Below are 115,343 nucleotides of genomic sequence, written 5' to 3'. Positions count from 1 at the left end.
AATCTATCGTGATAATTTGTCTTAATCAAAACCCCTTAATATTCTTAAATAGACACTTTCAATTAAGTAAAAACCTTCATTAGAAATTTTCACAGTAACTTATTATATTTGTAATCGCCACTTAAAAATCAGGGATTGTAATGAAAAAAATATTTGGCATGGCATTGGTACTGTTAAGTACTAATACAAGTGCACTAACTAACGATTATAGTGCATTAGTTTTTGGCGATTTTTCGTCTCCCCATTCTTCAAGCATGGGCCCGCTGGCAGTAAACAACAATGCTGATCTCAATGGATACAGTATTATGCTTGAAGATGTCGAGTTTCATGCACATGAAAACTCTTTGATAGTTGGAGGTGATCTTAGCTACAAAGGTGGACGTGTATATCAAGGTAGCATCGTTGTAAACGGTGATATATCTAACGTTTCAGAAACAATCGAATTAGGTCTAGCTGTTGGTGCGACTATCCGCGGAAATACAGAACTACCTATCGATTTCGCTGATCTGAAACACACCTATACGAATTACTCATATCTATTACAAAAACTAGAAAGCACGGGTACTGTCACAAACAAATGGGGAGGGGTTTATTTAGAAGGCGACTGCAGCAGCGATTTACAAGTTTTCAATGTAGATGGGTATAAATTGGAAAAGTCTCATACTTTAGCGCTAAGTTGCGTCCCAGAGACCGCTACAGTAATTGTTAATATCAGTGGAAGTAAATCTGACTTTAGTCCCTTGAGCAATATTAGTTTGTCCGACTTCACGCTTAATCGACAGAAGACGATATTCAATCTTCATGACGCAACTTCATTATCAATATCTGGTGTCGCTCTCGAGGGAATGGTATTAGCACCTAATGCAGATATTCATGCTGCTTCAGGTTCTTCTTATGTAGGCGTTGTAGCTAACAGTTGGCGCGGATCAATGCATTTAGGTTTTGAACCATTTACCGGTAAACTTCCCTTTCAAAATGAACCAGATCCGATATCTGCAGAATTAAAATGGCATTGGAAGTCTAGTGATTTCATGCCTGATTTTAATCAAGTTATAATGACACCAGTCGTTGGTCAACTCAATGACGATAACCTTGATGGAAAAATCAATAATAATGACATAGCCGATGTTGTTTTTGTTAGTTTTAAAGATCATCAATATAAAAAAGGAGTATTGAGAGCAATCAGCGGTAAAGATGGCTCTGAGTTATGGAATTATCGTGATGGGGCCATATTGGCTGACGCACGATTTTCGCCTGCAATAGCTGACATGGATAATGACGGCGTTGTCGATATCATTGTCGGGGACGAATCCAAACGGACAGTTTATGTTGTCAGTAATAAAGGAAAACTAAAGGATACGATCAAGTACGCCGGTGTAAGAAATATGGTTATTGCAGATATTGATGCAGACTCAAACCCAGAGATACTTCTAACTAATGGTGTCTATTCTTATCAAAACGGTTTCATGTACAGATTCAGTTCTTGGGGACCCGATCCAATAGCATTGGATTATGACCTAGATGGTGAAATGGAAGTGTTTGCAAACGCGACACTATATAATAAATTTGGAGATGTGCTGTGGTCGGACGAAAAGCATGACTACTTTTGGTTCTCAGCAGTAGCAAACCTAGACGACGATGTTGAACCAGAGTTTGTTACTTCTATTCCTGGACGAAATTCTGACTCTCATCAACTTTTAGCAGTCTATGAGCATGATGGTACGCTTAAGTGGCAGGTTGAAGACATAACCAAGCAGGGCGGTGGTGTCCAAGCAATATCAATTTTCCTTGAGGACTCTCAGTTGGGTATCGTTTCTTCATCTGTTGATAATGTTCGGATGTACGATGTATCAGGTAATGTTGTATGGAATTATTCTATTGAGGATATCAGCTATAAAGTCGGAGTATCCGCATACGACTTTGATAATGATGGTCTTGATGAAGTTATTGTCCAGGACCAGTATAACGTTACCATTCTAGAAGGTAATACCGGTAAGGCGCGCTTAGTTATACCCAATTCAAGTGGAACTCTTTATGAATACCCTATTGTTGTAGACCTTGAAGGTGATAACAATGCTGAGTTAATAGTCGTTGCCAATAACTTCGACTCTAAATTCGGTAATGATTCAGGCGTTAGAGCTTTCAAGTCCAAAGATAGTCAGTGGCTTCACGCAACTCGCATTTGGAATCAGCACTCCTACCATCAGACTAATATCTCGCAAGAAGGAAAAGTACCACAATCAGAACTACCGAGTTGGCTTTTGAATAATTCTTATCGCTCAAGCACATTACGTTAGTATACATACATTTTATATGATACGAGGTTGAGGTCAGATTCTCTTCTAGCTATCTGACCTCAATAATTACTAACTTCTCGATTGCTTGACTAAATAATAACCAGTCTAACTACTAGTTAACTCATTTAGGGAAATTATGAAAATTGCAGTTGTAGGAACAGGCTATGTAGGTCTTTCCAACTCCGTCTTATTGGCACAAAACCATACCGTTATTGCATTAGATGTAGTCGTGAATAAAGTCGAAATGCTTAATGATAAAATATCACCCATAGCAGACAATGAAATTGAATATTTTCTTAAGGAAAAAGATCTCGATTTACGAGCAACGTTGGACAAGGTAGAGGCATATAGTAACGCAGACTTTATCATTATCGCAACACCAACTGATTATGATGCTGATACTAATAACTTCGATACAAAGACTGTTGAAGCTGTAATTCGCGATGTAATAGCAATAAACCCAAAAGCAACAATGATAATTAAATCTACTGTCCCTGTTGGGTATACAAATCGAGTAAGAAAAGAGTTCGGATGTGATAATATTATTTTTTCTCCCGAATTTCTACGCGAAGGTAGAGCTCTTTACGACAATCTTTACCCCTCAAGGATTATAATTGGCGAGCGGAGTACACGTGCTGAAACTTTTGCCAATCTTTTAGTTGAAGGCGCAGAGAAGAAGGATATAAATATTCTTTTTACTGATTCAACAGAAGCTGAAGCCGTAAAGTTGTTCTCAAACACCTATTTAGCAATGCGTGTAGCCTATTTCAACGAACTGGACACTTATTCAGAGAAACATTGCTTAGATACACGACAAATCATAGAGGGTGTAGGGTTAGACCCACGCATAGGAAACCACTATAACAATCCTTCTTTTGGTTATGGTGGCTACTGCCTACCAAAAGATACAAAACAACTTTTGGCCAATTATCGAGATGTGCCAAACAATATGATTAGGGCTATTGTTGATGCAAACACCACCCGTAAAGATTTTATCGCGGAATCAATTCTTTCAAAAAATCCAAAGGTAGTTGGTATCTATAGGCTAATCATGAAGTCCGGATCCGACAATTTCAGGGCCTCATCGATACAGGGAGTTATGAAACGCATCAAAGCTAAAGGCGTCGAGGTAATCGTTTATGAGCCAGTTTTGACAGAGAAAGAGTTCTTCCATTCAGAAGTGCTAACCGATTTTAACGTGTTCAAATCAAAGGCAGACGTTATAGTTTCTAACCGTATGACAGAAGAGTTAGCCGATGTCATTGAGAAGGTGTACACACGTGATTTGTTTGGTAGTGATTAGGTAAGCCACCTTTAAAAGTCTCTTTTCTGACAAACCACTTTTAGAAACCCAAATGAATAGAAAATTACTACTTGTCTTTCATTGTTTCATTATCTGTAGCGTTTTATCTTTTGCCTCACTACAGTTCTATAAATCAATGTATAGAAACGCTGGAACAGAAGCCCTTTCGAATCTACAGGATTACACAACAGCGAACTACAACACTACTTCGATGTCTCTGTTAGCTCATACCCTAGCTTCAGTATCTCCAGCTTCAGCATACGATTACTCGCTAAGTGCAAAATTGTACCAATGGAGTGCATATCTAAGTGGCAGCAAAGATACCGACCAGCTGACTACGCTCCTGCAAAAGAGTCTAAGGTTAAGGCCTACTTGGTCTCCTAGCTACGTCGAGCTTTCATCAATTTACAAGGAAAGGGGGGAGCTTAAGCTTCAGTCCCAAATGCTGAGTTTTGCTCGTCATTTTGGACCTCTTACCCACTCAACAATTCTTGCAGATATCGATTATGCTTATTCGAATTGGGAGCTGATTGATGAAAGCGCTAAACTGCATGCGATACATAACCTTCTGGAGATCGGGAAAGTTTGGCGATATCGGCCTGCACTTAACACCACAGTGGCCTATTCAAGCGGTAAACAACGAATTTGTAATCTTTTAGCATTTAACAAAGTTAGGATTCAAGCTTGTGGCTAACGTATCTAAATATCCTTTGTTAATGCTTGTTGTTTTTGTAATTCTATTTGGTAGCGCCTCAGTTCTAAAATCATTCGGTATTTTCGCAAATCAGGTTCGAGCAACGGAAGTTATGATCGGCGGCGATATATATCTCCATTTTTTTGCCTCGTTTTTCCTAGGCCTGCTTTGTTGGCTTACAACTCAAAGAACGCCCCACTTTAGGTTGTCAGTCCCGACCCTAACTGTCTTAGTCTTGGTAGTGCTAGATGAATTGCTACAGTATTTAATTCCATCAAGACAGTTTTCCTGGCTGGATATGACCGTCAATGTTTTTGGCGTACTGCTTGGTACATATTTTTGCAGTGTAATTGCGACACTTCGTTCAAAAACAAAAGCCATTCACTGATCGAGCTTTTCGAATTGCTCCGAAGTTATCTTTCATCATCTTAACTTTGATATAGTCTTTTTAATCAGAATCTTGAAACCACTTTCAAGGAAAAAACATGAAGATCACCGCCACCATTTTTGGTGTAACTAGCTTGGCTTTGTCATCAATGGCCTTTGCTTTCGAAAGTGACGAACAACGTCAATCCATCATTTCACAACTCGGTGATGTTCCAAGCGAAGAAACATACCAGAACGTTTTGTTGGAAAACGCCGAGTTCGCAGTTGAAATCCTCTCTTTATTGTTGGAGATGGAAGGCGTCGACCCTCAATTCGCGATTCAAGCAGCAATGACCGCCGCGCCGGGCAAAGCGATTGAAATCGCGCAGTTCGCACGAGATGCAGGTATTGCCAACGAAAACATTACAACTGCGGCACTGTTGGCTGGGCTTGACCCAACAGAAATCGCAGAAGCGACCGCGGCTGGTATTCAGACCGCTGCAGCTGGCCCTGCTCCTCCATCATCGCCGGCAGTAGGCGGCCAAGGTGGGGGTGGTGAAGACGTCATCTCTCCAAACTAATCATTTTTAGAAAAGATTCACCCCACCAAAGCCCAGCGTTCGTTGGGCTTTTTGTTGTACTCACAAATTGAGTGATTCACATGGCGTCTATTGAAAAATCCTCGTTCTATTCCCTACTCGCGCTTATCATTTGGTTACCTATCCCCCTTGGGAGTAATCGAGATTGGGCATGGTCAATTGCTGAATTCTGGATAGCATTTCAATCAATACTACTGATCATCGCCTATCGGGGGAATTTACCTTTCGAGCCGTTAAAGCAGTACAAATGGCTTCTTTCTGGTTTGGCACTGTTCCAGCTATGGGTATTGTTTCAAACTCTTCCTCTTCCTTGGGAAGTGCTAGCCTTCTTTTCTGGAAAAAGTGCCGAGATTTACCAACTCGTCGGAGCGCCCGACGGTTTTATTTCCCTTGATTCTCGAATGACATTGGCGTCTCTTTTCAAAGGGATTGCCTATACCATGCTGGTTTTCAACGCCATATATCTCGTGAACTCCAGTAAGCGGCTTAAGCAAGTTGTATTGGTAATTGTGGTTAGCGGCACCTTACAGGCCTTCTATGCAGCAATAGTCGTTTTGCTTGATATCAAAGAGAGCCTGGTGTTTGGTTATAGTGAAAAAGGGATTGCCACTGGCTCTTTTGTCTACAAGAACCACCTAGCGAACTACTTGATGATGACGCTCTGTATGGGCATTGGCCTTATCGTCTCTCAGCTTCACACTACCCCTTCCGAATCGCGCCATATGTTTGTTAAAAGACTGATGGAAGGCATTCTCAGCCGGAAAATGTACATACGCCTCTGCCTTGTGATCATGGTGATTGCGTTGGTAATGACACGTTCTAGAATGGGAAATACTGCTTTTTTTGCGGCGACAGCTATCGGTGGCTTACTTGCATTGGTGTTTTATAAAAATAAGCCACGCGCGTTAACCGTCTTGGTGGGCAGTGTTATCGCTGTCGATACAATCGTTGTGGGTGCCTTGTTCGGGCTGGAAAAGGTTAAACAGCGCTTGGTTGAAACCTCCCTTGGCGCGGAGTCCCGCGATCAGGTGGTGGTATGGTCACTGGATATTATCAGGGACTTCCCTTTCACCGGCACTGGTATGGCGAGCTTTTACACGATCTTTCCCATGTATTCCAAGGCCGATATTGGGTTCTATGACCATGCCCATAATGACTATATCCAGTTTATGGTCGAAGCAGGAATTCCAGCGACATTGCTTTTAGGCATCGTGGTACTTTTGGCCTTTGCGCGCGCCTTCCATACGATTCGGAAAAGACATAGCCGAACAATGAAAGGAATAGCGCTGGGTTGTATCATGTCCATCATTGGTATGCTCATTCATATCAGTGTGGATTTTAACCTTCAGCCAATGGCGAATGCGCTGACATTTATTCTGATACTCTTCATTGCCAATGCCTGCGCGGCTTTACCTGCTATGGGGCAATTGGTCACTATACCTCCAAATACAAATCACGCTGAACGCTTAAAGGAAGCAGAACATGTTTAAACGCATTCTCGTGGTGTGTACTGGGAATATCTGCCGATCGCCAATCGCAGAGGCTCTGCTAAAAAAGCTCTTGCCAGAATTAGTCATTGAATCAGCTGGTACTGCAGTTACCAAGAGCAATCTTCTTGACGCAATGGCTCATCCATATAGCCAGCAAGTATGTCACAAAAATGGCCTTGATATTTCTAACCACAATGCGCGTCAGCTTTCGCCAGAGCTTTGCGATAGGTTTGATTTAATTTTGGTGATGTCCCATGAGCATATTGAGGAAGTCGCGCTGCTCTCTCCAGGTTCGAGAGGTAAAACCATGCTAATTGGCCAATGGATTGGCCTTGGCGATATCGAAGATCCCATCCTTGAGCCCAAAGCGTCTTTTGATACCCTTTATCGCATACTCGTCCGCGCGACGAACACGTGGGCTAAGAAGCTGTCTTAAGCCCAACGACTTCGGTTCATTCGAGTCGTTCTCCCTACCAAATAAAAAATCCGCCCTCGTGGCGGATTTTTCTTTACGAAATAGGCAATCACAATTTAATTGGTACTTAGACAAGGCGACAAATTGATTTCTGCTCAGGAGCTTAGTCCACTAAGTGACATAGAGAAATCATGAAATCAACGCCGCATAAGTGCCAAATAAGGCAGTGATTTAGCGTTCCCAGTACGCTTCTTCTAAAGAATCCTCTTTCTCTGGCAGGCCACGAGACAAACGTGGTGAATGCTGCGCCAGCACTTCATAGCTTACGCGGTTCGCGTATTTACATACCTGAGAGAACGAGCTGTAGGTCAGAAACGAATGGGCGTGCTTGCTGGAGTTTGGCACGTTATCACGGTGATAGCGGTTTGCTGACATATCGTGTAGTACCGCTGACAGCGCGCCGTCACCTGCACCGTTGGTATTCTTTATACGTTCTGGGCCACCCATGTAAGGCGCAATGTGTGAGTAAACCTTGAATGGGTTTTCACAGTCCGACTTTTTCATTGGGCGGCTGAATTCGTAACGGTTGAATTCGGCAATTGAGCCAGGCAACAACGGTAAGCTAGTTTCACGTTTGGCTTCTTCTTCGGTATAGCCAGCCATGTAAAGTCCCACAGGACCTGCTGTACACAACACCATGTCTACCCACTCAAGGGTTTTATCTGCCGCCAACAAAGGATCAGACTCGCCAGTCAGCGCTTCTGCTTCTTCTTCGTTCATTGCAACGACAGAAACATGCTCTGACAAGAAGTCACGCCACCATTGTGGATTGTTCTGAATCACGTACTTGGTGCCCATGGTCATCACCACTGGCACATCGTGTATCTTCGCATATTCTATCGCTTTCATGGTCGCTTCCGGCATCGGGTCGCCTTCTTTACAGCGAACCAGATAAGCGGTCAGTACCAAAGCAGAAGCATTTTTGAAGATATGCTCTGGGATAGAGTCTGCATGAAGCTGGTTCATCAAACCTTCGCTGATAGCGAAAGTACGCTCACCTTCTTCACTGATCAGCGTGTAACAACGACCAATTGGGCCCTGAACTGCCTGTAAGTAGTTAAGGTCCATGCGGCTTGAAGTGTTACAAAGATAGCGATATGCATAGCTGCCGATGGTGATGTCTTGGCTCATGACACCAAGCAGAATAGATTTGTCGTCGGCAAGCGTTGAGTAGTTGTGCAACGTATTACCAATAGTACCGCCTGCAAACTCGTGACTAACCATGTTGTTATCTTTTAGCTCTTGATACAGCGCTTCTGCGCGCTTGTCATCAATCACCAAAGAATGCCCTTTACTCAACTCGTATTTCGCAACGAAGTCGTCGGCTACTTTCGCTTCAATATCCACCAGCGTCTGGTCGATACCGATAACATGTGGACGTTTCAGCTTGCGCTGCTCGCTTGCTTGCACCAATAGTGGATCGCGTGCATGGACAGGAAAGTAATGCTTTGACTTGCGTTGGCCCGGGAATTTCATGATTCAATGCGTCGTTGTTGTGGCGAAAGTGCGAATTCTATCACACAAATTTCAACGAGGAATCTCTCGGACAAAAATATGCCCGGGTGAAAAATCAGCCCGGGCATAAACGAAAATGAAAAGAAGGCGTTACCAACCTTTGGTATTTCGTTCTACCAACAGCTTCATCATGTCGATATGAGCAGGAGAATCATTGAGGCAAGGGATGTATCTGAATGACTCGCCGCCAGCTTCCATAAAGCTCTCATGGCACTGCTCGGAAATCTCTTCCAATGTCTCCAAACAATCCGCAGAGAATGCTGGCGTAATAACATCCAGACGTTTTATTCCCTCACCAGGCAACGTCTCAAGGGTCTTGTCTGTATATGGCTGCAGCCACTCTTCACGTCCAAAACGCGACTGGAATGTCGTTTTCAGTGGTACATCGCTGGACAATCTTGCCACCAGTTTTTCTGTTGTCCCTAAACAGTGTGTTTGGTATGGGTCACCGTTATCTGCGTAGCGTTTAGGAATACCGTGATAAGAGCAAAGCAGCATGTCAGGTTTACCGTGCTCGGCCCAATGCGCTTCGACTGATTGCGCCAGCGCTTCGATATAGCTGTCTTCACTGTAGTAGTGATTCACAAAACGGAACTCCGGCAATTCAGGCATTTGCTTCAGTGATTTCGCAATTTTATCGAAAACAGCCGCCGTCGTAGTGCGGGAGTACTGTGGATAAAGCGGCAGCACGAGAATTTTATTACAGCCCCTCGCTTTCAATGCTTCAATTCCCGTCAGAATGCTTGGGCTGCCATAGGTCATACCCAGCTCCACAGGCAGTCCGGTTTCACGCTCCAACGCGGCTTTTTGGCGTTTGGAGTAAACCATCAGTGGTGAACCTTCATCCATCCAGACGGTTTGATAGAGCTTTGCCACCTTGGGAGAACGCACAGGCAAGATAATCCCGTGCAATAGCGGGCACCATAGCCAACGTGTCATATCGACGACACGCTGATCATGAAGGAATTCACTGAGAAAGGCTTTTACTGCTTGTGCGGTCGGTGCTTCCGGTGTGCCGAGGTTAGCCAGCAACACTCCTACTTTGTTGTTTTTGTTTTCCATTTCGTCCTGCAACACAGATTGTTTTACCCCGAGGATACCACTACTTTTCTTTGGGAGAAAAAGATCAAAAAAGGGCAATCATAGTGATTGCCCTTTTCTTAAACACTGGGGCTATTAATCCAGCGCTTTAGCGATTTCTTCGCTGACTTCAGCAACTTGCTGAGTACCATCAAATTTCAGGTACTTGGTGTTGCCTGCTTCTGCTTCTTTCGAGTAGTAAGCGATCAGTGGCGCTGTTTGGTCGTGGTATACACCCAGACGCGCACGTACGGTTTCTTCTTTGTCGTCGTCACGAACAACCAGATCTTCGCCAGTCACGTCGTCTTTACCTTCCACTTTAGGCGGGTTGTAAACAACGTGGTAAGTACGGCCAGAAGCCAAGTGCGCGCGGCGACCACTCATACGCTCAACGATAACGCTGTCTGGCACGTCGAATTCCAGTACATAGTCAACCACTACGCCGATGTCTTTCAGGCCATCTGCCTGTGGAATAGTGCGTGGGAAGCCGTCCAGAAGGAAGCCTTTCGCACAGTCTTCTTGTGCAATGCGCTCTTTAACCAGACCAAGGATGATATCGTCAGATACCAGTTGGCCCGCGTCGATAACTGCTTTCGCCTGTTTGCCCAGCTCGGTGCCGGCTTTGATTGCTGCACGCAGCATGTCACCAGTGGAAATTTGTGGAATACCATATTTTTCCATGATGAACTGCGCTTGAGTCCCTTTACCTGCACCTGGTGCGCCCAGAAGAATGATGCGCATAGTTATCCCCTTTATTTACTTTGGAGTTTCGCAAAAACACGAAACATACACGTATATTGATACCTAAACAACCTCGTGCCCGACGTTTTCAACACAATTGGCGCTGACATCGGCTCAGGTCTCTTAGTTTCTTCATTCGACATTGGGTCGGCAAAAGAAGAGGCTATGGATCACAAAATCGTTTAGGTATTGAAGTTAATAAGCCCAGCATTCCCGCTGGGCTCGGTCATATTAATAACGAAAATGAATCGTTATGCAATTAGCCTTTAGTCAGAAGTTGGTTCACCGCACTCAGGAATTGAGATGGGTCATCCATCGAGCCGCGCTCTGCAAGCATCGCCTGACCCAACAGCATCTCAACCCAGCGTCCGAACACTTCTTCGTCCGCTTCGTCAGCCATTTGCTTCACCAGAGTGTGCTCTGGGTTCATCTCAAAGATGTATTTCACTTCTGGCGCTTCTTGCCCAGCCGCAGCCAGTAGCTTCGCCATCTGTGTACCCATTTCAAACTGATCGGTGACCACCACAGCAGGTGTGCCAGACAGTTTGAAGGTAGGACGAACATCTTTCACACGGTCACCGAGATATGCTTTGGTTCGATCAACCACAGACGCAAACTCTTTTTCGGTTTCTTCGCGTTTCTCTTTCTCAGCGTCATCTTCAAACTTGCTGAGGTCCAAGTCAGCTTTAGTGATCGCCTGGAATTGCTTGCCATCAAACTCAGGCAGATAGCTCATCAGCCATTCATCGATACGGTCATACATCAGAATGACTTCAATACCTTTGGCTTTGAATTGCTCTAAGTGAGGACTGTTTTTTGCTGCCTGATAAGAATCTGCAGTCAGGTAGTAAATCTTGTCCTGCTCTTCCTTCATGCGAGATACATAGTCAGCAAGAGAAACGGTTTGTTCACTGCTGTCTGTTTCAGTCGAAGCAAAGCGCAGTAAGCCAGCGACTTTCTCACGATTTGAGAAATCTTCCGCTGGACCTTCTTTCAGTACCAAACCAAATTCTTTCCAGAAACTCTGGTATTTGTCCGCGTCATTGTTTGCCAAACGCTCAAGCATGGTCAGAACACGCTTGGTGCAGGCATTACGCAAAGACTGAGTCACTTTATTGTCTTGCAGTATTTCGCGGGAGACGTTCAATGGCAGATCGTTCGAGTCAATCAAACCACGGACAAAGCGCAGGTAGCTTGGCATAAACTGCGACGCATCATCCATGATGAACACGCGCTGCACGTAAAGCTTGAGGCCGTGTTTATGATCGCGGTTGAACATATCCCACGGAGCTTTAGATGGAATGTAAAGAAGGCTGGTGTAGTCGTTTTTACCTTCTACGCGGTTGTGGCTCCACTGCAGTGGGTCAGCAAAATCGTGGGAGAGATGCTTATAGAACTCATTGTATTCTTCATCAGAAATGTCTGATTTGGAACGAGTCCACAGCGCCTGAGCTTTATTGACCTTTTCCCATTTACCTTCGCCAGTTTCTGTACCTTCTTCGTCGCGCTCTTGTTCCCACATTTCTACAGGAATGCCGATGTGATCGGAGTATTTACCAATCACGTCGCGCAAACGCCACTCGTCGAGAAACTCCTTATCCTCTTCACGAAGGTGAAGAGTAATCGAAGTACCGCGAGTGGTTTTTTCAATGCCTTCGATGGTGTATTCACCTTCACCAGCAGATTCCCACTGCACACCCTCTGAAGCATCAGTGCCTGCCGCGCGGGTCGCTACAGTGACTTTGTCGGCCACAATGAAAGCAGAATAAAAGCCCACACCGAACTGACCAATCAGTTGGCTATCTTTCGATTGGTCTTCTGAAAGTTGTTTAAAGAAATCTGCAGTGCCGGATTTTGCAATCGTACCAAGGTTTTCAATCACCTCGTCGCGGCTCATACCAATGCCGTTGTCTTCAACAGTCAAAGTGCCCGCTTCTTTGTTGACGCTCAGACGGACACGAAGATCACCATCATTCTCATACAGTGCAGAATCAGACAGTGCCTTGAAGCGCAGCTTGTCAGATGCATCCGATGCATTAGAGATCAGTTCACGTAGGAAGATCTCTTTGTTGGAATAGAGTGAGTGGATCATCAAGTGCAGCAGTTGCTTCACTTCAGATTGGAAACCACGAGTTTCCTTACTTTGTAGAGTCGCTTGATCGCTCATTTTAACCCCAAACTAAATGTATTTTGATTGAATCACTTCCTGTAAATATGGTCGCAATTTTCCAATTCAAGGGCAGGCAAGGAATTTTTGATTTCTTGAGCTATTTTTCGCATTTCAGGTATAATCGTCTTTATTTTTAGCCAATTTAGGCGCTATTCACCTCCAATTTAGAGGTTAACCCGCCAAACTTTTCAAGATTCGCGCAGGTAAGTAAATCGAATGTTAAATAAATCGAACCGTTACCTTCTGGGAGAGCGTTTTGTTTTTTCTCCCAGCGACAGTTCTTTGATTGATCTTTATGAAAATAACGAATTGATCCGACTGGGCAGTAACGAGTGCCGAGTATTGATGGTTCTGATAGAAGAGCCTCACGCTATTGTCACCCGAAACCGAATCCACGACTTTGTATGGCGTAAGCAAGGTTTCGAAGTCGACGATTCCAGCCTGACACAATCTATTTCTACCTTAAGAAAAGGCCTGAAAGACTCCACGAAAAGCCCGATGTTTGTCAAAACCGTGCCAAAACGCGGATATCAGGTAGTGTGTTCAGTAGAGGTCTATAACGATCAAGAGGTTGACCTGCCAAAGTCTGCTGTCACTGAGATGGAAGACGACGTTTTGGATGCAGAGATCGTAGCCGCTGAGGCTGAAAGCGAGCTCCAAGAGTCACCAACAGACGTTGCTGTACCGACACCTCAGCCAGAACAAGCGGACATTCCCAGAGCTCCGATTGCGGTGAAAATCCCGCTTGGCTCATGGGTGGCATTCGTGCTCGCATTGCTGGTACCTCTGGCGTTTTACGTTGCCTCCACTCCTAAATCTGAAGCATTTCGGAAAATCTTAACGGTCGAAGATGTACCGGTTTACATTCCCGTGACCAATGCGCGTATCAACCAATGGCAACCCATGGTTCAGCGCTGTGTTGAAAAGTACATTGGTTTCTATCGTGAAGAGCGCGAATTGGAAGAAGTGATTGTGACGGGCGGTCAAGATAACCAAATTTCCCTGAACTATATCCACAGTGCCAAAGACGCAGATGACAACATTACTTATGTTCTTCTTACCAGCCAGCAAGGGAGCGACGGACTATGCCGATGAGTCTTCATGCACCTCGACGCCGTGATCAAATGAAGCGCTTCGGGCCATTTTTCTTGTTGTTGATATCATTTATTGCCAGCGCTTGGGTGTTTCTCGGCGAGGATATGCGCACGTCTAACCTTCTGCTTTCAAAAGAGTGGAAGTCGCGAACAATTAATCACATTGAGGAAGCAAGATTTCGTGATGTAGCTGGGCTTACAGAAACCGAGCAACAAAGCAATATGGTTTTTTTGCCCGATAATACTTATTCCCGTGACACTCAAATTGTGTTGAAAAATGAAGAGCAGAATACTCAAGTGGTGATGTCGATTTCCGAGTCTGGTGAATGGGAAATCAGTGGCGGCTATCTGAAACTCAAGCTCGGTAGCATCAAAGATGTGACGACCGGAGATACCGCGGAGTTTTCAGAGGAGGACCTGACTCTGGTGCGCACTTTCTACCGCCTAGGCGCTGAAAAGGTTCGCCGCATTGATGTATTGAATGACGGTTCACTGCTGCTTACCAGTTTGAACCATGGTTCGCTGGTGCTTTACAGCAAGTCGTGATCGACAAAAACTAAAAAGGCCGCTAAGCGGCCTTTTTTATCCCAGACGGTGACGTCCAATAATCGAATGAGAGAGCGTGGTACCATCCACCAACTCCAACTCTCCGCCCATTGGCACACCGTGTGCGATGCGGCTAGCAATGACGCTATGTTCCAGACAAAGCTCACTGATGTAATGCGCTGTCGCTTCACCTTCTACCGTTGGGTTAGTTGCTAGGATAAGCTCAGAAATTGACTCTGACGATAAACGCTTTTCCAACAAATCCAAACCGATATCAGAAGGGCCAATTCCATCAAGTGGTGATAAATGCCCCATAAGAACAAAGTAACGGCCAGAGTATTGGCCAGTAGCTTCAATCGCAGCAATATCAGCAGGGCTTTCTACCACACAGATCTGACCGTTTTCCTGACGACGGGGATTAGCACAAATCGCACACTCCTCTTCCTCAGTAAAGGTCCTGCATTTACCGCAATGTCCGATATCTGTCATCGCAGAAAGTAACGCTTCAGAAAGCTTCACACCACCTTGGCGATTACGTTGCAGAAGATGAAAAGCCATGCGCTGTGCTGACTTGGGACCGACCCCAGGCAAACAACGCAAGGCTTCCATCAACTGCTCAAGCAGTTGGCTTGTACGCATACTTAGAATGGCATTTTAAAGCCTGGTGGCATCTGCATGCCACCAGTGACTGAAGCCATTTTCTCTTTCTGAGCTTCTTCAATGCGACGCGCTGCATCGTTAAAGGCAGCAGCAATCAGGTCTTCCAGCATGTCTTTGTCGTCTTCCATCAGGCTGTCGTCCAGTTCAACGCGACGAACACTGTGGCTGCCGGTGATGGTCACTTTTACCAGGCCCGCACCCGCTTCGCCGGTGACTTCCATATTCGCAATTTCTTCCTGCATCTTCTGCATGCGCTCTTGCATTTGCTGCGCCTGCTTCATCAGGTTGCCCATTCCGCCTTTACCAAACATACTCTTCTCTCTATGTAGCTTTGCGCTGAGATATCTAAATCACAGCCCTTTTAGGTTTATATAGGTCTAACGCTCTCTTCATCCAGCTGCGCGGCAAAACGCTGGCAGATAAAGCGAACATTGGGATCATCACTCAGGCTTTGTGAAGCCTGAGTCAGTTTTTCTGTATAAAGCCTGTCACGCCATTCCAGTGGTGTTGTTCCCGCTTCTCCCTGCGCGACAGACAAAGTAATTGAAGTACCCAGCTGATTGCTCAAAGCTTCAAGCAAGGCAGCCTGTGCTTTTTCAGTGTTCAAGTGCGCTTGCTCACTACGCAAACAAAGATTGATTTGATCGCCGTGTCGTTCCATGGATGCGTTCAATGCCATCTGCTTGACCAATCGAGGTGCTTCCAATGCACTGGCAATGCGACTCCACTCGTCCAATTCAATCGACTCTTTTTCCAGCTTATCGCGCATTTCCGGGGTGCGCTCGTGTTGAAGCGCTTTTTTAATCTTATCCGGCGTAACAGTAACGGGCTTTTCTTCGGCCGTTTCTAACTTAGTCGGTTTCCAACGATAGGCTTCATCTTGGGTGGCGGCACTTTCATTCGGCATCGATGCTTGTTGGAAAACAGCAGGATCAGCAGGCTTATGTTTTGCTGCGATCCGGTCGATAACCGACAGTGCATCACCGCCGGCTGTTGCCGCACTACCCTTTTTTGGCGATTGGCCCTCTTGCTGACGAACCCGACTTCTCAACATGTTGCGGGCCGCCACCAGACTCCCTGCGGAAGAAGGAGCTTGCTGCTGAGGCTGCTGAGGCTGCTGAGGCTGCTGAGGCTGCTGAGGCTGCTGAGGCTGCTGAGGCTGCTGAGGCTGCTGAGGCTGCTGAGGCTGCTGAGGCTGCTGAGGCTGCTGAGGTGATGTTACTACCGTTGGTTGAGACGGCAAATCGTAGTCAGCATGGGACTCAGTTTCCCGCTGCGCTTCCATCTCCATCGCTGCCATATGCGCAGACATCTGAGGATCGTCCTGAACCACATTCGGCTGAGCAGCTTGAATAGGTTGAGACTGCGTTGGATTAAGCGCTGGCTGCGCAGGAGCAGGAGCAGGAGCAGGAGCAGGAGCAGGAGCAGGAGCAGGAGCAGCCTTACTCACTGTACGACTAGCTTCAACCTGTGCTTTTAACGTTTCAAGCCTGGAGTTGGACTGAGGTGCAGACACCGCTGGTGCTTTCCCTACTTCATTCGTAGGGACGCTAACCACAGAAGGCTGATATTGCTGAGACGTGACTGGCCTAAATGCCAGCATTCGCAGCAACACCATCTCAAGACCTGCACGCCCATCCGGTGCATAAGGCAAATCCTGACGTCCCTGCAACGCAATCTGGTAGTAAAGTTGTACATCTTGCGGAGAGATGGATTGACCCAGCATCAAAATACGTTCTGCATCCGGAGATGAAGCATCAACAGACTCAGGTAAGGCTTGCGCCATGGCCACGCGATGCAATTGCCCCGCTATTTCTTTTAATAGTCCATCCCACTCAACACCCACTTCGGCTAAGTGCGTCAAGCACTGCATCACATGGTTTGCATGGCCTTCTGCCAACGCTTCCAGCAGTAAGATCGCCTGATCGGTGCTCAAAGTGCCCAGCATTTCTGATACTTGGCCTTCGAGAACACTGCCATTACCTAAAGCAATCGCTTGATCAGTCAGCGATAGCGCATCACGCATACTGCCTTCAGCCGCACGTGCGATAAAGGACAGTGCTCTAGGCTCTGCTGAAACCGTTTCTTGCTCGAGAACGTGTGACAATTGATCTTTTATCTGCGTGGCGTCCAAATGCTTCAAATGGAATTGCAGACAACGCGACAGAATGGTGACTGGCAGCTTTTGTGGATCAGTGGTCGCTAGCAGAAATTTTACGTACTCAGGCGGCTCTTCGAGTGTTTTGAGTAACGCGTTAAAGCTGTGGCGCGAGAGCATGTGCACTTCATCTATCAGATAGACTTTGTAGCGACCACGAGCGGGTTTGTACTGAACGTTGTCTAGAAGGTCACGCGTGTCTTCTACTTTGGTGCGAGATGCCGCATCAATCTCCAACAGGTCAACAAACCTGCCCTGATCGATTTCCTGACAGGTTGAGCACACACCACAAGGCGTTGAAGTCACACCTTGCTCACAATTCAAGCCTTTGGCAAAGATGCGGGCAATAGTGGTCTTACCCACACCGCGTGTGCCGCTGAACAGATAGGCGTGATGCAAACGATTGTGATCGAGCGCATTCGCTAAAGCGGTCAATACATGGGATTGGCCAACCACATCTTGGAACTGGTGTGGTCGCCATTTTCTGGCTAGTACCTGATAACTCATGCGTTATAAATTCTTCCAATAGTCTGCTGCCATGCTAGCACAGACGTAAAAAGAGCGCGATCTTGACGATCACGCTCTTCTCGCTCCAACGGTTTGAACGCTCGATTAATGACCGTCAAATTGGCAGATGCTGTAAACGTCAATGCCATTCTCTTGAAGACGTTTTTCTCCGCCAATTTCTGGCAGATTGATGATAAATGCAGCATGGGCGACATTACCACCCAAACGGCGGATTAGTTTAGTGGTTGCTTCAATCGTACCGCCAGTCGCAAGCAGGTCATCAACCATCAGTACTTTGTCGCCTTCAACGATAGCATCCGTGTGAATTTCGAGCTTGTCTGTGCCGTATTCCAGTTCATAGCTTTCGCTGATCACTTCACGTGGCAGCTTTCCTGGTTTACGAACAGGAACAAAACCGACGCCTAATTCCAGTGCCAATGGCGCTCCAAACAGAAAGCCACGAGACTCAGTACCCACAATTTTTGTGAAGCCCTGATCTTTGTATTTTTCCACAAGCAAACCAATGGTCGCTCTATAGGCTTCTGCGTTTTCCATCAGACTAGTGATGTCGCGGAACATAATGCCTGGTTTTGGATAGTCAGGAATGGTTTTAATGCTGTCTTTGATAAATGCGATTTTGTCTTGGCTCATAATGACTCACCACGGTATGTGGCTTCCGGTAATGCTGGAAGTAAATGACCCCATTTACGCCCGCTTTCAATAGCCAGCCGATGGGGAGACGAAGCGCTCATGTTATGTATTTTCTGAGGCTCCGGCAACAGGTTCGATTTCACGCAAACGGTTAAACCAAAATAAAAGTGCGACACACATGGTCACTAGCATGACCTTGTGCCAAAGCTCGGGAACAATCGCGATAGAGAGTGAGAAGCTGAGCACGATAAAGACAGTTGCCCGTCGCTTAATTTTCTTATCAATAGCCCGGTGCTCATTCCAGTTATTGATGGCCGGACCAAAGGTTGGATGGTTATGGAGCCAGTGAGCGATACGGGGAGAGCCACGCATGAAACATGCGCTCGCAAGAAGCATAAAGGGGGTTGTTGGTAATAATGGAAGGAAGATGCCAATCACACCTAACAGTACACAGACCCATCCGATACTCAGAAGCAGTATGCGTTTAATCGATTCTTGCACTCTTCCTCCCAAACAAGGTTTTATCTGCTTAGCATGCCAATCCAGGTCAAGGTGGCTGGCAGCGTAGGAATGAGCAGTACAGCAATCATTCCCAAGAAATAAGCAAAGTTAAACGGGTCTTTAAAGTTAGTGTCCATCTCGTACATCCTTTTTGTTCTGACTTTTGTTGAGCAGGTTGCAAATATAACCGTTTAGCGTACGGCTAAATACCGACAAACTGCAGGGTCAATATACGCATTGCTCAAACCTAACTCGTTTTGTCTTGATATATATCAGAACAAATAAGGCTGGTATCACTACACTGATCCGGTTACAACGCGCACCGAGAGATCACAATGATTGATACAGAAACTGTAGCACAGCTACAACAAAAGCTCGCGAATGAGAAGGAAGCGGTACGCAGCAGATTGGAAGATGCACTGATCACATTGACGGGGTTAGACGTGTCCAATGTCCCAACAGCGCATCTGATTAAGTTATGTAGAAGGGAAAAAAGCACAAAATTACATGACGATGGCTTACGACTAGAGAAAATCGATGCCGCACTTTGTGCTATTCATACTGGCCTATTTGGGCTGTGTGCAGATTGTGAAGAAGAGGTTGAAGTCGAGGATATTCTTTCTGACCCTGCTGAATCACGCTGTCGAGCTTGCAGAGAACACAGTCGATATCATCACACATAAAAAACGCCTTTCGGCGTTTTTTTACTCTTGGTCAATCACCCACTTACGGAAGGCTTTACGCTCTTCTTTTGACGCTTTTGTGTACCAGAGCTTGAGCTGTGCTAGCGCGTCGCCTGTCAGTTCTACTTTGCCAGTTTCAGAAACAGCGACGACAACCTCTTCATTAAGATCTTTAATTTCCTGACCTTCAAAGTAGATACCGTTTTTCTTGTTATACGCTGTTACTGCTTTAGGAAGATCCGCATAAGGGAGAAAGCCTGGGTTGCCGGGAAGCTCATCGAACTGGAAAGAGACCTTTTTATCCGCACTATCTTTAATGAACCACTCTACAGTTCCTTTCTTAAATGCTTTCTCAGCCTGGATATGTTTCCGGAAACGCTCAATAGATATAGAGAGATCTTGTCCCATATTGGTAAATTGAAACACATAAGGTTTAGATTCAAAGAACTTAGTGTTTGAACCATCGTTTAGAATGGATTTGTAACGGACAACCAATTGATTGCTTCCATCAACTAAATTGAGCCTATCACCACTACTAGCATCCACTTCCTTTCCGTTTAAAACATACGCTTGTAGATCTGTACCAATTTCAATTTCAGTCGCCGCAACGACAGAAGTACAAACTAATAAGGCACTATATACGGCTAACAGTCTCATTAACTTCCCTTATCCTGATAAAAAAAGAGCTGCCACATAAGGGCAGCTCCGGCAATATTTTCAAAGTTAGAAGTTATATTAGAATTTAACTTCCATACCTACTAAGAAACCAGTCGCATCGCCGAAATCCTTAGTATTGGTGTTTCCGCTTGCGTCCTTTTTCTCAGCCCAGCCCAGTTCTACATAGGTTTTAACATTGCTGTGCATCTTATAAGTAGCATTTGCGTAGACGTTGCTACCTTCAGAGTTATCGTCGTTCTCGCCGAAATTATAACCCAAGTAGTATTGGAAATCGCCAACGCCATAACCAGCAAGCAGCTCTACATAATGACCAGAATGCGCTTTGTTCTGAGCGCCGCCAATTTTCTCTTCAAAGTCAGTGTAAGAAGCGCCTACAGTGAACGCATCAAAATTGTATACTGCGCTAACTTGGAATGCGTCTGACTTGACTTTGCTACCTTTAGTACCGTTATTAGTATCAGTCTTCTCAGCAGCCAAGAAATATGCTGACAGATCAACACCAGCGAAAGACGCACCTACGCCTGCATCAGTGTGTGATGCTTCAGTGACTTTTACGTCACGCACCAGAGTGCCGCTTACGTCTTTGAAAGTTTCTTCTTCAGCACCGCTTTGCTTGAGGTTGTGTGAAACACCAAACCAAAACGCATCGCCATCATAGCGATACTTGATTACGTCGTTACCGCTAGCTGGAAGGCTACCGTTTACACCCTCGAGACCAAGCTCGATATCTTCGTTGATATTTGTATCATCCCAAAAAGTGTACATACGACCAGCAGTCAACTGACCGAAATCGCCTTTAAAGCCAGCCCACAGTTCGGTGTTCTTTACAGAACCGCCTTCGTTTTCGAAGTCAAAGTAGCCAAGTGCTGTGAGGCTTTCGCTAACTGCTACATCGATGCCAAAGTTCAGCTCGCCATCGTCAAGACGTACATCCAAATCGACGTCTTGCTGATTAAACTCATATTCTTGAATGATCTGTACTTCAGCAGCACCGCCGATAGTTACAGTTACACCGTCTTGATCGTAAACGGTTGCTGCATTTACTGCACCAGCAGCCAGCAGAGCTGGTACTGCCATCGCTAGGATAGTCTTTTTCATGTTAATCCACTGCCTTTTCTTTATTAGATTGGAATTCCTGTTCCAGGATCCCTTTTATGTTTGTACATGTCACAACGTCACTAAAACACCACAACAAGTACGCTTAAACTTCGAAACTTAGAGTGCAGAGAAATCTAAAATCTGTCAAATCAACCAAAATCAATATCAAAAAACAAAAATACTCTTTAAATACATAAGGATAGAAGCACCCCTTCGATAGGGGTCACGGAAACGAAACCACATTGTCAAAATTCTGTAAAGTTGTTTGCAAAGCTTTATCAGAGTATTAGTCTGATAAAAACAATAATGCATCCGTAAATCAGGATTATATTCTACATGTAAGCAATTTGTGCAGTGAATGGCATTCCCTTTGGATTTCATAGTGATAGCTAATATTAGTTCAATTGATATTCGTGATCTAAATCGCATAAATTGGAATAAATGATCGAATACTTGAACTCTTTCACATTCTCCGAGCGTGATATACTGCGGCCCTACCACTCAGATTGTGACAAACATGCTTAGCCCATCAACCAAAAAAGACATCCGCTCCAGCTACGAGAATTTGAGAGCCCAACTACAGAATTTTATTCCAAGGAAAGCCCAAAACTACCTCGTTGCTGAAATTGCAAAAACACTCGCGGGGGAATACAACCCTAAAAGACGAATTTTGGTAGCGGAAGCGGGAACGGGTATCGGTAAGTCAATGGCTTACCTGATGGGCTCCATTTGTTTCGCCCTCAACAACAATAAAAAGGTGGTGGTTTCCACTGCCACAGTCGCTCTGCAAGAACAGTTAATAGAAAAAGACCTGCCTCTGTTTCGCCGAGTGGTTTCCCGGGAGTTCAGCTTTGTGCTGGCAAAAGGTCGTCAGCGCTATTGTTGTGGGGAGAAGCTCGCAGCCGCTGCCAGCGCTGAAGGACATGGGCAGCAAGCCTTGTTTACAGAGAAACCTAAAAAGGCAGATATCGACATGGTTAACACCATGTATAGCGCTTACTCCCGCGGAAAATGGAATGGTGACAGGGATGCTTGGCCTAAGAGTATTCCTGATCACCTGTGGCAAACCATTGTTTCAGATAAGCACACATGCCATTCAGGATTAGCCGCTCACCGCAACTGCCCTTTTGCAAAAGCCCGCGAACATCTGGATAAAGCGGATGTCGTTGTTGCTAATCACAGTTTATTGATGGCGGATTTAGAACTTGGCGGGGGGGTTATCCTGCCTGAGCCAGAGCATGCCCTTTATATGGTCGACGAAGCGCACCACTTGCCCACGGTAGCGCGAGATTTCTCCGCTGCATCTGCAAGCTTAGTTGGCGCTGCTTCCTGGCTGGAAAAACTCAATCAAAGCGCATCCAAGATTGCCAATGGCGGCGACATCAAACGCAGTGGGCGTTTTTTAGATGCGTTGCAGTCAGGAATCCAAGTGCTTATTCCCGGGCTTCGAGGCATCCGCGACATGCTGATTGATTTCCCTCTTAATAATGATGGCGTCTATCGTTTTACTGATGGTGAGTTGCCAGAAACCTTGCATTTAGAATCTAAAGAAATGCAAAAAGCAGCAAAAAAAGCTAATCAGTCGCTCGCAAAACTCCACGACCTTATCTCAGAGCGCGTAAAAGACGGTGAACTGGCCTCAAGGCTTGCCGACCCACTTCTTGCTGAATCCGCCTTTTTCTTACAGCGCTTAGAGAATCTCGAAAAAGTGTGGACGCTGATGGCGCAACCTAATTCAGATAAAGGTGCGCCACTGGCTAGGTGGATTCAAAAATGTCCCGAGCGCGAATCTGACTTTATTGTTCATGTATCACCGTTAGAAATCGGTTGGCGGCTGGACCAACTACTTTGGTCTCGCGCAGCAGGAGTGTGCCTTCTTTCAGCCACATTACGTGCCCTAAACTCATTCACATACTTTTGTCGCCAGGTGGGATTGGACGAAAACGATGGCACACGTTTTCTTGCTTTGCCGTCACCGTTTGATTATCAGGAAAACGCGCGTCTGGTCGTCCCAGCTATGCCTTGCGAACCGCAAGACGAAAAGTTCACCAGCCACCTTCCCGATATCTTGATGGAATACCTCGAAGGTGAAACTGCCAGCTTGGTACTTTTTTCCTCTTACTGGCAGATGAATCAGGTCGCTGAAAAGATGCGCGCCGATATCAAAAAACTTGGCTGGCACCTTCATGTGCAGGGAGAAGCATCACGCACCTCTATATTGGATGCGCACCGCAAGTGTTGTGAAAAAGGCCAGATCAGCATCCTTTTCGGAACGGGCAGCTTTTCTGAAGGTCTCGATTTGCCCGGAGAACAGCTGACCAACCTTATCATCACCAAAATTCCGTTTGCGGTACCCACCTCTCCGGTGGAAGAAGCTCATGCTGAGTATCTAGAGCGAAAAGGCGGTAATGCATTCCTCCAGATCTCCGTGCCGGAAGCCAGTAAAAAGCTTGTTCAATCAGCAGGTAGACTGCTGCGCAAAGAACAGGACTCTGGTAGAGTCGTTTTGCTAGACAGACGAGTTGTTACAAGGCGTTATGGAAAAGCCTTGTTGGATTCATTGCCTCCCTTTAAGCGTGTTATCGAACACTAAGAAAAATAAAAATGCTCGAACTTCTGGATCCAAATACCCTCATTATTTTGGGAATGGTCGCACTTGCGGCAGGTTTTATCGATGCTGTTGCTGGTGGTGGTGGCATGTTAATGGTTCCTGCGTTGCTTTCCATTGGCTTACCGCCGCATATCGCATTAGGTACCAATAAGCTGTCAGCAACGTTTGCCTCCTCGACGGCTGCGTTTACCTATTACCGGAAAAAGCTGTTTTCGCCCTCATTTTGGATGCATGCCTTTGTCGCCACTTTCATTGGCGCAATTTTGGGTACCTTGGTCGTGGACTATATTTCCACCGAGTGGCTCGAAAAAGCCCTGCCGCTTGTGGTGCTGGCAACCGCCGCCTACACCATCTGGCATCGCCAACCAAAAGCAGAGAATCACAATCTGCCGAAGGATGAGCCTCGCCTAAAAGAAAAGCAGTGGGCTCAAGGGCTCACCTTGGGATTCTATGACGGGGTTGCAGGGCCGGGAACCGGCGCATTCTGGACCGTGTCTTCGATGTCGATGTATAAAATGAATATTCTGCTTTCGTCAGGTTTAGCAAAAGCGATGAATTTCGTCAGCAACATCACATCACTCGTTACCTTCATCATTTTGGGTCATGTGAACTGGGCGCTTGGGCTTACTATGGGTGTCTGCCTGATGGTAGGTGCTTACATCGGCGCACATTCTGCTATTAAGTTTGGCGCTAAGTTTATTCGCCCTGTGTTTGTTACTGTGGTTGTGGTTCTATCCGTTAAACTGGCCATCGACGCTTGGCTTTAAGCCCAATAGGTATTAAGAGCTATGGATTTATCATCCCTCAGAACCGAGCTTCAAACGCTGGCAAACCGAGCCGCGGAGATAGACCGCAAGCGCGGTGAGAGTGCAAAGCCGCTGTTCGATGAACGCCTATTCTCCTGTCTCGCTAAGCTGCTTACGCCTTGTGTGTCGGAAGCAAAAAGTGTCGTTGATACCATTGAACGGGAGCAGGCAAGCGGACGCCTTTCTGCAATGCGCGCAGAGCACCTATGCGAAAAGCTGGTGAACCAAATCGGTGCGCTTCAGCGAGAAATGGCAACATTGGCTATACGACAGCAAGAAAAAGCCATGGCTCCGAAAACCGGCGCTTCTATCAGCCAGCTCTACCAGGATCTCGCACAGCACCAAGGGTGGGAAAGAAGGCTGGAGGATATGGTTCGCGATGCGGAGGCCAAGATGGGGCAATACGCCAGCTTTGCGGAACAGCAGCAAGCCCAGAAGCAGCTACTGGCGCTGGAAAAGCGTTTATCACGCTGTCGTGAAGCCAGACAAAAAATCGAATCCCGTATCTCTTTCCGTGAGCGCAAAGGCTAAAGCTCTGATGTTGCCGATTATTTATCATCCGATCTATTCTGACTTTCCATTGCCTGAAGGTCACAGGTATCCGCTACAAAAGTACCGGCTGCTCAAAGAACACATTGATGAAATGGGTTGGCCCGTAACAACATTTCAGCCAACACGTCTTGATCATCAACATCTAAAACGTTTCCATGACGATGACTATGTCGATGCTTTGGTGAGCGGCTCCTTACCTCTGGTAAAAATGCGACGTATTGGCTTCCCCTGGAGTGAGGCACTGATACAACGTAGTCTCACATCACTGGGAGGAACCACTCTCACTGTCGATAAAGCGATTGAACATGGTGTCGCTGTTCACCTTACCGGTGGATACCATCACTCGCATAAAGACTTTGGCAGTGGCTTTTGCCTTTTTAATGATTTAATTCTGGCATCTGACCACGCGCTTTCCTACCCAAACATAAACAAGGTACTTATCGTCGATTGCGATGTTCATCATGGCGATGGCACGGCGACACTCGCTCAAGAGAGGGAAGACATCATTACCCTTTCGGTGCACTGTGACAAAAACTTCCCATCACGAAAGCCAGACTCTGACATTGATATCCCCATGCCTATTGGCGTTGAATCCGATGCCTACCTTTCTGAGTTCGTGCCTGTGCTAACCCTTGCTATCGCCCAACACCAGCCTGACATGGTGATATATGATGCGGGCGTTGATATTCATGTAGATGATGAACTTGGCTATATGAATGTTTGCCAACACGGCATCGCTGAGAGAGATAAAGCCGTTATGGAAGCTTGTCATCAATACGGCGTTCCTATCGCCGCTGTTATCGGCGGCGGATATCGTACAGAACAGAGCGCTTTGGTTCCGCTTCATGCCGAGTTGATAAAAGCAGCATTCAATATCTATTTCCCAAATTGGAGTAAAAAATCATGAGTCAATCTGGACTGGATAATGCCCCTGATGAAATCAAACTTGCTGTTGATTTAATCTATCTCTTGGAAAGCAATGAGGTCGACCCTGAAACCGCGTTAAAAGCACTGGAGATCGTCAGATCTGACCTTGAACGAAAAGTGTCGAAAGCAAACGATTAACTCTCAGGAACGTCTTCTAACTCCCTCGATTGAGCGACCAGATCCCCCCCTTTAAAAATGTTAACTTTGATAGTAAATAATGTTGTAAAAACATCCTTTTATTAAACTATTTGCCTAACATTTAATCTTTCAGTGAAATTTACAGATGCCAGAAGATCAAATTTAGAGTATTATCCCGCCGCTTTATTTGCTTATCTTGACGTCAAGTGAGCAAAAAACGGCCACAGATCATGCTCAAATGGATTTGTAAGTAGCGCAATCGACGCGCAAATCTGCTGGCTGGAATCTCTGCACGGAAGCGTCGCCAGGACAAGTTATTTGTCCGGGGCAGAGAGCTGAAAAGGAAGTTTCAGATCCCTTGTCTCCTCCTTCTCACTCAACTGCCACTTTAAATTTGACGACAGTAGAGTTTGTATATGACGGAACTAAAAGAACTATTCGTTTCCTTTGTCGACGCCGGGAATGGCTTGTTGTGGGGAAGCGTGCTTATTTACCTTTTGATCGGCGCTGGTCTTTACTTCACTTTCCGCACCGGTTTCCTCCAATTCCGCTCTTTCGGGCACATGTTTGAGCTCATCAAAGGTAGCCGTGAAGGCGCCGACGGTGGTATCTCATCATTCCAGGCATTCAGCACCAGTCTCGCCGCTCGCGTAGGTACAGGTAACATGGCAGGTGTTGCTGTGGCGATTTACCTTGGTGGTCCTGGCGCAGTGTTCTGGATGTGGATTACTGCACTGGTCGGTATGTCTACCAGCTTTGTAGAATCTACGCTGGCACAGGCATACAAAATCAATCACAAAGACAACACCTTCCGCGGTGGTCCGGCTTACTACATTGAAAAGGGTTTGGGTCAACGCTGGTTAGGTATCGCCTTTGCTATCTGTTTGATCATCGCGTTTGGTCTGGCATTCAACGGCGTTCAGTCAAACTCCATCGCTGCGGCGATGAACACCGCTTTCGGCACTGATAACACTTGGGTAGGTGTAATTCTGGCGCTGGCAACGGCACCTATCATCTTTGGTGGTATGCGTTCTGTCGCCAAAGTGGCCGAGCTGATTGTTCCGTTTATGGCGATTGGTTACCTCGTTGTGGCCTTCTACGTTATCGGTATCAACATCACGCTGCTTCCAGACGTTTTCGGCACCATCATCGGCAGTGCGCTTGGCTTTGAGCAAGCAGCAGGCGGTGCGATTGGTGCAGCCATGATGCAAGGTATCAAACGTGGTCTGTTCTCAAACGAAGCAGGTATGGGTTCTGCGCCTAACGCAGCAGCAACAGCAACCACCCGCCCTAACCACCCAGTGGCACAAGGCTATGTACAAATGCTGGGTGTGTTTATCGACACCATCGTTATCTGTACCGCAACCGCATCTATCATCCTGCTATCAGGCATGCTGGACACTGACAGCGGTGTCACCGGCATTGCGCTGACTCAAGCGGCTCTGGTCGAAGAAGTGGGCGCATGGGGTGCAGGCTTTATTGCTATCGCCATTCTGCTGTTTGCATTCACCTCATTGATTGCCAACTACTCATACGGTGAATCAAACATCGAGTACATCTTCAAAAGCAAAAAGGCCATCAATGTCTACCGTGTTGCTGTTCTGGCAATGGTAGTGATCGGCGCTGTTGTTGACTTACCGACGGTTTGGGCATTTGCAGACCTTTCTATGGGTATGATGGCCCTCATCAACCTTGTGGCAATTCTTGCGCTGTCTGGCATCGTGTTTGCGCTGCTTAAAGACTATGAAACCCAGCGTAAAGAAGGCAAAAAGCCGACGTTCGATCGCACCAAGTTCCCGAAGCTGGACAAGCAGATCGACAAAGACGTTTGGTAAAAAACACCTAAAACACACAACATCAAAAAGGGAGCCGATGGGCTCCCTTTCCTTTTCTTTTTAGGTACATTCCGGTTTATTCAGGGTGTGACCTTAATATGCGCAGCGCTTCTTTTGCATGCTCAACCGCATCTCGACCAATCGAAGTTAAGTAACCACCGTCTTTTGCTGTGATCAGCTTTTTGTCATAAAGGCGTTCTGTTGCAGCCACAAGATCAGGGTCCGCATCACTGTGAACCTTGATACCCATGAGATCAGAAGAACGAGAAAACTTCACCAGGACGTTCATTTCGTCAACCAGTTCAGACGTAAATGGCATAGCGCCTCCAACATTTATCCGTGTTTCGTTACCCTTGAATATAGTTGGTCGTGCCACATAGAATTTGTGCCGAGATCAAGAACTGATCGATAAGCACAATCAAGCAGCTACAAATAGACAGAAGTTTGAATCACGCCACATCCTGAGCACGTTTTCGACCTAAGAAACTGACTTCATTACCGGATTCTGGTGCCAAAGGCACCATTCTAGACAAAGTCAGCGACCCCAAAGCAAGGCCAGTGCCGACTAAGAAGACTGTTGTTGGTGAGTACAACCACACCACACCCAAAGCAGCAGGAATCACTACTGCCGCAATGTGATTGATGGTAAAGCTCACACCCGCCGTAGATGCAATGTCTTCCGGATCGGCAATCTTCTGGAAGTAGGTTTTAATCGCGATCGCCATGGCGAAGAAAAGATGGTCCACCACGTATAACACACCCGCCATCGTTGCACTTTCCACAAAGGCATAGCCGGTAAACACACATGCCAGCCCAACATACTCCACGGTCAGGGCGCGTCGCTCACCCACTCTGCCAATCCAAGCACCAATTTTGGCCGCAAACAGCATGTTGAAGAGGTAGTTAATGATAAACAGCAGACTGACATCACCCACGGAATACCCAAACTTCTCAACCATCATGAAGCCGGCAAAAACAATGAAGATCTGACGACGGGCACCACTGAGGAAAGTCAGGCCGTAATAAAGCCAATATCTTTTGCGAAGGATCAGCTTTCGAGTCTGAACGTGTGGGCTTTCAAAGGAAGGAAATATTGCCCACAGCGCAAGTACCGCCACCAAACTGACAAAGCCAAACAGCATATACACGATGTTATAGCTGACCTCCATCCACTCCATTAACAGCCAAACGGCAGCGTAAGCGATAAGGCTTGCTGCGCCCTTCCAGGCAAGAACCTGTCCCATAAAGTGTGCGCTTTTATCTTTATCTATCCACTGTAAAGTCAGAGACTGATTAACGGTTTCAAAATAGTGAAAGCCAATCGACATCACAATCGTGGTTAAATACAGCCCCCATACCGTTGGAAACCAACCTGTCACCGCAACACCGAGACACATCACAGCCAGAAACAGCAAGGCAAAGCGCTGCTCTTTGATAAACAACAAGAGATAAATCGCTGTAAACGCCAGGAAGCCAGGGACTTCACGCAAACTCTGCAACATGCCGATTTCTTTACCGGTAAACGCGGCTTTTTCTACCACAAAGTTGTTGAGTAATACGTTCCAGACAGAAAACGCCATGGCCATGATAAAAGCCATCGCGATAAGAAGATGGGCGGGAGTTCTAAAGCGTTCCACGTTGTTGTTTCTCGATATTTATTTGAAGTTGTTTCCGCCAATGTAACTGCGAATCAACAAATAAGCTAACGGGAATCGTTGAAGTCATTGTTCAAAAATCATGAACAAAAAAAGAGCAGCCACTTGGGCTGCTCTTTTCAGGGGGAATAATTCTAGTGATTAAGCTTGAATACCAACAATCAACCAAGGTGCATTTGGTTGTGTCATATCACGCTCAAGGTGCCAGATATCAGTAATGTCTTCTTCAACACCTTCCTGACGGTCAGTGTAGCGGCCGCTGAACTGCAGACTCAGTTGAGCAAGTTTGCCGTCGTAATCAGCACGGACGATTTCCGCATCGACATACATGACTTCTGTGTGCTGCTCGCCTTCCAGCTTACGACGCTCTTCAGCCAGGTCGTTATATAGCTCGGGCGTCACGTATTCCTGAATAGTTTCAAGCTGGTTGTGGTTCCATGCACCTTGCAGAATACGGTAATGCTCACGCGCACCGTTTACAAAACCAGCCATATCGAAGTTCGGCGGGAAATTAAACGGTACATCGTTATTTACTGCACCAAAACCTCCTGTCGAAGATGTCGCCGCTGACTCACGGAACTGAGGCTGTTGTTGCTCGTGGTAGTAACCTTTGTTTTGCGGCTCTTGGCCACCGGCGTAAGCCTGTTGATGCGGTCGGTTCATCGGACCGTTCTTCGCCGCCATCAGGCTCTTGAAGATCTTAAACAGCACGAATGCGATCAGTGCGATGATCAGGAAATCCATGATTTGGAAGCCTTCAAATGCACCACCCATCATGGCTGCGATCAGACCACCAGCTAGCAGTCCGCCCAGCAAACCACCCATCAAGCCTTTCTTAGAAGACGACTTCGCTGCAGCCGCAGGATCGTTTTGCTTATTGATTGAGTTGGTGTTGGTCGGTTGTGATTTTGGTGCTGGCGCCGTCTTAAAGCTTTTGCCGAAAGACTTACCGCCACCAAACTTCTTCGCCTCAGCGTGTGGTGCAGATACCACCATCACGAACATCAGCGCGAATAGAGTAAAAAAGCGTTTCATTGCAAACCTTTTGTTTCAATGTCAAATAACGCAACAAGCGTAAGGTACTTTCATGCTATGTCAGCGGCACGGAAAGTCAAACCCTGTTACGGCCGAATATGTTACCAATCGTTTAAATTTTGCTTAAACAGCAATACATAACTGCGAGCAAGATTTCTCCTTTTGGCGACTTTTTAATAAAAATGCGGTAAACCGTTGAGGAGATAGAGCTCTTAATGGAACGACTGCCTTACAATGCAGTCCATATTCACAGAGAGAAAACAATTAAAGGTTGATGCGATGAACGATACACACAGTAAAACCGTCGGGTACATTTTATGGATCTTCGGTTTTCTCGGTGCACACCGTTTTTATTATGGTAAGCCTGTGACAGGAACCATCTGGCTGTTCACATTCGGACTTTTGGGGATTGGTTGGTTGATTGACCTGTTTCTGATCCCATCCATGGATCGCGAAGCAGACCTCCGCTTTAACAGCGGACAAGTCGATTACTCTGTCGCTTGGATATTGCTGACCTTCCTAGGCATCTTCGGTATTCACCGTATGTATATGGGTAAATGGGTGACTGGCATCATCTATCTCTTTACTGGCGGATTCTTCATTGTTGGTGTTATTTATGATTTTTGGACACTGAACGATCAGGTTTCGATTAAAAACGCCGAACGTTTCAGCTAAGCTTTTGCTTTCAAAGCCTCTCAGTTGTTGGCATTTAGCTAAACTGAGAGGCTCGTAACTTGCCCTTTCCCGACCCCACTCCTAAAATATCGAACATTGTTCACTATTTGCAGCAGAAGTAATGGCACGCAGGAACGACCACAGCCGCGAAGAGCTGGTAGAAATGACGCTTAACTGCGTTGAAAAGTATTTAGACACCCAGCCTTACCATGCCCTGAGCTTGCGAAAAATCGCTGCTGAAATCGGGTATGTCCCAAGTACCTTGGTCAATGTCTTTGGCAGTTATAACATTCTGCTACTACATGTTGTCGCTCGGACACTGGACGATCTGCGTCATCAGGCCCAACAAAAGCTGACCGACACATCAAACTGCCGTGAAGCCCTGTTTACACTCGCGCATCTTTACCTCGAGTTCGCATCGAAAAACCCTTACCGTTGGCAACTGGTGTTTGAGCACAGCATGAAAGGCGACAAGCTTCCTGATTGGCAAAGTGACCGAATCCAGAGTATGACGGGCATGCTGGAACGCCTGCTTAAGCAACTTTCTCCCACCAAAAACGATGAGGAAGTGGTAGAGGCAAGCCGCGTACTCTGGGCAGGAGTTCATGGCATCACGCTGCTCGCAGTTGACGACAAGTTCTTCACCTCAGTGCCAGTCAATGGCGCAGAGCTTATCGATAACCTGCTGACAGGCTACCTTAAGAGCTGGATTGACGCTTAGGAGCCGGGAAGGAAAGGATGACAAGCCAAACCGGGCTCCTGAAACAGCGACGTTTTCTGCCTTATTTTATCACCCAAGCACTCGGCGCGTTTAACGACAACGTCTACAAGAATGTCCTGTTGATCCTCGTTGCCTTTGCTGGTCCCGGCGTCATCGGGATAAGTACCGACCTTTTCATCAACCTCGCTGCTGGCCTGTTTATTCTCCCCTTTTTTCTGTTCTCAGCTTTCGCCGGTGAGCTCGCGGATAAATTCGAGAAATCCCAATTTATCCGCGGCGTGAAGTTACTGGAAATCGGCATTATGAGTCTCGCTGCCATTGCTTTTATCTACGAAAGCTACATGGCGCTTTTAGTTCTTCTTTTCTTGATGGGTACGCAATCTGCTTTCTTTGGCCCTGTGAAATACGCATTACTGCCTCAAACCCTAAAACCTCAGGAACTGGTTTCGGGCAATGCTTTGGTTGAAACCGGTACATTCCTAGCGATTTTACTTGGCACCATGGTGGCCGGGGTTATCGCGAATATGGATGGAGCGCGAGATATTGCTGCTATCTCTGTGGTGATGTTTGCTGTGCTCGGTTATTTGAGCGCCCGTTCTATTCCTGAGGTAGCTGCCGGAAACCCTTCTCTCAAAATCCGTTTTTCTCCTATCCGACAGATGAAGACCACGCTGGCGATTGCCCGAAAAGATAAAGTCGTGCTGCAGTCAATTCTCGGGATCAGTTGGTTTTGGTTTCTCGGTGCCAGTTATCTCACGCAATTCCCCAATTACGCCAAGCTTCATCTTGGTGGCAATGAAGCGACCGTTTCGTTTCTACTGACGCTTTTCTCCGTCGGTATTGCCATTGGCTCTTTGCTTTGTGACAAGCTTTCCGGCCATCGTATTGAGCCTGGCATTGTGCCAATTGGTGCACTGGGATTGACTATTTTCGGCATTCACCTGATGTTCTCGACACCTGCAATGCCTTCAACTGCTGCAAACTTTGTAGAATTTATTGCCGACCCGTCACTGTGGTGGGTGTTTGTCGATTTACTCTTGATTGGCATATTCGGAGGAATTTTCATTGTTCCTCTGTATTCCATGATGCAGGCACGTTCAGAAGATAGTGAGCGCTCACAGGTCATTGCCGCCAATAACATTTATAACGCTCTCTTCATGGTGACCAGCGCCATTCTCGCCATGATTCTTCTTGGTGCCATGGGCATCAGCATCCCTGAATTTTTCCTTATACTCGCCCTGCTGAATCTTGTTGTCACCCTCTATGTCGGCAAGCAGGTTCCACTCTTCGCGTTGCGCTTTGTTATTTGGTTCTTGAGCCACAGCTTCTATCGCGTGACCCACAAGAATCTCCAAAACATTCCAAAAGAAGGCGGCGCATTGCTGGTATGTAACCATGTCAGCTATGTCGATGCCTTGATTCTGGCAGGTGCTTGTCCGCGCCCCATTCGTTTTGTGATGGACGAAGATTACTACCACCTACCCGTGCTGAATTATTTCTTCCGAGCCAGTCGCGTCATTCCTATCAAGCTCACCAGCGGCTCCATCCGCTGTGCACTCAAGGAAGTAAAAAAGCAACTGAATGACGGCGAGATTGTCTGTATTTTCCCTGAAGGCCAGCTCACTTCTGATGGTGACATGCAGCCTTTCAAACGTGGCATAGACCTAATTCTGAAGCAGTCACCGGTTCCCGTAATACCTATGGCATTGAAAGGTTTATGGGGAAGTTATTTCAGCCGTGAAGGTGGCCGTGCCCTGCTCAAATTACCCAAGCGGTTTTGGTCAAAAGTGGAAGTCGAGGCAGGAAGTCCGGTTCAGCCAGAAGATGCAAGATGCGACCGATTATTTAGTGATGTGAAAACGTTAAGAGGCGATTATCGTTGAACCAGCTTTTCGTTAGCCAGCCAATCAGCTAACGCGCGGCGGGAGATTTTTATCCCGCCATCCAGCAAATGCTTCGGAATCGAGTATGCGGCTTTAGGCACCTGATGAGGCGGCAGCAACGACTTGGCGTAAGCCAGAAAGTCACCTTGATTGACATTGCCCATCACCAACGCAACAGGAACCTGTCCCCACTTGGCATCCACTACGGGCAAAATAAACAATTGCTCAATCCCTTCAAAGCCTGAAAGCACCCTTTCAATACTTTCCGGCTGCACATTTTCCCCGCCACAGATAAACATGTTATCTAAGCGGCCAAGAATCTGAAGTTCGCCCTCTACCCATTCACCTTTATCTTTAGTCGCAAACCATCCGTCCGACAAAGGCTCCAACTTTCCGCCAATGAGGTAACCCGATGAAAGCGTGTCTCCTTTCACCATGATTTCCCCAAGGCTGGAAAGCATAAGTTCCCGATGCGGAAGCGGACGACCTACTGAGAAGCATCCATCCACCCGTTTTGCCGTGATGGTCGATGCCATTTCTGTCATCCCATAACCGCACCAACAACCAATACCTTTTGCTTCAGCTTCATCCACCAGCGCTTGCGGAATCACTGCACCGCCTAAAAGTACGGATGTTAACGAAGAAGGAAACTTCACCTTTAGCAATCGCTGCAATTGCGTTGGTACCAAGGAAGCGTGTGTTACACCTTCTAGAGCCGAGTGTAATGCGTCACCTTTCGTCTCTGCAATCTTCAGAGTCGCCCCGCATTGTAACCACCGCCAGACAATGGCAAGACCGGAAACATGAAATAACGGCAAGGAAAGAAGCCAGCAATCACTTTCACCAAAAGGCATCAGTGAAAACAATCCGCTGGCGCTAGCTAAATGAGCGTTAGCATTGTGAGTGGCCGCTTTGGGTGTCCCCGTCGAGCCGGAAGTCAGCACGAGGGTCAGGATGTCATTGGTATCAAATGGCACCACATCAGACTGCTGCCATTTACTAGAAGAAAATGCGGTATGCGGGTCGATAACCATCTCAATCCCCGCGTTCTCGAGCACTTCTTTTTGGAGTGCTGGAGAGAAAGCCGGATTGATCAGCAGCGTTTTCAAGCCTTGTTGCCAGGCAGCAAGGATAACTAAAAGGGTTTGGTAATCATTTTGAGAGGAGATGGCTACATAGCGATTATGCGGTTTGGGCAGCAACGGCATACTGCCTATATCTGAAACAAGGCGCTGCCAACTAATAGCCTCGCCTTCCAGATATAAAGCAGTATGCTGGGGTTTTACCTCACCCCAGTAAAGCCAAGGCCAAGTATCAAAACTTATGGGTGCGCCTGCCATACCACTTCACAGTCAGTCAGCGTTTTCAGTGGTAACTCACAGCCAGGCCACGCTTGCTCTAGCTGCTCACCAAACAATGAGACCGTATCAAGCCCCGGTAAGGTTTCCGGCGTTAGCCAGTGGGCGATGCGCGCCAATGTATTGAGGCCAAAACTGGATTCAATACTGGAGCTGATCACCACTTCCATCCCCATGGTATGGGCATGCTCAACCAGTGATTTCACTGTTTGAAGTGAGCCCACCAAAGTGGGTTTAATCACGATCGCAGACAATCCGGTTTTGTATTCTAGCGAAAAGCCTTCATCGCGCAGGGTTTCATCCCATGCAATGGCAATTCCGGTTTCTTCACTGAATGCGAGGCTTTGCTCGGGCGTCTGACAAGGCTCTTCTAAAAAGGCGATGCGGGAACGGAAAGCGGGATTCACATAATTGGCAAACTGCGCTGCTTTTGCCGGCGTCCACTGGCGGTTGGCATCCAGTCGAAGGCGCAAATCTGGAAGGATTTCCAGAAACATGTTCACCACCATGCCGTCGCGAATAGGCTCGTAGAGGCCCACTTTAATTTTCGCGACTTTCTCGCCCGGCAATTCAGCGAGCTTTTCAACCAGCTCATCTGGATCGCCGCTACACAACGGCGCAGCGAGGAAATTACCTTCAGCCGGGATTTCACCATCAAGTTCCGCAAGTGCAACGGACAAACCAAAAGCGACGGATGGATAGAGCGTGTCCCAATCTATTTCGTCGCCTTCCAGCCACTGCGCTAAACAAAGCTCAATCTGAGTTTGTGCTTGCTCGATGGTTTCAGCACTGAACTCTGGCAAAGGTGCAATTTCGCCTCTGCCAGATTTCTCACCATCTTTAAGTTCGACAATCAAGCCATCTCGCTGTGCCAGACGGGTGTGACGCAAAATCACACCACTGTCCATCGGCAACGAATAACGGTAAAGCGTTGCGTGCTTCATCTTCCCACCCTGCTATGGGTTACGTGGGAATTTGTCGAAGTCTGGGCGACGTTTTTCATTGAAAGCGTTGCGGCCTTCCTGACCTTCTTCGGTCATGTAGAACAACATGGTGGCGTTACCCGCCAGCTCTTGCAGACCCGCCTGACCATCACAGTCAGCATTCAGAGCCGCTTTCAGGCAGCGCAGCGCCATTGGGCTATGCTGTAGCACTTCACGACACCAACGTGCAGTTTCACGCTCAAGCTCCGCGTAAGGCACTACGTGGTTAACCAGACCCATATCCACCGCTTCTTGCGCATCGTAGAAGCGGCAAAGGAACCAGATCTCTCGGGCTTTTTTCTGACCCACGATACGTGCCATGTAAGACGCGCCCCAACCGCCGTCGAAAGAACCAACTTTCGGGCCAGTCTGACCAAATTGCGCGTTGTCTGCTGCGATCGTCAAGTCACACATCATGTGAAGCACATGACCACCACCCACAGCGTAGCCCGCTACAGAGGCAATCACAGGCTTAGGACAGGTACGGATTTGGCGTTGGAAGTCCAGCACGTTCAAGTGGTGTGTACCTTCGTCATCACGGTAGCCGCCGTAGTCGCCACGGATCTTCTGGTCACCACCGGAACAGAACGCATGCTCACCCTGGCCACGCAGCACAATCACACCCACTTTTTCGTCGTAGCGTGCATCGGCCAGCGCTTTGATCATCTCTTTCACTGTTTGAGGGCGGAATGCATTGCGGACTTCAGGACGGTTGATAGTGATTCGCGCGATACCGTCTTCCGATTTTTCAAAAAGGATATCTTCATAGCCTTCAGAGCAATCATTCCACACCACTGGTGCATACAGTTCCTGTTCGGTTAAACCTGTTGTTCTAGCCATAGCATTACCATCTAAATCATTAAGTTAATTAGGTTCAATCAGCCGCTTAATCGACTGGCAATACAGCAAAGGCTGCTCTGCATGAATGTTGTGGCCGGCGTCTGGGACAATGGAATAAGACAGTCCCGAATGCATCGCCAATGCCAGAAACTTATTGTCCTTCTCACCACATAGGTAATGCACCTTTGCTGGCAACATTCTGAGCAAATCGCCCAGAAAATCCTGTTGGGATAAGGATGTAGCACGCAGCATACTTGCCACTTTTGTACCGAGGTTATCACTGCGCTTAACGATCAAACTTTGTCTTTGCGCATGATTTAGTGAGGAAAATACAGGTTGTTGGTACCAATCTTGAAGCACATCAACAATGGGCTCATTTTCAAAACGCACCGCCCATTTTTCATCATGTTCACGCCTTGCCGCTCTCTCGGGTTCAGGTAAACCTGGATGCCCATTTTCGATAATAAGCCCAGCGAAAGGAGCACAGATTACCCTCAGAGAGCTTGAATAGTGGGTGGCGAGATACATAGCAATGCGTGCGCCCAGCGAATAGCCGACAAGCCAAAAAGGTGAAGACAATGTCTCGCTGATCGTTGCTATTACTTTGATGCAGGTATCTTCAAAGCCGACCGCTTCAATATGTTGGCTACCACCGTGTCCCGGCAAATCGATAGCCAGGCACAGATACTCTTTGGAAAGCTCATCAATGACAGGTTGCCAATCCCTATGATCGCCAAGCAGGCCATGAAGGAAAACAAGGGCAGGTTTGTCCGCCTGCCCTTGGAGGGAATAATTCAATCTTTCAGAGCAGTTCTGCATTGGCAATTTCACCAAACATCGCTTTAAGTGCCTTGCCGCACTCGCCCGCCCCAACCTTGAGTTCAATCACCGTAGTTCCCGGCGTAGACTGCGCATCAATGCATTGTGCTCGCGCGGTTTCCAGCGATGAAGGGCAACCATAGTTGAACCCGAACATCGCCGCCGCGTGTGAGAAATCAGTGCCATGCGGCATGCGATAGAAGGTTTCTTTGTTCGCATCCGGCACCGGTAACATATCGAAAATGCCGCCGCCATCATTGTTAATAATGATCAGCGCAAATGGCTGCGGATTGTTTGCCAGTAACGAAAGGCTGTTGAGGTCATAAAGCGCGGAAGTGTCGCCCATCAGCATCACCATCGGACGCTGTCTTGCACGCTGAACGCCAGAAGCCGTGGCAATCAGACCATCGATACCCGATGCACCGCGATTGGCAAACACGGCTTTTTCTGGCAGGTGACTGCACATATCCAACAGACGGATTGCCATGCTGTTTCCAATAAAGAGGTCGCTCTCTTTCGAAAGCCAATGGCTGAAGTCAGCAGCTAAGGAGACTTCTGACAGCGATTCATCAGACGCCGCCAATCGCTCAAAATATTGTTGGCTTGCCACAACCAACGCATCAGCCCAACGTGCGTGTTCGTTATCACGAGTGATTTCCGTCATGGCCAACGCCACATTTGCCAGTGGCGCATTGATGCGCAACCCCTGTTTATGACTTGGGTCCAGCCTTCCTGGATGTTTCTCTACCAACCAGTGCGTCCCCTCAAACTGGTTGATAAACTGGCTGAGGCGCTTTGACACCAAACGGCTGCCAAATTGAACGATAATATCAGCTTGGTTCAGCACTTCAGCACACGCAGGGTTTTGTAGCCAAACATCAAAACCTGCGAATGCAGAGCCTTGGCTCGCTTGCGGGTCGCAGAGAAGAGGCCAGTGAAGTTTCTGAGCCAGCGCATCAATAGCTCGGCGCTCTTGTAAAGAGGCCTTACCCACCACCAACACACCTTTTTGTTGCTGGAGCTGAGCCCAATCGCGCAAAGGCTGGCTTAAATCTGCGCGTGAAGGCGTGAAGGACAAGTAAGGCTCATCACTCTCCAGCCAGGTTCGTACTGGCTCAAGGTATACCGAAGCGTCTTCCATTTCCCCGTATAAAGGTTCAGGGAACGGACAGTTGATATGATAACTCCCGCCCAGTTCTGACTGACAATGCAGCCCCTCTGACACTGTCGACAATAACCAAGCTGGCGAAATGTGTTCTGTGGGTGACGGCAGGAAACTCGTCACTTCTGCATGCTCGCTGAAAATGCCCTGCTGGCTGATTGCCTGGTTGGCGCCACATTGAATAAGCTCAGGCGGACGGTCAGCAGTCAGAAGCACTAATTTTTCGCGGGTTAAACGGCTTTCTGCCACAGCTGGCAGCAAATTCGCCACCGCTGTACCGGACGTAACAATCACAGCAACAGGATTGTCAGAGGCTTTGGCCAACCCCAGCGCTAAAAAGCCTAAACCACGCTCATCGAAATGGGTATGAAGGCAAATAGAAGAATCAAGGCTTTGGAGTCTTTCCGCTTCCAACGTTAGCGGTGTTGAACGCGAGCCCGGTGCAATACAAATGTCTTTCACACCCGCACGTTGCAGCGACATCAAAATCAGTCTCGCCCAGATACGGTTGATGGTTGAAGGCTTCATCCGGCCTTTTTCTCCATATGTTTGTCGGGCGAAGGGCCTAGCAGGTTTCTGAGAGTCGCCATTTTCCGGTCAAGCTCTTTCCACTCGCTTTCCGCCACTGAACCCGGCACGATGCCTGCGCCCGCAAATAGATGCACCTTGTTATCAACAATCAGGGCGCTGCGGATAGCGACACAGAATTCACTTTGCTCAGGGCTAAGGTAACCCACCGAGCCGCTGTACCAGCCGCGAACGAAGGGTTCATTCTCAACGATAAAATCCACTGCTTTCTCGCGGGGTAAACCTGCCACCGCAGCGGTTGGTTGTAACAAATCCAGCAATGTGGAAGAAGGTACATCAGCGACTAAATTCGCCTCAATATCGCGCTTTAAGTGCTGCACATTGCGAAGACGCACTAAGTGAGGCGTGACTTCAACATCCAATTGCTCGCTATGCGGATTCAGTCGCTGGGTGATGTCTTCCACCACCAAGCGGTTTTCATAGATATTTTTGCTGTCATTGAGCAGCCAGGTCGCCAGTAAAAGGTCTTCCTCGGCGTCTTTGCCGCGACCTATGGTACCTGCGAGTGCTTCAGTATAGAGTTCGCTGTCATCGCGCCAGAATAAGCGCTCCGGCGTCGAGCCAACAAAACAGTGCTTTTCATCCAGCGCCAGCAGGAAATGAAAGTTGGACTTATTAATCTCGACAGAGGCTTTCAGCAGGCTGGCTGCGGGTAAGGTTCGGTCAAGCTCAAGCGTTGTCTTGCGCGCCAGCACCACTTTCTGCAGTTCGGTTGTTTCAATAGCCGACAACGCATCCCCAATCATGGTCGACCATTGGTCGAACTCAGGCTGATGCTGGGTTGCCAACACGTCGCAATCCGGGGGGGATAAGCGTTGGGATTGAGTGATTAGCTTAGATAATGCCGCGCGAACTTTTAGCAGGTCATCACAAAGATTCAACGTGATTGACCACTGACCTTCTCGGTAAGCCATCTCGATCTGTGGCAGGAAAAAGAAAGATTGAAGACAGCGCTGGTTGCGTTCCGTACGTCCATCAAAAGAACGTCCGCCCCAAATGCGCTGGCCTTTGACGAGTTGACGCTCAGCAGAGGCAGGATCAGAAAAGGTTTTAACCTGACCAAGTGCCAATACCTGCTCTGTACCGTCTCTGGTTTGCCAATAGAACTTAGGGAATAATGGTTGGGTATGTAGCCAGTCGATAGGATCGGTACGCTCAGGCCATTGGAATGGCAGCGTGATCTGCTTGGGGAGTGGCGACACTGTCGACAGGGATTCAACAAGCCTGGCGATAGCTTGGCTTAAATCGGTCAAACTAACCTCACTTACACTCACAACCTGAAAGGTAATGTCCGATTCCCTGGGAGACCCAAATGCTGCATGGCGCGGCTGCGAAGACTTTCTTTTCTGTGTTTGTCAGAACATCCTGCGATGACGAATGCGCAAAATACCATCACTTCGGTTAATTTCGCATCAAGCTCCGCCAATTTACGACAAACTCGATAAAATTTCCTGTTGGAAAGCCATTCTACAACCTTATTGATTGTGATGAAATCCGAATGTTCTAGAATAATATTCCAACAAATCAGGATTTAATTGCTTATATTTCTTCTTTTCCCCATTTTTTACTATTCACTACTTATATATGCCCTTTCGTTAGTGTAATTTACTGGAAACACTTAAAAATAAGCTCAGGAATCATGATGCAAGAAATCGGGATGTCGACGAAGCTGGACAACGTTTGCTACGACATTCGTGGTCCAGTGATGAAAGAGGCAAAACGCCTCGAAGAAGAAGGCCACAAAATTCTCAAACTGAACATCGGCAACCCAGCCCCATTTGGTTTCGACGCACCGGATGAAATTCTGGTCGACGTGATCCGAAATCTGCCGACTTCTCAGGGTTATTGTGATTCCAAAGGAATTTACTCCGCACGTAAAGCGGTGGTTCAGCACTACCAAAAACGCGGTATGTTGGACTTGGATGTTGAAGACGTTTACTTAGGTAATGGCGTCTCTGAGCTCATCGTGATGGCGATGCAGGCGCTGCTGAATGGTGGTGACGAACTGTTGGTGCCATCTCCGGACTATCCACTGTGGACAGCAGCGGTGTCTCTGTCTGGCGGTAAGCCTGTTCATTACATGTGCGACGAAGAATCAGACTGGTATCCAGATCTGGATGACATAAAAGCCAAGATCACACCAAATACCAAAGGCATTGTGCTGATCAACCCAAATAACCCAACAGGTGCGGTTTACAGCCGTGACTTCCTGTTGGAAATTGCTGAAATCGCCCGTCAGAACAACCTGATTATTTTCGCCGATGAAATCTACGACAAGATCTTGTACGACGGTGCCCAACACCATTCTATGGCACCGCTGGCACCGGATGTTTTCTGTGTAACCTTCAGTGGCCTATCGAAATCTTACCGCGTGTGTGGCTTCCGCTCTGGCTGGATGATCCTGTCAGGCCCACGCCATCTTGCAAAAGGCTATATCGCAGGGCTGGAGATGCTGGCGTCGATGCGTCTGTGTGCAAACGTACCCATGCAGCATGCTATTCAGACAGCACTAGGTGGTTACCAGAGTATCAATGAACTGATTCTGCCGGGTGGCCGTTTGCTGGAGCAGCGAGATAAAGCGTGGGAGTTGTTGAACCAGATCCCGGGCATTAGTTGCGTGAAACCAAAAGGCGCGCTGTATCTGTTCCCAAAAATCGACACCAAGAAATACAGCATTCATAACGACGAAAAAATGATGCTGGACTTCCTGCTGCAGGAAAAAGTGTTGATGGTGCATGGCACGGGCTTTAACTGGCACAAGCCGGATCACTTCCGTATTGTCACACTGCCTCGTGTAGATGATTTGGAAATGGCGATCGGTCGCTTCGAACGATTCCTAACGACATATCGTCAGTAAGGTAATAGGTCCTAGGGTCCTAGGGTCCTAGGGTCCTAGGGTCCTAGGGTCCTGCACAGATTTCATAGGCCTAGATTCAGATTCAAGCTATTTGCTCTCCCTAGGACCTTCTTTTCCTAGGATCTAGGGCCTGCTCTTCTCAGGACCTTCTTTCCACACCAGCGCGAACGCCAGCCCGACGCACGCCCCGGCTAAATGCGCCTGATAGGCAACGCCTGCGTCGATTAAGTCCGCAGTCATCGAGTCCCCGCCTGTGTAGGCTTCATATCCCAGCTTCAAAATCACGCCAATAAGCATCACCCACCCCAACGGCATTTTGTTTTGAATATCCCGCACCACGCCCCAAACAAACAAGCCATGCAACACACCTGATAGCCCGGCATACCAATCAAAAGGGCTGACGAACATGACCGCGCCTATCACCGCCATCATCACCCACGCCATCGGGATAAGACTTCTGCTGCCATAGTATTCGCGATGAAGAAAAGCGAGCACCACCAGCCCCGCTAGATTCATGGCAAGATGGATACCATTGGTGTGTGTTAGGTTTCCTGTTACGATTCGCCACCATTGCCCCGCAAGAATATCCGTGCGATCCCATACCATGATTTGATGCATAGTAGGGATTTGGGCAATGAGTATGATGATGGCGAGTAAGCCAACAAACCTAAGATGAGCCAATATGTGCTCCAAGCTTCGTGATATTAGTAAGTTATAGCGTACCGTGGTCATGAACCAGAAAGCCAGTCGATATTGTCCGCAGTGCGGAAAAGCCAACAAAGCCTGCATTTGCGCTTTCATCCAGAGGATTGAAAGTGATGTGCCTGTGATCGTCCTCCAGCACCCTTCAGAGGTTAAGCAGCCCATCGGTACGGCGCGTATTCTTTCTCTGTCGCTCCCAAACTGTCGAATCATCGTGGGAGAAGACTTCAGCGACAATGATGAGCTGAACCAACTTTTGGACAACGATGTTCATTACGCCCTTCTTTACCCAGCAGAGACATCTGAGCCGATTGGGGACTGGCACGTTGACGCTGGCAAACGCCGTGGTTTGATTTTGCTCGATGGTACCTGGCGAAAAGCCTTTAAAATGTATCAGCTTTCCCAGAATCTGCAGGCGCTTCCTTGCGTAAAACTGGATGATATCCAGAGCGGAAATTACCGCATCCGAAAGTCCCCAGTCGACGGTGGTCTTTCAACCGTTGAAGCCGGTTTCTACGCTCTGTCAGCGATAGCGGGCGATAGCGAGCCTTTCGAGCCGCTAATGACTGCTTTCAATGAAATGATTGAGTTTCAGATAAAACAAATGCCGCCCGGTGTGTTTGAGCGGCATTATGGCGGGAAAGATAGATCCTAGGGTCCTAGGGTCCTAGGGTCCTAGGGTCCTAGGGTCCTAGGGTCCTAGGGTCCTAGGGTCCTACAAAGATTTTAAAGTTGCAGCTACGAATTCAAGCTGTTGCTTTCCCTAGGACCTAGGATCGCTCTTTGCTCTTCCTAGGACCTTCTTCCCCTAGGACCTCAAATCTATCGAATCGGATACAGCGGCCCCTGACTTGACGCCGTAAACATGGTCGCGTGAAGCCTTTGCGCATAACCATCTGTCATTCCTGATATGTAATCGGCGATAGCGCGACGACCACTTTTACCCTCAGCGATTTCTTGTTGCCACTGACTTCGGATCGCGACGGGTAACAATCTTTGCGGATCAGCATCGAACGCGTCGAACAGCTCCATCACCAATTGCTGCCCCTTGTATTCGACTACCTGAAGCTCTGGTTTTTGCACCACAAACTCGCTGACAAAAGCTTTCAGTACTGACAGTACATAGTCCATGGTATCTGTCAGCTTGGCATTCCATTGAAGCAAGGGATCGTCAAAACGATTCACACCATCCTGTACGGAAGGTTCTATTGCAATGGATGTCAGCAGTGTGTTGACCAAAGCGCCGATGGCATCTTTTCGCTCGTAGTGCGGACCAAACATTTGCTCACTCAGATGCCCGATATTAGCTTCCAACCATGGATCTCCGCATTCCGCGAGTTTGCTGGCTACTGCTTCCTGCCATTGGTCACGCTGAACAATACCCATCACAATGGCATCTTCGAGGTCGTGGACACCGTATGCGATGTCGTCTGCCAGTTCCATGATCGAACAATCAATGGATTTGTATTGTGTGCGGCCATGCTGTTCTTTCGTTGGTGCCAATTTCAACGAGGTAAACAGTTTAGCGTCGTTTTCAGACATGCCACCCAACACCCAGTTAAACCTTTCCAGGTCATCTTGATAGATACCCTTGGCTGGGTGCCACTCAGAGGCTTTCAGGTGACGAAATTCGACAACATCAGGCGGAAGCACTGAGCGCATTACAGATGCAATCGGTACGGGGTATTTCAGCAGGCCAAGTAAAGTACGACGGGCAAGGTTCATGCCGTCATGTTCGGTATAAGGTTCGAGCAAGGTAACAATGCGAAAGGTCTGCGCGTTTCCTTCAAAGCCGCCGTCGTTACGCATCATATAGTTCAGCGCGATTTCACCACCATGACCGTAAGGCGGATGGCCAATGTCGTGTGCAAGGCACAAGCTTTCCATCAAGCTGGTTGAAGGCAAGATATCGCGAAACTCAGGTTGCTTTTCTTTGATTTGCGCGAGGATACCCGTCCCTATCTGGGAGACCTCAAGTGAGTGTGTCAGACGCGTGCGGTAAAACTCGCTATGTTCTGCGCCGAGTACCTGTGTCTTCGCCTGCAAACGTCGGAACGCGGCAGAATGCAGAATCCGAGCACGATCCCGCTGAAACACAGAACGCTTGTCATTACGGCGCTTTTTGTTTTCTTCAGCGAGACGCGTTTCCCAATCAGGTGATAGTGCAAATTCAGTCATCGCTGATTTCATCCAAAGAAAGCTCAAAGCTCGGCGCAAACATCGTCATAAAATATTCAGTCGCCTCACTGCCACGCTCGCTCATGGTTTTTTCCAAGCGACGTTTGGCTTGTAGAAACTCATGATTGCCCGCAGAAAGCTCTTCAAGACATTTAAGATAGGCGCAAATGGCATCAGCCTGCTTCACCAAACGATAGTCGCCTGCATCAATCGCATCACTATCGATAAGCGGTCGGTAATCCTCGCGGAACTCCTCCGGCAGCATGCCAACCAGCTTGTCTTCGGCTATTTGCTCGATTTTTTTGTATTCATCAGCGATGGCTGGGTTGAAGTACTTAATTGGTGTCGGCAGATCGCCTGTCAGCACTTCACTGCAATCATGAAACATCGCCAGCAGTGCAACACGTTCCGGCGAGTATTGCCCGCCGAATTTTTTGTTTTCTATCAGCGCGAGCGCGTGAGCAACAAAGGCAACCTGGAGGCTGTGCTCTGAGATATTTTCATTAGAAACATTGCGCATCAACGGCCAACGGTAAATAAGCTTCATACGCGCGAGATGGGCAAAGAAATGGCTGGTTTTCTGACTCATGGCTTCCTTGACGTCATTAGAACAGTTCTTTACTCATTCTGTTGTCGTCAGGCGGATTTCTCAAGCCTTATTCTTGATTTGCGGGATTTGGGGAGAGCGTGCTCCCCAGCACACAGCGGTTGAGATAGTAAATTGACTTTGGGGTATCAGAGCACGATACGGTCGCGGTTTTTCTCAACAATTGAGTCGCCAATACCTTTCACGCCCTTCAAATCATCTGCCGATTCAAATGCGCCATTAGTGTTTCGGTAATCTACGATTGCCTGCGCTTTCGCCTTACCTATACCGTCCAAATACTTATCCAGCTCTTCTACTTCAGCAGTGTTGATATTCACTTCAACCGGTACACCTTGCGCACCATCCTGTGCTGATGCCAAAGGCGAAAGTATTAGTGAGATGGCAAAAACGATTGCCGATACCATTGATTTCATGTCTTTTCCTCTTTTGAGTGATTAATACCAATCGTAGTAAATATCAGCTCATCCTAGCTTGTTAAAATACTCGATAACTGCGTTGGAAAATTTGACTGTAGAATAACTACTTATCGAAATTTTCCGCCTTGTTCTCGAGTATTTTTCCTGCGCTATTTCTGATCATCTACTTACTGTGATTGGTATAACAAAGGCCACCATAAAGGCTGAGGAAAAAGGTGCGAGTTGAAGGGATGAAAAAAACGACGGGGGACATAAAGTCCCCCGTCGATGCAACTTATCAATTACAGTCGCCTTGCAATCATATCAAGTTGGATTGATTTATTGCTCAACAGCGTCAAGTGTGTAAGTCACTTCAGTGCTTTCTTTCAGCTGTGCGATGACAGATTCCAGATCGATGTTAGCGTTGTTACGCGCAACACGCTCCGCCATCTGGCTTTGTAGACTGATTTCTTCGGTTGCTGGTTCTTTCACTGCATCCAGGGCAACAACCAGTACATCGCCATTGAAGGTGCGGGTAAAGCCGTATTCTGCTTTGCCTTCAGCCGGTGTTGCCATAGTGAACGCAAGCTCAACCACTTCACGCTCCTGAGAAACGCGCGCCAGCTCAGCTTCTTCACCAAACGCATAGCCTGATGCATTCAGACCCGCGTCATTGCCTTCACTCAGCTCCGACACTAAGGTGTTTGCCAATGCTTCAGCAGCCTTCTCACCTTCCTGACGCTTCAGCAAATCTGTCACTTGAGTTTCTACCTCTTCGAAAGGCAGCACAGTCTCAGGGCGAACTTCGTCTACACGCACAACCACAACATGCTCAGGAGCAATCTCAATGATGTCAGAGTTCAGACCGTCTTCACGCACTTCCGGTTGTTGCAGAGCCTGAGCAACAAGAGGGTTGGCCAGTGCACCTTGCAACTCGCTCAGAGATACGAAATCGGTTTTCTCTACTTTCGCATTCACCGCTTCTGCTGCAGTTTCCAGATTGTCTGGCATTTCGAACGCTTTCTCTGCCAGCTCGTTGGACAGAGCGTAGAACTTCTCAACCGCGTGGTTTTGCTTCAGTTGTGCCATGATGTCATCACGTACTTCCGCAAAAGGCTTTGCATCAGATGGCTTGATATCATCCAGCTTGATGATGTGGAAACCAAACTCAGACTGAACCACTTCAGACACATCGCCGTTGTTTACCAGCGCAAATGCCGCTTCTTCGAATGCTGGATCCATGACACCTTTATCGAACCAATCCAGCTCACCGCCTTGTTCAGCACTGAAAGTATCATCAGAACGGGTTTTCGCCAGCTCAGCAAAGTCAGCACCGCTATTCAACTCAACCAAGACTGCTTCTGCTTTTTCTTTTGCTGCGTTGTCATCACCCTGAATCATGATGTGGCTGACTTTACGCTGCTCAGCAGTGCCGTAATTGGCTTTGTTTGCTTCGTAGTAGGTCTTCGCTTCTTCTTCCGTCACGTCAGCAACGTCAGCGATACCTTCACCAGAGAGCTCAACATAAGAAATCTTGAATTGCTCAGGACGAACGAACTGCGATGGGTTTTGCTCGTAGTAAGCCTGCTTTTGCTCATCAGTGATATCCGCTTTGTCAGCGAAATCTGCTAGCGGCAGAGTCAAAGTGCGAACCATGCGCGTTTGACCTTCAAGCTTGTACAGTGCTTCCAGCTCACCTTCCAGCGCGAATTCACTGCTGATAAGGGCATTAACGAACTGTTCGCGAACCAGATCCTGGCGCACATACTCAGCAAACTGGTCAGGAGACAGACCATTGCGGCGAAGTGCTGCCAAATATAAATCGTTGTCAAACAGACCTGTTGAGCCTCGGAATGCTGGCATATCACGAATGGTTTGTTTGATTTGTGCATCGCTCACACGAAGACCTAAATTCTTCGCTTCCTGATCCAACAACGCCTGGTTCACCATACGATCCAGAACATTGCGGCGGAATTGCGCGAGATAGCTAGGGTCACTCAACAGAGTAGAGAAGAAGTCACCGGCCTGTGCTTGCATCTGTGCACGCTCATTTTGGTAAGCTTGCTCGAATTGATTACGGCTAATTTCTTGATCACCTACCGTTGCCGCAGGTACCACGGTGCCACCTGCCAGGTAGCCGCCAACACCAGCGAAAACAAAGGAAAAGATAATAAGGCCTAAGATGATCTTAACCGCGATGCTGTTTACGCCTTCGCGTAGTCGCTCCATCATAACGCGCCGTCACTCCTGCTTATTGAAACGTTCGTCTTTCATACAGCTTCTCTTGCACAGCAAAAAGCCAATGCACTGATATGCACACAGTCAATTTGTATCAAGAGGAGTTGTTTCGATTAAAACTAAAAAAGCGCATCGAGAGATGCGCCTTTACACTCTGATTGAGCCTGATTATACGCTGATGTCGCACACTTTACAGCTTAAAACTAGGACTGGTGCGACAAAGAGCAAAACGAAGCGTTTAAGATTAGTTAACCGCGTCTTTCAGAGCTTTACCAGCTTTAAAGCCTGGGACTTTAGCAGCTGCAATTTTAATTTCTGCACCAGTTTGTGGGTTACGGCCTGTACGTGCTGAACGCTCACGAACAGAGAAAGTACCGAAACCAACCAGAGCAACTTGATCACCGTCTTTCAGGCTATCTGATACTGCTTCAATCAGTGCATCCAGAGCGCGACCCGCTGACGCTTTAGACAGGTCAGCATTTTCTGCAATTTTATCGATTAACTGCGACTTGTTCACTTTTTCATCCCCTTTACAAACGAACCACAAATCCCATTTTTTGCGGCGGCAACCGATTAATGGCGCCAATAGTTATTAAAACAAGACTTAAAAACGCTGTAGCTGTTATGAATTAAGGGCTTGCAGCGTTTTAATTAACTTAGCCCTCAAAAAAAACGCTGACAAGCCTTTTACCGACTGTCAGCGCTTTACGTTGCTTAATTTTGCTGCACGTCACTCTTTTGCGACGAAACCAGCTCTATTCCGAGAGGGTTGTCTTGTAGCGCCAGAGTCAGAACTTCGTCGATCCAGCGCACAGCATGGATGTCGAGGTCTGCTTTGACGTTTTCAGGGATCTCTTCCAGATCACGTTCGTTCTCTTTTGGAATGATCACCGTTTTGATTCCGCCACGGTGAGCAGCCAACAGCTTCTCTTTCAGACCACCAATTGGCAGCACTTCACCACGCAGGGTTATTTCACCCGTCATGGCAACATCTGCACGCACAGGGTTGCCCGTCAGGCTAGATACCAACGCCGTACACATGGCGATACCGGCACTTGGGCCATCTTTTGGTGTTGCACCTTCTGGCACGTGTACGTGGATATCACGCTTCTCGTAGAAGTCGTTATTGATACCCAGTTTCTCAGCACGAGTACGAACCACTGTCATCGCAGCCTGAATCGATTCCTGCATCACATCGCCCAGAGAGCCCGTTTGTGTCAGCTTGCCTTTGCCCGGCATGGATTCAGTTTCGATGGTCAGCAGATCGCCACCCACTTCCGTCCACGCGAGACCGGTTACCTGGCCAATACGGTTGCTCTCGTCCGCTTTGCCGTAGTCAAAGCGTTGAACGCCCAAGTAATCTTTCAGGTTGTCCTGATTGATAACGATGGTTTTGGTGTCTTTATTCAGCAGAATTTCTTTCACTGCTTTGCGGCAAAGCTTAGAAATTTCACGCTCAAGGCTACGCACGCCCGCTTCACGGGTGTAATAACGGATAATTCCGATGATCGCTGAGTCTTGGATCTCGACTTCTTTCGGCTTCAGACCATTACGCTTAACCTGCTTATCAACCAAGTGTTGCTTAGCAATATTCAGCTTCTCGTCTTCGGTGTAACCCGACAGTCGAATCACTTCCATACGGTCAAGCAACGGGCCTGGAATGTTCATTGAGTTCGATGTCGCCACGAACATCACGTCTGACAGGTCGTAGTCCACTTCCAGATAGTGATCGTTGAACGCATTGTTTTGCTCTGGGTCCAGCACTTCCAACAGCGCAGAAGATGGATCGCCGCGCATGTCAGAAGACATCTTGTCGATTTCATCAAGCAGGAACAGTGGGTTTTTCACACCGACCTTGGCCATTTTCTGGATAAGCTTACCTGGCAGAGAGCCAATGTAAGTACGACGGTGACCGCGGATTTCCGCTTCATCACGCACGCCGCCCAGCGCCATACGGGTGTACTTTCGGCCTGTTGCCTTGGCAATCGACTGACCCAGAGAGGTTTTACCTACACCAGGAGGCCCTACAAGACACAGGATTGGCCCTTTAAGCTTGTTCACACGGTTTTGCACCGCCAAGTACTCAAGAATGCGTTCTTTCACACGCTCAAGGCCGTAATGGTCTGAGTTCAGAATCTCTTCAGCTTTCGCCAAATCTTTCTTCACTTTCGAGCGCTTCGACCATGGCACGCTAACCATCCAGTCGATATAGCTGCGAACCACCGTTGCTTCTGCTGACATCGGAGACATCATTTTCAGCTTCTGCAGTTCTTGCTCAGTTTTCTCTTTGGCCTCCTGAGGCATTTTAGATTCTTCAATCTTCAGCTTCAGGCTTTCAAATTCGTCAGGCGCGTCATCCAGCTCACCCAGCTCTTTCTGGATGGCTTTCATCTGCTCATTGAGGTAGTACTCGCGCTGGCTCTTTTCCATCTGCTTTTTCACGCGGCTGCGAATACGTTTCTCAACCTGCAGCAGATCGATTTCTGATTCCATCATGGTCATCAGGAATTCAAGGCGCTCAGCGATATCAATGATTTCCAGCACTTGCTGTTTGTCATTGAGCTTCAATGGCATGTGTGCAGCGATGGTATCTGCCAGGCGCGCAGCCTCGTCAATACCATTCAGTGACGTCAGCACTTCCGGTGGGATCTTTTTGTTCAGTTTGATAAAGCCTTCAAACTGACTGATCGCCGTGCGCACCAGCACTTCTTGCTCACGTTCGTCCATTTCTGGCGTTAGCATGTACTCGGCATCAGCGGTGAAGAAGTCGTCTTCACGGAACTTCTTGATTTCTGCACGCTGTAAGCCTTCCACCAGCACTTTTACTGTGCCATCTGGGAGTTTCAGCAGCTGGAGAATAGAAGCGACGGTACCGACCTTGTATAGGTCAGAAATGGATGGGTCATCAGTAGCGGCGTCTTTCTGCGCTACCAAAAGAATCTGCTTATCATTGTCCATCGCTGCTTCAAGGCAACGGATGGATTTATCCCGTCCCACAAACAGCGGGATGACCATGTGAGGATAGACAACTACGTCACGCAATGGCAGGACCGGAATCTCAATGCGCTCGGAACGCTCCAAGTTCATATTTTTCTCTCTTCCGTTTTCGTTATTACTGAGTATATGGGGATAGATTGTCAGGATTCAACGGCATATCCGGCAGAAAGTAAAAAAGGGAGCTAATGCTCCCTTTTTTTCGGTAATTTGTTGGTTAAATAAGCAATTTAACCCTAAGCAACATGCGTCTTATTCCGCGCCTGCCGCCTGATTTTCTGATGCTTCATAAATCAGTAGTGGATCAGACTCACCTTTGATCACAGATTCATCAATCACCACTTTGGTGACATCTTTGCTTGAAGGCAGATCGTACATGGTGTCCAGAAGCACCGCTTCCACAATTGAGCGCAGGCCACGAGCACCGGTTTTACGGTCCATCGCTTTCTTGGCAATTGCAGTCAGGGCGTCATCACGGAACTCCAGTTCAACACCATCCAATTCCAGCAAGGCTGCATACTGTTTGGTGAGCGCGTTCTTAGGTTCGCGAAGGATCTGCACCAGTGCATCTTCATCCAGCTCGCCCAAAATCGCCGTGACTGGCAGACGACCGATGAATTCCGGGATCAAACCGTACTTCACCAAATCTTCTGGTTCCACTTTGCTGAACAGGTCGCTCAGTGTCGCTTCCTGATCTTTTGTACGAACTTCCGCACCAAAGCCGATACCACTGCCTTTCGCCACACGCTGGTCTACCACTTTGTCGAGACCGGCAAATGCGCCGCCACAAATGAACAGGATTTTTGAGGTATCAACCTGCAGGAATTCCTGTTGCGGGTGCTTACGGCCACCTTGTGGTGGAACAGAAGCAATCGTACCTTCAACCAGCTTCAACAGCGCCTGCTGAACACCTTCACCGGAAACGTCACGGGTGATAGATGGGTTGTCGGACTTACGAGAAATCTTGTCGATTTCATCAATGTATACGATGCCGCGTTCTGCTTTTGCTACGTCGTAATCACACTTCTGAAGCAGTTTCTGGATGATGTTTTCAACGTCTTCACCCACATAACCTGCTTCGGTCAGTGTCGTGGCATCTGCCATGGTGAACGGCACATCCAGAAAACGCGCCAGCGTTTCTGCCAACAGCGTCTTACCACTACCGGTAGGACCAATAAGAAGAATATTACTTTTACCCAGCTCGACGCCATCAGCCGTTGTGTCGCCGTTACGAAGGCGTTTGTAGTGGTTGTATACCGCTACAGACAATACTTTCTTCGCACGATCTTGACCGATAACGTAATCATCCAGGTGCGCGCGGATCTCTTGCGGAGTTGGAAGCTCGTTACTGTCGCGCTTAGGCATGACCTCTTTTATTTCTTCACGAATGATGTCGTTACATAGGTCAACACACTCATCGCAGATATAAACAGAAGGTCCAGCAATTAACTTGCGTACTTCATGCTGGCTTTTGCCGCAGAAAGAGCAGTAAAGCAGTTTGCCGCTGCCACCGTCTTTTCGCTTGTCTGTCATTCGCTAACCTCTTTAGGCCTTAGCCCATGTTTACCATGATCTGAGTCTATAACATCTCGGGGAAATTTTCCGAACACCGAGAGACTCAATTCCAGGACGGTTAGTGTTAAGTAAACCTAACCGTCTCAGAATTAATAAATTAATCGCGCTTATTCAGTACCGCGTCAACCAGACCATAGTCAGCCGCATCCTGTGCAGCCATAAAGTTGTCACGATCAGTGTCGCGTTCAATCACTTCCAGCGGTTGACCCGTGTGCTCAGCCAACAGGGTGTTGAGCTTTTGCTTGATGGTCAAAATTTCTTGCGCGTGGATTTGAATGTCAGACGCCTGACCTTGGAATCCGCCAAGTGGCTGGTGAATCATGACACGGGAGTTTGGCAGACAGTAACGCTTACCTTTTGCGCCACCCGCCAACAGGAATGCACCCATTGAGCAAGCCTGACCCATACATACCGTGCTCACGTCTGGTTTAATGTACTGCATCGTATCGTAAATAGACATACCTGCAGTTACCGAACCACCCGGTGAGTTAATGTAGAGGAAGATATCTTTATCAGGATTTTCTGATTCCAGGAACAGCAGCTGCGCAACAACAAGGTTCGCCATATGATCTTCAACCTGACCAGTCAGGAAGATCACACGCTCTTTCAAAAGGCGGGAATAGATGTCATACGAACGTTCACCGCGGGAAGTTTGTTCAACCACCATCGGCACCAATGCATCCATGATAGAAGGCATTCCGTTTTTTTCTTGAAAGCTCATAGTGTTATATCCCTAAAATAAATGGCCCGGATGAAATTACTTCATACGGACCATTGTTATCAGAAGAGTGAATTCTAAGTCAATTGTCCACTCAACAATTCTAGCACTTATGCTTGAGCTGGGTTCATCAGCTCAGAGAAAGCTTGCTCTTTTTCAGAAACTTGTGCTTTACCCAGCAGTGCGTCGATTGCTTGTTCTTCAAGAGCAACGTTGCGCATGTTTTCCATCAGGCGCTGGTCTTTCTCGTAGTAAGCCACAACTTCTGATGGATCTTCGTATGCAGAAGCCATTTCTTCGATCAGCGCTTTAACGCGGTCTTCGTCAGCTTTCAGCTCTTCAGACTTGATCACTTCACCCAGAAGCAGACCAACAACTACGCGGCGTTTTGCTTGTTCTTCGAACAGCTCACGTGGCAGTTCTGGTGCGTTTTCCATGTTGCCACCGAAACGCTGAACCGCTTGCTGACGCAGAACGTTAACTTCTTGGTCGATCAGTGCTGCAGGTACATCGATGTCGTTGTTAGCAACCAGACCATCAATCACTTGCTCTTTAACCTTGTTCTTAACCGCTTGCTTCAGTTCGCGTTCCATGTTTTTACGAACTTCAGCTTTCAGGCCGTCAACGCTGCCGTCTTCAACGCCGAAACGTGCAACGAACTCTTCAGTCAGTTCTGGCAGTTCTTGCGCTTCAACTTTGCTCAGCTTGATGTCGAACTTCGCTGCTTTACCTTTCAGGTTTTCAGCGTGGTAGTCTTCTGGGAAAGTCACGTCGATAGTGAACTCTTCGCCCGCTTTCTTACCAACGATACCGTCTTCAAAACCTGGGATCATGCGGCCTTGGCCCATAACCAGTGCGAAGCCTTCTGCTTTACCGCCTTCGAACTCTTCGCCGTCGATAGAGCCAGAGAAGTCCATTGTTACACGGCTGCTTGCTTCAGCTGCTGCGTCAACTTCTGACCAAGAAGCCTGCTGCTTACGCAGAGTCTCAATCATTTCAGCAACGTCTTCTTCTTTAACGTCAGCCAGTGGCTTAACCACTTCTACTTTGTCCAGATCTTTCAGCGCGATTTCTGGGTAAACTTCGAAAGAAGCTTTGAATACCAGATCTTTGCCTTCTTCAGTGTCAACTGGAGTGAAAGTTGGCGCACCCGCTGGGTTGATTTTCTCTTTGATGATCGCTTCGATGAAATGACGCTGCATCACTTCACCCATCACGTCGTTACGTACAGCTTTACCGTACATACGTGAAACCATCTTCAAAGGCACTTTACCTTTACGGAAACCATCGAAACGACGATTTTTAGCAATGTTGCGAAGCTCTGCAGTTACTGCGTCTTCGATGTTTGCTGCTGGAACGGTGATAGTCAGGTGGCGCTCTAGGCCTTCTGTGGTTTCAACGGTAACTTGCATTGTATTAATAACCTCAAAACTTACTCAGGGTCGCTGAGTGATGTTGCCCGGCTCCTGCCGGTAGCATCCTTTCGTGCTACAGCGAATCGTTCGCCATAGCGCCTGTGAATCTGGATACACAGCGCGTTTGCGCGGGTATCGATTAGCCTCAAAAGACGAGGCATGATTTTTAAGACGCGCCATTATAGCGGCACCGCCCTGTCGAGTCGAGACGGGCTAGGTCCATCGTCATGTTTCTGTGAGATTGGGGCGAGAAAATGGATTTCAAGGGGTGGAAGGAAAAAGAAAGGTCCTAGGGTCCTAGAAGACGATACTTGTGAGGTTTTGATGTCAAGCGGGGATATTCATGTATCCACGCACTTGATAGAAAATCTGAGCAAAGAGGTCCTAGGTCCTAGGTCCTAGGTCCTAGAGAAATATAAAAGTGGTATGTCAACTTTAAGATAAAAAATGATTAGCAAACCCGCTTGGCTCTTTGCGGTTGGCTTTTCCTAGGACCTAGGCCCTGCTCTTCCCTAGGATCTTCTTTTCCTAGGATCATCTTTTCAATCAACGTCGAGAATCTGCAGTGCGATGCGTTCGGGAAAAATTGCGATGAGAAGATGTACGAGGGAGAAGTAGAAAGTGGCACGCCCTACAGGATTCGAACCTGTGACCCACGGCTTAGAAGGCCGTTGCTCTATCCAACTGAGCTAAGGGCGCACTTCATTCACACAGTGTGCGAACGCAGGGCAGGATTATAAAGGCACGAGTTTCTTCGTCAACGCTTTTCCTTGTGCTTTGCTGTTAAATGCCTAAGAAACAAACATAGTTGTTACCCTAACGCGAAAAAATCCCTCTCTTTTTAGCCTCTGTCTCTGTCGGCAAACAACATCTGTTCTGACGATAAAATGATTTCATCGTGCTCCCTATTGTTCTTTTTCTCGCTAAAGCGGATATTTCTGCGCCACAAATGTCCCAGGGTCTGCAGACCCGAGGGGTTAAATTTTTTCTAGCCCGGAAGTAAAGAGAATGAATGAGTTTTGGGATATCACCCCGTTTAGCTGGGAAGGCGTACTCACCTGTGCCGCCTGCGGATGGATTTTAGGCCTTGAGCGCCAACTTCGCGGAAAGCCCGTGGGTATTCGCACGGCGATCCTCATTATTCTCGGTACCTACCTTTTTATGCGCCTGGCAACATCCCTTTCAGATAACTCGCTGGATCATGCGCGAGTACTCGGTCAGATAGTTACAGGTGTCGGTTTTCTGGGTGCAGGCGTCATGATGGCACGAGATGGTCAAATCCAAGGCGTGACCTCTGCAGCCGTCGTTTGGTTGATGGCCGGCCTTGGTATGGTGATCGCTTTTGACTACGGACGCCAAGCACTGCTTCTTTGTGCGTTTGTGCTTTTTGTCCTTGTTGGTCTGGATAAAGTTGAAACGACCTTCTCTTCCCTGACAAAAGGCGTGCATAAACGCTGGGAGAAAAAGCGGAAAAAGACCGGAAAACATGCAGATATCATCGACTAGTAAGCGGTCATTCTGCACAGCCATTTCCATCAAAAGATTTCATCGTCACCACAAAATTATCTCTCTTTACGTTTGAGGGTGGCGAAATAATAATCGCGCCTGAACGCACCTTTCTCTGCGTTAAAACCTGCACTTCCTGTGCAGGTTTTTTAATTTCAATTCAGACGATTAAGGAAAAACATTGCAACAGAACCCTGTTATGCAGGCTGATCGCAACAGTCCTCTTGTGCCTGTTCTTAGCCTAAGCCTTTTTGCCGTTGCGTCAGGTTTCCTGATGAGCCTCATCCCGCTTGCGCTTGACGCACGTGGCATGTCGGTGAATCTTGCCTCCTGGCTCGCGAGCGTGTTTTACGCAGGCCTGCTTGGCGGTGCGTTGATCAGTGCACGCATCGTTGGCAAGTTTGGCCATCGCAGTGCGTTAGTTGCGTTTTTGCTTATCGTTGTCAGCACCGTGGGTTTGATGGCATTCAGCGCCTCACCGGCTGCATGGCTGTTTGCACGTTTTGTTGCAGGCATCGCGGTTGCCGGTGTGTTTGTCGTGATCGAGTCTTGGCTGCTAATGGCAGACACAGAAAAAGCCCGCGCCAAGCGTCTGGGCCTTTACATGGCATCGCTTTACGGAGGCTCTGCATTGGGTCAGCTTGGTATCGGCATGTTCGGTACTGAAGGCGCGATGCCACTGATTGTCGTGGCCAGCCTATTCTCAGCGGCGATTTTGCCACCACTGGTGTTCAAAAGGGGCCGCCCGAAAGCGGTTGGCCACGCGAGCATCAAAGTGAGCGAGATGAAAACCCTGCCAGCAGCGGCTTACATTGGCTGTATTGTGTCTGGTCTGGTGCTTGGATCAATCTATGGCCTATTGCCGCTGGAACTTGAAAGCAGTTACAGCCACGATCAGGTCGGCGCATTGATGGCTATCGTGATCCTTGGTGGCATGGTGGTGCAACCGCTGGTGAGCTGGTTGAACTCACGCATGGAAAAAGCACTGTTGATGGCGCTATTCTGCTTCCTCGGTTTGCTTTCCATTGCCATGATTGAAATCGCTACCGTATCAGCGGGCGCGATGGCAGGCATGTTCCTGTTGGGCGCATCAGCATTTGCCCTCTACCCTGTTGCTATCACGCTGGCTTGCCGCAATGTGGATGAGTCAAAAATCGTCGCTGCCGCAGAACTAATGCTACTCAGCTACAGCGTAGGTTCAGTGATTGGTCCGATCGTGGCCGGTGAAGCCATGTCCATGAAAGGCGGTTTAATGTTCTACTTTGTGGTCTGCTTCGCTGCAACTCTGCTTTACATGCTTGGCTCAACCAAGCGCAACCGCTCAACCGGCACTGATGGTGTTGATGAAGCGGTATCGATAGATATCTGATTCAAAAAGTTATTTAAGCAAGGTGCTCACTGGTAGCGCCTTGCCTTCCCCCTTCTTGCCTTTTTGGTTTCACATCCTTCTCGCTGCAAAATTTTCTATACAAAAAGCCGCAAAAACGCATTTAAGGTATGAAGTACGCCTAATTACTGCCGTATTTTTTTGACGTTAATCACACAGAAACAATGCCCAACGCTAACTCACTCATTTATTGATAATTTACTTTATTAGCACTTCTAAATATCTTTCGGCACATCATACAGTTAGTGGAGTTTTGGCCAAATAAGGAGGCAGTTAACAACGTGTTTTAACAGAATTCCAAGACATCTTATTGGAAAAAGAACAGACGACGGTATAAATCTGTCGCAAACCCAATTTCTTAGTCATTCCCACAATTAAAGAGCGGTTATTAATACTTACATTTCAATAAGTTATTATTTTTAGTGACTAATTAATCAATAGCATTTTGTACATCATTTAAACCCTTCCTACGCTCAATTTGCGGGTCTAGAAATTGAGACTCGTATCACAGCGTAGGAGGTGTCGGCATGTTCCAAGCGTTTTCGAAAGTGATGGGCAGTGTGTTTCTTTTATGTAGCCTACAAGGCTGTATCTTGATAAACGGGCCTTTGGATTATGCAGACACCTCCAATGAGCACGATGTTAACTATCTCGCAATAGGCATCCCCTTCGTACTCGGAGGACATGGCACCAGCGTTCCCCTCACGCCAGAAATCAGCTTGACTGCAAAGCATGTCGCCAAACTTGATTACAGTGAAGTGATTGCATATCACCCGGATTGCGACGTTGCCCTTATCAAAGAAGACAATACTGACAAACGCTTAGCCTCCTTGGGTACTGTTCAAACAGATGGTGGCATCACTACCGTCGGCATGGGGTTAACCGGCAAAGTGCTGCTCGGTAAAGGTAAGTACTATCGTGATGTCAATTTTGTCGACAGCACTTTATTTGCAAGGTGCCCGGCAAGTATTACCGATGCCCCCATCCAGTCTGGCATGAGTGGTGGTGGGGCGTTCAACGAAAACGGTGAATTGGTTGGGATCATTTCAGGCATGTCCAGCTCCGGTTTCCGTATGCTCGATGGCAGTACTCTTGGCAACGAAAGAACCAGTGTGTTTGTTTCAACACTTTACGTCAGAGGTTGGCTTATCGAATCTATCGAAACCTACTATGGCGACTCCATCGACAATCTCACCGCCGGCACACCAAGTTTTTCCGCTGCCTATCTCAGTGAATAGCCGTTCTATTTCGTTAAAAAGCGCCTACGTGCGCTTTTTAATACATCACTGACGCAAACGTTTGCCCTATAGCCATGTCACACTTTTTTTGTCAAAATAGCGCCACTTTCCCGTCTATCTCTTTGCCAAAGGAAAAACATGGCCGCTCAAATCATTGATGGAAAACTTATCTCTCAAACTGTTCGTCAGGAAGTTGCTGCACGTGTAGAAGCCCGAAAAGCAGCAGGCCTCAGAGCGCCGGGCCTAGCCGTGGTGTTGGTGGGTGATGACCCAGCTTCCCAAGTTTACGTTGGCAGCAAACGTCGCGTGTGTGAAGAAGTGGGTTTTGTCTCTAAATCCTACGACTTACCATCAACCACCAGCGAAGCAGAACTGCTTGGTTTGATTGATGATTTGAATGCAGACCCTGAAATCGATGGCATTCTGGTTCAATTGCCGCTCCCTGCACAAATGGACCCGACTAATGTCCTTGAACGTATCCACCCAGAGAAAGACGTCGACGGCTTCCACCCTTACAATGTTGGCCGCCTGTGTCAGCGCATGCCGAAACTGCGCTCATGCACACCAAAAGGCATCATCACACTGCTTGAGCGCTATAACGTGCCTCTGCGTGGTAAACATGCCGTTGTGGTAGGCGCTTCAAACATTGTTGGCCGCCCTATGACGATGGAACTGTTACTTGCAGGCTGCACCACCACCACGTGTCACCGTTTTACCAAAGATTTAGAAGGGCACGTTCGCCAAGCTGATCTTTTGGTTGTTGCTGTGGGCAAACCCAACTTCATTCCAGGTGATTGGATTAAACCTGGCGCAGTCGTGATTGATGTGGGTATCAACCGACTGGAAGATGGCAAACTGGTGGGTGACGTGGAATATGGCGTTGCTGCAGAGAAAGCCAGCCATATCACGCCAGTACCCGGTGGTGTTGGCCCAATGACAGTGGCAACGCTGATTGAGAATACCCTGCTGGCTTGCGAGCAATACCATTCTTAAACGAATATAGAAAAACAGCGGCAGATTAAGCCGCTGTTTTTTTACCTCTCTACTCTACTATTTCCGCAATAGAGCAAGTATTTCTTCGGTTTTAGCCTGCATAAGCTCAACATCCTGTTTAGACTCGACATTCAAGCGAACAACAGGTTCAGTATTGGAAGATCGGAGGTTAAAGCGCCATTCCTCAAATTCGAGACTGATACCGTCAGTGGTGTCTTTGACTTTAGCTTCAGGCTCATAAGCCTGTCTTACTCTCTCAATAGCCGATTGCGGGTCTTCCAGCTTAGAGTTTATTTCACCTGAAGATGGATAAGCAGCAATTCGCTCTTTAACCATGTCGGAAAGAGACATATTTTTCGTTGAGAGTAGCTCTGTAACCAATAGCCAAGGGATCATCCCACTGTCGCAATATGCAAAGTCTCGGAAGTAGTGGTGAGCACTCATTTCACCGCCATAAATAGCGTCTTCTTTTCGCATTCTTTCTTTAATAAATGCGTGACCTGTTTTCGACATAATGGGCTCACCGCCCGCCTTTGTCACAACATCAATAGTGTTCCAGCTCAAGCGAGGGTCATGGATGATTTTTGCCCCAGGATTCTTCTGGAGAAATGCTTCTCCAAGCAGCCCAACGATGTAGTAACCTTCGATGAATTCACCTTTTTCATCAAAGAGAAAACATCGGTCAAAGTCTCCATCCCATGCAATACCCATGTCTGCACTGTGCTGTTTTACAGCTGTGGCCGTGTCTTCGCGACACTCAGGCAACAGAGGGTTCGGAATACCATTCGGGAAATTGCCATCTGGATGATGGTGAACTTTTACAAACTCAACCGGAATTCCAAGCGCTTCAAAGCGGAGCTCAAGTTCGTCGATCACATGCCCTGCGGCACCATTACCTGCGTTTACAACCAGTTTTATCGGCTTGATATTTGCCGGAGTAATGTATGTCAAAAGATGGTCGACATACGCTTCCAAGTTTGAGGTTTTTGTCAATTGCCCTTTGCGATCAACGGATTCAAAGTTGTTCTCTTCAGCAAGCGTTTTTATATCGAATAAGCCAGTATCACCACTGATAGGTTTTGCGTCTTCGCGAACCAGCTTCATACCGTTATAGTTCATAGGGTTGTGGCTAGCGGTGACTTCAATACCACCGTCCGTTCCCAGAAACTTAGTCGCGTAGTAGATTTCTTCAGTGCCTGTCATGCCGATATCAAGCACATCGACGCCGGCGTCCATCAGTCCTTCAGCGACGGCCAATTTAAGAGACTCAGAAGTCAACCTGACATCCCCACCAACGACAACCGTTTTCGGCTTCAAATACTGGCCAAATGCGCGGCCAATTCTATAGGCGATATCTTCATTCAGTTCAGGGCCTAATTCACCACGAATATCATAGGCTTTAAAGCAGCTAAGCGTCGTCATTTCAATTAATATCCTTCACCAGGGGAGTCAATTCTTACGATGTCGTCTTCTTCTAAGTAAGCCCCTGTTCTAACTTCAATTAACTCTAAAGGGATCTTTCCTGGGTTTTCAAAAGAGTGCGCGGAACCAACAGGAATGTAAGTCGATTCATTTTCCGCAACAAAGTACTCATCATCACCGTTGCGAACTTTGGCCGTACCAGAAACCACAACCCAATGCTCGGCTCTATGGTAGTGAATCTGAGTCGCGGTTCTTCCACCCGGTTTCACTATCACATGCTTCACGTGATAGCGCTCCCCGTCAGCGATCTGCTCATGGTAACCCCAAGGACGGAAAACTTCCCGATGTTGGAGATGCTCAGTTCGCTGTTCTTTCTTCAGTTGGTTAACAATGTTTTTCACACGTTGGACATGATCTTTATGTGTAACCAGAACTGCATCTTTAGTTTCAACAACAATCAAATCGCTGACACCAACTGTCGCCACCAATCTACTCTGGGCATTAATGTAACTATTTGTAGTCGTATCAGAAATCACATCTCCGATAACAACGTTCCCTTCCGCACTTTTGTCTTCTATATCCCAAAGTGCTGACCAAGAGCCAACGTCACTCCAACCAGCCTGCATAGGAACCACGGCCGCAAGGTTGGTTTTTTCCATTACTGCATAGTCGATAGAATCATCAGGACAGCGTTCAAATTCACTTTCATCCAAGCGAACAAAGTCCAGATCCTGACGCGCTTTTTCCAATGAAAGCCTACAAGCGCTCAAAATGTCTGGGCTAAACTTTTCCAACTCAGCGATGAAAGTTGAAGCTTTAAACATGAACATGCCGCTGTTCCAGTAGTACTTACCTGAAGCCACATATTCTTCGGCAGTAGCCAAATCAGGCTTTTCCACGAAAGCTTCTACAGTGTAAGCATCGTCGGTCACTGGTGTGCCATGCTTAATGTACCCGAAGCCCGTTTCAGGTTTATCAGGAACGACTCCAAATGTCGTCATAAAGCCATTCTCAGCAGCCAGTGCTGCCGCTTTAACAACGTCCGTGAACGCATCGCTTTGCTTGATAACATGATCCGATGACAACACGAGCAAAATTGGATCTTCACCAGATTCGACGGCTTTTAGTGCCGCAATGGCAACTGCTGGAGCGGTGTTTCTACCAAATGGCTCCAAAATAATGGCTTCCGGATCGATGCCAGCGGTTCGAAGCTGCTCCGCAACGAGGAAGCGGTGTTCCTGATTACAAATAACCAGAGGCGGCAGGTGCTCAATATCTTCAAGCCGGAAAATCGTCTCTTGCAACATAGTGTACTTCGACACTAAAGAGAGAAACTGCTTAGGGAAAAATGTTCGAGACATTGGCCACAGTCGTGAACCAGAGCCACCAGCCATCACAACTGGCAGGATTTTATTTCTATTTTTCATAATCTTACCATCATATCAATTTTGCCTATTGAGCATTTGATAGTTTTAATTCTTTTATCGGCAGCATTAAATCGACAAATTATTCTTTTAAAGCCTCAAATATCAGTGAAGGTTCACTCTCTGTTCAACGAGGCTTAGTATGACTTGGGGGTCTATTCCCCCAGCCGGATTTGGAGCTGTTTCGACTTTTCAGAAACCAGACGATTCAGGTACTGGCCATAGTCATTTTTCAACATAGGTCTTGCTATATCCAAAAGTTGAGCGTCATCCAGCCAGCCATTACGCCAGGCTATCTCCTCCAAGCATGCAACTTTGAGTCCCTGAACGTTCTCAATCGCCTGGACGTAGGAAGAAGCTTCATGCAAGCTCTCGTGTGTGCCAGTATCAAGCCAGGCAAAACCCCGCCCAAGCAATTCTACGTTTAACTCAGCTTGTTCCAGATACATTTGGTTGAGTGCTGTTATCTCCAACTCTCCACGCTCTGAAGGCTTTACTTTTTTTGCCAGATCTACCACACGGTTATCGTAGAAATACAAACCTGTCACAGCCCAGTTTGATTTGGGCTTTACGGGTTTTTCTTCTATAGAAAGTGCACGGTATTGCTCATCAAACTCAACCACTCCGAAGCGTTCTGGGTCTTTCACCATATAGCCAAAGACAGTCGCACCCTGATTATTGTTAACTACATTTCTCAATGTTTTGGTAAAAGACTGACCATAGAAAATGTTGTCACCTAAAATCAAACAACAAGCATCATCACCAATGAAGTCTTCACCTATGATAAAGGCCTGTGCTAAACCATCTGGCGAAGGCTGAATAGCGTACTGAATATTGATGCCAAAGGACTCACCGTTACCCAGAAGTCTTTTGAATGACAGATTGTCTTCCGGAGTGGTAATAATGAGTACGTCTCGGATACCCGCCAACATCAACGTTGACAACGGGTAGTAAATCATGGGCTTGTCGTAAACTGGCAGTAACTGCTTTGATACGCCTTTTGTGATTGGATAGAGCCTGGTTCCAGCTCCACCCGCAAGAATAATACCTTTCAACCTAGAGTGTCCTTTTCAGCTCAGATATTTCCCAAACGTTGTCTTGAATAAGACCCATCTAGAACTCGTTCCCACCAATTTGAATTTTCGAGATACCACTGAACTGTTTTTCTAAGGCCAGTTTCAAAGGTTTCCTGCGGAGTCCACCCCAGTTGCTGCTCAATCTTGGAAGCATCAATCGCATATCTCAGGTCATGTCCAGGTCGGTCTGGAACAAAGGTGATAAGATCTCTAAATGCATCCAATCCTGCTGGTAATGGCACATTCATTTCAGTCAACAAATCACAAATCGACGTCACGACTTCCAAATTCGTCTTTTCGTTGTGACCACCAATGTTGTAAGTTTCACCAACTACACCTTTTGTTACAACGCTATATAGCGCTCTTGCATGATCTTCAACAAAAAGCCAGTCCCTAATTTGGCTCCCATCACCGTAAACTGGCAAAGCATTGCCTTCGATAGCATTCAGAATCACTAAAGGGATGAGCTTTTCAGGGAAATGATATGGACCATAATTGTTTGAACAATTAGTGATCAAAACAGGTAGACCATATGTCCGGTACCAAGCACGGACAAGATGGTCACTTGACGCTTTTGACGCAGAGTAAGGGCTGCTTGGAGCATATGGCGTCGATTCGGTGAACAACGCATCGGTACCATCTAAATCACCATATACCTCATCAGTAGAAATATGATGAAAACGAAATACTTCCCGACGGCTAGCATCCATGTTGTTCCAGTACTTACGGCTCACTTCCAGAAGTGTATATGTGCCGACAATATTGGTCTCAATAAACTCTGATGGGCCATCAATGGATCGGTCCACATGGCTTTCCGCAGCCAAATGCATAATCGCATCAGGTTGATGAATGTCGAAGACCTTTTCCAGAAAGGCGCGGTCACAAATATCGCCGTGCTCAAATGAATAGCGCTCATTTTCGGCAACACTCGTCAGGGATTCTAAATTTCCCGCGTAAGTCAGCTTGTCAACATTGACGACACTATTGCCTGTATTTTCAATAATATACCTAACAACTGCAGAACCTATAAAGCCCGCGCCACCTGTAATAAGTAATTTCACTGATAACTCTCTTTGGTGTTGTAGTTTATCGTGGTGCTGGGGCCACAATATACACGGAATTCAAGGTCAAACCGAGCAATTCTTAGGGCACTAAAAACGCCTCTGCCGTTGCTTTTGCACTTACCGCAAGACTCAACCAGAAGTCGTGTCACTTTGATAACGTCTTTTCCTTATAAATTCCTTGAATAGGATCAACACAATACCAATCAACAAAACCCAACGATTTTGCTATGTAGCTTCTTCAGGGTCCGCCGCCAGGCAAACATTAAACGCAACAAAACCTCTCCCCAAACAACATTCATTAACAGCCCCTCTGATGTTAGTCAATATATTGACACTCTGTCGCATTTTATAAACACCAGTATATGCAATAGCGTCACCTTCAATCAAAATTTCGCCGATTTATCCAATAACAAAGTCCATCGCGACCCACATTAAAACAACCACATGGTGTCGCTTAAACGTCAATCGGCAAGCAAATGTTGGTGATAAGGATGTTAACTCCATACATAGGAATATCTGTCCTTTCCTTTATAACACTCTACATATTCAGGAAGGTCGCACACCCCGTTGGCTTAGTCGATAAGCCTAACGAGAGAAAACAGCACATAGGAGCGATTCCTTTAGTCGGCGGTCTTACTGTATTCAGCAGCCTGTGTGTCTATTTAGTTTTCTTTACTGACCCTAACACTTCTTGGCTTCAAATCCTCGCCTGTCTTAGCATCCTCACTTTTGTGGGCGTGCTGGATGACAAATTTGATATCAGCTACAAGATCCGCTTCTTCGTCCAAATATGCCTTTCCATCATTATGATGACGATTATCGGCCTAAAGATAACCTATCTCGGCGATCTTATTGGCGTCGGTAGTATTTCCTTTGGATTCTTGGGCTATATCATTACTGTGCTGGCGGTATTGGGCGCTATCAACGCGTTCAATATGGTGGATGGCATTGATGGGTTATTGGGCGGGCTTTCTGTCGTGACCTTTGGTGCGCTTGCTTATCTTTTCTCTTCCAGTGGTCAAACTGCGCTTGCGGGAATATGTATTGCCCTCATTAGTACGCTTATCCCTTACGTGATGATGAACCTTGGGTTGTTTGGCAAAAAACGCAAAGTCTTTATGGGCGATTCAGGCTCGATGGTCATTGGCTTTACTGCGATTTGGTTACTGCTTGAAGCCACACAGGTGAAAGAGCAAGCCGTGATGCGACCCGTGACAGCGCTCTGGCTTATCGCACTGCCACTGATGGATATGGCTGCCATTATGGTAAGAAGGGTGAAAAGAGGCGACTCGCCGTTTAAGCCAGACAGGGAACATTTACATCATATCTTTCAGCGAGCCGGCTTGAACTCCCATCAAACGCTCACCGCGATTTGCACGATTGCGCTGACCTTTGCCGCCATCGGCATTATCGGGGAGAACCTTGCTATTCCCGAATACATCATGTTCGGTCTGTTTCTCGGGTTATTCGGCATCTACTATCTGGCATTGGCCTACGTATGGAGATTGCTGACCTTCTTCCGTCGTCTGTTCAAGAAAGACAGCTTAAGCTACCAACAAGAAGGTTAGGTTCAGTCAGAACCAAAAAGATCCCGTGTGTACACCTTGTTCTCAACGCCTTTCAGGGCATCGTCCAATCGGTTGGAGACAATGATGTCCGCACGGGCTTTAAACTCAGAAAGGTCTTTGACAACCTGAGAGTTAAACAACACGTCTTCGTTCAGCACGGGCTCATAGACAATCACTTCAATACCTTTGGCCTTGATTCTTTTCATCACCCCCAGAATGGAAGAGGCACGAAAGTTATCCGAGCCTGATTTCATGATCAGCCGGTAGATCCCCACCACCTTGGGTTTTCTCTTTAAAATGGACGTGGCGATAAAGTCTTTCCGCGTGCGATTCGCATCAACAATGGCACCAATAATGTTATTGGGTACGGATTGATAATTGGCAAGCAGCTGCTTGGTATCTTTCGGTAAACAGTAACCTCCGTAGCCAAAAGAGGGATTGTTGTAGTGATTGCCAATTCTCGGGTCCAGGCACACGCCTTCAATAATCTCTTTGGAATCGAGCCCCAGCGATTCTGCGTAAGAGTCCAGCTCATTAAAATATGCCACGCGCATAGCAAGATAGGTATTGGAGAATAGCTTCACAGCCTCAGCTTCTGTCGAATGAACAAAGAGAGTTTGAACATTGTCAGCCAGTGCGCCTTGGTTCATTAACGCTGCATACGCTTTGGCCTGATCAGAAAAATCACCCACGATGATTCGGGAAGGATAGAGGTTGTCATAAAGCGCTCTACCTTCCCTCAAAAATTCAGGGGAGAACAGGATATTGTCAGCCTGGTGCTGTTTTCGAAGAGAATCAGTAAAGCCAACAGGAACTGTTGATTTAATGACAATGGTGATGGAAGGGTTCACTGACAGAATATCAGCGACGACAGACTCCACAGAGCTGGTATCAAAGAAGTTGGTTTCAGGATCGTAATCTGTGGGAGTGGCCACCAAAACAAGCTCCGCCCAGTTATAGGCTGTTTCGGCCTCCGTGGTGGCGTAGAAACTAAGTTCGGGATTTTGGAGAAACTGTTCTATCTCGCGATCAGAAATGGGAGACTGGCCTTGATTGAGTAAATCCACCTTTTCTTGAAGAATATCGACCGCAACGACCTCGTTATGTTGCGCAAGCAGCATTGCATTTGAAAGACCAACGTAACCCGTACCGACGACCGCTACCTTCATCTACCGCCCATCCCCTTTTTATCCCTAAAGCAAAATGCATCATTCGCTTCAGGTTAAGTATCAACAATGACACTTTTCTTATTATTCAGAGTATAGAAGATGAACGTTTCGCCCGACGGTGGGCGAAACCGAGCGTCACCATGGCAGAAAACAACGCAAAAACATTCACTAACGCGTCGAGCAAACTGCCCGATCTGCCAGGTATCAAATGTGCCTGTACATATTCAGATGCAATAGCAACCAGCAGTAAAAAAGTAAACGAGAGCACTTTCACGTGAAGTTGCAGTGGAAATAGCAGCACACCACTGAGGTAAAACAACACAAAGTGGAACAGCAAATCGCCGTTTCCCCAAAAGAAAGTTTTACCTTCAATAGAAAGCTGCTTGAGGCCAAAGCCTGTAAAGAGTGACAGCATCGCTAAGGCGAGGAATCCTATAACAAAAAAATACAGACCAAACCTGATCGATGAAAAAGACATGGGTTAAAAATGATTCCTAAAAAACAGGTACCCGGATTACGGGTTACGGGTTACGGGTTACGGGTTACGGGTTACGGAAGGCAACTTATCATTTTTTCTATAGAAAAAACAAAGGGCGATGGTTTCCCATCGCCCTTTGTTGTGTCTTTGCAATTTGCCGTATGTATTCGCGAGGAAGAAACTAAGCGACCTCTTCCACTAGCGGTGATTTACCCAACCAACTCCGCACCTTTGCCGTAATGCGGAAGATATGGCTAATCACACCAAAGTACACACTAAACAGGACAAGGAAACCGACAAACATTTTGGTTTCACTGACCATGTATAGCTCGCCCAGCACACCCACAAGCGCAAACAGCGACGCCAAACCACAAATAAACACCAACGTCATTCGTGGCGACAAACCGATACGCTGACAGATGTGATGCAGGTGCTCACGGTCAGGCTTAAACGGCGACTGCCCTTTGCGTACACGGCGCACCATAATGGTCGCCATATCCATGAGTGGCAATGCGATAAACCACAGCGCTGTCACTGGTTTAATGTAAGTAGAATGATCGGGCTGAGAGCCACGGATCAAGAACCACACCACGGTAAAGCCAATCAGCATGCTGCCCGCATCACCCATAAAGATCTTAAAACGAGGCCCTAGTGGAATGCCCAGATTCAGCAGCACATAAGGCACCAAAGCGGCAATAAACATCAAACAGTTAATGGCAAGTTCAGTGTTACCACCGAGATAAAACATAAACGCCAACGCTGCAAAAGTGACAGACGCCAAGCCACCGAGCAGGCCATCAATCCCGTCCACCATATTAAAGGCGTTAATGGCACCAATCACTGCCACCACAGTCACCGCATAACTTACCCAAGCAGGCAAGGCTACTGGAACGTTACCCGCAATGCTGCCCAAGCTTTCCAAGCTCACGTTGGCAGTGAAAATCATCGCCAGCGAGATACCTGCCTGCACAAACAAACGCACCTTAAAGCTGATATCGAACTTGTCATCAAGCACGCCGATAACAATCAACACAGCCCCACAGGCCAAAAACAACCAATCGGAAAAATCCTTATCAAGGTACAAAACAGACGTGAGGAAAATCGCCGCATAAATAGATACGCCCCCCACCAAAGGGATAGCGCCCGTATGCAACTTACGCGCATTCGGTTTATCAACTAAATTAACTCGCTTGGCGACTTTTCGGAAAATGAAAAGCAGCACAAACGAAAACATAAATGTAGAAAGAATTGGCAAAGACATTGTGGAGCTCACTATTTCAGGTAAAGCAAAGGCAGATGCCTAAATGGTTGGGTTTAGCTTTTTGGGGTTTAAGGGTCCTAGGGTCCGAAGGTTCTAGGGTTCTAGGGTTCTAGGGTTCTAGGGTTCTAGGAAGTTATAAACAAAGCGTAGGTATTGCGGGGAAATTACGGGGAATAAAGGTTTTAGGTCCTAGGTCCTAGAGAGATTCGTTCATAACCTCGTCCTAGCTCTAGCCCTTTATAGGACCTTGCTCTTCCCCTAGGCTCTTGCTCTTACCTAGGATCCTAGGACCTATTTTCCCTAGTACCTAGCCCTTCCCCTAGTCCCTATCTTTGATAAACATTCTCAAAGCAGTAGTTCGTCGCTTCAATAAAGCCTTCAACACTTCCGCAGTCGAAACGTTTACCTTTGAATTTGTAGGCCAGCACGCAACCGGTTTTGGCTTGTTCCAGCAAGGCATCGGTGATTTGAATTTCGCCGCCTTTGCCTGGTTCCGTTTTTTCAATAATGTCGAAGATATCCGGGGTCAGGATGTAACGGCCGATAATCGCTAGGTTACTAGGCTCAGTGCCTGGCGCTGGCTTTTCAACCATGTCAGTTACGCGAATAAGGTTATCTGTCAGCGCTTCACCAGCGATCACACCATATTTGTGCGCATCTTCCGCTGGCACTTCTTCAACCGCGACAATCGAGCAACGGAATTGCTTATATAGTGCAGCCATTTGTGCAAGCACGCCTTGCTCGAGGTTAATGCAAAGGTCATCCGCAAGCACAACCGCGAATGGGTTGTCCCCTACCAGTTCTCGGCCAGTTAAAATAGCATGACCCAGGCCCTTCATTTCGCGTTGGCGGATATAAGTGAAATTAGCGGAATCGATGACTTCACGGATATCGGTCAGCAAAGCTTCTTTGCTGGTACCCGAGATTTGATGTTCCAACTCGTAGTTTTTATCGAAATGGTCCATCAGAGAGTGTTTGCCACGGCCGGTGACAATACACATATCCGTCATGCCCGCTTGAATGGCTTCATCCACACCGTATTCAATCAGCGGTTTGTTGACGATAGGCATCATTTCTTTAGGCATGGATTTTGTTGCTGGCAAAAAACGTGTCCCGTAGCCAGCTGCGGGGAATAGACATTTTTTAATCATTTTTAATAAAGGTCCTATGGGGGAATAGGTCCTAGGTGGTAAAAGCCTAGGAGGACGTTGGAATTATTTTGTCTTGGGTAAACTCAAACAACGATGCGAAATTTGCTTTCCTTGGCCCTAGGATCTTCTTTCCTAGGTCCTATCTGTTGACCTACTTTTAATCACTACCAAACAAATCGCGGGTATAAACCTTGTCAGCGACATCCGCTAACTCTTCCGCCATTCGGTTTGATACGATGACATCTGATTTTGCTTTAAACGCATCAAAGTCGGTCATCACTTCGGAATGGAAGAACTCTTTTTCCTTCAACACAGGTTCATAAACGACAACTTCAATACCTTTCGCTTTTATGCGTTTCATGATCCCCTGAATTGAAGACGCACGGAAGTTATCAGAGCCCGACTTCATGATAAGGCGGTAAATACCGACTACTTCAGGATTTTTACGAAGGATTGATTCAGCGACAAAGTCCTTGCGAGTGGTGTTTGCGTCCACAATAGCTTGAATAATGTTGTTTGGCACATCGGCATAGTTAGCGCGAAGTTGCTTAGTGTCTTTCGGCAAACAGTATCCACCATAACCAAAAGATGGGTTGTTATAGTGGTTACCAATGCGTGGGTCTAACCCTACCCCTTCGATAATCTGGCGTGAGTCCAAGCCATGCGCTTCCGCATAGGAATCTAGTTCGTTGAAGTAAGCTACACGCATAGCAAGATAAGTGTTAGAGAACAGCTTTACTGCCTCGGCTTCTGTTGAGTCAGTAAACAGAACTTCGATATCTTTCTTCTCGGCACCCTCGACTAACAAGTTGGCGAAAGTTTGTGCACGTTCACTTCGTTCACCCACAATGATGCGAGATGGGTGAAGATTATCGTAAAGCGCTTTGCCCTCACGTAGAAATTCGGGCGAGAAAATAATATTCTCACAGCAAAGCTCTTCTTTAATTCGGTGGGTGTACCCTACAGGCACGGTAGATTTAATGACCATTACCGCTGTTGGGTTAATTGCCATAACATCTTTAATCACTGCTTCTACCGAAGCTGTATTGAAGTAATTAGTTTTTACATCGTAATCAGTTGGCGTTGCGATGATAACGAAAGACGCATCTTTATAGGCTTCTTCTTTATCTAAAGTTGCACAGAAACTGAGTTCTTTCTCCTTGAGGAAGTATTCAATCTCTTTATCAGCGATAGGTGATACCTTACTGTTAAGTAATTCAATCTTTTCTTGCATAATATCGACTGCAACAACATCATGGTTTTGCGCCAAAAGCATAGCATTAGACAGACCAACATAGCCTGTACCGGCGATAGTAATTTTCAAAAAATGGCCCTATTTAATTATCAAAGAAATCGTGTAATTCGTCATGTAGCTGAAGGCCGATAAAGAAATCAACTTTAGCGTAGTGGTTGTAAGAGGTATATAAAGCCCGCTTCAAGTGAACCTCGATTTCATTAACGTCATAGCAAACCTCTCCCAAAAATTCTGACTCAATAAACAGGGCCAACTCCTTTTGATGGTCATCTACTCGTTGCAAATTTGGAACCACTACAATTTTCTTATTCCGCTCTAATAATGAGTAAACATTTCCGGCTCCTGCGTGAGTGATTACCAAATCAGAACATTCAATTTGACTATCGAAATCTGAAGAATAAGAAAAAGAATCATGATTCCTTGGGACATACTCGCCGGATCCATACTGAATGGAAAAGTTATAGTCAGCGTCCCTAATATGATCAACCTTGCGAATGAGAGAATCAAAAGAATAAGTGCCAACAGTGACCAATATATTTTTCATAACCTTCCAGAGAATTTTGCCTTGGGGTATACATTTAGTAGGGATTCGTTCTGTACATAGAAATCAGTGGCAATATATTTCATATATTTACCGGTAAGAGATTGGGAAGAAAATCTAGACCATGTTTCTACGTGAATCACCTTGCCACCACGAAGCCTGACCAATATAGAAGGCAAGATACTAATCCCTGGACCCGTACTGATTACACATGCTTTTCTGGAAAACAGGATGAGCATAGAAATTCGACTAACCCTTAATATATGGCGGAGAAAGCTAGGCAAAGAGAATCCAGTCTTATTCCTCGCAAATCCAACATCTACCACATTGTGGAGAAATGGAGAACTTGATGTCTGCTTAATTACATCTGTAACGATCAAAGAGTCCCAGTTTTGATCTACTTCCAAAATTTGATAAAGACGCTTTAATTGAGCCATGTGCCCACCCTCTCCACCAATATATAGCAACAAGTTAGTTGAAAACATTATCGATAAACCTCTTGTTGACTACAGAAGACTGGTAATTTTTTGCTGTTTCTCGTGCGTTATTTGAAATCGTTGTGTAGGTTTCAGTTTCAATATTAAGTAGCTCCAAAACTTCCTCTACCCACCCCGAACTACTCATATCAACTACAAAACCGTTGTGCTCGTGAATCAAATATTCAGTTACCCCACCACAATCATTTGCAATTACCACTACTCCGTTTGCCATGGCTTCTAATGCAGCCAAACACAAGCTCTCCCTGTCACTAGTTACTATTAAAAAATCAAATGTACGGATAAGTGAGGGTAAATCTTCTCTTGGAATTGACTCATGCATCTGAATGTGGTCTTCAACACCACAAAAAATACCCTTAAGACTACCTTTACCGACAACCTGAAATTTAGCACCAACATTTCTAGTGATCGCCGAATCGATAAGGCTTCTGAATCTGTCTGGTCTCTTAACTGACTCCAAGCGACCAACAAAACCAACAAAACCAACTGATTTTTTAAAATCTCTAGCTTCATTGATAAAGAAGAAATCAGGGACCCCCCCAGACGCATAGATAACAATATCAACATCTCTATTTAACATGGTCTTTATATAATCAGCATATAGTCTAGAAGGAACAACTATTACGTCAGAATATGACAAAAATCTAAACACCATATTAGATTTCCCATGAACATCGCTTCCATGCACATGAGAAACAAGTTTAAATTTAAATCCTAGGATCTTTAAAATTACTGGTATATATATAACATGGGAAACATAGTGACAGTACAGATAGTCGGGCCTGAATGAAATCACTCTTGCTAATATTTTCAAATAGAACTCTAAATACGATAGAGTCTTTTTAACCTTAGATTTTTCATCTTTATTTATCGCACACAGCTTTTTATTGAAACGCGTAAATGAGAAAGCATCATAAATATCCTTTATAAAAACACCAAACGAAGGGGAGTGTGCACTTGGATACATGTTCGATACGAGTAATAGTTTAGCTTTCATAATTTCTCACTGGCATCATTTGCTTAATCAACTTCCTAAACCAACTAAACATTATTACACCCATCTTATCGCGAGAAGTTACGCCATTTTCATTACGCTCACATTCCAATGATGAATTATTGCTGGTAACTTCATCTAGTTCAATAATCTTCTCGCTAAGCCCATAGACTCTCAATTTTTTTATGTAGAAGCCACCAGTAACATAATCAAAAGGCCATATAGGTGTAGATGCGTTACTTAATATTTTTAAAGCCCCTTCTCTAGAAATAAGATATCCATGCGCTCCATAACCACAATCAGGAAATCTAAAGATTTCAATATCGGATATTAATCGCTTGCCCCAAAATGAACCGTAACCATTTCGGTAACCAAGCAACAGCAAATCAAATTCATTACTATAGTTGCCTAATATCTTATTTATTACGCTCTCAAAATTAGTATTAAAAACAATATCATCTTCACTAATAATAGCGAAATTCTTTCCTGTCTCATAAAATAATTTCAGTGCTGAAATATGTGATAGGTAACAACCTACCTCTCCAGGACTTAAAGCTCGCCCATGTGCTCTCAGAGATTCTTCTTTAAGTGAGTTTACATAATCATCATCCAATATAGCTCCGTCCACAGCCGGCACAAAAGTAAATATGGCATCAATTTCTCTGGAATAGGACTCAATTCGACTCTTCCGCTCAGTATGTTTATCCATATTTATGGTATAAATATCAATCACAGTAACTTCTCCAACCTTCCAACATCAACTTTCCAAGGTATTGAATTAGCAGATTTATCAACTGTCTTTGCATTGATCCACTTCAGCTTCAAGATATATAAGTATATTTTCCGTGTAAGGCTTAAACTAGAAAATGATTCAAAAGTAGCACCTATACTATTTGAAATACCTCTATAAAAAGCATCAAACTTAAAAATATCATGCTCGAGAAGTAACAATTTCACTCCTGGCTTACAAAAGACCACATGGCCCCATCCAGCACTAAAATCACCAATTACAACTTCGGCCGTGGAAAACAGTCTGACTTTATTTTCAAAAGAAAGTTCTTCCAAGTATACCTTTTCAAAACCTTTCTCCTTTAATAACGTATCCAACTCCTTTCTATTGGAGAGTGGACGTTTTCCATTTGAGTCGTCTCGAGCCAAATATATTTTATGACTACTATCATTTTTTTCTTTCGGTGTGCTTTCACTAATATGATTAAACATACGAAGAGCAGATTTCGAAACTTCTAAACCACAGCAACTAGGGAAACTCGGTAATATTATATTTTTATATCTCACGCTCCCGCTATGATCAACAATATCACTATTTTCGATCCCAAATAGTAATAGAGCTTCCCTTTTAAATGATTTTGAGTCCCTGTGATGAAGCAATTTAATATTGGGGTAAGAAGCTTTCAATTCGATGAATAATGCCAACCGACTGAGCGACGTAATCAACCAATGCTGATAGTTCTCTCCCCATGGATAGTCATAGATAAAAAAGTAATTATCTTCTTCGCATACTTCAACCGGGCTTTCGTTTATATAGTGGACTAACTCGTCTGAAATTAATGTACATTTTGAAGACGGAAATCCTAAATCTCTATGGAGTTTCAGACGCTTACTTATCCATACATTGTCACTGAAGTATTCATTAGTCGAACCTTCAAAGAAAACCATATCGGTGTCACTATATGTAAAGAAATCGTTATCTACCACAACGTCTTTTAATAAATAGACAAAAGACTCCAAAACACGCTCACTCTTAAATGTGAACCTACCACCACTAGCTTCTAATTTCAATTAAACCACCTTTTGTCTTTATATCACTCCAAGCAACCAATGGCCATTTCCACGCATTATAAATACACTGAGAGAAAAGCTGTGCAACTAATATCGTCTCCAAATTTGCAGACTCAAAATAATTAAGTAAAAGGCAAGAAATAACGAATGTAAATCCGAAGAATATTTGATATTTAACAAATGGCAATCTATTCGACGTGGAAATATATGCTACAGATATAGCCTGTATAAGTTCAATCAAGAATATAGTAAAACACAAAAGGATAACCCCTAAACTGGGGAGAACTATATCAGAATCCAAAACCTTTAGAAAACTAGGTGCCAAAAGTACAAATAGAGAAAAAGTTAATGAATAGCTTGAAATACTATAAAATAAAACCTTAACGCATTGATTTTTCAATGCAGTGTAATCTTCACCGGCCCTAAAACTTATAATTAGTGGCAAATTATTATTTAGAATAATAAGACAGGAAGACAGTATTATTAACGATATATTTATGACAAAGCTTACACCCGCAATTTCATTCAAAACAACATAAGAGGCGAGTAAATAGATTGTTGTTCGATTGGCTAAAAAGTTACCTAGACCACCAACACCTAACTTAAGGGCATTTCTCGTAATCTCTCTAATTATAATAGGGCATACTTTTGATGTTCTGCAATGATAAAAGTCTTTAGCTATTTCTTTTTGGTCAATAATATTAAATGTCAGAAGAGATATAGCTGATATCAATCTCGATATAGCAAGAGCCATAATCCCTAGATCGAAGAAAATCATTGAGACTGATAAAAAAAGAAAAATGATGTTTGAAAATATAGTATTCACATATATTTTAGAAACTTTACCGGAACCATGAAGGATTCCATTACTTCTCACTGACATAAGCGTGAAAATAATAGCAATAGAGAACAATAGCCAAGAATAATTCTGAGCTTCTGTCAACTCAATTTCAATAAATCCAGTATAATAAAGATATATGCCTGTCATTACACCAATACTAAGAATAAGAAGTAATGTAAAAATACGATTATTAACAGCATCTATATTAGCTAGGAGTTTTTTATCGGTGGCGTTATCTCCTGCGCTTGAAAATTCGCCACGTATAAAGGACTCGTACTTTACACCACTATAAGCATAACTGTAATACCTACTAATAGTAGCACTAAATCCGAAATCAAAAATAGTAACTAGACTATAAAGCGATACAAGCAACATCCACAATGAAAAATCTGAACTAGAAAGTTTAGAGATCACAAGTGGTATTATAATTACGTTAGAACCTAGGGAGGTTAATCGGGCCAGAACACCAAAACCAATTGACCTAAACATAATGATTATTTAACTCTTTTATTGATTGAGTAATTTTTTTGCCAAAAAGGCAATGACAAAGCCAGGCCCCAAAATATCGTAGTCATTCCATTGAAAAGTATATGACCAGCAATAGTAGACATCCCGATCAAAATGATAGAAACAAGAATAGCATTAGTAGATAAATTCCTTATATTAATACTATTAGAAAACTTTCTTTTTAATCTGAATATTTTAATTAAAATAAAAAACAAGAATGATGCGTACAATAACATAGTAAAAATACCAAACATCATTATAATATCTATTGGGTCTAATTCGGTTAAAGGCTTGGGGAAATGATATAAACCGGAATAGCCAACACCAAAGAGCAGATCGATCGGACTTAAACCTAAGAAATATGGAAATAAAGCATCCATGAATTCATTTCTGTCAGAAAGTATAGCTCGGGTAAGACCACCAGTATCATAAAAATACACGAGTCTCTCTATTATCGCTGAATTTATGATAATGTCATAGTAATATAGCGAAATTAAAAGTAACCCAGAAGTAATCATTAAATAATATACACTACCTGTAGATATCTTTCGCAAAATAACTGGAAGAAGAAAAGACAATAGCCCAACAGCCAAAATCCCACTTTTAGTGCCAATGGCTACTGCCATTAATAAAAATAAAAAACAAGATAAAACATACACCGCGCGACCTTTCTCTATTGCAATAGTAAAAGCCCAGGCTGCTATTATACATATCACTCCAGATAAAGCATTTGCGGCATAGAAAAAACCCTTCATGCCATATGAGCCATAGCTAGATGTCCCAATACCTATTAGCGACATGCAAATATTAATTAGAATTACTAGAGAGGAAAAAAGTACAACTTTAACAATGTATCTTTTCGGGTCTATATATTTAAAACTAGATACGGAAAGAAATATTATTATTGGCGTTATTAATTTGACGTATTCAGAAAAATCAGTAGGAATTAAACTTGCACCTTGAAACAAGTTAGTAATAAGAAGAATTAGTCCATATGACAATATAGCTAACATTAAATAGCTTGCCATCCCTCCCCTACCTAAAATATATATAAGGCAAACCAAAAGTATCACTATTTTATACAATAGTGATAATGAAGATGTAAAATTTAAATATAAGCTAAAAAATCCCGATATTGCATCTATAGCCAACTGAATCAATATAAGACTAAGAATGAACTTCTCTATTTTTTTTTCACTTATAGTGAGCAGAACACTATGGTCTTGGAACTTTTTTACCATACTTACCTATTTCCACATCACTTTTCATAACTCTTGCTGGATTTCCTGCTACAATTTGGCCTGACTTCACGTCGGTTGTTACTATTGAACCAGCTGCAACTATTGCGCCACTCTCGATAGTTACTCCGGGCAATACAATTGCATTGCTGCCAATGAATACATTGTTCCCAATTTTGGTATTTATATGTCGTGCGTTAATGAAATCGTGAGTTAAAATCATCGCTCCTTTTGCTATATATGAATACTCACCAATCACTACACCTCTAGGATTAGTTCTATCAATCGTTGCAGCCAAACTAATTACAGTTCCTGACCCAATATTCATTTTATATACTTTAAGAAAATATAACCTTCTTACATACACTAATATATTTCTAAGATGGTTCCTGAAATGTGTAACTAAAGGATATCTCATGACTTTCTACCACTAACAAAATCAGTATATTCTTGGGGAATCCCACAAAAAATAACTTCCTCATGCTGAATTAAGTTATAGTGAATTTCCAACCCTAACCCAATAAAGTAATTATATAAGGGAGCAACATATAGTTCACCTTTTTCCCATTCATCTATCGGTTTTTGTAGATAGTCATAATAAGCGTCAAAGTATGCCTCCATAGATGAGAAGTGATACAAACCTGTACAACATAAGTCTGATATCGGTTTTTTTTCTGCCGTTAGTTTGACTAGTGTTGAATTGGTTGATTTTGGTTTTACGAATGACCAATTATCACCCTCACCTTGGAATACTTCTAAATACCCGCAGCCCAATTTTTCAAGATCTGGATAAACAAATGAAGGTCTAAAAGTATCGATATTGAAAATCGTAATCTGACAATCCGATTTAACCGCATTTTTTTCTTTCCAAATTTCCAAGCCTAATGTGACTGTTTCCGCTTGTCCCCTTGTTGGTTTATTGATAACGATCACATCATAATCTTTAACACCGATCTTCACAGCCTCTGAATCTACAAAATCTTTGGTATCATAACTATCACTTACGATGAAGATAAATTTTTCTTTTCTGAAATATTTCTCAAAGCTCTTAACTGCATGTGCAAATAAAGTTTCTCCATGGGCCATCAACATATACTTCGGCTCTGTATACCCTGCCTTAAAAAACCTGGAACTCAGACCTGCCATTGGAATGACAATCACTACTTCATCTCCTTCATAAGGTGGTAAATTCGGAATGCATTAGCAAATAATGCTCTTTGCCTTGTTAAATCATCGCTATGAAGCGGAAGCATTGATAAGAAAAGTTGAATCTGCATCGCCATTAATGATTTTGATGTAATATTGAAATTTTCAGATACAAGATCCATGAATCTTTTTTGAATTATTTCCAAACCTTCCGGCGATTCTATTTTAAAATGTATCTTCCCTGACGTTATTTCAACTTCAAAGTACCCCGCTATAATCCAATCATATAGGCCGACTATTGAGTGGCTGAGCTTCGCAAGATCGTATCTTACATCTCCATAAATTTCCATTTCACCATCATATGTCATACCTCTAGGGTCTATCGTTTTAATACGATTCGCACGAAAGTCATAGAGTATATTACTGAAACAGAAATCTCCATGCAGAACTGTTATCGGCCATTCCCCATCATTTACAGGCAAATACCTATTACTATATTCAATAACTGTTTCTAGTGAAATTGCTTGTTCGTCATTGAATAGCCATTCATCACTAGTTGTTATATTATTAGTGCTACAAAACTCATCAAGTCTAGAATATGTCTTTTTTCCAAACAATTCGATGAGTGAGTTTTTAGAGTAATTTTCTGGAGCAGATTCCTTTAAGCAGCTCTTAATAAACTCGATTGTACAATTCAGTATTTGGTCCCAAACAGATACTGGTAATTCACTGAATACATATAGTTCATTCAGTGCTGTCTGGTGTAAGTACTCTAGGCGATAAGATACTTTACCATGTTCGTTCTTACTCCCTAAGTACTGAGGAATGTACCCCCTCAATGATGGAGGAATACATGAAAACCAATTCGCTTCCGCCTCAATTTTTTCCTTTTTATTTGAGGATTTTTCAATCCAATCACTTGTTATCTTTAATGTATTAAATGCTCTTTGTGTAGTAAAATCTGCTTTTGAACGGTAATACGTGTTCACATGGCCAAAGTCTAGCCATTTATCAGACAAAATCGATTTTAACTTTGACTTAGAATGATATTTATTTAGGCCTTCTATAAACTTCCAGTTACTTTGTGTGATCGATTTTATTAATAATTTTGGAGACCTGAAATTAAAATAGCCATTAACAATAACAGAGGGAGGTGTATTTTCACAATTATCCTGATTTTGTAACCATTTCATGTCATCGCTGGTTACGACAGCCCAATTGTAACTATCTTTCTGTTGAGACACACAAACTATATCTTCCCCAGCCGGTAGTTGGGTAAACAACGTATCACCAAATAACACTTGCAGATTAGAGTCTAAAGAATGCTCGGTAAGGTTCAACGCAGCTACTAGGGATGCTCCGAGAGTTAAGTTTTCGGGCGTACGAATTATTGAAACCCCTTCATTCTCTAACCACTTCATGTCAGTTCGAGATACTTTATATAGCTCAGGAACACTAAGGTATACAGCGACGCCCTCTGGAGCTAATCTTACTTGGTGCTGGAATAAACGCCGATTCCCAAGAGGTAGAAAGCTTGGCGGTATTTTCCCAAATTCAGACTGAATTTCCTGCCCAACGTATGCAGCTGACATTATCAGGAACATGAATTTTCCTTTAGCAAAATATCATTAATTTCCTCTATCGATAAGCTAGCGAATTCTGATGGCCTTATTGCCTTGTCATCGATATAAAATCCTTCATTACCACACCATGGTTTACCTACTAGTATTTCGTCATATGGAACTCTATACCGGTTTAACCATTCCACTATAACTGGCAAAGTGTTTATATTAATTTTACCAACATTGCCTTCAAACGTTCGCATATTTCTAGCAGTCGAAATTGTAATTTCAAACCCTTTTTCCGAATATTCCCTTAGTTTTTCAATCACGTCCTGTCGTGGCAATACGTTTACGTAGTCATTAGTATTGGCCTTAGTTAAAGTACCATCTAGATCAACTATCAATCTTTTCATTGGAGACCCCTTGTTACTATATGATTTTTAGCTGTATGGGATTACTATGCTTAATTTTCATCAAAAATATAAAGAGCTGTTGATTAGTAGAGTTTGTCATACATACTCATGTCGACTATATTGAATGTTCTTCGTTTAGTTTCGTGAACCAACTATTGTGTCTGTTGCTTTCAGATAAATATTTTTTAAATGCAACTTTTGCTTACATAGAGCATTAGAAAGCTATTGTTAAAATTCAGTTCCAAGCTTTCTAGAGTTCTTTCTGTAAGCATCGTTTGCGAAAGCAATTAGCACACCTAAAACACCACCAATTAACGCTGCTAAAATGCAGATTAATGCACGCTTCGGCTCTGCTTTAAGCTCAGGTACAACAGCCCGATCAATCACCTTAAAAACGAATTCGTCCTGTACTTCAGCTAACATTAAGTTTTTTGTTTGTTCTTCGATTAGTGAGTAGAAGGAAGTTTGCATATCCGCGATAGCCGTTTTTTCTAGCTGATTTTCTAGGTATACAAGGTTTTGTGTCGTTTCTTTTATAGTCCGCTCACGCATGACTTTGTTTATGTCTTCAATCAGCCAATCTGTCCATTGCTTTGCTAAATATGGCGAATAATGTTTAATTGAAAGAGTGTAAAATCCACTTTTTTTATCTGAACCTACTGAAAGGACTTCTTTCAAAAATGCTTCATACATTTCCTGTTCTGAAGGTTCTGAACCCCGTAGTCCTTTAGGTTCACGTAACCACGTATTTGTCTCGACATTGTAGATTTCATCGTCATAAATCAGTTCATTCTTGCTTAAATTCCACCCTTTGGACGCCATAAGTGGCACCATCAGTTCGTGCTTTGCAATGAATGCGTTCACAAATTGTCGTGATTTAATCACTTCCGCCGCTAGATCCGTTTGTGAAGCTTCACCACCACCTAAACTAACGCCGGCCAAAGATGCCAGCCCACCAAACTGTGATGCCATTTTTGAAAGGCCACCACCGCTGCTCTCTGCCGGAGCCAGAAGCGCATCAGCTTTGTAGATGTTTGGCAGGCTAAGAGCGTACAACACACCAGCAACTGCGAATAGGAAGGTGGTTGCGATGATGATCCACTTACCTTTCCATAGAGCGGAGAATAGTTCGCGGAGGTCGATTTCGTCCGAGGCAGGCGCCGGAGGTTGAAATTGGGCGTCGGTTTGGTACTTCACCGAAAGTTGATTATTTTCCATGGTTTTTTTAGGTCCTAGGATCCTAGGTCCTAGGTCCTAGGAAAAGATCTAGGAGCTAAGAACAGGATCGTTAAAAGATAAAGGTCCTAGGTAAGAGCGAAGGTCCTAGGATCCTAGGCCCTAGCTCTACCCTAGGATCTGTTTATTCATTTATATTCCGGAGAGGGTTCGCGTACTGAACCTTTTCTTCGTTTGATTAATGCGCCGAGCATGGCTGATATTTCTTTGGCTTCTTTTATTAGCGCTAAGCCAATTTGTTTATCTATAAAGCCTGCTTCTATACCAATGTAGATTTGGGTGATCGCTTCGCCAGCCGAGCCTTTCGCAATATATAAAAACCTTGCAGACTCATTAGCGGTTTCGCGCTCTTCCCCTTCAGCGATGTTCGACGCAATGGATAGTGCACTTCTCGTCAGTTGGTCTTTAAACCCAAAGTTCTTGCAACTATCCATCTGTTTATAAACATCACAAGACAATCGACAACTACGCTTCCAAGCGTCTAACTTTTCGAAATCCAGTTGGCGCATATGCCATCCTCATTGGGTAGAGAAAGGGCCTAGGGTCCTAGGGTCCTAGGGTCCTAGGGTCCTAGAAAAAGCAGAGCACTTGCCTTAGCTCTTTCCTAGTACCTTTCTTTCCCTAGGATCTGGGCTCTATCTTTTTCCTAGGACCTAGGATCCTTGCTCTTCACCTAGGCCCTCGCTCTTACTTAAGCGCGTTAACTGCTACACCCGTCTGGTAAAGGATCTGCGTTGCGGCAGTCCATACGCTGAGTGCGTCGCGGTAGTCGGTGTCAAGTGGGACGATGATGGTGTCGCCTGCTTTTAGCTCTTCGCCTTTATTGCCGAACCAGTAGCCGCTGTTTGGTTTGAAGACTGAGCCGTCTGCACGTACCACGAAGATGCGGTCTTCATCGGCTTGCTTTTTCATGCCGCCGGCTTTGTTGATGTAGTCGTCTACATCCAGTTTGTTGTCGCGTAGGTAGGTGATTGCTACTTGTACTTCACCCATCACAGATACCGTGTTGCGGTAAGTTGGTACAAACAGGAAGTCGCCGTCTTCCAGCATGAAGTCTGCCGCGCGGTTACCTTCAATCACTTCATCAAGCTGAACGACCATGCGGCCAAGGGCTTTGCTTTTGCTCGCTTCTTCTACAAACGCCAGGGTCTTGTCCGGGTTGGTGATCATCGAGCTCATGTTGCTGTCTTTATGGAAAGTCTTTTTCGCGGTTTCTTTACGAATTTCTGCAGCGTAATCTTCCAACAGTTTTTGCTCTTGAAGGCGCAGTGCTTCACGGGTGAAGATCGCCCCTTGCGGGTTGGCAAATTCGGTTAAGCCACCAGCACGCTGTATAATGTCTTGCAGCGTGTCGCCTTTGCTTACCGCGTAGGTACCTGGGAAGCGCACTTCACCTTTTAGAACCACGGTGTTTTGCTCTTTCACGCCCGGCTGTTCCAGTACGTTCAAGCGATCACGCGGCGCAATGGTCAGGTTTTCGTTCGCGTCGCCTAAAATGGCATTGCCTAAGTTCAGCTGTGAAATCTGCACACTTGCGCGCTGGCTTTCACTGTTTACTACAGTGCGTGCCAGTTCTGCGTTAAGCACATAGGCTTCGGCTGTCAGGCCACCTGCTGCTGCCACCAAGTCTTTGACGGTGTTTTTGTCGGTGATTGGGTAGCGGCCTGGGTTTTTCACTTCACCCACCACTTCTGCAATCAATGCCGGTGAACCGTAAACTGATTGTTGTTGCAGTTGAAGTAGCACAGGTGCCAACAGCGTGTTACGGGTTGAACGTTTGATGTTTTCAATCTGCTCAGCCGTTACTTCTTTCCCTTGGTAAATCAGTTTTGCCTGTTGGGTAGAAAGTTGTTCGTTACCTTCCAGCACTTTTTGTTCTTCACTTTGTTCAGTTGCCGCTTGTGCTTGTGCCTGTTCCAGCGTTTTTGCAGTTTCCTGCTTTTCGTTCAAAGCGTTTAACTGTTTACCGTCAAAACGGTTAAACACCAACACGCGGTCGCGTGATTGCAGCTTGATGTTGTCTTTACTCGCAGGGTTTAGAATCGCATTGGCCAAACTAAATTGAAGCACGCGGATATCACGCTGTGGGTTGATCTCACGTACCACCAGCGCATAGTTCAAATCAGCCGTTGGATTAAAGGCTGAATCAATCGAAGTAAACAGGTCGCTGATGCGCATGTTTTTCTTCCATTGTGTGTAGCCTGGCTGAAACACATCACCTTCCAGTTGTACAAAGTGCTTTAGTTCATTGCTCCGCTTGGCGATTTCGATGTTATCGCCATTTTTGATTTGAACGGAAAGACCTGAGCGGTCAGTTAAGTCCAGCGTCAGCACATCACGCATGCCTTCAGCGGCTGGTCGCTTCACTACTACAAACTCACCCAATGCGTTTGCGGTCAGGCCACCTGCCATTTGCAGCATGTCGGCATACGTTTCGCCGAGCTTCACTTCATACACTGCCGGGCGGTTGACTTCACCATTAATGGTTACCGTGTTTTCAACGGGGCCGATAAACACGGTATCACCCGGTTGCAGGCGCACATCGTTGCGCGAATCACCTTTCAGCAGCAAATCGTACATATCCAGCGTGCGGATAAGTTTGCCGTTACGTTTGAGCTGCACGTTACGCAGCGCACCAGATTCACTAAAGCCACCGCTGTAGTAAATTGCCTGAGAAATGGTGGTGAGAGCGCTGACTGAATAAGCACCTGGCTTGTAGGCATCACCCATCACGAAGATTTGCATGCTGCGCATTTCACCCATGGAAATGTCGCTGCGCACACCAATCATTTGTTCGTTAACACGTTTGGTTAGCGATTCACGCACTTCGGTAAAGCTCATGCCTGCCACTTGCACTGGGCCAAGTGAGGGGAAGTTCACCACACCTTCACGGTTTACACGCAGACGGTGGGTATTGTTTTCCTTACCAAACAGTTGAATGACAATTTCATCGCCCGGACCGACTTGGTAGTCAGAAGGCACTGGCACGTCGCTCATTGGCGCAAACGTGGTTGGTGAGCCTGCAAACAGGGAAAGACCAAACCTTTCCAGTTGAGTTTCACTCTGGGCTGCGCTTTTTTGGTTGGCTTGTGTTTTTTGATCAGCAGCAGGGCGAGGGGCGACCACTTCGATGGTTTCAAAGGTTTGTGTTGCCTGACCGCCCGTTGGCAGGCTGATGCCGTATTGTTTTGCCAGTGCTTGCTGTTGATCAGCCGGCAGGCTTTTGAACATTTCCAGTTGCGCGGCCGTCGGGGCTTGCGCGGCTACCGTGAATGGCAGCAAAGATGAAACTAAGACTGCACCCACGCAGGCCAGTTTATTGAGTCGAAAAGTCATGAATTAAAGCTCGTTACATCAATGTAAGATTTCTAAAGAAGGTTTAGAAGCGGTATTGGAAACCCAGGTTGAGTGCACTCACACCCAAGTTGTCACTGATTGGGGCGTTCACAAACTCCAGTGTCACGGCGGTTTCACTGCTCAGTGCATAGTGCGCACCCAAACCAAAGCTGAAACCGCTATCAGAGACTGAACCTGTTCCGTGGTTATCAATGTCTGCAGCCACGTAACCGGCCAATGCATACATGGCGATTTGATTAGTGACCGGAATGTTTCCTTTTACATAACCTGAAGCCAGGCTATCTACTGCAATACCGTCTGTGCGTTTTAGTGAGGTGCCAAAACGACCTTCTACTGCCAGGTAATCGTTAAAGAAGTAACCCGCCTGTGCTTGCAGCAAGATTGGGCTAGCCTCGGACAAGGTGTTGTTTGATGCCGAGGTGTGTTCCACATTGCTGTAGCCAGCCATGGCACCGGCATAAAAATCAGCCGCAGCTTGGGGGGCTGTCAGGGTTGCAACCAGCAAAGAGGCCACTGCAACAGGGTTCGTCATTCGCTTTACCATACTTTCCTCAAACGTGGCGTGTTACAGAAGGTTTGATTCCGCAGCCAAACACGGCGACGCGAATTCAAACCTTGGCAAGACTTAAGTGAATAATATTATTGACGCGAACTAAGTTTCGCATCGTCAGATAACAGGCATTCATTCGATGCCTGCAGACACGCTACCGCCCTTGGGTGTCGGCCCCAATACACGCGATAACTATCAATTTGTTTTTCTTTTCGTGGTTTCTTGATGAAGCAGCTCTATACCGCCCCAAAGGGTGTTTACCTTTCTAGGCAGAATGCCATGCAAAGATCGATTAAATTTTGTTCAGCACTCAAAAATCAAGGCAGGAGTGTATCACCAACACAACATTCATATTAATTAGGAAACAGTTATTTTTTATTTAACTGTCTCGAATTTAATCACCCGGTAATAAGCTGATGTTTTTTTGAGCAATGATTATTTTCAACCGTCTCAACTATGCTTCAATTTGCGACGCAAATAACACGAATCAAGTTATAGATGACACATTTATTTACATATTCATCATCGGTGAACGGCATAAACCGTTAACTGTCCCACGTTCATCACGACGCCACTTTCTAGTAATTCAACCTCACCTTCGCGGCAAATGGTTAAGCGCACTTCTGGCTTGGGTTCATTCACGTAATATTCACACTCCGGCGTACTTGCGCCGATTATTCGACTGTAAACAACCACTTGTGATGAAGTGAAACCGTTATGGAGAAAGACGAAATGCTCGTTAGAAGGGGAAACGCGGACTTTTTCTTCAACACCATTGCTCCAAACAATGACGCCATTCGCTTGTATGGATGAACGAGGGCTAGAACAACCCGTTATCAGAAGAGAAGAAAAAAGGATTAGAGCAAAAACTGAGAGCTTCATGGCGACACCGACACTGCCAAATAAATTAGCGCAGAGTGTACTTTTTTGAAGCTACAGACTCAATAGCGAGCATTAAGTCTCTTTTGTGAGCAACAAAAAGCTTTATTGCCCAAGGAATTGGCGATTGACATTTATTATATGTTTACTTAATTCCCAATACTGTTTAGCATTTTAGGAGCCTGTCTGACTTTAGAAACAGGTGATTCACATAAGATATGGAGTTTTTCATGAAAAAATCAGCAATTGCAGCTCTGGCAGCAATGATGATGGCAGCACCAGCAATGGCTGTTGAAGAAGCAGCTTCTACTGGCGGTTCAGCTGGCGGTGCAACTGCATCAACTGCTGCTGTTGGTGGTGTGACTGCAACAACTGTTGCTGTTGGTGTTGCGGTAGCGGCAGCGGTTGTTGTGGCGGTTGACGCTTCTGACAACGACACTGCGACTACCACTTCAACTTCTGTTACCACTCAAGGTTAATCAGTAAGTTGCGTAAAAAAAACCGAACAGTGCAAGCTGTTCGGTTTTCTTCATATTTATACCCTTAGAATTTACGCCACACCGCTCGTTAGGGCTTGTTGGCGACTCAGTTGTAGTACTATGAAAAATTGTAATTACGGCGTAAAAGCCTTTGCGCTAATAGGTGCAGCCTTTGCCCTTTCTGGCTGCAGTCAAAGATTTCAGGATGTGCAAGACACGATGTCGCTCGCATTGTTTGGACATGACGATGTGGTGATTTCGGCAGACAAGGTCAATGACCTTCCTTATGCCAGCCTGTATGCCAAAACGGAAAAAAGTGGGCAGGCATTTATGGTGTTGGGTTATGCCAACCCAAGCATGTCAAACCTTGCCGAACCTACCCAGAGCTTCCAGTTGAAATGGCTTTCTGCAAACAACGAAATGCTAGTGACCGAATACGGCCGCATTGTAAAAACGGTGAATCTTCACGGTGGTAACCTTTCGGCCAGCTATTCACACCAGGCCGATCCTTTGGCTTTGGGTTTACTGAAAAGTGCCACCCCCCAGGTGTGGAAGCGAAAAGTGGATTGGCAACCGGGTAACCATGTGGGCTACAGACTGGAATCTCGTTTTCAGCTTCAAGGCGAGCAAACCCTGCTGATTAATGAAAAGCCCGTTTCGACGCTGCACTTTATCGAGTATGTGCGCGCCCCTCAGCTTGATATCTCCTTTGAAAACGAATTCTGGTTAAAGCCTGATTCCGGCAAGGTGGTTGCCAGCATTCAAACCCCTGCTCCTGGCATGCCTAGCATTGAGCTTACGTTGCTGAAACCTTTTGCGGGAGGCAAGTAATAAGATGAAAGCTTATTTTTCTTTAATCCGTTCGTGCTTTGTATTGACGCTGCTAGCTGTATCTACCGTCGCTCACACCGCAGAACAAACCGTCTTGACAGTAAAAATCGCAGCGGACGACAAACGTGTTTATCAGGTTACTTTTGATGGTGCACCCCGCGTTTCGCAAGTGGTGTCACAAGGCGCGACTGTGGTTAGAGCGAACGCGAATAATATTCTTGCCCACAATACCGATACGATTTTCTGGCAAGGCGCAGGGTTGTTTGATGCTGCTAACTCCGCTGACATCAACTCACTAAAAGCCCGCATTGAAAATCAATTGGGTTCACTCAAAGAGCAGTGGCAGGACGATGCAGAAAAACTTGGCGCTGTTTCAGCGCTTTCCGAGTTTCTCGCCTCATCAACTTTTGCTTCACGAATTTCAGTGACGCTGGATGAAGATTTTTATCTCGCAGGTAGCAATGTGAACCCATTGGTTCGTGGCGATCTCGTACTGTTACTCCCTGCCCGACCAAATAACGTTTGGGTAACTGGTGCAGTGACGCAAACCACTGACGCTGATTTTTCGCCGGTTTATATCGCGGATGATTATCTCGAAACTGCTGAAACCTTGAATACCTTTGGGATCAGTGAAGTTTCTGTCGTTCAGCCAAATGGCGAGCTTGAAACCCACCCAGTGGCCTATTGGAACGAAGTGCCGAAGAATGTGGCACCAGGCGCTGTGATTTTTGTGCCTTTCCAAGGTTTACCCTCTGAGCTCTCTTCTCTTAACCGCGATATTCCGCGTCTTCTTCAACATCGGGTTATGTAGTCATGCGTTGTACCTTATTTAAGTTATCCACTCTTTCTCTGGCACTGATGCATGCACTGCCTGCGACCGCAAACGATTTGGATTTCACGCCGTTTACGCCAACCCAAAGTGACTTTGGCGGCGTTGGCTTAATGCAAATGCCCACAGGACGTGTGGCCCCGGAAGGTGAATTTTCACTGGGCGTGACCATGAATGACGATTACCGTCATTACCACAGTTCATTGCAGTTGATGCCTTGGCTTGAAGCGACCATTCGTTACACCCAAGTGCCTGACCGACTCTACAGTAATGATGACGGCTTTAGTGGTGAAACCTACTACACCGACAAAGGCATTGACGTGAAAGTTCGCCTTTGGGAAGAAAGTTATTGGCTACCGGAAACTTCAATTGGCCTCCGTGACCTTGGCGGTACGGGCTTGTTTGATGGTGAGTATATTGCTGCCAGCAAACACATAGGACCGTTCGATTTTACGGCGGGCATTGGCTGGGGTTATATCGGTAACCGCGCAAACCTGAAAGGTGACACATCACTCGGCGATGATTGCGGGCGTGATACCTCTTACAAAGGCAAAGGCGGCAGCTTTGACTATGCCCGTTGGTTCACCGGTTGTATGTCTGTGTTTGGCGGCGTGGAATATCAAACTCCCTGGGAGCCACTGAGCCTGAAGCTTGAATATGACGCGAATGACTACAAGTCTGATTTTGCGCCAAACGCCACGCAAGACTCACCGTTTAACATGGGTGCTGTTTACCGTTTCGGTAACTGGGGAGATATTCGTGCCAGCTATGAACGCGGGAATACCTGGACGGTGGGTTTCACCTTAAAAACCAACTTCAATACCTTGGCACAAAACTGGATAGATACCCCAACGCCTGCATACAATGGTGCGCAGGGCAAATCAGTTGAAGACATTGACTGGGATCGCGTCGCGGCTGATCTGGAAACCATTGCGGGGTATGGCAACACCAAAGTGTATGCGGATGACGAAAGCATCACGGTAGTGGGTAGCCAATCTAAATACCGCAACCGCGATTTCGCCCATGAAAAAGCGGCGATGATTCTGACCAATACCGGCTCGAAAGCTTCGACCTATCACTTGGTAGAGCAACAAGCCAACCAAACCACCATTCAGACTGACATTGACGCGGCAGCCTACCGAAAAGTCGCTAATCAGGAATATGTGGGCGCAAACGTGACGGAAACCACGACGCGCGTTAACCCTGAGTCTGCACGTGGCATGTTGCAAACTGACACCAGTAAACCTTGGTCGGTCAGTGTTAACCCAAGTCTTCAGCAATCGATCGGCGGTTCGGAAGATTTCTACATGTTCAATATTGGCGTGACTGCCGGCGCGAGCTATTGGCTGACCGACAATATCGAATTTGGTGGTGGGGTTTACGTTAACCTTTACGACAACTACGACAAGTTCAAATATGACGTCCCGCCAGATGGTACAGATTTGAAACGTGTTCGTACGCTGGTTCGTCAGTACATTTCTGATAACACTGTTCGTGTGAGTAATCTTCAGTTAACGGCTTTTGATAAGTTCGGCGATAGTTTCTACGTTCAGGCATACGGCGGTTACCTGGAAACCATGTTTGCGGGTGTGGGCGGTGAAGTCTTGTATCGCCCTCTTAACAGCAACTGGGCGTTTGGCTTGGACATGAACTACGTGGCGCAGCGCGACCCGAATTCAGAGTTCGGCATTTTCACCGAAGAAGTGCATTACGACCCAATTACTGGCCGTTACTACCGCGTACAGACAGGCACACCAACCGGCCACTTCACCACTTATTATCGCCCTGAGTGGAGCTGGTTTGATGATTTGCTGATTAAAGCAAGTGTCGGTCAGTATCTGGCGGAAGATAAAGGTGTGACGCTGGATGTTTCCAAGCAATTTGATAGCGGTGTGATAGCGGGCGCCTATATGGCGAAAACCAACCTGTCAGCGGAAGAGTTTGGTGAAGGTAGCTTTAACAAAGGCTTCTATATCTCGATTCCTTTCGACATCTTTACCGTCAAACCAAGTGCCAGCCGTGCACTGATTGGATGGACGCCACTTTCACGAGATGGTGGCCAGATGCTGGGCAGGAAGTACAGCCTTTACAGCATGACGGATGCGCGTTATCCGAATTCGGAGTTTACGAATAGGTAATCGCACGAAGTGCGAAGGGACGAGGAAGAGCAGGTCCTAGATCCTAGGAAGAGCGAAGAGCTGAGGGCCTAGGGTCCTAGGGTCCTAGGGTCCTAGGGTCCTAGGGTCCTAGGAAGAGCTTAAGAGCGGAAGGTTACTGGGTATAGGGTTAACGGATTACGGATTACGGATTACGGATTACGGATTACGGATTACGGATTACGGATTACGGATTACGGATTACGGATTACGGATTACGGATTACGGATTACGGATTACGATTTTTCCAACTCCCAACAGATAATCAAGCTTTTTCCTGTATACAGTATTCCTAACTCTTTCCGTATTCCATTTCTCCTATGCTCTTTCGCTTCACCGCTCTAACCTAGGATCCTAGGACCTCGCTCTTTTCCTAGGACCTTGCTCTTACCCTAGGACCTTGCTCTTACCCTAGGATCTGTCTTTTGCCATCACCACCCTCTCCGCCAAACCCCGCTGTGTTATCTCCTTCGCCAGCGCCTCTTGCGCTTCGGCATCACCATGAACGATTCTGATTTCTTTGGGCTTTGTGGGAATGCCTTCGATAAATTGCAGCAGTTCGTTTTTGTCTGCGTGGGCAGAATAGCCAGACATGGTGTGGATGTGAGCGTTCACTTCGATTGGTTGATTGTCTATTTCAACCTGCTTTTCTCCGCGTTGGAGTTTGCGCCCGAGTGTTCCCCTCGCTTGATAGCCAGCTAGTATCACATCGGTTCTGGCATCGGGCAGCAGCGCTTTCAGGTAATTCAAAATGCGTCCGCCATTACACATGCCACTGGCAGCAACGACTATCGCAGGCTCTCCCGTTTGCTTCAGGCGGTTAACTAAAGCTTGGTGATCGCTGTGCGAATCGATGGTAATGCATTGTTCAAAAGCGAGTGGATGCCTACCCGCTTCCAATCTACTTTTCGCTTCTTTTCCCCAAAGGGCTTTGAATTCGCGATAACTGTCAGTCACTTTGGCTGCCATTGGCGAATCCAGAATCACTGGGATTTTCGACCACTCGCGCTTTTCAAACTCATCCAGTTGGGTGGCAATAATAGCTTCGATATCAAACAGTAACTCTTGCGTTCTTCCGACGCTGAATGCTGGGATCAGGATGACGCCGCCATCAAGCAATGAACGGTCAATAAGGGCTTTGAGTCTTTGGGCTCTGTGTTCTATTGATTCATGAACACCGTCACCATAGGTGCTTTCAATCACCAGCACATCGGATCTTTCAGGTGGCGTAGGGTCTGGGAGTAAAGGCGTATTGTTCGGGCCAAGATCGCCCGAGAAGACAATCACCTCTTTGCTAGGGAGTTTCACTTCAACAAAGGCAGAGCCCAGTATGTGACCCGCTGGCTGAAAGCGAATATCTGCGACTAATTGGGATTGGTGATTCACGCTATGCCAACTGCCGTAATCGACGGGGATTGTTAGCGATTCAATGAGTTTAAGAATTCGCTGCCTATCTTTTCGCTTAAGCCCCAGTTGAAGGCGAAGCGCATCGTCCAACATCATTGGAATCAACTTGGCAGTCGCCAAAGTGCAGTAGATAGGAGAGTTAAAACCTGCCGCTAGCAGCCAGGGTAGGCGTCCGATATGGTCGATGTGAGCGTGTGTAAGGATTAATGCATCTATATCATGAACATCAAATTCGATATCGAGCGACCGTGCTTCTTCACCTTGAAACAACCCACAATCAATGAGGAGCTTTCCGCTTTCTGTGGTGAGTTGATGGCATGAGCCTGTTACGCCAGTTCTGGCGCCATGGTGGGTGATGTGCATACTCGTTTTTTTCGGCAATGGCTTGTAAGGCCAGTCTGCCGTATATCAAGCAAGCATAAAGTGAGGAAGATTATGTGCCGGACAGAGTTGGGAATTTAAGGTGAAACTAGAAGAGTATTTCAGAAGGGTTTCGATCAAGTGGGTAATTTAGTTTGGCGCGTTGACAAAGCGCTCCATTAGGGAGCGCTTTATAGAATCTGTGGCTAACTTTTGATTCTGTCGCCAGCACCACCGCCAGTAGCTGTTTGAATAATATAGGTAAAGTAAAGTTTCACCGTCAGCGTTTGAATCATCTTTTGATCCCATTCGGCAAGCAATTTAGGTGTCGACATATCAATTTCGTTTACCTGCGCCAAGCCAGTAATACCAGGTAAAACGTCAAAGACCCCTCTTGAATCTCGTTCAGCGATAAGCTCTTCTTGGTTAAAAAGACAAGGACGAGGGCCTACCAGGCTCATCTCACCTTTTACTACATTAATAAGCTGGGGCAATTCGTCTAACTTGGTTTTTCTCAAGAAAGCCCCTAGTTTTGTAACTGACGATGCACTGGCAAGATGTGTCGCCACTGATGCGGTGTCCGGTGCCATGGTCCGGAATTTTATCAGGGTAAATGGTTTTTGGTTTTTGCCTACGCGCGTTTGCCTAAAGATAGGAGAACCTGTATCAAAGTAACCAATCACTGTCACGATAAGAAGAACTGGCCACAGGAAAAGTAGCCCCAATAGGGCAAAGAAAAAGTCAAAGAATCTTAACATTATTTTTTCTCATAGATTACTTCATTTATCAGACAAAAATGCACTGACAGTTTCATGAATGCCTTTCTCGAACGTGACGGGAGGCTTCCAGGACAAGGTGTTTAATGTCTCGGTAACGTTTAATTGCAGATTGCCACAGAGGCGATCGGACAAATGGGATTTCCCCAACACTTTAGCGCTCACTTCTATCAAGCTCTGCGGAATTGGAATAAGGCGCGCAGGTCTGGACATACTATCAGCTATTTGCTGCATCAGGCGTGTTGTCGAAACGTCATCGTTATCGGACACCAAGAATGTTTTGTTGGCAGCATTCGGGTGTTCGCAACAGGTCATAATGAGCGAAACGAGGTTGTCTATATATACCAGGCTACGTTGGTTATTAATCGCACCAAATGGGAGCGGTATGCCTTTGCGCATAAGCTTCATCATGGATTCAAAGTTGGCTTTGACACCCGGCCCATAAACCAAAGGGGGTCGTATGATTACCACTTCCAATCCTGTCTCTTCAGCTATCTCCCTCAGGCCAATTTCAGCTTCATATTTGCTTAAGCCGTAGGGATCTGTCGGGGAATCAGCCAAAGTAGGTTCAAATGCTCCACCTTTTTCGGTTTTCTCACCATTAACTTTAATGGAGCTGATAAAGACGAAACGCTTAACGCCACTTTGGGCGGCCTGCCGAGCAAGGTTTAGTGTACCTAAGGTGTTAACTTCCCGATAAGAAGCCAAAACATCTTCAGGGCTTTGGGATTCTGTCATTTGGTGAACACGAGCGGCGCAATGAACAACCACGTCTACACCAGTTAATGCGCCAGACCAGTCTGTATCACCATCAATCTGAGTCACAAACTGCCATTCGGCATTTTCAGTCGCGCTGCGTGACTGGTAAACAGAATGCCACCCCAAGGATTTTCCAGCTTCAACAACCCTTCTTCCTACAAAGCCGCTACCACCGGTCACAAAAAACTTCACTGTTTCACTTACTCTAGGTCTTAAAACGCACGATTCTAGCATGAGACAGTGGCGGGCAGCATCAAACATCCCTAAAATGTCCGCATACTTGGCTTGCTGCTCCACCATCGACTCATTTTAAAATTATAACGAGAACCACAACGCCGAATGTTTACACCGATTCAGTTACTCCTCAGTGCACAGCGACAAAATAAACGAATTATCAGCATTATTTATGACTTGATAGCCGTGACTTTTTCGCTGTATTTCGCACTGGCATTAAGGCTCGATACACTAAATGTTCCTTTTGGCATGTCTGAAATGGCATGCTTAGCAGTCACTATCTGCGTAACGATTCTTTGCTTCATTAAACTCGGCATGTACAGGGCGATACTCCGCTATATGATGATGCCTGCAATAGGCAATATCCTTATAGCTGTCGTGCTTTCTTCTGTTACTCTTGCGCTGAGTGGTTTTTTCTTACAGGCATTTATCCCAAGAAGCGTTCCATTTATTTACGCTGGTTTGGCGATGCTGATGCTTGGCGCTCCCCGCATTATCATCAGAACCATTTACTACCACTACTATCGTCGCCAAAAGCCCAATGTATTTATCTATGGCGCTGGTAGTACAGGAAGAGAACTGGCTTATGCGCTCATTCAAGGCGATGAATACCATCCAGTCGTTTTTTTAGACGATGACCCCAAAAAGTACAGGCAAATCATTACAGGTGTAAAGGTCCACTCTGCAGACGAATTCGACCGTTTAAAATCACTTTACCAACCTGTAAAGCTGCTTCTTGCTATCAACAATATTAAAAAAGGCGATCGTTTACGTTTGCTCGACAAGCTTTCAACATGGCCCATTGAAGTTCAGTCTGTTCCTTCAGTGGAGGATATCGCAGCTGGCAAGGCGCTAGCCACAGACGTTAGAGATCTCGATATTGCCGATTTGCTTGGAAGGCAGGCAGTTGAACCTGATTTAGATCTACTTCGCGAGAATATTTCGGGGAAAAATGTTCTGGTTACCGGTGCTGGTGGTTCTATTGGCTCAGAGCTTTGTCGCCAAATCATATCTCAATCTCCGGCCAAACTTGTTCTTTTCGAGCTTAACGAGTACAACCTTTACTCTATCCATCAAGAACTCACTTCTCTTGCTCGACGCCAGAATATCAACCTCGAGATAGTGGCTGCTTTAGGCTCGGTTCAAAAAGAAAACAGAATGACAAAATTGATGGTCAACAATGCCATTGATACGGTTTATCATTCAGCTGCGTATAAGCATGTCCCTTTAGTAGAAGACAATATTATTGAGGGAATTCGCAATAACGTATTTGGTACCCTCCATTGTGCGAATGCGGCGATAGAGGCCGGCGTTAAAAATTTCACCCTGATTTCGACCGATAAAGCCGTTCGCCCTACCAATATAATGGGTGCCAGCAAGCGAATGGCCGAATTAGTTCTCCAAGCTCTTGCCGATAAGGGAACATCGACTTGTTTCACTATGGTTCGTTTTGGGAACGTATTGGGTTCTTCGGGATCTGTAGTGCCTCTATTTAAAAGGCAGATTCGCGAAGGAGGTCCAGTCACCGTTACTCACCCGGATATTATCCGCTACTTCATGTTGATTCCTGAGGCAGCGCAGCTAGTTATCCAAGCTGGTGCAATGGGACACAATGGCCAGGTTTTCGTGCTTGATATGGGAGAGCCTGTCAAAATCGTGGATCTCGCAAAACGAATGATCAGCCTAATGGGTATGAAAGAATTTTATGATGGTGACCATGAGAGTGGTGACATAGAAATTCGATTTACCGGCCTAAGGCCGGGCGAAAAACTCTTCGAAGAGCTCTTAATCGGTGAGAATGTTCAAGGTACAAGCCATCAGAAAATCATGACCGCTTGTGAAGACAAGCTATCTTGGGAAGAGATGCATACGCTACTCGAAAAGCTGGACGTTTGTTGTCATAATTTCGATGTGGAATGTATCAAGACTATCCTACTTACTGCACCAACTGGCTATAAACCAACGCCCCTAAAATCCAAGAGTAATTAATGAAAATTCTACACGTCTACAGGACTTGCTACCCGGAAACCAAGGGCGGACTTGAGCAAGCGATCCGTTATATTTGTAAAGGCAGTACTGATAACGGATATGAAAATACGATCTTGACCCTCGGGGACGAAGATAAAGAATACGAATTTGAAGGCACTCGGATTATTGTTGTTAAAAAACAATGGGAAGTGTCTTCGAACGGCTTTTCTCTCAAACTTATCAATAAGTTTCGTACCCTATCTCAGGAACATGACGTTATCCACTACCAGTATCCTTGGCCAACAGGCGATCTGTTGAGCTTATTTGCGGCAAAGAAGCCGACATTGGTAAGTTACCAGTCTGATATCGTTAAGCAGAAGCTGCTAAAGCTTATTTATCGCCCGCTTGAGCTTGTCTTTCTAAGTAAAGTGGGCCGCATTGTTGCTAGCTCTCCGCAATATGCGGCCAGCAGCATTAACCTGCAGCAGTTTTCGGAGAAAGTCGACGTTATTCCACTAGGTATTGATGAGTCAACCTACCCAGAGGTTACACAAGAAAAGTTGGAAGAATGGCGCGCAGCTGTTGGTGAGGGCTTCTTTTTGTTCGTTGGCGTATTGCGCTACTACAAAGGGCTTCAGTACTTACTTGAGGCTGCAAAGATTAGCGGCTTGCCCGTTGTGATTGCAGGCGATGGCCCAGAAAAAACGGCTCTCGAGCAGTACATTCAAGAGAATAACCTAACCAACGTTAAAATGGTCGGGTTTATTGAAGAAGATGACAAAGTGGCACTGCATCATCTTTCAAAAGCTTTTGTTTTCCCATCTCATCTTCGCTCAGAGGCATTTGGTATTTCTCTGGTTGAAGCTCAACTATACGGAAAGTCTATCGTAAGTTGTGATATTGGTACTGGCTCCTCTTATGTAAACATCCACATGGAGACAGGTTTGCAAGTACCAGGGGCTGACTCAAAAGCATTTGCGGAAGCAATGGATACTATTGACAAGGATCCTGAGTTGGCTCGTAGGCTGGGACAAAATGCGAGAAAACGCTTTGAGGAAAACTTTACCTCAAAGCGTTATGCAGACAGTTATCTTTCGCTATATCAATCGCTCAGCTAATTTACATTAGCTGAGGTTTCTTTTGATATTTCGGACAATCGATCAAGCACTTGCTCAGTCGTATTCTTCCATTTGAAAGTAGCAGCGCGAGCCAAACCTTTCGCTGCTACTTCTTCCCTTGCTACATCATCCGTAATCATTTGATTCAGTGCATCGCAGATTGATTGCTCGGAATATGGGTCCACATGGACTGCACTATCACCCGAAACTTCTGCAGTTGCACCCACACCGGAAGTAATGACCGCAACGCCTGACGCCATAGCCTCGACTACTGGTAGACCAAATCCTTCATACAGTGACGGATAAGCAAATACCTTTGCTGAAGCATAAAGAGCCTTAAGATCAGAATCCGATAGGTAACCTGTGATAATGATTTCTTTTGCAGCGACAAGCTCTTTAGCTTCAGCCATGAGATCTGCATTCATCCAACCATGGTCTCCAACTAAAACCAAAGGACATTGCTTTCTCGTTTCCTGTGGTAGCAGTTTGAAGCCAGATACAAGACGTTTAAGGTTCTTGCGTGGTTCTAGTGTTGCTACAGATAACGTAAAGCCTTTGTACTCAAGACCAAATTTTTTGAGCACTTTGTTACAGTTATCTTTCTCTTGCGGTTTAAACGCATCAGAAACTGCTAGGTGAACTGTAGATGTCTTACCTTTGCTTTCTGGGAAGTTCTTGTGCATTTCTTCCAAGATGAAATCTGAGTCCACAATAATGTGGGCAGAGTTTTTAATTGATTCCACCATGTTAACTTTCAGATAATCAACACGTTCTCTTGGGTGAAATTCTGGGTATGTCACAAAAGATAGGTCATGCACTGTTGTCAGAATTGGACCACTATATTTGAAGGGAATATAGTTAGGCTCGAAGTATACATAGCCTTGCCCTGCCAGTTCGTTCAACTTGGAAGAAACTCGATGCTGAAAGTACGCACTGCGCAGTCGGTATGTTCCCGGAATGAATCGAATCATTTCAATAATTCGACGCTTTAGGGTCTTCTTATTCATTACTGCATTTTTCGTTTCAGCATCAGATGCGCCATCTTCCGCGTCTGAAGCAGGTGCAACGAACGTATCTACAATCTCACGCAGTTCAGGCTTTTGAATAAACCTACCTGGGTGGAAACCAACAACATCTACGTCATTTTCCAAAAGAGTCTGCAAAATATTTAGCGTGTAGTAACCAATACCAGTCAGTGGGTACCTAATAGGCGTGATATTAATTAGAACTTTCATTGTTTAAGAAAACCTCTTTGAGTGTTTCTTTTAAAGGTTTTGATGGGGTAAATCCAATAAGAGACTGCAGCTTGGTATTGTCACCATTTAGGGCTTTGATCTCATTGCTACGAACAAACTCGGGATTCACTTCTACTGCGATTGAATAGCCGGCTATGTCTTCCATCGTCTTAATGATAGACTCCAAAGAATGAAGGCTTCCAGAACAAACGTTTACGGTTTCTGACGTCGCCCCACTCTCCATTAGCTTTACATAGACTTTTGCTACGTCAGTCACGTCGCTAAAGTCTCTAGACACATCGGTATTACCCAATTGGATAACTTTTTTTCCATCACGGAAATGTTTGACGATTTTAGGTACAAGGAAATGTTCAGCTTGGCCAATACCTGTGTAGTTAAATGGCCTGGTGATAATAATCGGTAGACGGTCAAACCATGTACGTACCATATACTCCATCGCCAGTTTACTCATCGCGTAATGATTAACAGGACCAGGGGCTTGCTCCTCGCCAATATTAATGGCGTTTTTAGGGTTGCCATAGATATTTGCGCTGCTCGCAATGACTAGCTTCTTAATTGGCAAGCCTAATTCATGTATTGCTTCAAGAATGTTAAGAGTGCCAAAAACATTCACATCGTAAAGCGCTTTTTGATCAGAGTGCTGAACAAATGACAATGCTGCCAAATGGATGACATACGCCGGATTTAAGCGTTCGATCTCTAACTTTACGCTTTGTTTGTCAGTGATATCGCATTCTGACGAGAGCCCAACAACGGCGTACCCATTATCTCTAAGCTCTTTTTCCACATGCTTTCCAGTAAAACCGGAGAGCCCTGTCACGAGTACCGTTTTCATCTATCTATCTCATGAAAAAACAGTGGCACTCTTCTGAGTGCCACTGTGGGATAAAAGGATTTTTCAGGAAGTCTTAGAACGAGAAACCTTGCTCGTTACGACGAAGGTCAGCTTCTACCATCATGCTGCAAAGCTCTTCGAGCGTTGTTTTAGGCTCCCAGCCAAGATCAACCTTCGCTTTTTCCGGGTTCCCGATGAGCAAATCAACTTCAGCAGGGCGGTAAAACTTAGGGTTAACTTTAACAACGGTTTTACCCGTGCTCTTGTCGATTGCTGTTTCGTTCTCTTCTTGCCCTTGCCACTCCAGTTCAATACCTGCAGCTTTAAATGCCATGGTTACGAAATCCCTAACAGTTTCAGTGCGGTTTGTCGCTAGGACATATGTATCCGCTTTCTCTGCCTGCAGCATTCTCCACATGCCTTCAACATAATCTTTCGCAAAGCCCCAGTCACGCTTCGCGTCCATGTTGCCGAGCTCCAGTACGTCAAGCTTGCCAAGTTTAATTTTAGCTACTGAGTCAGTGATTTTACGTGTAACAAATTCCTGTCCACGAAGTGGTGATTCGTGATTAAACAGGATGCCACTGGTTGCAAAAATGTCGTAAGACTCGCGGTAGTTGATAACCATCCAGTGCGCATAAAGCTTGGCTACACCGTATGGGCTACGCGGATAGAAAGGTGTGGATTCGCGCTGAGGGATTTCTTGCACCTTACCGAACATTTCTGAAGTAGATGCTTGATAGAAACGGATTGACGGATTAACTATACGGATAGCTTCCAGCAGGTTCACGGGACCAATGCCTGTGATTTCCGCTGTCGTCAGTGGCTGATCAAAAGACACTCCTACGAAGCTTTGTGCTGCTAGGTTGTACACCTCTGTTGCACCAGTAGTTTGAAGCAAACGGATGCTAGCAGACAAGTCAGTCAGATCGTATTCGACCAGCTCCAGATTAGCGTGGTCCTTAATGCCTAACTCTTCGATGCGCCAGAAGTTAACCGAGCTAGTGCGACGGTATGTGCCGTAAACTTTGTAACCTTTTTCAAGCAGCAATTCAGCGAGATAAGCAGCATCTTGTCCCGTAATACCGGTAATGACGGCTGTTTTCATTAAGTACTCCAATAGAATCTAGAAATTTGTAGCTTTGCGAGATACATCTAAGCTGAGAAACAGCTCCAGATCGGATGGGATTCCCAAGCCGTACATCCCGTCGGCTTCTTTGCCGATGTTGTAGACACCAATCTTACCATTATTCTCGGCTAAATAGGTATAAACGGGAGCAACATAAAACTCTCCGTTACTCCGTATATCTGCACGAATAACTTCATCCGCGTGGTGGCAAAAATCACTTCCGCGAAGGAAGTTATAGATACCTACGGTCGCCTCATCAGAAACAACTACTTTCTCCACGACTTCAGTCACATAGCCATTATCACCCAATTTCGCGTATGACCATTTTGGATCATCCGCTTTCATGGTCAACATTGAACCATCCAAATCTCGATGCTGCATATCATCAAGGTATTCGTTGATATCTATATCTACCCACTGATCCGAATTTGCAATCATCAGAGGCTGATCATTGTCAATGAACTCACGTGCCTTTAGAACTGTCACTGCAGCACCTTCAGTCACCCCATCAATTCCGATCACTTCATAGTCTTTGCAGGCGCGACTAAAGATCTCTTTGAGGTTGTACTTTTCAATGTGTTCATTTTGACACACAAAAATGAACCTATGGTCACAGCGGGGTATCAGGTTTCGAATCACCACTTCGATCATATGTTTACCGCCAACATCAATCAGCGGCTTAGGCAATTCATATCCTTCCTTCGCAAAGCGACTACCTCTGCCCGCCATTGGGACAACAATATTTAGCACTGCTCGCTCTCCTCAAGGTATTTGTCATTTAATGCGCCTGGAACCTTCACGACAACAGTCGTCGTATCTTCCAGCGCCTCAAAATCAGTGTAAGTGCCTGGCTCTATGGAAACGAGCTCACCTTCACTGACGATTAGCTCTCCCATTCGAGCCTTTCCTGAAACGATAGCGGTGATTTCAGTGGCAATTTTGTGGCAATGAGATGCTTCCTTGTCGCCTTTTTTAAACTTTTGGATAGCCACTTCAACGTCGGTTGTTTTGAACAGTGTTGGCTCAAAACCGCCTACAAACCATCCTCGAACAAAGTCTTCTAGCTTATGACTCGTCATTTTTTTCATAAAGATATGCGTCCATTTTTGTCATCAGCCCTTCAGTGTTCCAAGTGATGACATCTGTTCCTATCAGCTTGGTTCCGTCAATAATCAGTTCAAATTCGATCACACTGAAAGCATTATTCGAAACAATGATGTTTTTGGCAGTAAAGCTAATATCCCCTACCGAGTCGAATATTCCTTTAATATAAGCAAGAACATTTGACTTACCTTTTACGGACTTTGAAGGGTCAGTTAACGCAAAATTTTCGTCAAAGAACGCCCCCACTTTGTCGAGGTCTTTGCTATCAAATGCATCTACGTACTGTTCAGTTAGGCTGTGCAAACGTTTAGTCTTGTGCTTAAGTTCATCTGCTACCACTGCTTCATAATGTTCTAGTGCGTGAGCATCTGTGATATGAAAGTAGTCTTTATTGTCAATAGGGATAGCTCGCACCAAACCTTCTTTAAGAATAATTTCGTTGAGTGTTGGAGCGATGTAGAAAAGACCATTGGTCTTCTCATCTTTGCGGACCATTTCTTTCGCAGCTTCAATAAAAGCTCTGGCTGATTTGAAAAAATAGAAACCGGCAATTGCATGCCTGCTAATTGGCGATTTTTCTGCTGCCTGATGGACCCTGAAATGCTCATCAAATTTTACGTATGACCACTTAGGATGAATCGCATCAAAGGTCAGCACACCTGCATCAACATCCTCACTCAAAAATCTGTCGATAACACTCTGAAGATCGATGTTCAGTACTTGCTCGAAACTGGCAATTACCAGTGGCGCATCTAGATCAAGCTTTTCAATAGTAAGCAATGCAGAGCAGGCTGCTCCTTGTGTTGCACCGTTGATATTGCAAATTTCCAGATCCGGACTGAGCAACCCTAGTACTTTATTTAAACGATACTTTTCGGATTCTTCTTTCGGCAACGCAACGACAATTTTTTTATCTGCAGCCAGATTCACAAATGGCGCCGCTGCGCGCTCAACAAGCAGCTTTCCACCGACGTCTGCTAGAATTTTTGGAAACGGAATGGACTGATCTGTCTCAAAGGTGCCCTTCCCTGCCAAAGGAATAAGGATATTAATCATTCTGTTCTATCTCCTTGATAAAACTTTTTATATTTTCGAAAGTCACATCGTTCACCGTTTCGACTTTCAATACGTGAGCATTTGCAGCTTTAGCTGCTTTCAATCCATTCTCGTTGTCTTCAACTATCACGCATTCGTCTGGATCCAAGCCTAATCTTTGTATAGCGAGTTGGTAGATCTCAGGGTCTGGCTTACCTTTACTAACATCTTGATTAGAGAGGTAGAATTCTAGATAAGGCATCAAACTTGATTTTTCCATCATCACTTTCACGGTATTTCGAATCGAATTCGAAGCTACTGCCAATTGGTAGCCTTCTTCGCGCAACTTGGAAAGTGCGTACTGATGGTTGAATACTGGTTTACACAGTTGATGCGTTATATCCATTGTGTATTGCTGCTTCATTTCATTGATAAAGCTATGCAACGACTCTGGTAACACGTGGGTCTTCGATAAAATCTCTAGTTTCTGTTTTGTCGAAAGTCCGTCAAAGGTAACGAGATGGTCGTATCGATTGATCTCCAGACCGAAAATTGCCAGAGCTTTATTCAATGCATCATAGTGCCAATCTTTTGCGTCGATCAGAACGCCATCCATGTCAAAAATAACTGCTTTTATTTTAGTTCCCATTGAAATAATCTCTCGCTGATTCCGGAATATCTGTACATAGAATTAAGTTATCAGACCCAAATACGGATGGAGGTAGAGAACGCAGTGCTTCCCAAACACTCTCATAGTCTCTTCCGTGGAGCTCAGGCGAGACTATGGCAACTTTCTTACCTCGGCTTATCAGGTCAGAGACCATTTCTTGGTCAATTACCATGCCATTAAAGCCATCATACCAAACACCTGAGCATTCATCCCAAAGCGCTGTTTTTGGTTCATATTCGCTGTACCTTGAAAAACACGTTAACCCTTTTTTCAGAGAGACAATCAGGTCAGGTACCGAAGTATCAAATATAAAGTAGTTTTCTATATTTTTTTCTTTAAGTATCTTAAGTAATTCATCCTGAAGCCCATCAGCTTTGATATTTATGGCGAGAACACCATGGCAACCAGTTTCACCGTATATGTCTAAAAACTCGCTGAACATCAGTTCTTCACCATTTGGCATATCATGGCTAATCACTAATTTTCCTAGGCTGTCACGGACATCAGTCTCTGTGCCAAAACCAAGATTAAAGGATCGTTCGAAGGCGAGCCGAGAGTTTTTTTCTTCGTTCGTCTTCCAATATCCTCGATGCGATATCACTTCCATATTCATTCCTACATGGGTTTTAAGCTTTGATACCAAAAAATTCCAGTATAAGAGAGCAAACTTTTTTAACTTCGTTCTCTGTTAGTTCGAAGTAAAGAGGTAGTCTTACAAGCTTTTCGCTCTCACATGTTGTGAAATGATCAGCACCATGGAAGAAACCAGAGGTTTTACCGTACTTTGAACTATGAAGTGGTACGTAGTGGAAGACTGCTGCTACATCGTGATTTCTCAAGTAAGTAATCAACTCGCTTCTCTCATCAATATTTTTACATTTTAAAAAGAAGATATGTGCATTGTTACCAGTGTATTCAGGCACCGATGGTAGTGTTGCAATACCTTTCTCTTCTAGAACGGACAACTCTGCGGCGTATGTATTCCAGAGAGCTAGGCGCTTACCATTAATTTTTTTGATATTCTCCAACTGCGCAAGTAGATAAGCACATTGTATTTCTGAAGGAAGAAAGCTTGACCCGATATCTACCCAACTGTACTTGTCTACCACACCTCTCAGGAAAAGTTTCCGGTTTGTACCCTTTTCTCGAATTATTTCGGCGCGTTCTATCAATTTTTCATCATTAATAAGTAACGCACCACCCTCGCCGCCACTAGTTATATTTTTTGTCTCGTGAAAACTAAAAGTACCAAGATGACCAATACTACCAAGCGCTCGATCTCTGTAATGATTGCCAATAGCCTGCGCAGCGTCTTCAATAACATATATGTTATTCTTCTCAGCAATCTGCATTATCTCGTCCATTTTGCAAGCCATACCAGCGTAGTGGACAACGACAATTGCTTTGGTTCTATCCGTTATAGCCTCTTCGACTCTTTTCGGATCCAGGTTCATACTGTCCTTTTCAATATCGACGAATACCAATTTCGCTCCACGAAGAGCATAAGCATTCGCTGTCGATACGAAAGTAAAACTTGGCAGTATAACTTCGTCCCCTGGCTGTATATCGATAAGTATTGCGCTTAACTCCAATGCCGCCGTGCACGAAGGTACCATCAACGCACGGTGAGTCGATGTCATTTCTGTCAATAACACCTCACATCGCTTGGAGAATATGCCATCACCACACAAAGCCCTAGATTCAATAGCTTGGCGTATATAATCAATCTCTGTACCCAATACAGGGCTTTTATTAAAAGGAATGCTGTTCACGAAAATCCCCTGCCCTTCTAAGCATTGTGAGCGCTCTAACAGGCAAAATTACTTTGAGTTGAAGATAGGTAGTTGGTACCAAGTTGTGGCTTAGTTTACCCATTTATGGAGTGTCATTTCAGGTTCGGGAAACTTAAAACCAAGCTTGACATACAAATTAAATACCGCATCGTTGTGAGAAGAAATACTCGTAGAAAAGTGGCTATACCCTTTAAGTTCCAGATAGTTGAATAGCCCTTTCCATACAGGGGTTGCCAGCCCTTTACCTTGATACTCCGGAAAAATGGCCACCAATGAAAGAAAACAATCTTTGTTGCCATTATCCTCAATAACAAAAAATGCTAAAGACTTACCATCAAGCTCACAGATAAGAACAGATTGATTCTCATGCTCTACAGCATTCAGCAGCCAGTTTTTGTAACGTTCGTCCGCGAGCGCATTATCTGAACGTGGGTCTTGATGGTATCGCCCATGATGAAATACTCCCAAGCTTCGCTCAGCGATAAGAGAGATTTCATCTTTACCTACGAGTCTGAATGAAAATTTTGGAATACTTACCTTTTCACTATTATTTAGCGATTTGAATGGGCGATAGCTAAGCTCCACAAAGCCAAAGCCCAACCTCTCAAGCAGGTTAATTTTTGCGACATCTGACTGCTTTACTCTTGTGATGACAAGGTCTGCTTCAATAAATTCAAAATGATCATTGATGTCTTGAATAACAGTATCCAGACACAGATTAGGTTCTATTTTCACATCAGAGAGGGAGTAAATTCGCTTATTAAACAGGTCACTATCCCAGCTAATGTATCCAAGCTTTCCGACGAGCCCAGCTGTGTGAAAATCTTCATTATCTACTTTAAACACATTCGATACTCTTCTTTACGAGCTCAATCGCCTAAGCTCTTTAGTTCTTTACCTTTAAGAACGGAGACGTGCAATCTGCACAATATTCATGGATAGAAGTAGGAACATCACTCCTAACACCGTGTATGCCAAGGTCTGGGGGCTGTCTACATTCCCGAAAATTATAAATGCTGAGTAGATGGCAAGGACGAATACCGAATATTGAATATATCTATAGTTACCACCCGCGAGAAAGTAGTTGAAGCATACCGTATTAATGCTCAGTAAAGTCATTGAGATTGAGAGCACTTGAAACAAGCTCGCTGATGACAAATACCTTTCTCCGAATAACGTGAGTATAATTTCATTTGGGAAAAGATAAGAAAGTAACACCACGACTCCCCCGCAAAGAAGAGAGGCCAAAATAGCTAACCAAAGCACTTTTCTTGTATCATTACCTTTACTCATTTCACCTTTCGTGATGGCGAATACAATTCCGCTAATGGCACCAGAAACAAAGAATGCAATTTTCCCTAAGTTAGAAGCCACGGAATAATCACCTGCAACCTCCGAAGAGAAAAGATATTTGGAAAAAACTATATCCGAAGATAATAAAACACCAGATATAAACAGTGTTATACCGACAGGTATAGATTTTTTAAAGTAGTGTGAAACCTCATTAAATATAAGTGGTTTAAGTATAAAACTATAACCAATCCAATTTTTCAAAAATAACAGTGATACGCCAGATGCTATAAACTCTGCGAAGAAAACGTAATAAACATTCACATTAAATAATGTGAACATCAGATAAGTAGCAACTAGCTTGGTTATCGTTAATAGAAAAACCTGAACTTGCAGAAGTTCAAATCGCCCTTGTCCCTGGCAATATCCGACGAGTATCTGTAACAGCAGACTATTAAAAAGGCATACAGAGTAGAAGAGCATAGGGAGTGGGCTGCTGATGTTAAGCCACGTCGTCGCTGGAAAAGACAGCATACAGATTGAGACAAAGAAGGCGGATGATATGAGTAGCGCCCATGAATCTAAACTTTTTACAAGTTCACTTCTTCGCGACTTCGAGACATTAATGTCGTTGTATACCAGAACATACAATGAAGGAAAAACAGACAGAAACGACGTTATAGAAATACCTAATGCGGTTACTGAGGAGAAAACTGCGAAGTCATTTTTTGTAAGTGCTCTGGATATGTAAACCATCAAGCCATAATTGAGTAAATTACTCATATTAGACAAAACGACAAGAAGAATTCCCGTTCTAAAATACTTCATTAGTTCATCTACTGCTCTAGTCTACTTACCGCCAACAATGGACATCCACACTTTTTTAATGTTTCTGGCCAATGTTGGAGAACGTCGTTTGATGACTCCGTACACAACCATTCTTGCAATGCTGTTGAACTCTTCCCATTTAAGGAGTAATTTCAATCTCGTTTTCTCGCTAGTAGACAGGTTACTCCCCTGCTCAACAGCTCTTCTGTAAGCACTAAAAGACCGATTGCATATTTCAATCTCTCTGTTGTTAAACAGGTTTCCCTCTCTGAGTCCTTCAGAGGATGGAAGGAGGTTGGCGTGAAAAAGAACGTCGTCTACGACGCCAAGATTAGCCATTTCTAATAAACGAAATTCAACAGGTAGTTCTGCCCATGTGGTATCACTTTTTTGATCCAAACCGACAAATACTTTCTCAAAAGCCTGCTTTACCAATTCTGTACGATGCAACGACCACAGTATCTTCGACTTTCCACAGTAATCAGGCTGCCTGATATAATTTTTCATCCTGATGTATGGCGTCTCTCCGGGGATGTCATGTAGATACTTAGTAAAGTCACTAATAATAGGAGGATTGCTCATCTTATCAACGACATCATAGCCAGAAACGACAAAACCATAATCATTTGATTTTGTTAAATTAGGCAGAAGTTTTTCTATATAGTTTAATTCGAGCTCATCATCATCAGCTGCCCACATAAAAAATTCGCCTCGGGCCTTTTCGAGAACAAATTTAAAGTTACCTATAGACCCGATGTTCCGTTCTTGAACATAAAGCTTAATTCGTGAGTCTTCTTCGATGTGCTTACGGACGATATCATGGATTATACTGCTGTTATCTGAAGAGTTATCAGATACAATTATTTCTGTGTTTTCATAAGTCTGTTGGCGGATGAGTTTTAAACAGTTATCGATTTCTTGAGGTCTATTGTATGTTGGAATACCAATCGATACTAATGGGGTATTAATCACTGTTTTTCTCCTGTCCATTAAACAGAGAGTTATATAATTCGTAGTTACTTTCTATAAGCATATCTTTAGTTGTATATTCCTTCGCAGAACCTTCAACTTCCACATCACAGAAGTGAAAAGCAGGTATTTTCATGTCATAATACGCTGTCTTATAACGCGTAAAAATGAGTTTTAAATACGCCTTTTTCTCTACTGCTCCGGGAGAGTTGATTACACCTTGTATATTCGCAACAGTTTTATGTAAGAATGCTTTATTTGTAATCGTGGCAGCCAGTGAAAACTGTTCGTGAAAATTTCTGAACCAGAGTTTATTCGATATAAAAAGGTCTTCTTCTCTTTTAAGCTTCTCGCCTGAGATTAGCTGATTTCCTGTAAACCACGGCTTTGGTTGAGGATTAGGGTCTGAAAACCACTCCATACCCCTACAGGAAAGTTTTATCTGTGCTACATTATTTCGCTTAGCCTGATCCATAGCCTTTTGTATCGGATAGTTATATATCCATACAAAGTCATCGGGCAAAAAGACAAAGTAATCATTTTTAACTAGCTCACTAATTTTTTTCAGTCGTTCTATATAAGATGAGCCTGGCAAATGATGATATTCAATACTTAAGCTTTCGTATATTTCCTTTTGTCTATCAATACTATTTGTTGAATCAAGAACAATGTGTCTAATATTTTTGTTGAAGTTATGAAAACTTCTGAAGGACTTGTTGATATACTCGATACGTTTTTCATTTGAAAAGTTAACTAGCGAGATAACTTCAATCATTTTTAATTTCCTTCTTTCCATCATAACTTCTTAAATGAGGCTTTTTCCCAAGAAGCTTCAAACCCATATGATATAAAATCTGAGATGCCGTGTAGAAACATAAGGGACTATGAAATAAAAATGCTTTCTTCTTCCTATGTAAAATTAAGTAAATCGAATCTAGCAAAGCAGGAAAAACAAGAATTGAGTAAGGGATAAAAAGATATTTCTTAACTGTTCCAAATTTACCAGAACGTTTAGCCATCATTTTCTCGCGCATTAAATAACCTGCGGCACCAACATCGTCGGTATGATGGATATTATTTCTCACTCGCCAACTAATCTTTCTTAAATACTTATCTATTGATTCTGAAGAGTAATGATAGAGGCTATGATCTTTACAAATACCAATTTTGGTTTCAATAGACATCAGATAGTAGAAAAGGTGAGGTAGATTCTCAGGCACACTCACAACATTAGGAAACTTCTCAGAAAAAAAAGTTCTATCTATCATAGTTCCCATAGCAAGCAGTTCGATTAAAGGCAGTGGCTTACTTTCACCAAAGTCCACGCTACAATATCTGTCGTTCTCCAATGACACTTCATACTTTTCTCGGAGATCGTTAATGAATACTTCTGGTGACTTAGATATTCTATATATAAAGAGGCTAAACGGGTCTCCGTATTCATTAATATAGTCGTTTATGAAATGCTCTTCTTTGGGGTTTAAATACCCTGCCGAAATAACCGTTTTGACCCCATATTCGCGGATACAGTCAACTTGGTCTCGTAAGCAATTACTGTGGCTATATACCTCATCATGATCGAGATAAACTAAAAGCTCGCCCTTGGCCTCGTTGAAGCCTACAAATTTAGCAAATACTGGTTCAGTTCTTGGGTTGTGCTCAACTTTGCAGCCGCGTTCTTTACCATATTGAATAGTATTATCGGTAGAACCGCCGTCAACTAGCAGTATCTCCAATTTATCCTTTGGATAATTTTGACTGAAAATTGCATCTAACGTTCTCGGAAGCATCTTCATCGAGTTATAGGTAGCAATCACAACAGTAACGATGGGTAAGTTAGTTTCCAACTTTACTCCCCTCTATCAGTACTAGTTCATCGACGATAGTTCTAGATGGATATTCACTTCCTAATTTTGACTCTCTTTGATAGGCATATGGATTATCAAAGAACGTCTCTATAGTCGCACGAGACTTTTTAGATAAAAGTACGTTCTCTTCTAATCCTTCAACACGTTCAGTGTGTGTTCGAAGTATCAAACACGGAATTCCCATATAATAGGCTTCTTCCTGATTACTTCCGCCGTCTGTCACCATAAACCGACTATTTGCTAGAACCTTCATAAAATCCACATACTCAAGTCGGGGTATTAGAGTGATGTTACTGTTAGATTTCAGAGAGTCCAAGATACCAAGTTCTGTTAGCTTAATTTTTGTTAGTTCATGGAGAACAAGAACACAATGAATACGCTTAGACTCTTCAACACAACGCTCAACAATGTATTTTACAAACTCTGTGTCAAAAAGATTTTCCTGGCGATGAATAACAAAAACGAAATACTCCTCTCCTTCAGGCGTATGATCTTGAGGTAATTCGACTGTTTTGGAAAGGCGTAAGCCATCAATAAGGGTATTTTCCCTTGTGTTGACAATTTTCCCTTTCTTATTCTTTAGATTATTCACCGCCCAGTCATTTGGAGCGAAGTGAATACGGGCTAAACGAGATGTTAGTACTCGATCAAGCTCTTCAGGGAATGGATTGAAATAGTTATATGATCGTAAGCCGGCTTCTACATGGCAAATCTTCATTCCAATTATCCTACCGAGTAAAGCGCCAAGTACCGTCGAAACTGTATCACCGTGGACAACAAGGACATCACCTGGTTTTGCTTCAGCAATACTTTTAACTTTTCCTACACTTGTAAATAAAGTTTTGGCGAACCATGAAACTAAACCTAGTGCTGTTTTCTTGTGGTTTGTATCACTTAAAACTAATTTTGGCTTTTTAATTCCGAAGTGGGTAAGAATGGTTGAATTTGTAATATCGTTCTGACCGCTAGATATTATTTCATAGGATATTTCTTTCTGATCCATTTCAACCATAATTGGAAACAATTTTATAAGTTCAGCTGTAGTTCCAACAAAGAAAAAAATCACGATTGAGTCCTGTCTGATATAATATAGAGCGGCCTATCTACCACTTGAACATGGATCCGTCCGATGTAAATTGCTGTAAATCCAATCGCTGACAGCACTGTACCCGTTAGGAATGTATTGAATACAACAAAGTAAGCCATCGGAGTAAAGACTTCGATACCGATGGTCTCTGATATGAGCATATAGATTAGTAAAAGCGAGCAACTAACCAATATTAGCGCACCTAACATACCTGCAATTTTTAATGGTAGTAGTGAGAAAGATGTAAAGCTATTGATTGCAAGCCTAGATAGTTTTCTATAGGAGTAAGCTGCCTCTCCATTTAATCTAGCTGGTGCTTCAAACTCAATATAAGTCTTACGAAATCCCAACCATTCAATCAAGCCACGGAACATGACTGCCTTTTCTTTAAATTTTAGAAACTCCAAGGCAACATTCCGGTCAATCAATTTAAAATCGGTCAATCCTCTAGGCAACTCAATATCTGCAAATAGATTCATTACTTTATAGAAAACGTCGGAGGAAAACTTTTTGAATGCTGTGTAATCTTTCGCACTACTCCTTACAGCAGATACATTCATATATCCTTCCTCCCACTTTCGAAGGAAAGACGGAATCATCTCTGGTGGATGCTGTAGATCTGCGTCCATGAAGATAATAGCGTCAGACTCAATGCTATCTGACAAGCCTGCCACTAGCGCGGGCTCTTTACCAAAGTTTGAAGAGAATCTGATTGCATTGACTTCAAAATTCGCAGAGCCTTTTTGTTGAGATATCACTTCCCATGTTGAGTCATTACTACAATCATCGACAAACTTTACTTCCCATTTATATGAAGTCTCTTTCGAAACAACACTATCAATGCTATCAAGAAGTGGTTTTATATTTAGCTCTTCATTATAGGCCGGAACTACAATAGTGATTTTCTTTGTCATTTTCAGTTCATAACTCTTTGGCTAAACATATTTAAAAGGAATCTATTAATATTATTTTCCTTCACACTTTTTTCGCCTTTTACTACATAGATACTAACGCCTTTTTCCTCAGCTATTAACTCTACATCTCTTGAGTTATCCAAGGTTAGTTTAGTTTGGGAGTAGTTATCTTCAACGGCGAAGTATTTCACTCCATTTGTTATCAATTTATTCAAAAAGCCTTCATCTAATTGATTAATACTTTCTGAAAGACTGTCCAAATCATCAATGTATTTTTTGTTATTTGAACCTGTATAGATTTGATTCGCCAAAATCTTTTTATGGAATAGTCGATTAAAGAGATATGGATAGCTTTGCTCTGGCGGCGATTTCTTAGGAGACAAATATGGCACCTCGACTAGTATACCGTTTTCTCTATCACTCAAAACAGTGTAAGGACTCTGTGTATCTAGTTTGAGAGTTGGTATTTTTTCAAAGAAGTCTAATCTAGACACATCGTTGTGAACAAGCAAAACTAGTAATAGTGCAAAAGCACTTATACTATACTTTTTGAACCTCTCCTCGGACTCAGCTTTTTTATCAAGAATACTGATTAAATGAACTAAGCTGATGACCAGAATAGAGAAAAGACCTATATTGAAATAAAGTAGAGATCTAGTTGCCACGCGGAACATTGGCGCTATTTCATAGGTTAAAGAGACAAGAGAGATTTTATAGTTTGGTGACAACGCAAAGCAAAGGCTTACCAAGGTAGCCAAACACCAAGGCGCAAGCTTTAAAAGGAAATCTACACTTTTCCGGCCTTGAATCAAAACAATATGGTAGCAAATCAAAACGATTGATACTGGCAGCACAAAGCCGATTCGATAGCTCATCTCCCAAAGATCGTTTGAAAATCTTTCCTTGTCCAAAAGATTTTGAATGAAAGAAATATCCGACTCAAATAACGCATGGATTTTTTGTACAGAGTAAAATGTAAAGGCACCCCATTCGTGTACATGAGTACCACCTTTATTACTTATTTCACTAATAATACCTAGCTTAAGTAGTAGGCTCTGACCGATAACATTTGGGTACAGTAGTATGAGTGCCGAAACAAAAACAATTGACGCAATCGTTAGGTTTTTAACTAGTTCCTTCCAATCAACCTTCCTAGCATTTATCGCAGTTTGGGCGATGAAAAAAGAAATCGTATAAAAAACGCCAAAGTAACCATAATATTCATTGACATTGAAATTAAATATATGGACTAGCGCTAGAACAATCAGCCATTTTCTACTCGGATTATTGGAAGCAATCGCTGTTGTCATCACAACCAGAATAGGAGCAAACATAACCCCAAGACCGAAGAGATGACTGTAAGCTCGAGCTATAGTGTTATCCATAGATACAAGTGCAATAGCAAGCACCAGGGATATGAGTCTATTTGCTCCAAGGTATGAGAAAAGATAAAAAGCAGCAACAGCTGAGAAAAAATAGCCCAGCATTCCGACTAAATCATATGTCAGTTGAGGCGAAAAAA

The 115,343-nt window shown here is 45.2% G+C and carries 106 protein-coding genes and 1 tRNA gene (1 of these 107 only partly in view); 31 read left to right on the top strand and 76 right to left on the bottom strand.

What is annotated here, in order from left to right:
- Positions 1-140 precede the first annotated feature (140 nt).
- From QL223_RS05520 to QL223_RS05495, 6 genes are all read left to right on the top strand, one after another.
- Positions 141-2,297, top strand: a complete 2,157-nt coding sequence (locus QL223_RS05520) for a choice-of-anchor A family protein (RefSeq protein ID WP_281544134.1) — start codon at positions 141-143, stop codon at positions 2,295-2,297.
- 136 nt (positions 2,298-2,433) lie between these two features.
- A complete protein-coding gene (locus QL223_RS05515) occupies positions 2,434-3,600 on the top strand; it encodes a nucleotide sugar dehydrogenase (RefSeq protein WP_281544133.1) in 1,167 nt (388 codons plus the stop codon).
- Between the two features lie 686 nt (positions 3,601-4,286).
- A complete protein-coding gene (locus QL223_RS05510; RefSeq protein WP_281544132.1) occupies positions 4,287-4,682 on the top strand; it encodes a VanZ family protein in 396 nt (131 codons plus the stop codon).
- A 97-nt stretch (positions 4,683-4,779) separates the two neighbouring features.
- Positions 4,780-5,241: a hypothetical protein gene (locus QL223_RS05505; RefSeq protein ID WP_281544131.1), complete on the top strand. Its 462-nt coding sequence runs from the start codon at positions 4,780-4,782 to the stop codon at positions 5,239-5,241.
- Positions 5,242-5,321: 80 nt separating this feature from the next.
- Entirely contained in the window at positions 5,322-6,749 is a 1,428-nt protein-coding gene (locus QL223_RS05500; RefSeq protein ID WP_281544130.1) for an O-antigen ligase family protein, read from the top strand.
- Positions 6,742-7,185 (top strand): low molecular weight protein-tyrosine-phosphatase, encoded by a 444-nt coding sequence (locus QL223_RS05495; RefSeq protein ID WP_281544129.1) that lies wholly within the window; start codon positions 6,742-6,744, stop codon positions 7,183-7,185. The genes QL223_RS05500 and QL223_RS05495 overlap by 8 nt, the downstream gene beginning before the upstream one ends.
- A gap of 210 nt (positions 7,186-7,395) precedes the next feature.
- On the opposite strand, the gene QL223_RS05490 is transcribed toward QL223_RS05495, so the two are convergent.
- From QL223_RS05490 to htpG, 4 genes are all read right to left on the bottom strand, one after another.
- Complete coding sequence (locus QL223_RS05490; RefSeq protein ID WP_281544128.1) at positions 7,396-8,700, bottom strand: inosine/guanosine kinase; 1,305 nt, start codon at positions 8,698-8,700, stop codon at positions 7,396-7,398.
- A gap of 129 nt (positions 8,701-8,829) precedes the next feature.
- Positions 8,830-9,801, bottom strand: a complete 972-nt coding sequence (gene hemH / locus QL223_RS05485) for a ferrochelatase (RefSeq protein WP_281544127.1) — start codon at positions 9,799-9,801, stop codon at positions 8,830-8,832.
- Positions 9,802-9,915: 114 nt separating this feature from the next.
- Entirely contained in the window at positions 9,916-10,560 is a 645-nt protein-coding gene (gene adk, locus QL223_RS05480; RefSeq protein WP_046305670.1) for an adenylate kinase, read from the bottom strand.
- Positions 10,561-10,819: 259 nt separating this feature from the next.
- A complete protein-coding gene (gene htpG / locus QL223_RS05475) occupies positions 10,820-12,727 on the bottom strand; it encodes a molecular chaperone HtpG (RefSeq protein WP_281544126.1) in 1,908 nt (635 codons plus the stop codon).
- 219 nt (positions 12,728-12,946) lie between these two features.
- Between htpG and QL223_RS05470 the strand changes: the two genes are divergently transcribed.
- Positions 12,947-13,825, top strand: a complete 879-nt coding sequence (locus QL223_RS05470; protein ID WP_281544125.1) for a winged helix-turn-helix domain-containing protein — start codon at positions 12,947-12,949, stop codon at positions 13,823-13,825.
- Entirely contained in the window at positions 13,816-14,370 is a 555-nt protein-coding gene (locus QL223_RS05465) for a regulatory protein ToxS (protein WP_281544124.1), read from the top strand. The genes QL223_RS05470 and QL223_RS05465 overlap by 10 nt, the downstream gene beginning before the upstream one ends.
- Before the next feature lie 36 nt (positions 14,371-14,406).
- Here the strand turns inward: QL223_RS05465 and recR are convergent, their stop codons facing one another.
- From recR to QL223_RS05440, 5 genes are all read right to left on the bottom strand, one after another.
- Positions 14,407-15,009: a recombination mediator RecR gene (gene recR / locus QL223_RS05460; RefSeq protein WP_002539629.1), complete on the bottom strand. Its 603-nt coding sequence runs from the start codon at positions 15,007-15,009 to the stop codon at positions 14,407-14,409.
- 2 nt (positions 15,010-15,011) lie between these two features.
- Positions 15,012-15,341, bottom strand: coding sequence for a YbaB/EbfC family nucleoid-associated protein (locus tag QL223_RS05455; RefSeq protein ID WP_002539630.1), 330 nt, complete (start codon positions 15,339-15,341; stop codon positions 15,012-15,014).
- A 56-nt stretch (positions 15,342-15,397) separates the two neighbouring features.
- Positions 15,398-17,695 (bottom strand): DNA polymerase III subunit gamma/tau, encoded by a 2,298-nt coding sequence (gene dnaX, locus QL223_RS05450; RefSeq protein WP_281544123.1) that lies wholly within the window; start codon positions 17,693-17,695, stop codon positions 15,398-15,400.
- 105 nt (positions 17,696-17,800) lie between these two features.
- On the bottom strand, positions 17,801-18,346 hold the full coding sequence (gene apt, locus QL223_RS05445) for an adenine phosphoribosyltransferase (protein ID WP_002535513.1): 546 nt from the start codon (positions 18,344-18,346) through the stop codon (positions 17,801-17,803).
- A gap of 102 nt (positions 18,347-18,448) precedes the next feature.
- Positions 18,449-18,847, bottom strand: a complete 399-nt coding sequence (locus QL223_RS05440) for a YbaN family protein (protein ID WP_039849478.1) — start codon at positions 18,845-18,847, stop codon at positions 18,449-18,451.
- 335 nt (positions 18,848-19,182) lie between these two features.
- On the opposite strand from QL223_RS05440, the gene QL223_RS05435 reads away from it, so the two are divergent.
- Complete coding sequence (locus tag QL223_RS05435) at positions 19,183-19,530, top strand: RNA polymerase-binding protein DksA (RefSeq protein WP_039849479.1); 348 nt, start codon at positions 19,183-19,185, stop codon at positions 19,528-19,530.
- Between the two features lie 21 nt (positions 19,531-19,551).
- Here QL223_RS05435 and QL223_RS05430 read toward each other — a convergent pair whose 3' ends face one another.
- Positions 19,552-20,187 (bottom strand): DUF2057 domain-containing protein, encoded by a 636-nt coding sequence (locus QL223_RS05430; RefSeq protein WP_039849480.1) that lies wholly within the window; start codon positions 20,185-20,187, stop codon positions 19,552-19,554.
- A 78-nt stretch (positions 20,188-20,265) separates the two neighbouring features.
- The gene (locus QL223_RS05425; protein ID WP_281544122.1) at positions 20,266-21,306 is read right to left on the bottom strand and encodes a porin; all 1,041 of its coding nucleotides are present in this window, start codon (positions 21,304-21,306) and stop codon (positions 20,266-20,268) included.
- Positions 21,307-21,823: 517 nt separating this feature from the next.
- Between QL223_RS05425 and dinG the strand changes: the two genes are divergently transcribed.
- The 6 genes from dinG (at position 21,824) to QL223_RS05395 (ending at position 28,175) form a co-directional block, all read left to right on the top strand.
- A complete protein-coding gene (dinG, locus tag QL223_RS05420; RefSeq protein ID WP_002535521.1) occupies positions 21,824-23,899 on the top strand; it encodes an ATP-dependent DNA helicase DinG in 2,076 nt (691 codons plus the stop codon).
- A gap of 11 nt (positions 23,900-23,910) precedes the next feature.
- Entirely contained in the window at positions 23,911-24,684 is a 774-nt protein-coding gene (locus QL223_RS05415; RefSeq protein WP_281544121.1) for a TSUP family transporter, read from the top strand.
- Between the two features lie 21 nt (positions 24,685-24,705).
- Positions 24,706-25,254 carry a primosomal replication protein gene (locus QL223_RS05410; protein ID WP_281544120.1) on the top strand — a complete coding sequence of 183 codons (549 nt, stop codon included), beginning with the start codon at positions 24,706-24,708 and terminating at the stop codon, positions 25,252-25,254.
- A 7-nt stretch (positions 25,255-25,261) separates the two neighbouring features.
- The gene (locus QL223_RS05405) at positions 25,262-26,182 is read left to right on the top strand and encodes a histone deacetylase (RefSeq protein ID WP_281544119.1); all 921 of its coding nucleotides are present in this window, start codon (positions 25,262-25,264) and stop codon (positions 26,180-26,182) included.
- The gene (rsmS, locus tag QL223_RS05400; RefSeq protein WP_046305656.1) at positions 26,179-26,340 is read left to right on the top strand and encodes a pleiotropic regulatory protein RsmS; all 162 of its coding nucleotides are present in this window, start codon (positions 26,179-26,181) and stop codon (positions 26,338-26,340) included. The genes QL223_RS05405 and rsmS overlap by 4 nt, the downstream gene beginning before the upstream one ends.
- A 416-nt stretch (positions 26,341-26,756) precedes the next feature.
- Positions 26,757-28,175: an alanine/glycine:cation symporter family protein gene (locus QL223_RS05395; RefSeq protein WP_002535528.1), complete on the top strand. Its 1,419-nt coding sequence runs from the start codon at positions 26,757-26,759 to the stop codon at positions 28,173-28,175.
- Positions 28,176-28,251: 76 nt separating this feature from the next.
- Here the strand turns inward: QL223_RS05395 and QL223_RS05390 are convergent, their stop codons facing one another.
- The 3 genes from QL223_RS05390 to QL223_RS05380 all read right to left on the bottom strand — a co-directional run bounded on the left by QL223_RS05390 (position 28,252) and on the right by QL223_RS05380 (position 30,865).
- On the bottom strand, positions 28,252-28,494 hold the full coding sequence (locus QL223_RS05390; RefSeq protein WP_002535529.1) for a TIGR02647 family protein: 243 nt from the start codon (positions 28,492-28,494) through the stop codon (positions 28,252-28,254).
- Positions 28,495-28,624: 130 nt separating this feature from the next.
- Complete coding sequence (locus QL223_RS05385; RefSeq protein ID WP_338035026.1) at positions 28,625-29,812, bottom strand: MFS transporter; 1,188 nt, start codon at positions 29,810-29,812, stop codon at positions 28,625-28,627.
- Positions 29,813-29,971: 159 nt separating this feature from the next.
- Entirely contained in the window at positions 29,972-30,865 is an 894-nt protein-coding gene (locus QL223_RS05380; RefSeq protein ID WP_281544118.1) for a TIM44-like domain-containing protein, read from the bottom strand.
- A gap of 279 nt (positions 30,866-31,144) precedes the next feature.
- Between QL223_RS05380 and QL223_RS05375 the strand changes: the two genes are divergently transcribed.
- From QL223_RS05375 to QL223_RS05365, 3 genes are all read left to right on the top strand, one after another.
- Positions 31,145-31,540 carry a TM2 domain-containing protein gene (locus tag QL223_RS05375; protein ID WP_039849496.1) on the top strand — a complete coding sequence of 132 codons (396 nt, stop codon included), beginning with the start codon at positions 31,145-31,147 and terminating at the stop codon, positions 31,538-31,540.
- 121 nt (positions 31,541-31,661) lie between these two features.
- Positions 31,662-32,261 carry a TetR-like C-terminal domain-containing protein gene (locus QL223_RS05370; protein WP_002535534.1) on the top strand — a complete coding sequence of 200 codons (600 nt, stop codon included), beginning with the start codon at positions 31,662-31,664 and terminating at the stop codon, positions 32,259-32,261.
- Positions 32,262-32,278: 17 nt separating this feature from the next.
- Entirely contained in the window at positions 32,279-34,144 is a 1,866-nt protein-coding gene (locus QL223_RS05365) for an MFS transporter (protein WP_002535535.1), read from the top strand.
- Here QL223_RS05365 and menE read toward each other — a convergent pair.
- The 6 genes from menE to QL223_RS05335 are packed head-to-tail and all read right to left on the bottom strand — an operon-like array spanning position 34,135 to position 41,147.
- Positions 34,135-35,484 (bottom strand): o-succinylbenzoate--CoA ligase, encoded by a 1,350-nt coding sequence (gene menE, locus QL223_RS05360; protein ID WP_281544117.1) that lies wholly within the window; start codon positions 35,482-35,484, stop codon positions 34,135-34,137. The genes QL223_RS05365 and menE overlap by 10 nt on opposite strands.
- A complete protein-coding gene (menC, locus tag QL223_RS05355) occupies positions 35,466-36,446 on the bottom strand; it encodes an o-succinylbenzoate synthase (RefSeq protein WP_002535538.1) in 981 nt (326 codons plus the stop codon). The genes menE and menC overlap by 19 nt, the downstream gene beginning before the upstream one ends.
- A 12-nt stretch (positions 36,447-36,458) precedes the next feature.
- Positions 36,459-37,325 carry a 1,4-dihydroxy-2-naphthoyl-CoA synthase gene (gene menB / locus QL223_RS05350; RefSeq protein ID WP_002535540.1) on the bottom strand — a complete coding sequence of 289 codons (867 nt, stop codon included), beginning with the start codon at positions 37,323-37,325 and terminating at the stop codon, positions 36,459-36,461.
- Positions 37,326-37,349: 24 nt separating this feature from the next.
- Positions 37,350-38,144 carry a 2-succinyl-6-hydroxy-2,4-cyclohexadiene-1-carboxylate synthase gene (gene menH, locus QL223_RS05345; RefSeq protein WP_002535542.1) on the bottom strand — a complete coding sequence of 265 codons (795 nt, stop codon included), beginning with the start codon at positions 38,142-38,144 and terminating at the stop codon, positions 37,350-37,352.
- Positions 38,128-39,834, bottom strand: a complete 1,707-nt coding sequence (gene menD, locus QL223_RS05340; RefSeq protein WP_281544116.1) for a 2-succinyl-5-enolpyruvyl-6-hydroxy-3-cyclohexene-1-carboxylic-acid synthase — start codon at positions 39,832-39,834, stop codon at positions 38,128-38,130. The genes menH and menD overlap by 17 nt, the downstream gene beginning before the upstream one ends.
- On the bottom strand, positions 39,831-41,147 hold the full coding sequence (locus tag QL223_RS05335; RefSeq protein ID WP_281544115.1) for an isochorismate synthase: 1,317 nt from the start codon (positions 41,145-41,147) through the stop codon (positions 39,831-39,833). The genes menD and QL223_RS05335 overlap by 4 nt, the downstream gene beginning before the upstream one ends.
- 389 nt (positions 41,148-41,536) lie before the next feature.
- On the opposite strand from QL223_RS05335, the gene QL223_RS05330 reads away from it, so the two are divergent.
- Positions 41,537-42,751 (top strand): pyridoxal phosphate-dependent aminotransferase, encoded by a 1,215-nt coding sequence (locus QL223_RS05330; RefSeq protein ID WP_046303560.1) that lies wholly within the window; start codon positions 41,537-41,539, stop codon positions 42,749-42,751.
- A 123-nt stretch (positions 42,752-42,874) separates the two neighbouring features.
- On the opposite strand, the gene rrtA is transcribed toward QL223_RS05330, so the two are convergent.
- The gene (gene rrtA, locus QL223_RS05325) at positions 42,875-43,432 is read right to left on the bottom strand and encodes a rhombosortase (protein WP_281544114.1); all 558 of its coding nucleotides are present in this window, start codon (positions 43,430-43,432) and stop codon (positions 42,875-42,877) included.
- Between the two features lie 49 nt (positions 43,433-43,481).
- Here rrtA and QL223_RS05320 point away from each other — a divergent pair, with 49 nt between their 5' ends.
- A complete protein-coding gene (locus QL223_RS05320) occupies positions 43,482-44,108 on the top strand; it encodes a tRNA-uridine aminocarboxypropyltransferase (RefSeq protein ID WP_281544113.1) in 627 nt (208 codons plus the stop codon).
- 167 nt (positions 44,109-44,275) lie between these two features.
- Here QL223_RS05320 and QL223_RS05315 read toward each other — a convergent pair whose 3' ends face one another.
- The 10 genes from QL223_RS05315 to QL223_RS05270 form a co-directional block, all read right to left on the bottom strand.
- Positions 44,276-45,643: an anti-phage deoxyguanosine triphosphatase gene (locus QL223_RS05315; RefSeq protein ID WP_281544112.1), complete on the bottom strand. Its 1,368-nt coding sequence runs from the start codon at positions 45,641-45,643 to the stop codon at positions 44,276-44,278.
- Positions 45,624-46,220 (bottom strand): 5'-deoxynucleotidase, encoded by a 597-nt coding sequence (yfbR, locus tag QL223_RS05310; protein ID WP_281544111.1) that lies wholly within the window; start codon positions 46,218-46,220, stop codon positions 45,624-45,626. The genes QL223_RS05315 and yfbR overlap by 20 nt, the downstream gene beginning before the upstream one ends.
- Positions 46,221-46,366: 146 nt before the next feature.
- The gene (locus QL223_RS05305) at positions 46,367-46,651 is read right to left on the bottom strand and encodes a ComEA family DNA-binding protein (protein ID WP_002535554.1); all 285 of its coding nucleotides are present in this window, start codon (positions 46,649-46,651) and stop codon (positions 46,367-46,369) included.
- Between the two features lie 321 nt (positions 46,652-46,972).
- Positions 46,973-48,865 (bottom strand): peptidylprolyl isomerase, encoded by a 1,893-nt coding sequence (gene ppiD / locus QL223_RS05300; RefSeq protein ID WP_281544110.1) that lies wholly within the window; start codon positions 48,863-48,865, stop codon positions 46,973-46,975.
- Between the two features lie 250 nt (positions 48,866-49,115).
- On the bottom strand, positions 49,116-49,388 hold the full coding sequence (hupB, locus tag QL223_RS05295; protein WP_002535556.1) for a nucleoid-associated protein HU-beta: 273 nt from the start codon (positions 49,386-49,388) through the stop codon (positions 49,116-49,118).
- Positions 49,389-49,585: 197 nt separating this feature from the next.
- Positions 49,586-51,958: an endopeptidase La gene (gene lon / locus QL223_RS05290; protein ID WP_002535557.1), complete on the bottom strand. Its 2,373-nt coding sequence runs from the start codon at positions 51,956-51,958 to the stop codon at positions 49,586-49,588.
- A gap of 159 nt (positions 51,959-52,117) precedes the next feature.
- Positions 52,118-53,398, bottom strand: a complete 1,281-nt coding sequence (gene clpX, locus QL223_RS05285) for an ATP-dependent protease ATP-binding subunit ClpX (protein WP_002535559.1) — start codon at positions 53,396-53,398, stop codon at positions 52,118-52,120.
- A gap of 139 nt (positions 53,399-53,537) precedes the next feature.
- Positions 53,538-54,161, bottom strand: coding sequence for an ATP-dependent Clp endopeptidase proteolytic subunit ClpP (gene clpP, locus QL223_RS05280; RefSeq protein WP_002535561.1), 624 nt, complete (start codon positions 54,159-54,161; stop codon positions 53,538-53,540).
- A 107-nt stretch (positions 54,162-54,268) separates the two neighbouring features.
- Positions 54,269-55,570 carry a trigger factor gene (tig, locus tag QL223_RS05275; protein ID WP_002535563.1) on the bottom strand — a complete coding sequence of 434 codons (1,302 nt, stop codon included), beginning with the start codon at positions 55,568-55,570 and terminating at the stop codon, positions 54,269-54,271.
- A gap of 625 nt (positions 55,571-56,195) precedes the next feature.
- A tRNA-Arg gene (locus QL223_RS05270) sits at positions 56,196-56,272 on the bottom strand.
- A gap of 309 nt (positions 56,273-56,581) precedes the next feature.
- On the opposite strand from QL223_RS05270, the gene QL223_RS05265 reads away from it, so the two are divergent.
- The 4 genes from QL223_RS05265 to folD all read left to right on the top strand — a co-directional run bounded on the left by QL223_RS05265 (position 56,582) and on the right by folD (position 60,697).
- Entirely contained in the window at positions 56,582-57,079 is a 498-nt protein-coding gene (locus QL223_RS05265) for an MgtC/SapB family protein (RefSeq protein ID WP_002535565.1), read from the top strand.
- Between the two features lie 181 nt (positions 57,080-57,260).
- A complete protein-coding gene (locus QL223_RS05260) occupies positions 57,261-58,448 on the top strand; it encodes an MFS transporter (protein ID WP_281544109.1) in 1,188 nt (395 codons plus the stop codon).
- Between the two features lie 545 nt (positions 58,449-58,993).
- Positions 58,994-59,704 carry a trypsin-like peptidase domain-containing protein gene (locus tag QL223_RS05255; RefSeq protein ID WP_281544108.1) on the top strand — a complete coding sequence of 237 codons (711 nt, stop codon included), beginning with the start codon at positions 58,994-58,996 and terminating at the stop codon, positions 59,702-59,704.
- 138 nt (positions 59,705-59,842) lie between these two features.
- On the top strand, positions 59,843-60,697 hold the full coding sequence (gene folD / locus QL223_RS05250) for a bifunctional methylenetetrahydrofolate dehydrogenase/methenyltetrahydrofolate cyclohydrolase FolD (protein WP_002535569.1): 855 nt from the start codon (positions 59,843-59,845) through the stop codon (positions 60,695-60,697).
- Between the two features lie 57 nt (positions 60,698-60,754).
- Here the strand turns inward: folD and cpsG are convergent, their stop codons facing one another.
- The 4 genes from cpsG to rfbB all read right to left on the bottom strand — a co-directional run bounded on the left by cpsG (position 60,755) and on the right by rfbB (position 65,680).
- Positions 60,755-62,119, bottom strand: a complete 1,365-nt coding sequence (gene cpsG, locus QL223_RS05245; protein WP_281544107.1) for a phosphomannomutase CpsG — start codon at positions 62,117-62,119, stop codon at positions 60,755-60,757.
- Between the two features lie 5 nt (positions 62,120-62,124).
- Positions 62,125-63,546: a mannose-1-phosphate guanylyltransferase/mannose-6-phosphate isomerase gene (locus QL223_RS05240; RefSeq protein WP_002535572.1), complete on the bottom strand. Its 1,422-nt coding sequence runs from the start codon at positions 63,544-63,546 to the stop codon at positions 62,125-62,127.
- A gap of 152 nt (positions 63,547-63,698) precedes the next feature.
- Positions 63,699-64,598 (bottom strand): glucose-1-phosphate thymidylyltransferase RfbA, encoded by a 900-nt coding sequence (gene rfbA, locus QL223_RS05235; RefSeq protein WP_281544106.1) that lies wholly within the window; start codon positions 64,596-64,598, stop codon positions 63,699-63,701.
- A 20-nt stretch (positions 64,599-64,618) separates the two neighbouring features.
- The gene (gene rfbB, locus QL223_RS05230; protein WP_281544105.1) at positions 64,619-65,680 is read right to left on the bottom strand and encodes a dTDP-glucose 4,6-dehydratase; all 1,062 of its coding nucleotides are present in this window, start codon (positions 65,678-65,680) and stop codon (positions 64,619-64,621) included.
- 494 nt (positions 65,681-66,174) lie between these two features.
- Between rfbB and wecA (QL223_RS05225) the strand changes: the two genes are divergently transcribed.
- The gene (wecA, locus tag QL223_RS05225) at positions 66,175-67,251 is read left to right on the top strand and encodes a UDP-N-acetylglucosamine--undecaprenyl-phosphate N-acetylglucosaminephosphotransferase (protein ID WP_281544104.1); all 1,077 of its coding nucleotides are present in this window, start codon (positions 66,175-66,177) and stop codon (positions 67,249-67,251) included.
- Between the two features lie 2 nt (positions 67,252-67,253).
- Here the strand turns inward: wecA (QL223_RS05225) and QL223_RS05220 are convergent, their stop codons facing one another.
- The 21 genes from QL223_RS05220 to QL223_RS05120 all read right to left on the bottom strand — a co-directional run bounded on the left by QL223_RS05220 (position 67,254) and on the right by QL223_RS05120 (position 88,129).
- Positions 67,254-68,420 (bottom strand): nucleotide sugar dehydrogenase, encoded by a 1,167-nt coding sequence (locus QL223_RS05220; protein ID WP_281544103.1) that lies wholly within the window; start codon positions 68,418-68,420, stop codon positions 67,254-67,256.
- Positions 68,421-68,505: 85 nt separating this feature from the next.
- Positions 68,506-68,898 (bottom strand): hypothetical protein, encoded by a 393-nt coding sequence (locus QL223_RS05215; RefSeq protein WP_281544102.1) that lies wholly within the window; start codon positions 68,896-68,898, stop codon positions 68,506-68,508.
- Between the two features lie 181 nt (positions 68,899-69,079).
- Positions 69,080-70,159: a UDP-N-acetylglucosamine--undecaprenyl-phosphate N-acetylglucosaminephosphotransferase gene (gene wecA, locus QL223_RS05210; RefSeq protein WP_281544101.1), complete on the bottom strand. Its 1,080-nt coding sequence runs from the start codon at positions 70,157-70,159 to the stop codon at positions 69,080-69,082.
- A gap of 326 nt (positions 70,160-70,485) precedes the next feature.
- Positions 70,486-71,310 (bottom strand): UTP--glucose-1-phosphate uridylyltransferase GalU, encoded by an 825-nt coding sequence (gene galU, locus QL223_RS05205; protein WP_281544100.1) that lies wholly within the window; start codon positions 71,308-71,310, stop codon positions 70,486-70,488.
- Positions 71,311-71,467: 157 nt separating this feature from the next.
- Positions 71,468-72,634, bottom strand: coding sequence for a nucleotide sugar dehydrogenase (locus QL223_RS05200; protein WP_281544099.1), 1,167 nt, complete (start codon positions 72,632-72,634; stop codon positions 71,468-71,470).
- Between the two features lie 13 nt (positions 72,635-72,647).
- A complete protein-coding gene (pssE, locus tag QL223_RS05195) occupies positions 72,648-73,109 on the bottom strand; it encodes a PssE/Cps14G family polysaccharide biosynthesis glycosyltransferase (protein ID WP_281544098.1) in 462 nt (153 codons plus the stop codon).
- Positions 73,106-73,543: a PssD/Cps14F family polysaccharide biosynthesis glycosyltransferase gene (gene pssD / locus QL223_RS05190; protein ID WP_281544097.1), complete on the bottom strand. Its 438-nt coding sequence runs from the start codon at positions 73,541-73,543 to the stop codon at positions 73,106-73,108. The genes pssE and pssD overlap by 4 nt, the downstream gene beginning before the upstream one ends.
- Before the next feature lie 34 nt (positions 73,544-73,577).
- The gene (locus QL223_RS05185; RefSeq protein ID WP_281544096.1) at positions 73,578-74,600 is read right to left on the bottom strand and encodes a glycosyltransferase family 4 protein; all 1,023 of its coding nucleotides are present in this window, start codon (positions 74,598-74,600) and stop codon (positions 73,578-73,580) included.
- Positions 74,590-75,330, bottom strand: coding sequence for a glycosyltransferase family 25 protein (locus QL223_RS05180; protein ID WP_281544095.1), 741 nt, complete (start codon positions 75,328-75,330; stop codon positions 74,590-74,592). Before QL223_RS05180 ends, QL223_RS05185 begins: the two co-directional genes overlap by 11 nt.
- The gene (locus QL223_RS05175) at positions 75,327-76,397 is read right to left on the bottom strand and encodes a glycosyltransferase 61 family protein (protein WP_281544094.1); all 1,071 of its coding nucleotides are present in this window, start codon (positions 76,395-76,397) and stop codon (positions 75,327-75,329) included. The genes QL223_RS05180 and QL223_RS05175 overlap by 4 nt, the downstream gene beginning before the upstream one ends.
- A complete protein-coding gene (locus QL223_RS05170) occupies positions 76,381-77,727 on the bottom strand; it encodes a hypothetical protein (RefSeq protein ID WP_281544093.1) in 1,347 nt (448 codons plus the stop codon). The genes QL223_RS05175 and QL223_RS05170 overlap by 17 nt, the downstream gene beginning before the upstream one ends.
- A gap of 5 nt (positions 77,728-77,732) precedes the next feature.
- Positions 77,733-78,986 (bottom strand): O-antigen ligase family protein, encoded by a 1,254-nt coding sequence (locus tag QL223_RS05165; protein WP_281544092.1) that lies wholly within the window; start codon positions 78,984-78,986, stop codon positions 77,733-77,735.
- Positions 78,961-79,311 carry an acyltransferase gene (locus QL223_RS05160; protein WP_281544091.1) on the bottom strand — a complete coding sequence of 117 codons (351 nt, stop codon included), beginning with the start codon at positions 79,309-79,311 and terminating at the stop codon, positions 78,961-78,963. Before QL223_RS05160 ends, QL223_RS05165 begins: the two co-directional genes overlap by 26 nt.
- 86 nt (positions 79,312-79,397) lie before the next feature.
- Positions 79,398-80,144: a glycosyltransferase family 2 protein gene (locus QL223_RS05155; protein WP_281544090.1), complete on the bottom strand. Its 747-nt coding sequence runs from the start codon at positions 80,142-80,144 to the stop codon at positions 79,398-79,400.
- Positions 80,144-81,733, bottom strand: a complete 1,590-nt coding sequence (locus tag QL223_RS05150; protein ID WP_281544089.1) for a capsular biosynthesis protein — start codon at positions 81,731-81,733, stop codon at positions 80,144-80,146. Before QL223_RS05150 ends, QL223_RS05155 begins: the two co-directional genes overlap by 1 nt.
- On the bottom strand, positions 81,724-82,104 hold the full coding sequence (locus QL223_RS05145; RefSeq protein ID WP_281544088.1) for an HAD hydrolase family protein: 381 nt from the start codon (positions 82,102-82,104) through the stop codon (positions 81,724-81,726). Before QL223_RS05145 ends, QL223_RS05150 begins: the two co-directional genes overlap by 10 nt.
- A gap of 228 nt (positions 82,105-82,332) precedes the next feature.
- Entirely contained in the window at positions 82,333-83,322 is a 990-nt protein-coding gene (locus QL223_RS05140) for a Wzz/FepE/Etk N-terminal domain-containing protein (RefSeq protein ID WP_281544087.1), read from the bottom strand.
- Positions 83,323-83,468: 146 nt separating this feature from the next.
- On the bottom strand, positions 83,469-83,849 hold the full coding sequence (locus tag QL223_RS05135) for a four helix bundle protein (RefSeq protein ID WP_281544086.1): 381 nt from the start codon (positions 83,847-83,849) through the stop codon (positions 83,469-83,471).
- Positions 83,850-84,027: 178 nt separating this feature from the next.
- Complete coding sequence (locus tag QL223_RS05130) at positions 84,028-86,676, bottom strand: SLBB domain-containing protein (RefSeq protein ID WP_281544085.1); 2,649 nt, start codon at positions 86,674-86,676, stop codon at positions 84,028-84,030.
- A gap of 43 nt (positions 86,677-86,719) precedes the next feature.
- Positions 86,720-87,229 (bottom strand): porin family protein, encoded by a 510-nt coding sequence (locus QL223_RS05125; RefSeq protein WP_281544084.1) that lies wholly within the window; start codon positions 87,227-87,229, stop codon positions 86,720-86,722.
- Between the two features lie 540 nt (positions 87,230-87,769).
- The gene (locus QL223_RS05120) at positions 87,770-88,129 is read right to left on the bottom strand and encodes a hypothetical protein (RefSeq protein WP_281544083.1); all 360 of its coding nucleotides are present in this window, start codon (positions 88,127-88,129) and stop codon (positions 87,770-87,772) included.
- 227 nt (positions 88,130-88,356) lie between these two features.
- Between QL223_RS05120 and QL223_RS05115 the strand changes: the two genes are divergently transcribed.
- The 4 genes from QL223_RS05115 to QL223_RS05100 all read left to right on the top strand — a co-directional run bounded on the left by QL223_RS05115 (position 88,357) and on the right by QL223_RS05100 (position 92,403).
- Positions 88,357-88,605, top strand: a complete 249-nt coding sequence (locus QL223_RS05115) for a hypothetical protein (protein WP_281544082.1) — start codon at positions 88,357-88,359, stop codon at positions 88,603-88,605.
- Positions 88,606-88,725: 120 nt separating this feature from the next.
- Positions 88,726-89,436, top strand: a complete 711-nt coding sequence (locus QL223_RS05110) for a YjbF family lipoprotein (RefSeq protein ID WP_281544081.1) — start codon at positions 88,726-88,728, stop codon at positions 89,434-89,436.
- Positions 89,437-89,440: 4 nt separating this feature from the next.
- Complete coding sequence (locus QL223_RS05105) at positions 89,441-90,247, top strand: capsule biosynthesis GfcC family protein (RefSeq protein WP_281544080.1); 807 nt, start codon at positions 89,441-89,443, stop codon at positions 90,245-90,247.
- 2 nt (positions 90,248-90,249) lie between these two features.
- Complete coding sequence (locus QL223_RS05100; RefSeq protein ID WP_281544079.1) at positions 90,250-92,403, top strand: YjbH domain-containing protein; 2,154 nt, start codon at positions 90,250-90,252, stop codon at positions 92,401-92,403.
- A gap of 429 nt (positions 92,404-92,832) precedes the next feature.
- On the opposite strand, the gene QL223_RS05095 is transcribed toward QL223_RS05100, so the two are convergent.
- From QL223_RS05095 to QL223_RS05085, 3 genes are all read right to left on the bottom strand, one after another.
- Entirely contained in the window at positions 92,833-94,191 is a 1,359-nt protein-coding gene (locus QL223_RS05095) for an MBL fold metallo-hydrolase (protein ID WP_281544078.1), read from the bottom strand.
- 203 nt (positions 94,192-94,394) lie between these two features.
- Entirely contained in the window at positions 94,395-94,949 is a 555-nt protein-coding gene (locus QL223_RS05090) for a sugar transferase (protein ID WP_281544270.1), read from the bottom strand.
- Between the two features lie 18 nt (positions 94,950-94,967).
- Positions 94,968-95,915 (bottom strand): SDR family oxidoreductase, encoded by a 948-nt coding sequence (locus QL223_RS05085; protein ID WP_281544269.1) that lies wholly within the window; start codon positions 95,913-95,915, stop codon positions 94,968-94,970.
- Between the two features lie 147 nt (positions 95,916-96,062).
- Here QL223_RS05085 and QL223_RS05080 point away from each other — a divergent pair, with 147 nt between their 5' ends.
- Both QL223_RS05080 and QL223_RS05075 read left to right on the top strand, forming a co-directional pair.
- Positions 96,063-97,946, top strand: a complete 1,884-nt coding sequence (locus QL223_RS05080; protein WP_039849804.1) for a nucleoside-diphosphate sugar epimerase/dehydratase — start codon at positions 96,063-96,065, stop codon at positions 97,944-97,946.
- Complete coding sequence (locus tag QL223_RS05075; protein WP_039849805.1) at positions 97,946-99,043, top strand: glycosyltransferase; 1,098 nt, start codon at positions 97,946-97,948, stop codon at positions 99,041-99,043. Before QL223_RS05080 ends, QL223_RS05075 begins: the two co-directional genes overlap by 1 nt.
- Here QL223_RS05075 and QL223_RS05070 read toward each other — a convergent pair.
- The 17 genes from QL223_RS05070 to QL223_RS04990 form a co-directional block, all read right to left on the bottom strand.
- Positions 99,040-100,278: a glycosyltransferase family 1 protein gene (locus QL223_RS05070; RefSeq protein WP_002537745.1), complete on the bottom strand. Its 1,239-nt coding sequence runs from the start codon at positions 100,276-100,278 to the stop codon at positions 99,040-99,042. The two genes, QL223_RS05075 and QL223_RS05070, sit on opposite strands and share 4 nt — an antisense overlap.
- Positions 100,262-101,134 carry a GDP-mannose 4,6-dehydratase gene (locus QL223_RS05065; RefSeq protein WP_281544077.1) on the bottom strand — a complete coding sequence of 291 codons (873 nt, stop codon included), beginning with the start codon at positions 101,132-101,134 and terminating at the stop codon, positions 100,262-100,264. Before QL223_RS05065 ends, QL223_RS05070 begins: the two co-directional genes overlap by 17 nt.
- A gap of 73 nt (positions 101,135-101,207) precedes the next feature.
- Positions 101,208-102,242: a GDP-mannose 4,6-dehydratase gene (gene gmd, locus QL223_RS05060; protein WP_002537748.1), complete on the bottom strand. Its 1,035-nt coding sequence runs from the start codon at positions 102,240-102,242 to the stop codon at positions 101,208-101,210.
- Positions 102,243-102,260: 18 nt separating this feature from the next.
- Positions 102,261-103,013 (bottom strand): glycosyltransferase family 2 protein, encoded by a 753-nt coding sequence (locus QL223_RS05055; protein WP_002537751.1) that lies wholly within the window; start codon positions 103,011-103,013, stop codon positions 102,261-102,263.
- The gene (locus QL223_RS05050) at positions 103,007-103,351 is read right to left on the bottom strand and encodes a hypothetical protein (RefSeq protein WP_281544076.1); all 345 of its coding nucleotides are present in this window, start codon (positions 103,349-103,351) and stop codon (positions 103,007-103,009) included. Before QL223_RS05050 ends, QL223_RS05055 begins: the two co-directional genes overlap by 7 nt.
- On the bottom strand, positions 103,329-104,423 hold the full coding sequence (locus QL223_RS05045) for a nuclear transport factor 2 family protein (RefSeq protein WP_002537754.1): 1,095 nt from the start codon (positions 104,421-104,423) through the stop codon (positions 103,329-103,331). Before QL223_RS05045 ends, QL223_RS05050 begins: the two co-directional genes overlap by 23 nt.
- Positions 104,416-105,051, bottom strand: coding sequence for an HAD family phosphatase (locus QL223_RS05040; RefSeq protein WP_039849808.1), 636 nt, complete (start codon positions 105,049-105,051; stop codon positions 104,416-104,418). Before QL223_RS05040 ends, QL223_RS05045 begins: the two co-directional genes overlap by 8 nt.
- Positions 105,041-105,679, bottom strand: coding sequence for a hypothetical protein (locus QL223_RS05035; RefSeq protein WP_281544075.1), 639 nt, complete (start codon positions 105,677-105,679; stop codon positions 105,041-105,043). Before QL223_RS05035 ends, QL223_RS05040 begins: the two co-directional genes overlap by 11 nt.
- Before the next feature lie 19 nt (positions 105,680-105,698).
- Positions 105,699-106,844, bottom strand: a complete 1,146-nt coding sequence (gene rffA / locus QL223_RS05030) for a dTDP-4-amino-4,6-dideoxygalactose transaminase (RefSeq protein ID WP_281544074.1) — start codon at positions 106,842-106,844, stop codon at positions 105,699-105,701.
- A 90-nt stretch (positions 106,845-106,934) separates the two neighbouring features.
- Entirely contained in the window at positions 106,935-107,711 is a 777-nt protein-coding gene (locus QL223_RS05025; protein WP_002537759.1) for a GNAT family N-acetyltransferase, read from the bottom strand.
- Positions 107,712-107,765: 54 nt separating this feature from the next.
- On the bottom strand, positions 107,766-108,983 hold the full coding sequence (locus QL223_RS05020) for an oligosaccharide flippase family protein (RefSeq protein ID WP_002537761.1): 1,218 nt from the start codon (positions 108,981-108,983) through the stop codon (positions 107,766-107,768).
- 21 nt (positions 108,984-109,004) lie between these two features.
- Positions 109,005-109,955, bottom strand: coding sequence for a glycosyltransferase family 2 protein (locus QL223_RS05015; protein WP_002537763.1), 951 nt, complete (start codon positions 109,953-109,955; stop codon positions 109,005-109,007).
- Positions 109,948-110,727, bottom strand: coding sequence for a hypothetical protein (locus QL223_RS05010; protein WP_002537764.1), 780 nt, complete (start codon positions 110,725-110,727; stop codon positions 109,948-109,950). The genes QL223_RS05015 and QL223_RS05010 overlap by 8 nt, the downstream gene beginning before the upstream one ends.
- The gene (locus QL223_RS05005; RefSeq protein ID WP_281544073.1) at positions 110,720-111,799 is read right to left on the bottom strand and encodes a glycosyltransferase family 2 protein; all 1,080 of its coding nucleotides are present in this window, start codon (positions 111,797-111,799) and stop codon (positions 110,720-110,722) included. The genes QL223_RS05010 and QL223_RS05005 overlap by 8 nt, the downstream gene beginning before the upstream one ends.
- Entirely contained in the window at positions 111,789-112,886 is a 1,098-nt protein-coding gene (locus QL223_RS05000) for a UDP-N-acetylglucosamine 2-epimerase (protein WP_002537767.1), read from the bottom strand. Before QL223_RS05000 ends, QL223_RS05005 begins: the two co-directional genes overlap by 11 nt.
- On the bottom strand, positions 112,883-113,821 hold the full coding sequence (locus QL223_RS04995; RefSeq protein ID WP_281544072.1) for a glycosyltransferase family 2 protein: 939 nt from the start codon (positions 113,819-113,821) through the stop codon (positions 112,883-112,885). Before QL223_RS04995 ends, QL223_RS05000 begins: the two co-directional genes overlap by 4 nt.
- Before the next feature lie 2 nt (positions 113,822-113,823).
- Positions 113,824-115,343: the 3' portion of a hypothetical protein gene (locus QL223_RS04990; protein WP_281544071.1), read on the bottom strand. The gene runs 310 nt beyond the window's last position; 1,520 of the gene's 1,830 nt are visible here — the last part of the coding sequence; its start codon lies off the right edge, out of view — the gene reads right to left on this strand; the stop codon is at positions 113,824-113,826.

Origin of the sequence: Grimontia sp. SpTr1 (assembly GCF_947387585.1) — a bacterium.
GTDB lineage: Bacteria > Pseudomonadota > Gammaproteobacteria > Enterobacterales > Vibrionaceae > Enterovibrio > Enterovibrio indicus.
This window is presented reverse-complemented; position numbering and strand designations above follow the sequence as displayed.

Coding starts and splice junctions, on each gene's coding strand:
- QL223_RS05020 (WP_002537761.1), bottom strand. CDS start 108,983: ATGAAGTATTTTAGAACGGGAATTCTTCTTGTCGTTTTGTCTAATATG.
- QL223_RS05380 (WP_281544118.1), bottom strand. CDS start 30,865: ATGAAACGCTTTTTTACTCTATTCGCGCTGATGTTCGTGATGGTGGTA.
- QL223_RS05320 (WP_281544113.1), top strand. CDS start 43,482: ATGAACCAGAAAGCCAGTCGATATTGTCCGCAGTGCGGAAAAGCCAAC.
- QL223_RS05515 (WP_281544133.1), top strand. CDS start 2,434: ATGAAAATTGCAGTTGTAGGAACAGGCTATGTAGGTCTTTCCAACTCC.
- QL223_RS05520 (WP_281544134.1), top strand. CDS start 141: ATGAAAAAAATATTTGGCATGGCATTGGTACTGTTAAGTACTAATACA.
- QL223_RS05105 (WP_281544080.1), top strand. CDS start 89,441: ATGAAAGCTTATTTTTCTTTAATCCGTTCGTGCTTTGTATTGACGCTG.
- QL223_RS05430 (WP_039849480.1), bottom strand. CDS start 20,187: ATGAGACTGTTAGCCGTATATAGTGCCTTATTAGTTTGTACTTCTGTC.
- tig (WP_002535563.1), bottom strand. CDS start 55,570: ATGCAAGTTACCGTTGAAACCACAGAAGGCCTAGAGCGCCACCTGACT.
- QL223_RS05115 (WP_281544082.1), top strand. CDS start 88,357: ATGAAAAAATCAGCAATTGCAGCTCTGGCAGCAATGATGATGGCAGCA.
- QL223_RS05435 (WP_039849479.1), top strand. CDS start 19,183: ATGATTGATACAGAAACTGTAGCACAGCTACAACAAAAGCTCGCGAAT.
- folD (WP_002535569.1), top strand. CDS start 59,843: ATGGCCGCTCAAATCATTGATGGAAAACTTATCTCTCAAACTGTTCGT.
- cpsG (WP_281544107.1), bottom strand. CDS start 62,119: ATGACGACGCTTAGCTGCTTTAAAGCCTATGATATTCGTGGTGAATTA.
- dnaX (WP_281544123.1), bottom strand. CDS start 17,695: ATGAGTTATCAGGTACTAGCCAGAAAATGGCGACCACACCAGTTCCAA.
- QL223_RS05495 (WP_281544129.1), top strand. CDS start 6,742: ATGTTTAAACGCATTCTCGTGGTGTGTACTGGGAATATCTGCCGATCG.
- htpG (WP_281544126.1), bottom strand. CDS start 12,727: ATGAGCGATCAAGCGACTCTACAAAGTAAGGAAACTCGTGGTTTCCAA.
- ppiD (WP_281544110.1), bottom strand. CDS start 48,865: ATGATGGAGCGACTACGCGAAGGCGTAAACAGCATCGCGGTTAAGATC.
- recR (WP_002539629.1), bottom strand. CDS start 15,009: ATGCGTACAAGCCAACTGCTTGAGCAGTTGATGGAAGCCTTGCGTTGT.
- gmd (WP_002537748.1), bottom strand. CDS start 102,242: ATGAAAACAGCCGTCATTACCGGTATTACGGGACAAGATGCTGCTTAT.
- QL223_RS05215 (WP_281544102.1), bottom strand. CDS start 68,898: ATGTCTTTTTCATCGATCAGGTTTGGTCTGTATTTTTTTGTTATAGGA.
- QL223_RS05050 (WP_281544076.1), bottom strand. CDS start 103,351: ATGAAAAAAATGACGAGTCATAAGCTAGAAGACTTTGTTCGAGGATGG.
- menD (WP_281544116.1), bottom strand. CDS start 39,834: ATGAAGCCTTCAACCATCAACCGTATCTGGGCGAGACTGATTTTGATG.
- QL223_RS05305 (WP_002535554.1), bottom strand. CDS start 46,651: ATGAAATCAATGGTATCGGCAATCGTTTTTGCCATCTCACTAATACTT.
- menE (WP_281544117.1), bottom strand. CDS start 35,484: ATGGCAGGCGCACCCATAAGTTTTGATACTTGGCCTTGGCTTTACTGG.
- QL223_RS05390 (WP_002535529.1), bottom strand. CDS start 28,494: ATGCCATTTACGTCTGAACTGGTTGACGAAATGAACGTCCTGGTGAAG.
- QL223_RS05455 (WP_002539630.1), bottom strand. CDS start 15,341: ATGTTTGGTAAAGGCGGAATGGGCAACCTGATGAAGCAGGCGCAGCAA.
- QL223_RS05150 (WP_281544089.1), bottom strand. CDS start 81,733: ATGTTCCTGATAATGTCAGCTGCATACGTTGGGCAGGAAATTCAGTCT.
- menC (WP_002535538.1), bottom strand. CDS start 36,446: ATGAAGCACGCAACGCTTTACCGTTATTCGTTGCCGATGGACAGTGGT.
- QL223_RS05370 (WP_002535534.1), top strand. CDS start 31,662: ATGGCACGCAGGAACGACCACAGCCGCGAAGAGCTGGTAGAAATGACG.
- clpX (WP_002535559.1), bottom strand. CDS start 53,398: ATGACAGACAAGCGAAAAGACGGTGGCAGCGGCAAACTGCTTTACTGC.
- QL223_RS05110 (WP_281544081.1), top strand. CDS start 88,726: ATGAAAAATTGTAATTACGGCGTAAAAGCCTTTGCGCTAATAGGTGCA.
- QL223_RS05125 (WP_281544084.1), bottom strand. CDS start 87,229: ATGACGAACCCTGTTGCAGTGGCCTCTTTGCTGGTTGCAACCCTGACA.
- QL223_RS05065 (WP_281544077.1), bottom strand. CDS start 101,134: ATGAAAACGGTACTCGTGACAGGGCTCTCCGGTTTTACTGGAAAGCAT.
- galU (WP_281544100.1), bottom strand. CDS start 71,310: ATGATTAAAAAATGTCTATTCCCCGCAGCTGGCTACGGGACACGTTTT.
- QL223_RS05330 (WP_046303560.1), top strand. CDS start 41,537: ATGCAAGAAATCGGGATGTCGACGAAGCTGGACAACGTTTGCTACGAC.
- QL223_RS05135 (WP_281544086.1), bottom strand. CDS start 83,849: ATGCGCCAACTGGATTTCGAAAAGTTAGACGCTTGGAAGCGTAGTTGT.
- wecA (WP_281544101.1), bottom strand. CDS start 70,159: ATGTCTTTGCCAATTCTTTCTACATTTATGTTTTCGTTTGTGCTGCTT.
- clpP (WP_002535561.1), bottom strand. CDS start 54,161: ATGAGCTTTCAAGAAAAAAACGGAATGCCTTCTATCATGGATGCATTG.
- QL223_RS05140 (WP_281544087.1), bottom strand. CDS start 83,322: ATGGAAAATAATCAACTTTCGGTGAAGTACCAAACCGACGCCCAATTT.
- QL223_RS05130 (WP_281544085.1), bottom strand. CDS start 86,676: ATGACTTTTCGACTCAATAAACTGGCCTGCGTGGGTGCAGTCTTAGTT.
- adk (WP_046305670.1), bottom strand. CDS start 10,560: ATGCGCATCATTCTTCTGGGCGCACCAGGTGCAGGTAAAGGGACTCAA.
- menH (WP_002535542.1), bottom strand. CDS start 38,144: ATGCAGAACTGCTCTGAAAGATTGAATTATTCCCTCCAAGGGCAGGCG.
- QL223_RS05045 (WP_002537754.1), bottom strand. CDS start 104,423: ATGATTAATATCCTTATTCCTTTGGCAGGGAAGGGCACCTTTGAGACA.
- QL223_RS05425 (WP_281544122.1), bottom strand. CDS start 21,306: ATGAAAAAGACTATCCTAGCGATGGCAGTACCAGCTCTGCTGGCTGCT.
- QL223_RS05165 (WP_281544092.1), bottom strand. CDS start 78,986: ATGGTAAAAAAGTTCCAAGACCATAGTGTTCTGCTCACTATAAGTGAA.
- QL223_RS05120 (WP_281544083.1), bottom strand. CDS start 88,129: ATGAAGCTCTCAGTTTTTGCTCTAATCCTTTTTTCTTCTCTTCTGATA.
- QL223_RS05145 (WP_281544088.1), bottom strand. CDS start 82,104: ATGAAAAGATTGATAGTTGATCTAGATGGTACTTTAACTAAGGCCAAT.
- menB (WP_002535540.1), bottom strand. CDS start 37,325: ATGGCTAGAACAACAGGTTTAACCGAACAGGAACTGTATGCACCAGTG.
- QL223_RS05470 (WP_281544125.1), top strand. CDS start 12,947: ATGTTAAATAAATCGAACCGTTACCTTCTGGGAGAGCGTTTTGTTTTT.
- QL223_RS05465 (WP_281544124.1), top strand. CDS start 13,816: ATGCCGATGAGTCTTCATGCACCTCGACGCCGTGATCAAATGAAGCGC.
- wecA (WP_281544104.1), top strand. CDS start 66,175: ATGTTAACTCCATACATAGGAATATCTGTCCTTTCCTTTATAACACTC.
- QL223_RS05395 (WP_002535528.1), top strand. CDS start 26,757: ATGACGGAACTAAAAGAACTATTCGTTTCCTTTGTCGACGCCGGGAAT.
- QL223_RS05100 (WP_281544079.1), top strand. CDS start 90,250: ATGCGTTGTACCTTATTTAAGTTATCCACTCTTTCTCTGGCACTGATG.
- lon (WP_002535557.1), bottom strand. CDS start 51,958: ATGAACTTGGAGCGTTCCGAGCGCATTGAGATTCCGGTCCTGCCATTG.
- QL223_RS05500 (WP_281544130.1), top strand. CDS start 5,322: ATGGCGTCTATTGAAAAATCCTCGTTCTATTCCCTACTCGCGCTTATC.
- QL223_RS05265 (WP_002535565.1), top strand. CDS start 56,582: ATGAATGAGTTTTGGGATATCACCCCGTTTAGCTGGGAAGGCGTACTC.
- QL223_RS05035 (WP_281544075.1), bottom strand. CDS start 105,679: ATGGAAGTGATATCGCATCGAGGATATTGGAAGACGAACGAAGAAAAA.
- QL223_RS05365 (WP_002535535.1), top strand. CDS start 32,279: ATGACAAGCCAAACCGGGCTCCTGAAACAGCGACGTTTTCTGCCTTAT.
- QL223_RS05075 (WP_039849805.1), top strand. CDS start 97,946: ATGAAAATTCTACACGTCTACAGGACTTGCTACCCGGAAACCAAGGGC.
- QL223_RS05405 (WP_281544119.1), top strand. CDS start 25,262: ATGTTGCCGATTATTTATCATCCGATCTATTCTGACTTTCCATTGCCT.
- QL223_RS05375 (WP_039849496.1), top strand. CDS start 31,145: ATGAACGATACACACAGTAAAACCGTCGGGTACATTTTATGGATCTTC.
- QL223_RS05315 (WP_281544112.1), bottom strand. CDS start 45,643: ATGAAATCAGCGATGACTGAATTTGCACTATCACCTGATTGGGAAACG.
- QL223_RS05160 (WP_281544091.1), bottom strand. CDS start 79,311: ATGAATATTGGGTCAGGAACTGTAATTAGTTTGGCTGCAACGATTGAT.
- QL223_RS05095 (WP_281544078.1), bottom strand. CDS start 94,191: ATGCACATCACCCACCATGGCGCCAGAACTGGCGTAACAGGCTCATGC.
- QL223_RS05490 (WP_281544128.1), bottom strand. CDS start 8,700: ATGAAATTCCCGGGCCAACGCAAGTCAAAGCATTACTTTCCTGTCCAT.
- QL223_RS05070 (WP_002537745.1), bottom strand. CDS start 100,278: ATGAAAGTTCTAATTAATATCACGCCTATTAGGTACCCACTGACTGGT.
- QL223_RS05415 (WP_281544121.1), top strand. CDS start 23,911: ATGCTCGAACTTCTGGATCCAAATACCCTCATTATTTTGGGAATGGTC.
- QL223_RS05410 (WP_281544120.1), top strand. CDS start 24,706: ATGGATTTATCATCCCTCAGAACCGAGCTTCAAACGCTGGCAAACCGA.
- pssD (WP_281544097.1), bottom strand. CDS start 73,543: ATGGCTCAATTAAAGCGTCTTTATCAAATTTTGGAAGTAGATCAAAAC.
- QL223_RS05040 (WP_039849808.1), bottom strand. CDS start 105,051: ATGGGAACTAAAATAAAAGCAGTTATTTTTGACATGGATGGCGTTCTG.
- dinG (WP_002535521.1), top strand. CDS start 21,824: ATGCTTAGCCCATCAACCAAAAAAGACATCCGCTCCAGCTACGAGAAT.
- hemH (WP_281544127.1), bottom strand. CDS start 9,801: ATGGAAAACAAAAACAACAAAGTAGGAGTGTTGCTGGCTAACCTCGGC.
- QL223_RS04995 (WP_281544072.1), bottom strand. CDS start 113,821: ATGACAAAGAAAATCACTATTGTAGTTCCGGCCTATAATGAAGAGCTA.
- QL223_RS05505 (WP_281544131.1), top strand. CDS start 4,780: ATGAAGATCACCGCCACCATTTTTGGTGTAACTAGCTTGGCTTTGTCA.
- QL223_RS05220 (WP_281544103.1), bottom strand. CDS start 68,420: ATGAAGGTAGCGGTCGTCGGTACGGGTTACGTTGGTCTTTCAAATGCA.
- yfbR (WP_281544111.1), bottom strand. CDS start 46,220: ATGAGTCAGAAAACCAGCCATTTCTTTGCCCATCTCGCGCGTATGAAG.
- QL223_RS05010 (WP_002537764.1), bottom strand. CDS start 110,727: ATGATTGAAGTTATCTCGCTAGTTAACTTTTCAAATGAAAAACGTATC.
- apt (WP_002535513.1), bottom strand. CDS start 18,346: ATGAGCCAAGACAAAATCGCATTTATCAAAGACAGCATTAAAACCATT.
- QL223_RS05185 (WP_281544096.1), bottom strand. CDS start 74,600: ATGAAAGCTAAACTATTACTCGTATCGAACATGTATCCAAGTGCACAC.
- rsmS (WP_046305656.1), top strand. CDS start 26,179: ATGAGTCAATCTGGACTGGATAATGCCCCTGATGAAATCAAACTTGCT.
- QL223_RS05080 (WP_039849804.1), top strand. CDS start 96,063: ATGTTTACACCGATTCAGTTACTCCTCAGTGCACAGCGACAAAATAAA.
- QL223_RS05170 (WP_281544093.1), bottom strand. CDS start 77,727: ATGTTTAGGTCAATTGGTTTTGGTGTTCTGGCCCGATTAACCTCCCTA.
- pssE (WP_281544098.1), bottom strand. CDS start 73,109: ATGAAAAATATATTGGTCACTGTTGGCACTTATTCTTTTGATTCTCTC.
- QL223_RS05255 (WP_281544108.1), top strand. CDS start 58,994: ATGTTCCAAGCGTTTTCGAAAGTGATGGGCAGTGTGTTTCTTTTATGT.
- QL223_RS05240 (WP_002535572.1), bottom strand. CDS start 63,546: ATGAAAAATAGAAATAAAATCCTGCCAGTTGTGATGGCTGGTGGCTCT.